We start from the raw sequence: 113,611 nt of genomic DNA, 5'->3' as shown, positions 1-113,611 counted from the left end.
CGGCTCGCACCATTGGCTTCGGCAGGCACATCCGTGCCCGTCAGAGAGCGGCTGCGCCACTGCTTGCAGCCCAGCCAGACCAGATAGGCCGCGCCCAGCCAGCGCAACAACGTAAGTGAATGCTCACTAATGAGCAACAGCGAATTGAGGCACAGCGCCGTCAGCGCGAGCTGGAGCAGCACCGCGAGCGTGCCGCCCCAGACGCAGGGCAGCGCGCGGCGCCAGCCGGCGTGGAGCGCCTGGCTCATGGTGAGCACGTTGACGGGACCGGGCGTGTAGACAAGGACGAGCGCGGCGGCGAGAAAAGATAGATACAGCTGGATCGACATTGCGGGGCGTGCTTGCGGAAACGTTGTAACGAACGGCGCTCGAGGTAGCGAAGGGTATTGAAAGCGGGTATCGAAAACAGGCAACAAAAAACCGCGCGAAAGCGCGGTTTTCAAATGCCATCTGCCTGACCGGACATTGCTGGCTGCGTGGTGAACGCGCGCAACGTCCGGTAGCCGCCGCAGGGTGCAACGGAAACGGCCCTGACGGACCACCGCGGCTCGTGGCTGCGGCGGCGCTCCCCACTGCGGGGAGGTGGCCGCGTGGGTCGTGCCAGGCAAGAAGGCATGTGGAAAATATACCGGGGAATAGCCGGTATAGGCTTCCGGTTTTCAGGAGAAAACGGTCAATAGACAGAATCTTCTTCCGCTACAATCGCCTCTACCTGTACAAGATTCTCTTTCGCCATGAGCCCTCGTGAACGCCCGGCCAAAGCGCTGGACAACCAGGACCGCAAGATCCTCAGCGCCCTGCAAAAGAACGCCCGACTTTCGAACGCCGAACTGGCCGAGCAGGTGGGCATGTCCACCACCGCGTGCTGGAACCGCACGCGCCAGCTCGAAGCCGATGGCTATATCGACGGCTATGTCGCGCTCGTGAATCAGCAAAAGCTGGGCTACGCCGACATCGTGATTCTGGAAGTAACGCTCGACCGCCACGAAGACGACGCGCTCGCGCGCTTCGGCGCCGAACTCGCGGCGCTGCCCGAAGTGCTGGAGGCCTATCTCGTCTCCGGCGAGTACGACTACTGGATCAAGGTGGCGGTGGACGGCACCGCCGGCTACGAGCGTTTCCTGCGCGAGAAGCTCTATCGCATCTCGAGCATTCGCCACAGCCGGTCGATGTTCGCCTTGCGCTGCATGAAGGATGTGCCGTCCATGCAGGTGTGACGCGCGTTTGCCTTGGCGATCACGCGAAGAGCGTGAGCGTCAGCGCTGCACGATCAACGTCACGCGCCGGTTCAGCGCGCGGTTCGCGGGGTCGTTGCCTGCCACGAGCGGGAAGTTGTCGGCACGGCCAATCGCGGCGAGCCGGTGAGGCTCGATGCCGCGCTCGACCAGATAGCGCACCACCGCGCCCGCGCGCGCCGAAGAGAGCTCCCAGTTCGACGCGAATTTCGCGTTCGAGATCGGCGTGCTGTCGGTGTGCCCTTCCACGAGGATATTGCCCGCCGGCGCCGCGCGCAGCACCTCGGCGATACGGCCCAGCACGCCAAGCGATTCGGGCAGCAGCGTGGCATCGCCCGCGTTGAACAGGATCTTCGCGTTGATGCCGATCTCCACGCCGCGCGCCGCCGGCGCGATCGTGATTTCGCCGCGCTCGCGCAGCGTTTCGAGCGCGGCGAGCAGCGCCTGATCGACGGCGGGCATTTTCCCGACCGCTGCCGCCATGCTCGCAGGTTGCACCGCCGAGCGTATTTCGGATTCCTTATGCTTTGCGAGCTGTATCGCATAGAGCGCGAGGAACAGCACCATCAGCGTCGTGATCAGGTCCGCGTAGGAAAGGAGCCAACGGCCGGAACTCGATTCGCCGCCTTCTTCCTCGTCGTGATCGAATTGGGCCGTGAGCGGCAGGTCTTTATCGGAAGGCATGGGCGGTCAACTAGCGCGCGTCGTCTCCAGCGCCCACACGTTCGCTTCGCCCTGCAAACCGCCGCTCTTGCCGCCCACCTCGCCAGCGAGGCGCGTGGCGATCGTGTGGGGCGACTCCTTGCGCGAAATGGCGAGCAGGCCGTCGAGATAGAGCTTGCGCAGGCGCAGTTCGCTTTCGATATGCGCACGCATCTTGCCATATAGCGGCAGAAAAACGAGGTTCGCGAAAGCAAGGCCGTAAAGCGTGGCGACGAAGGCCACGGCAATGCCGGGCCCGAGTTCGGCAGGCTCGATCAGATGCCCCGTGACCTGAATCAGGCCGAGCACCGAGCCGAGAATACCGAAGGTAGGCGCATAGCCGCCCGCCTGCTGCCACACGCGCGCCGCCGCCATGTGCTTGCGCCCGGAGGCTTCGAGTTCGCGCTGGAGCGCATCTTCGAGCACGGCGGTCGAAACACCGCTCGCAAGCAGTTCGAGCCCGCGCCGCGCGAACGGATGAATGCCTTGCAGATCCATCGACTCGAAGGCTAGCAGACCGTTGAGCTTGGCCTGATCGCCCCACTCCAGCACGGCGGCCAGGCTCGCTTCGTCTACGCGCGGTGCTTTCACGAAGGCCGTGTGCAGCTGCTTCACGGCGTCGAAGAAGCGCGCCCACGTGTTCTGGATCATCACGGCGCCGAGCGTGCCGCCCAGCACGATGGCCAGCGCCTCGGGCTGGAGCAGCGTGACGAATTGGCCGCCTTCGAGCGAGAAGCCCGCGACGACAGCGAGCGCGCCAATGGCGATACCGATCAGGGTAAGTAGATCCATGCGTGTCTCCCAACTCAGCGATCCGCCTGGCGCGCGCCAGGCGTCTTAAGTGCACGCACCGCTGCAAGCAGGCGCTGCTCGATGTCCTCGACTTCCACGGGATCGATCTTGATGTCGCGGCGCATGACCCACGACACTTCGTTCTTGCGTGCGTCCGCCATCACCGAGAGCAGGCGCTCGGATACGGCCGGATCCTCGATCGAGGCGAGCAGTTTCGCGAGATCGTAGGTATCGAGCGCGCTCACGGCTTCGAACAGCGTGCGCTGATCGACGAACAACAGATCGTCGAGCGCCTTGAGTTCGCCCGAGCCGCGGTTCGTGCGCTTCGAGAAATACGCCACGCCCTTTTGCTCGACGAAGTTGAGCACCTTCGACTTGCGGAACGCAAAGACCTCGTCGGCGATTTCGGCGTGCGAGAGCTTGTTGAGAATGACCTTGCGCTCCACGCCGATCAGCGCTTCGAGATCGCCCAGTTCGATCAGTTCGAGTTCACTGTTGATCGACACATCGAGATCGCTGTCCGCGACCTGCGTTGCGCGCTCCACGATGCGCACGGGGTCGAACGTCACCACCTGGCGGCCCAATGCACCTTCTGCCGCTGCCGCGTTATTGGCGAGGTGCGTGGCCTGCCCGCTTTGCATCGCGACGAGATTGAGCTTTTCCATGCGTCGGAGCATGGCCATCACATGCGGACGCGAATGGCCGGCCACGGCACGGCATTTCTGCACGACGTCGGCGAGCGGCACGCTCACTTCGGCGCCGCTCGCGCCGTGCCGCGACCAGGTATCGCTGCTTTCGGCGCGATCGCCCGCGCCTGCGATCAGCGCGAGCACGTGCGCGTACGACAGTACGCCCGGCATGAAGTCGGCATGGGTGTAGGTGGCGAGCAGATCGTCCTTCGCCTTGACGCGCCGCGTGAGCGTGCGCACCACGTGGCGCAGCATCGGCGTGACACGTTCGAGTTCTTCTTCGATGAGGCTCGCCGGCACGACGGTCAGCTGGCAAAAGCTGAGCGCCTTCGCCGTGTTCGGTCGCGGTTCCGCGCCGAGCAGCGCGGTCTCGCCGAAAAATTCGCCGCGTCCGAGCGTGGCCATCACGACTTTCTTGTCGTCGCAGCGGGTGGAGATTTCGACCTTGCCGTCGGCGATCACGAAGATCAATCGCTCGCCTGCAAAGCCTTCCGAATAAATGATCTCGCCCGGCGCCGCGGTACGCGACCATGTTTGACTGCGATTCAAGTTCTATCCCCGGAAAACGATTCCATCGCCCGCATTTGTCTGACTATCTTATGCGTGTGCGAAGTGAGTGCTATGTGCCGCGTTTACGGCGTTTCCCAGGGCGTTCTTGAATCAGCTTGCATAGTTGGCACGCGTGGAAAGCATGCCGAAAGCCGTTGGCGCGAGCCTGTGCGCCGAGGTGTCGTGCGCGCTTTGCAAACGCAAACGATTGCTTGCGCGAGAAGTGCTGCAAATGGGCGATGAATTGCGTGTGGCAAATGAATGCGGCCAGTTCGCACCGGCCGCGTGTGTCAGCGCTATCAGTCTCTTTCAGTCTTTCATGCCGCAAGTTTTCCCGTCGCACCGTTGCTCGCCGGCGCACTCACGCCCGCGCGCGCAAAGCGAAGCGCCTGCAGCAGCGTTTCGTGCTCGCCTATGTGGTTCGCGAGCAGCAGGATCAGCTGCGCATTGGCCGATTGACTTTGCGCCTCGTCGAGATCGCGATGCATGTCGATCAGCGCTTCGTAAAAGTCGTCCGGTCTTGCCAGATTCGGTTGGGTGTTCAGCATGGTTGTCTCCTCGTTCCTTTATGCCGTGCCTTGCACGCAAAGCGCTCGCTTGAGCGCACGCTCCACGCGTGCCGCATCGGCGCGCCGCCAGCGCGCGCTCACGTGCTGGTCCGGACGAATCAGATAGAACGCGCCGTCCTGCGCCCCGTAGCGCTGCGCCGCCAGCCCTTGCATGTCGCACAACACCACCGTCGATGCTGGCAGACCCGCCGGCACAGCCGCATCGCCTTCGAGCATCACCACGAACTTGAGCGGCACCGCACAGTGCGAAAGCGCCTGCAGCGTGTCGAGCGTCGCGGTATCGAACGCCGAGCCCGCACGGCTGAAAACGAGCCCCGCAAACTGGTCGCCCAGATGCGCGAGCAGCCAGCTCTCGTCACCCGCTGCGTTGCGCACCGGCGCGTCTGCACACGAAGCGCCCGGCTCCATCTGGCCGTCGAACGTCTCTTCGTCGGGCGTGTTCAAGGCCGATTCGCGCAGCACCGCCGGCACGGAAAGGCGGCCGCTGTTCACGAGTTGCCGCGCAAATGCGTGCTCGCGAGCGAGCGTGAGCACGGCGTCACGGAACACGCGGCTCACCGCGCTTTTCGGCGTGATGAAGTCGGTCGAGCGCGTGGAGTTGCGGATGTTTTCGTCGGCTGCGTATTCGCGTTCGCTCGCGTAGGTGTCGAGCAGCGCGTCGGGCGCATGGTTCTCCAGCACCATTGCGAGCTTCCATGCGAGGTTCTCGCCGTCCTGGAACCCACTATTCGCGCCGCGCGCGCCGAACGGTGAAACCAGATGCGCCGAGTCGCCCGCGAACAGCACGTTGCCCTGGCGGAAGCTGTCCATGCGCAGGCACGAGAACGTGTAGATGCTCACCCACTCCAGGTCGAACTTCACGTCCGGCCCGAGCAGCGCGCGCACACGCGGAATCACGCGCTCGGGCGTTTTTTCGAGCACCGGGTCGGCGTCCCAGCCGAGCTGGAAGTCGATGCGCCAGACGTTGTCGGGCTGGCGATGCAGCAACACCGACTGGTTAGGATGGAACGGCGGATCGAACCAGAACCAGCGTTCGGTGGGGAAGTCGGCTTCCATCTTCACGTCGGCGATGAGGAAGCGGTCCTTGAACGTACGGCCGTGGCTATCGAGACCGAGCAGCTTGCGCAGCGGGCTGCGTGAGCCGTCGGCGGCCACCACGTAGCGCGCGAGCAGCGTGTACGGACCGTCGGGCGTTTCGATCTCGAGCGCGACGTGCGCATCGGCGGCGCCCGGCGTGCCGTGTTGCGCGACGCCCGTCACCTTGTTTTTCCAGCGGATTTCGAGGTTGGGCAATGCCTGCGCACGTTCGAGCAGGTAGCCTTCCACGTAGTACTGCTGAAGATTCACGAAAGCCGGCCGATGATGGCCGCTCTCGGGCAGCAGGTTGAACGTGTAGACGAGTTCGTCCTTGCGGAACACCTTGCCCACGTTCCAGCTCACGCCCTTTTCGACCATGCGATCGCCGCAGCCGAGGCGGTCGAAGATATCGAGCGAGCGCTTGGAAAAGCAGATGGCGCGCGAGCCCGTGGAAAGCGTGGAGTCGTCGTCCACGAGCACCACCGGCACACCTTGCCGCGCGAGGTCGATGGCCGTCGCGAGGCCCACCGGCCCCGCGCCGACCACCACGACCGGACGCACGCACGCGGCGGCGTCCGGAGTTTGTTCGCTGCAACGCGCGTAGTCGAAGGTCAGCGTCTGATAGTCGATCATTCTTGTCTCCTGTCGACCAGAGTTGGCGCTTTAGCGCCTTACTCTGGTCCCATGCCGCTGTCGATCGCAGTTGGCGCTTTAGCGCCTACTGCGATCCCAGGCAAGGCTCCACGTCTTTCCCGACGCAGTCTTCATTCCTGCAGCGCGTCCCACATCTCCTTGTCGCGCTGCGCCGTCCAGATGCGCGGATGCGTAATGCCGTTCGCCTCGTCATAAGCGCGCGTCACGTCGAACGGCAGGCAGTGCTCGTAGATGAACACGTGGCCGAACTTCGGGTCCATCGCCTCGCGCGTGAGCGACATCGCGCCCTTCAGGTCGAGCTTCTGTTCCACGGCGGCGCGGCCTTGCGCGAGCAGCGTGGTCACGAAGTCCTTCGTGTAGTCGAGACCCTTGTTGACTTCCGCGGGGTTGAGCAGCGCGGGGCCGCGGCCCGGCACGAGCTTCTCGGCGCCCAGCGAGCGCAGCGCTTCGAGCGTGGCGGGCCAGTCGGCGAGCTGGGCGTCGCCGCAATAGCACGCAGCGTCGTATTCGACGAGGTCGCCCGAGAACAGCACCTTCTGCTGCGGCAGCCACACCACGGTGTCGCCCTTCGTGTGACCCGAGCCGAGATGTGCGATCTTCACTTCGAGCTTGCCGAGGAACAGCGTGATTTCCTTCTCGAACACGAGCGTGGGCCACGTGAGGCCCGGCACCGTTTCGACGCCCGCGAACAGGCGCGGGAAGCGCTCGATTTCCGACTTCATGTCGGCTTCGCCGCGCTCGACGATCATTTCATACGTGCCGCGGCTCGCGATGATCTGCTGCGCGCCTTCCTTGAAGTACGCCGAAGCGCCCAGCACGCGCACCGCGTGATAGTGCGAGAGCACGACGTATTTGATGGGCTTGTCGGTGACGGTGCGGATCTTCGCGATGAGGTCCTGCGCCATGGCGGGCGTGGCCGTGGTGTCGACGATCAGCACGCCGTCGTCGCCGATGATGACGCCCGAGTTGGGGTCGCCTTCCGTGGTGTACGCGTATGCGTTTTCAGAGAGCTGCGTGAACGTGACCTTCTTTTCTTCGAGGTCGGCCTGGGATGCGAACGCCTTTGCCATGTTGAGTCTCCGTATCGAGGGGCTCTTGAAGCCGGGGCAGGGCGAAGCGCGCGGGGCCGGGCGCATTGGGCGCCAGCCCGGGTTGTCTCGCCCCGTTTGAAATTGAAATGGACCGCTGTTGTGCCGGGGTGAGGCCATGATGGTCTTCCCGTTTTTATTTGTCAATAGCGAATTATATTGCTATAGGTTAATTTCTACGCAGAGAGCGCCGCAGCCCGAGTGGTTGCCAACGGCTGCCGCTGTTCAGTTAACATGGACCCTTTTTCAGCCAGAGAAAAGCGCAATGAGACGTCGCAACGACAGCGCCGCGTCCGCGCCGGAACGCAGCGCGACGGCGGCCCGCACGCAGCGCGGCATTCAGAGCGTGGAGGTAGGCGGACGCCTGCTGCGCGCCCTCGCCGACGCGCGCGCGCCGCTTGGCGCCACCGATCTCGCGGCGAGCGGTGACATTCCGTCGAGCCAGGCGCACGCCTATCTCGTGAGCCTGACGCGCCTCGGACTCATCAAGCGCGACGCGCTTTCGGGGCGCTATGAGCCCGGCCCGCTCGCGCTGCGCCTCGGCCTGCTGCATCTCGCGCAGCAACCCGCGCTGCGCGAAGCCGTGCCGCGCGCCGCCGCGCTCGCGCAGGTGCTGAACTGCAGCGTCGCGCTATGCATTGCCGGGCCGCAGGGGCCGACTATCGTGCGCTACGAGCACGCGAGCCTGCCGCTGCACGTGAACCTGCATGTCGGCACGGTGATGTCGCTGCGCGCCACGGCCACGGGCCGCGTGTTCTGCGCGTTCCTCGGGCCCGAAGCGCTCGAAGCCGCATGGGCCACACAAACCGCGCAGCCGGTGTGGCGCGGCACCAGCCACGTGGCCAGTGCCGCGGGCGCGCCCCAAGAAAGCACGCCGGACGCCGCGTTCCTCGCCTCGCTCGACGCCACCCGCGCGCGCGGCTATGAGCTCGCCATCGACGCACCCAGCCCCGGCGTGAGCAGCGTGTGCGTGCCCGTGCTCGGCCCTGGGCGCGAACCGAGCCTCACGCTCACCGCTATCGGCGCGAGCGGAGTGCTGGACATGCGAGCGAACGGCGCCGTCGTGCGAGCGCTGCGCGACGCTGCTGCCGAGATCACCGCCGCCGCTTTTTCATCGACACCGACATGCCCCGAGTAAGTTCCAAGCCGCCGCGCGACGACGCAACGCAAGCCGCCGCCGATGACGCCGCAGCCGGCATTGCAGCCGAAGCCGACAAGCCGCAACGCGGCATCCAGTCGCTCGATGTCACGGGCGAACTGCTCGCCGCGCTCGTCGCGGCGGGCACGCCCTTGCCGTTGCGCGACCTCGCCGCAGCCGCGGGAATGGCGCCCGCCAAGGCCTTCCCGCACCTCGTGAGCCTGCAGAAGATCGGCCTGCTCGCGCGCGACGCGGCGGGCCGCTACGAAGCGGGACCGCTCAGTCTCGAACTCGGCCTGATCGGCCTTGCGCGTCTTTCGCCGGTTCGCGAAGCCGATGCCGAGCTGGTGGGCCTCGCCGCCGCCACCGCGATGAGCGTCGCGCTCGCGGTGCCGGGGCCGCTCGGTCCGACCGTCGTGCGCCTCGAAGAATCGGCGCTGCCGCTGCACGTGAGCCTGCGCCCCGGCACGGTGATGTCGCTCGTGAACACGTCGATCGGACGCGTGTTCGCCGCATGGGTCGACGACGACGTGCGCGCAGCCCTCCTCGCGCAGGATGAACTGCGGCTCGCGGGCGCGAAGCCGCGCGAGGGCGCCACGCCCGCCTACCTCGCGCGGCTCGCCGCCATTCGCGCCGAGGGCGTGGACACGGCGCTCGACAAGCCCATTCCCGGCATCAGCACCGTGACCGCGCCCGTGTTCGACCACACCGGCAGCGTGTGCCTCGTGCTCGCGGTGATGGGGCCTTCGGGCAGCCTCGACATCGCCCGCGAAGGCACGGCGGCGCAACTGCTGATCGCCGCCGCGGAGCGCCTCTCGCGGCGCTTCGGTTATATGGAAGGCGCGGCGGCCGCGCCGCTATAATCGCCTCCCTCGCGTGATACAAGAACGGCACGCCCACCCAATGAGAACCTGCCTATGAGCACGGCATCCGCCGGACAAGCGTTGCGCCAGATCGCCGACCTGCCCTGCCCACGCGGCCTGCCGCTCGTCGGCAATCTGCTGCAGCTTTCGCCGCCGCGTCTGCATTTGATCCTCGAGCAATGGGCCGCCGAACTCGGCGCGCCCTACCGCTTCCAGGTGGGCGGCATCCCCATCACGATCTGGACCGATACCGAGCTAATCCAGCAGATCATGCGCGAGCGCCCGCATCGCTTCCGCCGCTATCAGCCGATCGAAGCGGTGTTCGAGGAGATGGGCTTCAACGGCCTTTTCTCGGCAGAAGGCGTTGCGTGGGAACCGCAGCGCAAGCTCGTGATGCAGGCGCTCTCGATACCCAACATCAAGGCGTTCTACCCCACGCTGGCCGATATCACGCAGCGCCTTCACACCCGCTGGCAACGTGCGGCCGAGCGCGGCGAAACCGTCGAGATGACCGACGACCTCAAGCGCTACACGGTGGACGTGACGAGCGCGCTCGCGTTCGGCGAAGATCCGCGCACGCTGGAGCGCGATCACGGCGTGATTCAGGAACACCTGGAGCGCATCCTGCCGGGCGTGATGAGGCGCACCAATGCACTCTTTCCGTACTGGCGATATGTCAAGCTGCCGGCGGACCGCAAGCTCGAGCGCTCGCTCGAGGAAGTGCACCGCTATGTGAACGCGATGATGGCGCGCGCTCGCGAGCGCATGCGCGACGACCCAGCGGATGCGCCGCGCAATCTGCTCGAAGCGATGCTCGCGCAGCAGCAGGCGCCAGGCGGGACGTCCATCAGCGACGCGCAGATCCGTGCAAACGTGCTCACGCTCCTGATCGCGGGCGAAGACACGACCGCCGATTCCATCGCGTGGACGCTGCCCTATCTCGCCGCGGATACGGCCTTGCAGCAGCATCTCGGCGACGAAGCCTCTCGCGTGCTCGGCAGTTCGACGGTCTGCCCCGACTACGCGACGTTGAAAGACCTCGATATTTTCGAGGCGATCTGTATCGAGGCCACGCGTCTGCGCCCGGTGGCGTCGGTACATTCGTTCGAGCCGCTGGAAGACGTGGTGGTGGACAACGTGGCGTTGCCGAAGGGCACGCGCATGTTCTTCGTCGCGCGCCCTGCCATGCTCGACGCCAGGCATTTTGCCGATCCGCAGCGCTACGATCCGTGGCGCTGGATGAAACGCGGCGAACGCGAAGCCGATGATGGAAAAGCCCATGACGTGCGCGCTTATCTGCAGTTCGGCGCAGGACCGCGTGTATGTCCCGGCCGCCATCTCGCGACGGTGGAAATGCGTCTCGCGCTCTCGATGCTGATGCAGTCGTTTACGATCGAACTGGCGATCGATCCCGCGAAGATTCAGGAAGTACAGGCGTTTACGATGGTGCCGGATACGATGCCGATAAAGCTCAAGCCGCGCAAAGGCACCGCGTTCGCCTAAGCGTCAACGGCCGTCCTCGGGTGTGCCGACCGCGGAAGCATCGTCGGGCGCGCCGTCGCTGCGCGCCTGCGCGTCGCGCATCTTGGCAAGCGCCTTGGGCCCGAGCCCGAGCGACACGCCCAGCGCGAGCGCATCGAGCACCGCGAGATGCGCGATGCGCACCACGGCGGGCGCGTGCGCATCGCTCGCGGCGGGCACGCGCAGCAACAGTGGAATATCCACCACCCACGCGAGACGCGAACCCGCACTCGTGAGCGCGATGGTCGTCGCGCCGCGCTCCTTGGCGATCTGAATGCTCTCGTTCACTTCCACGCTGCGCCCCGACTGCGAGATCGCGAACGCCACGTCGCCCGGTTCGAGCAGCGCCGCGTAGAGGCGCTGCAAATGCGCATCCGTAAACGCGCTCGCGGCGATGTCGAGTCGCAGCAGGCGCAGCGCCGCGTCTTGCGCAACGAGCCCCGACCCTGCGCCCACGCCGAAGAAGTACACGCGCCGCGCGCTGGAGAGCGCCGCGACGGCAGCCTCGAACACGGCCGTATCGAGCGAAGCGCGTGCATGGGTCACACCTTGCACGACCGACTCCGTCACCTTGTCGAGCAGGGTGCCGACCTCGCCGGCCCACCCGGCGCCGCTCGCCTCGCCGCCCGTCATCTCCGTGGCAAGCGCGAAAGGCACGTTGCCCGCCGCGCTCTGCGCGAGCCGCATCTTGAAGTCGCGCAGGCCGTGCGCGCCCACCGCGCGGCAAAAGCGCGTGACGGAGGGCTCAGACACGTCCGCACGCAACGCGAGTTCAGTGATGCTCGCGCGCATGGCGAAGTCGATGTCGGCAAGCACCATCTCCGCGACCTTGCGCTCGGCGGGACGCAGCGACTCCGCGACATTGCGGATGTGATGGATCAGGTTGGAGACCGGCAAGCTGTTTTTCCCGTGGAAGATACTAGGGTCTGCTCACATGAGGGCCCGCTATCCAGTTTCGATGCGTGCTTCCGCTTCAATCGAGCCGCTTGCCGCTTTCAGTATCGAACAGATGCAGGTGCGCCAAAGGCAAACCTAGCGTCATGCGCTGGCCCGGAGAAACGTCCGGGCGCGCGCGCGTGGTGACGCACCATGTCGTTTCGCCTATTTTCCCGTACAAGTGGGTCTCCGCGCCAGTCGGCTCGATCACGTCGACGTTGAACGGCACGTCGCCGCCTGCCTCGATGTGCTCGGGCCGCACGCCGAGCGTCACGCGCGCGCCCGCCTGGGCCTTGCCTTCCGGGAGCGCGATACGCACGCCGTCTTCGAGCACGAGCGCCGTGCCGCGCGCGTCGCTCATCACCGTGCCAACGGCGAAGTTCATCGAAGGCGAGCCGAGGAAGCTCGCCACGAACAGGTTGCCCGGTTTGTCGTAAAGGTCGAGCGGGCGGCCGATCTGTTCGATGCGCCCCGCGTTCATCACGACGATGCGGTCCGCCATCGTCATCGCCTCGATCTGGTCGTGCGTGACGTACACCACCGTGTTGCGCAGGCGCTGGTGCAGCGCCTTGATTTCGGTGCGCATCTGCACGCGCAGCTTGGCGTCGAGGTTCGAAAGCGGCTCGTCGAAGAGGAACAGCGCGGGCTCGCGCACCACGGCGCGGCCCATGGCGACGCGCTGGCGCTGGCCGCCCGAGAGCGCGCGCGGCAGGCGCTCCAGGTAGCCCGACAGGTTGAGCATTTTCGCGGCAGCTTCGATGCGCGGCTTGAAACCATTCTCGCGCTCCTTGCGAATGCGCGGACCGAACGCGATGTTGTCGTACACCGAGAGATGCGGGTAGAGCGCGTAGCTCTGGAACACCATCGAGATATTGCGCTGCTGCGGCGGCAGCGCGTTCGCCCGCGTGCCGCCGATGGTCAGGTCGCCGCCGGAGATGTCTTCGAGGCCGGCGATCATGCGCATCACCGTGGTCTTGCCGCAACCCGAGGGGCCGACGAGCACGACGAATTCGCCGTCTTCGATATCGAGGTCGACGCCGTGCACGACCTGGGTGTCGCCATAGCGCTTGTAGATTCCGTTCAGTTGTACCGCTGCCATGCTGTCCTCGTTTGCGTGAAGTCTTTTCAGGTCGAAATGTCGGGTGCGCGGCCGGGTGCGCGCCTCAGAACGGATCGAGCGTCAGCTCGTTCGCCATCATCCGGTTGCCCGCCATGAGGCCCGCGTCCACGGGTAGCGCCACGCCCGTGATCACGCGCGCCTGCGGCGAGGCGAGAAACTGCACGGCGTCGGCGATGTCCTCCGGCGTGGCCACGTCGCCGAGCGGATACCATTTGCTTAGTTCTTCGAAGATCTTCGGATGCTGCTCGACACGCGCGCGCCACGCGGGCGTCTTCACCGTGCCCGGGCAAACGATGTTCGCGCGTATGCCGTGCGGCCCAAGTTCCATGGCGAGTGCCTTCGTGTAGCTCACGAGGCCCGCCTTCGCCGCGCTGTATGCAGGGTGGCCGAGCGCCGAAAGGCCGTTCACCGAGCCGATCAGCACGAGCGCGCCGCGCCGGCGCTCGATCATCGAGGCGCGCACGGCTTCGACCGTGTAGTAGGTCCCGTTCAGGTTCAGGTCGATGTCGCGCCGCCAGCTCGCGGCGTCGGTATGCGCGAGCGTCGTACCGAGCGCGCCGCCCGCGTTCGCCACGGCCACGTCTACGGGGCCGCGCGCCGCCACGCCGCGCGCCACGGCTGCGATCACGGCGGCCTGATCGCTCACGTCGGCGGCGAGCGGTTCGAGGCGCGCCGCGCCCGCTTCGCCCAACTCCGCCGCGAGTTGTTGCACGCCCGCCGCATCGCGATCGAGCGCGAGCACCGTGTCGCCCGCTTCCAGAAACCGTTTGCACAGCGCGCGACCTATGCCACCGCTCGCGCCCGTCACCAGCACCACCCGGCCCATATCGACTCTCCGTGCGGCCCGCCAGTCCTCCCGGAGAGCCTGAAAATTTCCTACATACGAATGGCACGCGGTTGCCCGTATGCGGGTTTATACCGAGCGAGCCGCGCTGCTGCAGCGCATGAATTTCCCCTGTTTTACAGCATGTTATGCAAAATTCGGCGCTCGAAACAATATCGCGTTTACCAGGTGACAACACTTTTTTCATCCTGTAGGATTTTTTCAAACAACGCAACCCAGCAGCCGGGTCAAGGCGGCGGCATAAGCAGGAACAACCACCAGCAACAACAACCCGCATGGGATGGGACTAAGCGCTAAAGCGCCAATTCCCATCGACACAGGAGAAAGAGAATGTCGTTTCAGGCACGTGCAACCACCATGCTCGGCAAGCTCGCCGTCGCGCTAGCGTTTGCCGGCATCACCGCCGCGGCGCACGCCGATACGGTCCGCGTGACCGTCGCCCACTACAGCGACGCCACCGCTCCGTACTTCGAGAAAATGGCCAAGCAGTTCGAGGCCGCCAACCCCGGCATCACGATCAAGATCGAAGACGTGAACTGGGACTCGCTGCAACAGAAGCTGCAAACGGACATCTCCGGCGGCGCGAACGCCGACCTCGCGATCATCGGCACGCGCTGGCTCCTCGACTTCGTGAAGGACGACATTGCCGAGCCGCTCGACCCGTACATGGACGCGAACTTCAAGGGCCGCTTCATCGGTCCGTTCCTGGCTCCGGGTCAAATCAACGGCAAGACCTACGGCCTGCCGATCGCCGCTTCGGCCCGCGCGCTGTACTACAACAAGGACATGCTCGCTTCGGTCGGCTATCCGAACGGCCCGAAGACCTGGAACGACGTGATCGACGCCTCGAAGAAGCTGAAGGCGAAGGGCATTGCGGGCTTCGGTCTGCAAGGCAAGGAAATCGAAACCGACGTGTACTTCTACTACGCGCTGTGGACCCACGGCGGCGAGGTGGTGGGCAAGGACGGCAAGGCGGCATTCAACTCGCCGGCTGGCGTGAAGGCCGCGACGCTTTACAAGACCATGATCGACGAAGGTCTCACGCAGCCGGGCGTGACGGGCTACAGCCGTGAAGACGTGCAGAACCTCTTCAAGCAGGGCCGCGTGGCGATGATGATCTCGGCGCCGTTCCTCGCCAAGCAGCTGAAGAAGGAAGCACCGAACATCAAGTACGGCATCGACCCGATCCCGGTTGCGACGACGCCCGCCACCTACGCGGTGACCGACTCGATCATGATGTTCAAGAACTCCAAGGTGAAGAAGAGCGCCTGGAAGTTCCTGGACTACCTGTTCACGAAGGAACCGCGCGTGCAGTTCACGAGCACGGAAGGCTTCCTCCCGACCACGAAGGCTGAAGCGACCGACCCGGTGTTCCAGGACCCGGACACGCAAGCGTTCATCGCGCTCCTGCCGCATGCGAAGTTCGCGCCGACCGTGACGGGCTGGGAAGACACCGCCAAGGCCGTGACCAACGCCATGCAATCGGTCTACCTCGGCAAGGCCAAGCCCGCCGATGCGCTGAACCAGGCGGCCACCGAAGCGAACAAGTCGCTCGGCAAGTAAGTTCGGCAAACAAGCCTTGATGGCAACACCGGCGCGCGCCCGAAGTTTCCGGCGCGCGCCGGAGCGCCTGAGAACCGACGTTTCGAAGCACTGACGATTCGACATGACTACGGGTCCCCTGAAGCCCTCGCCCGCCACAGCACCGGCCGGCGATGCCCCCGACCGATCACGCGCACGAACCCGCATGAGCCGACAACCCCGCGCCGTTTCCGCGCCCCGCGCGCCCTGGCTCCTGATCGTGCCGAGTCTCGTGCTCGCGCTCTTCATCATCAGCTATCCGATCTTCAACATCGTGTATCAGTCGCTGCACGATGTCTCGCGCTTCGGACAGATTCGCGACTTCAGCGGCCTGCAGAACTTCTACAACGTGTTCGGCGACCCGGTGTTCATGAGCGCCCTGAGGAACACGCTGATCTGGACATTCTTCGTCGTGGTGGGCACTGTTGGGATTTCCGTGCCAGTCGCGCTCGTGCTCAATCAGGACTTTTATGGCCGCGGCATTGCGCGCACGATCGTCATGCTGCCGTGGTCCGTCTCGCTCACGATGACGGCCGTGGTCTGGCGCTGGGCGTTCAACGACGACTACGGCATGGTCAACGTCACGCTGCAGCGCCTCGGCCTCACTTCCGGGCCGATCCACTGGCTCGCGACGCCCGAGTATGCGTTCCCGGTGGAAATCTGCGTGGGCATACTCGTGTCGATACCCTTCACGACCACGATCCTGCTGGGCGGCCTCTCCTCGGTGCCGGGCGATATCTACGAAGCCGCGCGCATCGACGGCGCGAGCGCCTGGCAACAGTTCCGCCAGCTCACGCTGCCGCTGCTCAAGCCGTTCATCAACATGGCAATCCTGCTGAACGTGATCTACGTGTTCAACTCGTTCCCGATCATCTGGGTGATGACGCAAGGCGGCCCCGACGACAGCACGCATATTCTCGTCACGTACCTTTACGAACTCGGCTTCCGGTTAGGGCGACCAGGCGAAGCCGCCGCCGTCTCGCTCATCATGCTCGTCATTCTGTTCGCATTCTCGGTGGTCTACCTGCGCCTGCAGGCAAAACGCGGCAGCGCCGAAGGAGACCTGGCATGAACCGCAAGCTCAAACGCTCGATCTGGTGCTGGCTCGCGCTCTCGCCGCTCGTCGTGGCCGTGCTGTTCCCGTTCGCGGTGATGTTCTTCACCTCGTTCAAGCCGGCTTCGGAAGTGTTCGTCTATCCGGCGCGTTGGCTGCCGATGCAGTGGCGCTGGCAGAACTATGTCGACATGTGGCAGGCCGCCAACTTCGGCGTCGCGCTGCGCAACAGCATTGTGGTGAGCTGTCTTTCCACGGCGCTTGCGCTGGCCGTAAGCCTGCCAGCCGCCTACGCGCTCGCGCGCTTTCCGTTCCGCGGGCGCGGGCTTTACCGCCAGTTCCTGCTCGTCACGCAGATGCTCTCGCCCATCCTGCTCGTGGTCGGCCTGTTCCGGCTCGCCGCGATGATTCCGTACGGCGATGGCAATCTCATCGATTCGAAGATCGGCGTGATCGTCTCGTATGCGGCGTTCAATATCGCGTTTGCCGTATGGATGCTCTCGTCGTATTTCCAGACCGTGCCGCGCGACCTCGAAGAATCGGCGTGGCTCGAAGGCTGCAGCCGCACGGGCGCCGTGTTCCGCGTGTTCCTGCCGCTTGCGGTGCCGGCCGTGGTGGTCACAGCGATCTTCACGTTCATCAGCGCATGGAATGAGTTCGCCGTGGTCTACACGCTGATCCGCTCGCCCGAGAACAAGACGCTTACGGTGCAGGTCACCGACATGGTGGCCGGCAAGTACACCGTGGAGTGGCAGCTCGTGATGGCGGCGACGCTCGCGGCCACGTTGCCGGTTTCCGTGGTGTTCGCCTGGCTGCAGCGCTACATGGTGAAGGGACTCGCGCTAGGCGCAGTGAAGTAACGGGAAGTCGCGCGCGGGCGCAGCATCAACGTCCTGACGTGCGCGCGCTGCGCCTACTTGCTTAGTTCATGGCCGATCACGCCGCCGGCCACGGCGCCGCCCACGGTGCCGACCGCGCTGCCGTTGGTGGCCCGGTTGCCGACATAGCCGCCCGCGGCGGCGCCGCCCAGCGTGCAAGCTCCCGTGCCCGCAACCGTGAGCACGACGGTGATGACGAGTGAGGCGCGCGCGGCGCTTGAGCGTCGTAGCCAGTTCATCGTCGATTCTCCTGATCGATGGTAGTGGCTTTCATGCCAGCAAGCATCGTGCCTCGACCGGCTTTCAGCCGTGGTGCAGATGCAGCAGAATCAGCGTGAGCGTAACCAGCGAACCGAGTGTGGAATGCAAAATGGTGCGCGAAGTCACGTGCGCTTCGCGCCGGTAGTACTCGGCGAGCATGAACGGGCCGGTGCCCGTGGGGAGCGCCGCGAGCAACACCGCGATTTCCACGAACTGGTCGGGCAGCCCGAATACGCGATCGGCCAGCCACCACGTAAGCAGCGGCTGCGCAACGAGCTTGCAGAACGTGAGCCACCACGACGACTCACGCGGCGCCTCGCCGCTCGCGCGGCGTTCGGCGAGAAAGAGCCCGAGGCTGACGAGCGCGCACGGGCTCGCCGCACCGCCCAGCAGCTTGAGGAGCGTTTCCGCGCTAGCGGGCAGCGTGACGTGCGCGGCCGAAACGATCGCCCCCAGCGCCGGCGCAACCAGCAGCGGATTGCGCAGGAGCGAGCGCACGACCTTGATGGCAAGCCGGTGCGGACGCCGCTCGCTTTGCAGCCCCGTTTCGATCAGCACGATCGCGATGGCGAACAGCACGCAGACCACGAGGATCGTCGCGATGGTCGTGGGCGTGAGGCTCGACGGCCCGAATGCGATCATGCACAGCGGGAAGCCCACGTAGCCGGTATTCGGATACGCGGCGGCAAGCCCGTCGATGCTCGCATCCGCGAGCGGGCGGCCGAGGAACACGCGCGCGCCCACCACGGCGAGGAACACGGCGAGCCCGGCAAGACCGAACGCGGCGACGAACGCCGGCTGATAAAGCTCGTGCCACGTTGCGTGCGCAAGGATATCCAAGAGCAGCGCGGGAAGCGCGAGCCACACGACGAAGCGGTTCAGCTCAGAAGCCGCGGCGGGGCCGAGGACATTCGTGCGACGGCAGGCGAAGCCCGCGAAAATGAGGCCGAAAACCGGCAGGAGAATGGAGACGGCAGAAAACATCGTGATTCGTGAATGCAAAGCGCGCGGACATGCCGCGCGCCACAGTGAAACGGAGGACGAACAGTTTCGCTAATCCATCGCCGCGTGACTCGTATCGACGGTGGCGGCGCTCGGGCCGGTGCGGATCAGAAAGAGCAGCGGAATCACGAGCAGCGTCGCCACGAACATCATCTTGAAGTCGTTCAGATACGCGATCATCTGAGCCTGCTGCGTGATCGACTGGTTGAGCACGGCGAGATCGTACCGCGAACCGCTTTCGAGCATCTGCTGAACCGCCGGATTGAACGGCGTGATGTTCGCGGCGAGGTCCGAATGTGCGATCTGCGTGCCGCGCGTGACGAATGTCTGCACGATCGAAATGCCGATACTGCTGCCGATGTTGCGCATGAGGCTATAGGTGGCCGTGCCATCCGCGCGCAGTTGCGGTGTCAGCGTCGAGAAAGTCAGCGCGGAAAGCGGCACGAACACGAAGCCGAGGCCAAAGCCCTGGACCACGCCCGGCCACACGATATCCGAGGGCGAGAGCACCAGCGTGTACTGCATCATCTGCCAAAGCGCGTACGCGGAGACCATGAAGCCGAACAACAGCATGACGCGCGCGTCCACGCGTTTCAGTACGCGCCCCGCTATCAGCATGGCGACCATGGTGCCCGCGCCGCTCGGCGCGGTCACGAGCCCCGTAGTGGCGACCGGATAGCCCATGAGGTTCTGCAGCATGGGCGGCAGCAGCGCGCGCGTGGCGTAGAGCACCGCGCCGATCACGAAGATGAAGAGTGTGCCCGTCGCGAAGTTGCGGTCCTTGAGCAGTTGGTAGCGAAAGAACGTGCCGGGCCCCGAGGTGGCCGTATGCACGATGAAGAACGCAAAGGCAATGGCCGCAACCAGCGCCTCGATGCGGATCTCCAGCGAGCCGAACCAGTCGAGCTGCTCGCCGCGGTCGAGCAAGGCCTGCAGCGCGCCGATGGCAAGCGCGAGCGTGGCGAAGCCGAATACGTCGAAGCGCTGAGTGCGGCCCGGCACACGCGCGGGCATGAACGTCGAGACGCCAAAAAACGCGAACAGGCCCACCGGCACGTTGATGAAAAACACCCAGCGCCAGTTGTAGCTATCCGTAAGCCAGCCGCCGAGCGTTGGCCCTAGCACGGGGCCGACCATCACGCCCATGCCCCACACCGCCATGGCCTGACCCTGGCGCTCGCGCGGATTGATGTCAAGAAGAATGGACTGCGAGAGCGGCACGAGCGACGCGCCGAACACGCCCTGCAACAGCCGCGAAGCGACGATCTCGCCGAGCGTTTCGGAAAGCCCGCATAGCGCCGAGGCCACGGTGAAGCCCGCAATCGCGACTCCCAGCAACCGCTTCACGCCGTAGCGGTCGGCGAGCCAGCCGGTGAGCGGCGTCGCAATGGCGGCCGCGACGATATACGAGGTGAGCACCCAGGTGATCTCGTCCTGGGAGGCAGACAGCGTACCCTGCATGTGCGGCAGCGCGACATTGGCGATCGTGCTGTCCAGCGTCTGCATCAGCGTGGCGAGCATGATCGAGAGCGTGATCATGCCGCGATTGAGCGGGGCTTCCTTGCCCGACCCCGCCCGATGCTGCGCGGCGGCGCCGTCCTGCATGACTGCGGTCATCGTGCGGTTGTCTTGCGGCTATCTTGATTGGGGGCGGAGCGTGCCGAATTAATAAGCCTGCTTATTATACGACTCGCCCCCGCCGACGCAATCGGTATCGCCAGGCAGAGGACGCTCGCGAGAAGGCGCACGCCGCCCGCCCGTATAATCGGGCGATGACTACCGACCTCGAAAAGCGCTTTGGCTTCCTGGTCGTCGACGTGGGCCGGCTCTATGGCAAACGTTACGACGAGCTTGCGAAGTCGTCGCTCGAACTCACGCGCGCGCAGTGCCGCATGATCGCGTACCTCGCGCACTACGGCGACATGAACCAGGCGCGACTCGCCGAACTGCTGGAAGTGGCGCCCATTTCCGCGGGGCGACTGCTCGAGCGCATGGAAGAAGGCGGCTGGGTCGCGCGCACGCCCAACCCGGACGACCGTCGCGAATGGCTGGTGAGCCTCACGCCCAAGGCGGAAGGCGTGCTCACGGGCGCACGCCGCGTGGGCGACGAAGTCCAGGCGGAAGCCCTGGCGGGCTTCACGCCTGAAGAAGCCGAGCAGTTCAGCGCGATGCTTCAGCGGGTGCGCGCCAATCTCGGCGCGCTGGTGGAGCGGTAACTCGATGCGATAACGCGCGTTAGCGCAGGCGCACGAGCGTGGACTTGAGTTCCGTGTACTTTTCGAGCGCGTGCAACGACTTGTCGCGGCCGTTGCCGGATTCCTTGAAGCCGCCGAACGGGAAGTTCATGTCCCCCCCTTCGTCGTAGCAGTTCACCCACACCGTGCCCGCACGCAGCCTGCGCGAAATTTCATGCGCGTGCGTGAGGTTCGCGGTCCAGACCGCAGCCGCGAGCCCGTAGTCACTGTCGTTGGCAATGCGCACCGCTTCGTCGATCGTGCTGAACGTGATGACCGACAGCACCGGCCCGAAGATTTCCTCGCGCGCGATCTTCGTGTCGTGATGCGTATCGAACACCGTGGGTTCTACGTAGAAGCCGCCGCCTTGGGCATTCACACGTTCGCCGCCGGTCAGCAGCTTCGAGTCCTTGCGGCCGGCTTCGATATAGCTCAGCACCCGCTCCAGCTGAATCTTGTCGATGATCGCGCCCATCGACACCTCGGGATCGAGAGGATTCCCAGGCTTATAGGCCTTCGCCGCCTCGACGAGCTTCGCAAGGAATACGTCCTTGATCTCGTGATGGACCAGCAAGCGCGAGCCCGCCGTACACATTTCACCCATGTTGTAGAAGATGGCGCCCGCCGCCGCACTCGCCGCACGGTCGAGATCCGGGCAATCGTGCAGCACGATATTGGGCGACTTCCCGCCCAGCTCCAGCCAAACGCGCTTGAGGTTCGACTGGCCCGCATACTGCATGATCTGCTTGCCCACGTTCGTCGAGCCCGTGAACGCAATGCAGTCCACATCGCGGTGCAGGCCGAGCAGTTTGCCGGGCTCCCCGCCGCCCGGCAGCACGTTGAACACGCCCGCCGGAATGCCGGCCTCGTGCGCGAGTTGCGCCACGCGAATGGCCGTGAGCGGCGACTTCTCCGAAGGCTTGAGCACGACGCTGTTGCCCGCCGCGAGCGCGGGTCCGAACTTCCACGAGGCCATCAGGATCGGGAAATTCCACGGCACGACGGCGGCGACCACGCCAATGGGCTCGCGCGTGACGAGGCCCACGAGATGATGATCGGCGGGCACGACTTCGCCGCCCACCTTGTCAATGGCTTCGGCGAACCATTCCACGCAATAAGCCGCGCCCGGCACGTCCACGGTCGTCGTGTCGCCAATCGGCTTGCCTGCGTCTAGCGTTTCGAGCAGCGCGAGTTCGTCGAGATGCTCGCGCATGAGCGCGGCCCAGCGCAGCAGCACGGCCTTACGCGCACGCGGATTCAGGCCTGCCCATACCCCTGCGCCGAACGCGCGGCGAGCAGCGCCGACCGCGGCATCGACATCGGCTGCGCCGCAATCGGCGACACTCGCGAGCACGCGGCCGTCGATCGGGCTCACGCAATCGAACGTGCGGCCCGAATACGCGTCGCGATACGCGCCGTCGATGAATGCGCGGCCTTCGATCGAAAGCGTCGCGGCCTTGTCTTGCCAGTAAGCCAAAGTTTTCTTTTCCATCAGGATGCCTCAATGATTTGCGATCCACCTTGCACGCCGCAACGCGGCGTCAGGTGAAACGGGTTCGCGCGATCAGGGAGTCAGAAGGTGGGCGGCGAATTGGCCGACACCACTTCGCAGACTTCGTTCGCGCTCGGATTGCGAAACCGGTGCGGGAAGCGGCTTTCGAAGTAGTAGCTGTCTCCGGGGTCGAGCAGCCACGTCGTGCTCTCCACGGTCAGTTCGAGTTGCCCGGCGACCACCACGCCGCCTTCGTGCCCCGCATGCACCAGCATTTCAGGGCCGGTATCGGCAAGCGGCTGATAGACCTCGCGCATGATGCCCATGTTGCGGTCCTTCACATTCGCGCCGGCCAGATAGAACTCGATCGACTCGTTGCCGAGGTTCGGCATTTCGCCGCGCCGCGACACGACCTCCGTCCCTTCGGTCAGGTCAAATGTGAAGAATTCGGCGAGGCTCATCGGTATGCATTCGAGCAGCTTCTTGAGCGAGCCCACAGAGGGACTGACACGACTTTGCTCGATCAGCGAGATCGCGCCATTGGTCACGCCCGCGCGCTTGGCGAGTTCGCGCTGCGACAAGCCATAGCGTTTGCGAACATAGCGCAGGCGCGTGGCGACTTCGGACGACACAGAAGCGGACTCGGACACGATGAAGGACCGTTGGGGGTGAGACCGCGTGGACAGGGCGCGGTGGACGTGTTGATTATTCTAATCAGTTTGCTTTATTTTGCGTCAGTACAAACCCCTGTAAGTTATTCGAAATATAAGTGCAGGAGCCGATATTTCGCACAGCGTGCTAATTCAAAGGGCTGTCGGGGAAAGTGCTGACATCAAAAACTTGAAAAAATAATTGACGCCCTTTTTGGCTCGTATATGCTGGACTACAGGTCGAACACTGCATCGTTTCTGCCGCGTTGCAACGCAAAAACCGCGTTTTATGCGAGAAACATAGCGAGTCGGCTGAGTTTGGAAAGCAATACATCGATGTCGTTCAATGTTTAACGCCTCACTCATATTGACGACCTCGAATGCTTTAACCAGACGTCTTTTTCAACGCAACCAGTCGAGTGTTATTGTGAGAGTCCGTGGCCCTCTGGTGAGGTGGGATCGTAGTCATGCGAGGTGTCTTCGCAGTGACTGCTCCGCCATCGCCGACGGCAGTAGCGGCAGGCTTGCCTCTCGCCTGTTCCTGTCCGTCTTCACGATCCTTTCCCGCCGCTCTGTGCGGCGTCACAACTCGGTCTCCGCACGCGCCTTCATTGCCGTCCACACGGACGAAGTCGCGTCGCTTCTGCCCTAGCGCCTCTCCTTCCCGCGCCGTTCGTTTTCTTCGCCGTCGTTGGTTCGCGAAGTGTCTTGTCACGCCTTCGCGATGTGGCTGCGCACGCCTGAACACCGTCGCGCCTCACAACGGCAAGAAACGAACCGCCTACATGATCTCCACGCGCAGCGCCATCCGTTAGCGCCGCTGCGCGGAGCACACAGGGTTTGCAGCCTTGCGTCCCGCAAGGCTGCAAGGTCATGTCACGCCCGTAGCGCCGACACACCGCGCACGGGCAAGCAAGCGAATCATTAGTCATGCGAACCAGACCAGTAGTTGGCGTTACTGCCGACCGCACGATGATGGGACCGCACGCGTCGCATGTTGCCGGCGAGAAGTACATCGCCGCGGCTGTGGACGGAGCAGGCGTGCTCGCATTCGTGCTGCCCGCCCTGGGCGAGCGGCAGGCTGCGGCCGACATTCTCGAAGCCGTGGATGGACTGCTTTTCACAGGCAGCTATTCGAACGTCGAGCCGCATCGTTATGGCGGCCCGGCAAGCGAGAGCGGCACGCTGCACGACCCCGCTCGCGACGCCACCACGCTGCCGCTCATGCGCGCCGCGATCGAGGCTGGCGTGCCGGTGCTCGCCATCTGCCGCGGCTTCCAGGAGATGAACGTGGTGTTCGGCGGCACGCTGCACCAGCAGGTGCACAACGTTGCCCGCTACGACGACCACCGCGAGAACAAGGACGATCCGCTCGACACGCAATACGGTCCGGCGCACGCGGTGAAGCTCGTGGAAGGCGGTGTGCTGCAGCAGCTTGCGGGCGGCGCGCGCGAAGCACGCGTGAATTCGCTGCACGGCCAGGGCATCGAACGGCTGGGCGCGGGCCTCGTGGCTGAAGGCTTCGCACCCGACGGCCTCATCGAAGCCGTGAGCGTCGCGAACGCGCAGCGCTTCGCGCTTGGCGTGCAGTGGCACCCCGAATGGAAATATGCCGACGACGCGCTGTCCATCGCCATCTTCCACGCGTTCGGCGAAGCCTGCCGCAACCACATGCTGGCCCGAATACCGGGCGGGGCCGGACACGACGTGGCGCACGCGCCGCGCACCGCCCACGCCTGATGCCGGCCCATACAGAACAGAGAGAACCATCATGCATGAAATCGACGAATTCCTGAAAAAGCACCACATCACCGAAATCGAAGCGATCATCCCCGACATGGCGGGCATTGCGCGCGGCAAGATCATCCCGCGCAGCAAGTTCGAATCGGGCGAGTCGATGCGCTTGCCGCAAGCCGTGATGATCCAGACCGTGACAGGCGATTACCCCGAAGACGGGAGCCTTACCGGCGTCACCGACCCCGACATGGTGTGTGTGCCCGACCCCTCGACGATCCGCATCATTCCGTGGGCCATCGATCCCACCGCACAAGTGATTCACGACTGCGTGCATTTCGACGGCACGCCGGTCGAGATCTCGCCGCGCCGCGTGCTGCGCCGCGTGCTCGACCTTTATGCCGCGAAGGGCTGGAAGCCGGTGATCGCGCCGGAACTCGAGTTCTATCTCGTCGATATGAACAAGGATCCGGATATTCCGCTCGCGCCGCCCATCGGCCGTACGGGCCGTCCGGAAACGGGCCGTCAGGCCTATTCGATCGAAGCGGTGAACGAGTTCGACCCGCTTTTCGAAGACATCTACGAGTACTGCGATATTCAGGGCCTCGAAGTCGATACGCTCATTCACGAAGTGGGCGCCGCGCAGATGGAGATCAACTTCATGCACGGCGATCCGCTCAATCTCGCCGACCGCGTGTTCCTCTTCAAGCGCACGGTGCGTGAAGCAGCGCTGCGCCACCACATGTACGCCACTTTCATGGCGAAGCCCATGGAGAACGAACCGGGCTCGGCCATGCACGTGCACCAGAGCCTCGTTTTCGCGGAAAGCGGCCAGAACCTCTTCACGGGTTCGGATGGCAAGCCCACCGACATGTTCTATGCGTATATCGCGGGCCTGCAGAAGTACACGCCCGCACTCATGCCGATCTTCGCGCCGTACATCAACTCGTATCGCCGCCTTTCGCGTTTCATGGCCGCGCCGATCAACGTGGCCTGGGGCTACGACAACCGCACTGTGGGTTTCCGTGTGCCGTATTCTTCGCCGGCCGCGCGCCGCGTGGAAAACCGCATTCCCGGCGTGGACACCAACCCGTACCTCGCGATCGCCGGCACGCTGGCCGCCGGCTATCTGGGCATGACGCAGCACCTCAAGCCCACCGAGCCGCTCGTGAGCGACGGCTACTCGCTGCCCTACCAGTTGCCGCGCAACCTCGAAGAAGGCCTCACGCTGATGGGCTCGTGCGAGCCGCTCAAGGACATCCTTGGCGAGAAGTTCGTGCGCGCCTACCTCGCGCTCAAGGAAACCGAATACGAAGCGTATTTCCGCGTGATCAGTTCGTGGGAACGCAAGCACCTGCTGCTGCACGTGTAAACGAAAGGAGACACAGCAATGAGCTATCGAATCGACGCCCCCGCCAGCGCGCTGCAGGAAGTGCCGACGACGCTACGCGCCCAATCCAGCCGAACGACGCGCTCGACGAGCGAGTACCGCGCGCTGGACGCCGCGCATCACATTCATCCGTTTTCGGACATGGGCTCGCTCAACAAGACGGGCAGCCGCGTGATCGTGAAGGCGAAAGGCGTGTACCTGTGGGACTCGGAAGGCAACCAGATCATCGACGGCATGGCCGGGCTCTGGTGCGTGAACGTGGGCTATGGCCGCAAGGAACTGGCCGACGCCGCATACGAGCAAATGCAGGAACTGCCCTTCTACAACACGTTCTTCAAGACCACGCACCCGCCGGTCATCGAATTGTCGGCACTGCTCGCACAGCTTTCGCCCGAGCCGTTCAACCACTTCTTCTATTGCAACAGCGGCTCCGAAGGCAACGACACGGTGCTGCGCATTGTGCATCAGTACTGGCTCACGCAAGGCAAGCCCTCGAAGAAGGTCGTCATCTCGCGCCGGAACGCGTATCACGGATCGACCATTGCAGGCGGTACGCTGGGCGGCATGGGCTACATGCACGAGCAGATGCCCTCGAAGGTCGAGAACATTGTGCACATCGACCAGCCGTACTTCTATGGCGAAGCGCAAGGCAACATGTCGCCAGAGGAATTCGGTCTCGCGCGCGCGCAGCAGCTCGAAGCGAAGATTCTCGAAGTGGGCGCGGAGAACGTGGCCGCCTTTATCGGTGAGCCGTTCCAGGGCGCGGGCGGCGTGATCTTCCCACCCTCGACCTACTGGCCGGAAATTCAGCGCATTTGCCGCAAGTACGACATCCTGCTCTGCGCCGACGAAGTGATCGGCGGCTTTGGCCGCACCGGCGAATGGTTCGCGCATCAGCACTTCGGCTTCGAGCCCGACCTCATCACGATGGCCAAGGGCCTCACGAGCGGCTATGTGCCGATGGGCGCAGTGGGCATTCACGACCGCATCGCCAAGGCGCTCATCGAGAACGGCGACTTCAATCACGGCCTCACGTACTCGGGGCATCCGGTCGCCGCCGCCGTGGCCGTGGCGAACCTCAAGCTGCTGCGCGACGAAGGCATCGTCACGCGCGTGAAGAACGACACCGGCCCGTACTTCCAGCAGCGCCTGCGCGAGACGTTCGCCAATCATCCGATCATCGGCGACATCTCGGGCGCGGGTCTCGTGGCGGGCCTGCAGCTCGCCGAAGATCCGAAGGCGCGCAAGCGCTTCGCGAATGGCGGCGATGTGGGCACGCTCTGCCGCGACTTCTGCTTCAACGGCAACCTCATCATGCGCGCCACGGGCGACCGCATGCTGCTCTCGCCGCCGCTCGTCGTCACGCGCGGCGAGATCGATGAAATCGTGTCGAAGGCGAAGAAGGCCGTCGACGCTACTGCGCAACAACTGGGTCTTTCTTAACGCGACTTGTCCACGGCGGGCGGCGCAACGGGGTGCTGGGCCTCCCGCCGATCTTCATCTTCAGGGGAAAGCAACATGAGTGTTAGTCATCTTCGTCATGCGGTCGCGATCGCGGCCCTCGCAGCGTGTGCAGGCCTCACGGCCATTTCCAGCGAGACTGCGCACGCGGCCGACGGCGATTTGAACGTCTACAACTGGTCCGACTACATTGCGAAAGACACGATCCCGAACTTCGAAAAGGAAGCGGGCCTCAAGGTCAAGTACGATAACTACGATAGCGACGACACACTGCAAGCCAAGCTGCTCGCAGGCAGCTCGGGCTACGACATCGTTGTGCCCACATCGAATTACATGGCCAAGCAGATCCAGGCCGGCGTATACCAGAAGCTCGACAAGTCGAAGATCCCCAACCTCGCGAACCTCGATCCCGTGCTTATGCACATGATCGCCGATGCCGACCCGGGCAATCAGTACGGCGTGCCCTGGGCGTTCGGCACCGACGGCATCGGCTACAACAAGCAGGCGGTGGAAAAGGCGCTCGGGCCGAATGCGCCGGTCGATAGCTGGGCGCTCGTGTTCGATCCGCAAAATCTCTCGAAGCTCAAGGGCTGCGGCGTGTCGTTCCTCGACCAGGCCGTGGACGTGTTCGCAGCGACGCTGCAATACATGCACAAGGACCCCAACAGCACGAACCCCGCGGATTATCAGGCCGCGTTTGAAGTGCTGAAGAAAGTCCGTCCGTATATCACCCAGTTCAATTCGTCGGGCTACATCAACGACCTCGTGAACAACGATATCTGCGTAGCCGTGGCATGGTCGGGCGACGTCGGCATCGCGCACCGCCGCGCCGAGGAAGCCAAGCGCTCGTATGACGTCAAGTTCTCGAACGTGAAGGAAGGCGGCCTGCTGTGGTTCGACGTGATGGTCGTGCCCAAGGATGCGCCGCACCCCGAAAATGCGATGAAGTGGATCAACTACATCTCGGATCCGAAGGTCAACGCGCAAATCACCAACGAAGTGTTCTACCCGACGGCGAACAAGGCCGCACGCCAGTTCGTCACGGCGACAGTCGCGCAGGACGCGACGGTGTACCCGCCGGAAGACGTGCTCAAGAAGATGACGTTGATGAAGCCGATGCCGGCTGACATCCTGCGCCTTGAAAACCGTCTGTGGGCCCAGTTGAAGACCGGCCGCTGACACGCTGATTCCCCCCTGAAGGAAACAAGAAGGAGACGACGCGGAAGAGGGATCGCTCGACCCCTCTCCGCCTGAAGTGCGCAATTCCGAAGTCAGGCCGCGCGGCGCCGCCCCCCATTTTTGACGACGCGCGCGAGCCTTTCCCGAGCTCCGTTCGCAGTACTAATCGCGAGTCGCGCCAGCGCCCCGTGCGAGCCGGCTCGCGCCTGAAAAACGTGTACTGCGATCAGAAAGGAACCAAGGTCAGATCATGAATTCGACGTCTAAAGTCAACGCTCCAGAAGCGCCGCGCGCCGACGCGACCCCGGCAACGAACGATGCGTTCGTGCGCATCGAAAACATCGTCAAGAAGTTCGGCGAGAGCACCGCCGTGGACAACGTGAGCCTGAACATCGCCAAGAACGAGCTTTTTGCATTGCTCGGGAGTTCGGGCTGCGGCAAGTCCACCTTGCTGCGCATGCTCGCGGGCCTCGAAACGGCCACGTCGGGCCGCATCTTCGTCGATGGCGAAGACCTCGCGTTGCTGCCGCCGTACCGCCGCCCCGTCAACATGATGTTCCAGTCGTATGCGCTCTTCCCGCACATGAGCGTGGAGTCGAACGTCGCGTTCGGTCTCAAGCAGGAAGGCGTGCCGAAGAACGAAATTCGCGAGCGCGTGGCCGACGCGCTCAACCTCGTGCAGATGGGCCGCTACGCGAAGCGCAAACCCCATCAGCTTTCCGGCGGCCAGCAGCAGCGCGTGGCGCTGGCGCGCTCGCTCGTGAAGCGCCCCAAGCTCCTGCTGCTCGACGAACCGATGTCGGCGCTCGACAAGAAGATCCGCCAGAAGACCCAGCTCGAACTCGTGAACATCATCGAGAAAGTCGATGTCACCTGTGTGATGGTCACGCACGATCAGGAAGAGGCGATGACCATGGCCAACCGCCTCGCCGTGATGAGCGAAGGCCGCATCGTGCAGATCGGATCGCCCGGCGAAGTCTATGAATTCCCCAACAGCCGTTTCTCGGCCGAGTTCATCGGCTCGACCAACCTGTTCGAAGGCAAGGTCGTCGAGGACGAGCCGGATCACATCTTCGTGGAAAGTGAAGACCTCGAAACGCGCATGTACGTAAGCCACGGCGTGAGCGGCCCGCTCGGCATGCCCGTCGGCATTTCGGTGCGGCCGGAGCGCGTGCGCGTGACGCGCGAAAAGCCAGGCACGCCGCACAACTGGGCGCGCGGCGTGGTCACGGATGTCGCCTACATGGGCAGCTATTCGCTTTATCACGTGCGTCTGCCGGGCGGCAAGGTGATCGTCTCGAACCTCTCCAGTTCGCACCTCATGAACGAGGGTGCGCCCGCCTGGAACGACGATGTCTACGTGTCCTGGTCCCCGGCCAGCGGCGTCGTGCTCACGCAGTAAGGAGGCCTCAATCATGAGTACCACTCTTCCCACCACGCCTCGATCAGGCCGCGCAGCCGCAGACGCGCGCAGTGGCGCGCTCGCGCGCTTCTTCTCGCGCTTCGTGCCCTCGGGCCGCACCGCCGTGATCGGCGTGCCGTTCATCTGGCTCACGCTGTTCTTCGCGCTGCCCTTCGTGCTCGTGCTGAAGATCAGCTTCGCCGACCAGGTCATGGGCATTCCGCCCTACTCGAACCTGGTCGAGATGAAGGACGGCATGGTGCACTTCGCGCTGCAGCTCGGGCACTACGCGTTCCTGCTGCAGGACAGCCTCTATATCGCCACCTATATCAGCTCGCTGAAGATGGCGGCGGTCTCCACCATCTTTTGCCTGCTGATCGGCTACCCGATCGCCTATTACATCGCGCGCTCGAACCCGGCCACGCGCAACCTGCTCATGATGGGCGTGATGCTGCCGTTCTGGACGTCGTTCCTGATCCGCGTGTACGCGTGGATCGGCATTCTGAAGGACGACGGCCTGCTCAATCACGCGCTCATTGGCATCGGCCTGATCCATTCGCCGCTGCGGCTCTATCACAGCGACGCGGGCGTCTATATCGGCATGGTCTATTCGTACCTGCCCTTCATGGTGATGCCGCTCTACGCGCACCTCGTGAAGATGGACCTCACGCTGCTCGAAGCCGCCTACGACCTGGGCGCCAAGCCCTGGGTGGCGTTCACGCAGATCACCTTGCCGCTTTCGAAGAACGGAATCATCGCGGGCAGCCTGCTCGTGTTCATTCCCGCGGTGGGCGAGTACGTGATTCCCGAACTGCTCGGCGGCGCCGACACGCTCATGATCGGCCGCGTGATGTGGGACGAGTTCTTCAACAACATGGACTGGCCAATGGCCTCCGCCGTCACGGTGGCGATGGTGCTGCTGCTCCTCGTGCCGATGGCGATCTTTCAGTACTACCAGGTCAAGGAACTGGAGGAAGGCAAATGATCAAACCCAACCGTACGCTCTCCACCGGCGTTCTCACACTCGGGTTCCTGTTCCTCTATATCCCGATCATCAGTCTCGTCGTCTACTCGTTCAACGAATCGAAGCTGGTCACGGTGTGGTCCGGCTTCTCGCTCAAGTGGTATGCGGCGCTGTTGCAGGACGAAGAGTTGCTGAGCGCCGCATGGCTCTCGCTGAAGATCGGCCTCATGACCGCATTCGCCTCGGTTGTGATCGGCACGTGGGCCGGCTTCGTGCTCGCGCGCATGGGGCGGTTTCGCGGCTTCACGCTCTACACCGGCATGATCAACGCGCCGCTCGTGATTCCCGAAGTCATTCAGGGCATTTCGCTGCTGTTGCTCTTCGTCGCGCTCGAACAGATGCTCGGCTGGCCCAAGGGTCGCGGCATCGTGACGATCTGGATCGGCCACGTGATGCTGTGCGTGTCGTATGTCGCGATCATCGTGCAGTCGCGTGTGAAGGAAATGAACAAATCACTCGAGGAAGCCGCGCTCGATCTCGGCGCCACGCCGCTCAAGGTGTTCTTCGTCATCACGCTGCCGCTCATCTCGCAGGCGCTGCTCTCGGGCTGGCTCCTCTCGTTCACGCTTTCGATCGACGACCTTGTGCTTTCCGCGTTCCTTTCCGGACCGGGCTCGACCACGCTGCCGCTCGTCGTGTTCTCGCGCGTGCGCCTCGGTCTGAACCCGGAGATGAACGCGCTCGCCACGCTCTTCATCAGCGCCGTGACGATTGGCGTGATCGCCGTGAACCAGCTCATGTCGGCGCGCGAGAAGAAGCGCATGCGCGACATGCAGCTCGCCTTCGTCCAGCCCGATGCCTCGGAAGCCATCACGCCCACCGCCCCTGCCGGCGCGGTGGGTGCGCCGATCGGTCGGCGCGCGGCGTGATGAGGAATCCATAAGAACCCATATGCGACCCGTGCGGGTGGCGGCGCCGCGCCGCCCGCCGCGCCCCAACCACACGCCGAAGTATCTGTAATAACGACCAACAAGGAGAATTCCAATGAAGAAGAAGTTAATCTGTCTGCTGGTGGCCGGGGCGTTGCCAGGGCTCGCTTTTGCCGACTCGACCAGCGAACAGATCAAGGCCCTGCAGGAGCAGCTCAACGCCCTGCAAAAAGAGGTCAAGTCCCTGAAGACCGAGCTGGCACAGTCGAAGAGCACCGGCAAGGTGGTAGCCGCAGCACCGGTGGCACCCGTAGCCGCAGCAGCACCGATCGACATCAGCTCGCCCGATTACGGCAAGGCGCAGGCAAACCTGACCAACGACCAGGTCGATGCGATGAAGCAGCAGATCGCGAGCCAGCAACTCAAGGTCGATTCGCTCAGCGACGCCGCCAATACCGGTCCGCTCGCGGGCCTTTCGATCACCGGCTATATCGACCCGACGTACATCTACAACCGCGCGCCGGGCACCTCGTCGTTCCTGTTCGCAAACCACACCGGTGCGTATAACTACTTCAACAGCACGTTCGGCGACGTCTATCTCGACATCAAGAAGACCTTCGGCGTGGGCCCGATGGCGCCGTCTGCCGAAATCACGCTCATGCCCAACCGCGGCAACGGCATCACGCTGCTGCAGAACGAGCACGGCGAGATTGGCAACAATATCCTGAACACCGCCGTCGTGACCGTGCCGGTGACTTCCACGGGCACGTTCGTCGCCGGTCTCATGCCGAGCTTCGGCGGCTACGAGGTGCAGCAGTCGAACCAGATGCTCACGCTCACGCACAACCTGCTCTACGACTTCTCGGATCCGGGCAGCTATGTGGGCATTGGCTGGAATTACACGCCGGACGGCAGCCAGTGGGCGTTCAAGTTCATGATCGGCAACGAGCAGTACCGCACCAATGGCGCGGTCGTGCAGACGGGCCAGAACGCGCTCGGAGACCCGATCACCACCAGCAACAGGATCCCGACGTTCACGGCGCGTGCCGACTACACGTGGTCCAGCGCACTCGACATCGGCGGCTCGTTCAACATCGGCCGCCAGACGCTGCCGAGCGCATTCGATTCGACGACGGGCCAGGCCGTGTACGGCGTGGGCGGCCAGGCGTCGAGTTCGGGCGGCTACTTCTTCTTCGGCGAAATGGACGCGACCTACACGCTCGCGGACATCCAGTACAGCGCCGAAGTCGATTACGGCCAGCAGCAGCGCGCGGCGTTCAACGGCGGCAACGCGCAGTGGTACGGCTTCTCGCTGCTCGCGCACCGCAAGTTCAACGCGCCGGTGGTGGGCCGCATGGGCGTGACGGCGCGCTACGACCTGCTCGCGAACGGCAAGAACGGCGGCGGCGGCGGTGGCATCGTGCTCAACTCGAACGGCATGGACCCGTACAACGGCTTCGGCATTGGTGCTGACTGCCTGGCAAACTCGAAGGCCGGCGGCGGCTTCGGCTTCGAGTGCAAGGGCGCGACACGCCAGGACGTCGCGCTCGACCTGCTGTTCTACCCGACGCAGCAGATCCAGGTGAAGGTGGAATATCGCCACGACTGGGCCACGCAGCGCGTGTTCCTGAACAGCGATGGTTCGTACGGCAAGAGCAACGACTTGCTGGGCGCCCAGTTCATCTACTCGTTCTGATGAAGTCGCGGCGGGCGCCGGCCTCGTGCTGTCGCCCGCTGCTTCCTGATTTGCTTTCCCTATGCTCAAATTCGCCAATCAGCCTCATGCCCCGTCCTGGTACGCGGCCACCGCCAACGACACCACCACGCACCCCGCGCTCGAAGGTGCGCTCGATGCCGACGTCTGCGTGGTCGGCGCGGGCCTCACAGGTGTTTCGGCCGCGCTCAACCTCGCGGAACGCGGCCACCGCGTCGCGCTCGTGGAAGCCTCGCGAATGGGGTGGGCCGCAAGCGGGCGAAACGGCGGGCAGTTGATTGGCGGTTTTGCCTGCGATATCGACACGTTCGCGCAGTTCATGCCCGAAGCCGAGGTCCGGCAGATCTGGGACATGGGTCTGGAAACGCTCGACATCGTTAAGCGGCGCGTCAAGCAGCACAACATCGACTGCGCGCTCACGGCAGGCTATTTCACCGCCGCGAACAAGGCCCGCGACGTGGATGCGCTCAAGCGCTGGCGCGACGAGGCGGCGCAGCGCTTCGGCTACGACCGCTTGCAGTACGTGGACGGCGACGGGGTGGGGCGCTACGTGGCGTCGTCGCGCTATCCCGGCGGCCTCTACGATCCCGATAGCGGGCATCTGCATCCGCTGAACTACACGCTCGGGCTGGCGCGCGCGGCGGTCGAAGCCGGCGTGCGCGTGTACGAAAACAGCCCCGTCACGCGCCTGCGCGAAGAAAACGGCGCACATGTGATCGAAACCGCGCGTGGCAACGTGCGCGCGAAATTCGTCGTGCTCGCATGCAATACGTATCTGGGCCATCTCGCGCCCGCGCTGGCGCGCAAGATCATGCCCGTGGGCACCTATGTGATCGCCACCGAAAAGCTCGGCGCCGAACGCATGAACGCGCTGATGCCCGCTCAGGCTGCCGTATGCGATAGCCGCTTCGTGCTCGACTACTTCCGTCCCGCCGCGGACACGCGCCTGCTCTGGGGCGGCAAGGTGAGCTATTCCACCTTCGCGCCGCCCAATCTAGGCGAAGCCATGCGCCGCGACATGCTGAAAACGTTTCCGCAACTCGCTGATGTGAAGGTGGATTACGCGTGGGGCGGCTACGTGGACATCACGATGAATCGCGCGCCGCACTTCGGGCGCCTCTCGCCAACGGTGTATTTCGCGCAGGGGTTCTCGGGCCACGGCGTGAACGTCACAGGGCTCGCGGGCACGCTGATCGCCGAAGCGATCCACGGCCAGGCCGCGCGCTTCGACCTGTTCGGCAAGATCCGTCACCGCGATTTCCCCGGCGGCGCTACACTGCGAACCCCTGCCCTCGTGCTCGCGATGGCGTGGTATCGCATGAAGGACCTGCTTTGATGACACTGGACCTCGACGCCCAGGCGGACGCCCTCGCCCGCCACTCGTACTACGAAGCCACCGCCACGCGCCCCGCCGACGACGACCCCGTTCTCGAAGGCACGCTCGACGCCGACGTTTGCGTGATCGGCGCGGGCTTCGCCGGGCTCTCGGTCGCGCTCGAGTGCCGCGCACGCGGCCTTTCGGTCGTGGTGCTCGACGCCCATCGTCCCGGCTGGGGCGCCTCGGGCCGCAACGGCGGGCAGACGCTCGTGGGCTTCGCGAAAGACGAAGTGCTCGAAAAGCAGCTCGGCGCGCAAGGCATACGCGCGGCGTGGGCGCTCTCCATCGAGGGCGTGAAATTCGTGCGCGAGCGCATTGCTCGTTATGGCATCGATTGCGACTTCACGCCGGGCTATCTGACCGTCGCAACGAAAACGAAGCGCGTACCCGATCTACGCGCATGGATGGACGCCGCACGCATGCGCTGGGGCTACGATCGCCTCGAATGGCTCGACACCGACGCCACGCGCGCACGCGTGGCGTCGCAGCGTTATATCGCGGGCGTCTACGATCCGGTCTCGGGGCATCTGCATCCGCTCAAGTACTGTCTTGGCCTCGCCGCCGCCGCGCGCCGCGAAGGCGCGCAACTCTTCGCGCATACGCGTGCGCTCGAAGTCGTACGCGGCGCGCGGCCCGTCGTCAAGACCACACACGGCGAAGTCCGCTGCCGCTTCGTGGTGTCGTGCTGCAACGCCGCCCCGGGCGGTGTGCTGCCCGGCGGCGTGGCCGCGCGCATCGCGCCCATCGCCTCGTACATCATCGCAACGGAGCCGCTAGGCCGCGAGCTGGCCGACTCGTTGATCGCGCAACGTTCCGCCGTGTGCGACAACAACTTCTTTCTCGACTACTTCCGCGTCTCGGCGGACAACCGCATGCTGTTCGGCGGCCGCGCCGATTCGACAGGCGCCGCGCCCGAGCGCCTTGCAGCGGCCATGCAAACGCGCATGAGCGATACCTTCCCGCAGCTCGCCGGTGCCCGCGTGGAATACGCATGGGGCGGCTTTGTCGATGTCACGCGCAACCGCGCGCCCGACTTCGGCGCGATCGACCCGAATTATTACTATGTGCAAGGCTTTTCGGGGCACGGTGTCGCGCTCACGGGCATGGCGGGGCATCTCGTTGCGCAGGCCATCGTCGGCGAGCGCACCTCGTTCGATCTGTTCGCGCGGCTCCGGCACGCGCGCTTCCCCGGCGGCCCCGCGTGGCGGCGGCCCGCGCTGGAAATCGGCATGCTCTATCACCGCGTGATGGAGATGTTCTGACGCGGCACGCCCTGCACGAACTCCGAGCCTGTTATACGCTTGCGAAAGTCCGCCGCCCTCGCGCGGCGCACGCACTTCCTCTGCTTGAATCGCCTTTTCGCCAGGAGCAACAGCAATGGATTACGTCAGGTTCGGCTCGACAGGGTTGCAGGTTTCGCGTCTTTGCCTCGGTTGCATGACCTACGGCGCGCCCGAGCGCGGCACGCACCCGTGGACGCTCGGCGAGGACGCCAGCCGCCCGCTCATCCGCCAGGCGCTCGACGCCGGCATCAACTTCTTCGACACCGCGAACACCTATTCGGACGGCACCTCTGAGGAGATTGTCGGGCGCGCGCTGCGCGACTTCGTCAAGCGCGACGACGTCGTGCTCGCCACGAAGGTCTACAACCGCATGCGGCCCGGCCCGAACGGCCAGGGTCTGTCGCGCAAGGCCATCCTCACGGAAATCGACCATAGCCTCAAGCGCCTTGGCACCGATTACGTCGATCTCTATCAGATCCATCGCTGGGACTACAACACGCCCATCGAAGAAACGCTCGAAGCGCTGCACGATGTCGTGAAGGCCGGCAAGGCGCGCTATATCGGCGCTTCGTCCATGCATGCGTGGCAGTTCAGCAAGGCGCTCTACACCTCGCGCCTGAACGGCTGGACCGAGTTCATCAGCATGCAGGACCACGTGAACCTGCTGTATCGCGAGGAAGAGCGCGAAATGCTGCCGCTGTGCGCCGACCAGGGCATTGCCGTGATGCCGTGGAGCCCGCTCGCGCGCGGCCGCCTCACGCGCGACTGGAACGAATCGAGCGAGCGCGAGGCCTCCGACAAGTTCGGCAAGACGCTCTATGGCGCCGATGCGGACAAAGCCATCATCGATGCGGTCGCCACCATCGCGCGGGCGCACAACGTCTCGCGGGCGCAGGTCGCGCTCGCGTGGCTGCTGCGCAAGCCCCCCATCACGTCGCCGATCATCGGCGCGTCGAAACCGCAGCATCTCGAAGACGCTGTCGCCGCGCTCTCGCTCAAGCTCTCCGACGAAGAGATCAAGACGCTCGAAGCGCCCTATCTTCCGCATGTGATTGCGGGCCATCAGTAAGCGATGAAGCCGCCGGCAGACGTTCACGCATGATGCGCGCGAGCGTCTGCATGAGCGTGTCGGCAACTTGCGGCGGCGTTTCCGCATAGCCGAGCAGGAAGCCGTTGTAGCGCGTGGCGTCCGGTGCATTGACGCAATACGCGCTCAACGGCGAGAGATGCAGGCCGTGTGGGCGCGCGGCTTCGCTCACATCGGCATCGGAGAGCGGCGCATCGAGGCGTACGCTCAAATGCATGCCGCCCGCGTCCGCCGACACCGTCATCATGCCGGCCAGGTGTTTGTCGATTGCGGCGACCAGGCCGTCGCGGCGCTCTTCATAGAGCTTGCGCATGCGCCGCAAATGGCGCGCGTAGCGCCCGCTTTCGATGAATTCCGCCAGCGCCAGTTGTTCCGCCACGCGCCCCTGGCGTACGAGCGTGTGATGCGCCTGCGCGAACGGCGCCGCCACACGCTGCGGCACGATCATGAAGCCGATGCGCAGCGCGGGAAACAGCGTCTTGCTGAAGGTGCCGAGATAGATCACGGGTGCGTCGTCGGCGAGGCCCTGGATCGACGGCAGCGGCGGTCCGTCGTGGCGCAGTTCGCTGTCGTAGTCGTCCTCGACGATCCACGCGCCGCACGCACGCGCCTGCTCGATCAGCGCGAGCCGTCGCTCGAGGCTCAGCACGCAGCCCAGCGGATACTGGTGCGACGGCGTGAGATAAACGAGTCGCGGCGGCCGCTCGCGCCAGTCCTCGGGGCGCGCCGCCATGCCCGCCGCATCCACGCTCATCGGCACGAGTTCCAGCCCGGCGGCCGTGAACGCCACGCGCGCGCCGAGGTAGCCTGGATTTTCGATCCACGCGCGCTCGCCCTCATCCGCGAAGAGACGCGCGCACAGGTCGAGACTCGACTGTGTACCGTCCGTGACGAACACCTGGCCGGGCTGGCAGCGCACGCCGCGCGACACGCGCACGTATTGCGCAATCGCCTGACGCAGCGCCGGCATGCCCGCGCTGTCGCCATAGCCGAGATCGTGCGCGCGCAACTCGCGCAATGCGCGCTCGACCGCCGTGCGCCATTGCGCGTAGGGGAACGCGTCCAGTGCGGGTACGCCTGGGCGCAGCGCTTTCGAACCGTCGCGGCCCGCGCGGCGCGGCGGCAATTCGCGCACGCGGCGCGCAAGCGCAGGCAAGGGATCTTCGCGCTGCGCCGTGTGGGCAGGCGTTGCCGCTGCGCCGGCGCTGACCGCGTTGACGACCGAACCATGGCGCGTAGCGCTGACGAAGCCCTCTTCCACGAGCCGCTCATACGCATAGAGCACCGAATTGCGCGCGATCCCGAGCTGCTCCGCGAGCGCGCGGCTCGACGCGAGGCGCGTGCCGCGGCCAATGTCGCCGTCGAGAATCGCGCGGCGCAGGCTCTCGTACAGCAGGTCCTGCTGCGTGAGCTTGCGCACGGCGCGCTTCGCATAGGCCGTCATCATCAACGCGTAGTCCAAACCTCTGGCTCCATTGCTTTTGGTTTCGGTGGGACTAACAATGGTGCCACAAGTCGCTTACGCTTGGGAGTCCGGGCAAGCCTGCCGACAAGGAGACAACGCATGACCGACACGACGCTGCAAGTTCGCGCCGTCGCACCCGACGATTTCGCTGCATGGCTGCCGCTTTGGGACGGCTACAACCGCTTTTACGGCCGCTTCGACGCAACCGCGCTGCCGGAACACATCACGCGCACGACCTGGTCGCGCTTCTTCGACGGCTACGAGCCCATGCACGCGCTCATCGCTGTGCGCGGCGAACGCGTGCTCGGCCTCGTGCACTTCATCTATCACCGCAACACGATTCTGGAAGGGCCGATCTGCTATTTGCAGGATCTCTTCACCGTAGAAGACGCGCGCGGCCAGGGCGTGGGCCGCGCGCTGATCGAAGCCGTCTATGCGCACGCGAAGGCGTCGAATTCGTCGCGCGTGTACTGGCACACGCATGAGACGAATCACACGGCGATGCGGCTTTACGACGACGTGGCCGTGAAGCCTGGTTTCGTCATGTACCGCAAGGACGTTTGACAAGGCATGTGAAGCGACTCAGGCGAGATCCTTGAGCAACGAGGCGCGCACCTCGCCGTCGATGGTCTGCGTCGACACGCGGTAATTCGGATGATCGCAGCCTATCGTGAGCGTGGCGCCTTCGCGCAGGCGCGTTTTCATCTGCGGCGTGAGTTCGAACCGGACGAAATGCACCGCCGAGGTCTTTTCGGCGTTCTCGCGTTCGAGGTCCTCATCGGCGATCGCGTAGACGGGCGCCTCGCCATCCACCTGAACGAACACCTTGTCCTCGATGCCGATCAGCCGCGACAGCGCCGCGCGCCGCTCGACTTCACTCTCGTATTCGAGCTGCATGGTCGCCTTCAGGTTGCCGCCGTCGGGCACGAGCGGCAGATAGGCCGCGAGTTCGCCCTGAATGCCGTCTTCGTCGAAGATCTTTTCGATGTGCAGCATCTCCTGGATCTGGTAGCGAATCGTGGTCTCGTCCTCGAACAGGAACGTGAGGTGATTGCCGAGCGATACCACGCGCTGCTTCTTGTGCTCGATGATGCGTTTGCGCATATCGCCCCGCACCCTGGCGTAGGCTTCCAGCGTCAACAGCGAATTTCTCGCGATCGTCATGAGTCGTGCCTCGTGAATGTTGCGTGGTGGCGTCGGGGCCTAAATGCCATAGGCGCGGCGCAGCAAGGTAATGGGATGAGCGAGCGGCGGCTCGCCTAGCTGGTTCTCTTCGATGCCCTGCGCAATGTGATGCCCCGCGAGCTGGCAATCGGACGAGATGAAGTTCGGCCCGGCCTGGCCTGGCTCGGCCTGCGCCATCTGCTTGAACACGGGCGTGCCGATCTTCATCGACATGGCGTGGAACTCCTTCTTCACGCCGAACGTGCCCGCGTGGCCCGAACAGCGCTCGACCACGGTGACTTTCGTTTCGGGCACGAGCGAAAGCAGGTCGAAAGTCTTGCGGCCGATGTTCTGCACGCGCGCATGACACGGCACGTGATACGACACGTTGCCAAGCGGCTCGCGGAAATCGGTCTTCAGCAGGCCGTCGCGATGACGCGCCACGAGATACTCGAACGGGTCCCAGAACGCGTCGCTCACGGCTTTCGTGTTGGCGTCGTCGGGGAACATCAGCGGCAGCTCGTGCTTGTACATGAGCACGCAGCTCGGCACCGCGCCGATCAGCGCATAACCTTCGCGCGCGTAACGCGCGAGCATCGGCATGTTCTGCGACTGCTTGTGCGCCACGCCCTCCAGATTGCCCTGCTCCAGCAGCGGCATGCCGCAGCACCATTCGCTCTTCACCAGCTCGTAGGGAATCTCATTGTGGTCGAGCACAGCGAGCAGATCGTGGCCGATGCCGGGCTCGTTGAAATTCACGTAGCAGGTCGCATAAATGGCGACCTTGCCCGGCGTGCGTTCGCCGTCGCGCACCTCGCTCGAGGCCGCGCGTTTTGCAGCGTTACGAAACTTGTGCGTGGCGAAGTCCGGCAGCCACGCCTTGCGATCGACGCCCAGCATGTCTTCCATCGCGCCGCGCATCGCCTTCGTGTGATTGATGGCGTTGACTGTTTGTGTGACGACGGGAATGCCCGCGATCTGGCCGAGCGCGTCAGTATTCGAGAGCACGCGGTCGCGCAGCTTCACTTCGCCCTTGCGATAGTGAACGGCCTTGGCGCGCAGCATCAGATGTGGAAAATCCACATTCCACGGGTGCGGCGGCACGTAGGGGCACTTCGTCATATAGCAGAGATCGCACAGATAGCATTGGTCGACGACCTTGTCGAACGACGCCTTGTCGACGTCGTGCGCTTCGCCGCTATCGGTTTCATCGACGAGATCGAACAGCGTGGGGAACGCGCCGCATAGCGACACGCAGCGCCGGCAGCCCGCACAGATATCGAACACGCGCGCGAGTTCCGTATCGAGCTGGGCCTGGTCGTAAAAAGCGTCGGAGCGCCAGTCGAGCGGATGGCGGGTCGGCGCTTCGAGACTGCCTTCCTTGTGGGGCATGACGTCTCCTGCTTTTATTTATCAGCCAAATACGCGGCTAGGTGGGCGCGCGCGAACGCGCGCCGGTGCTTGCCCGGCACGCGAAACAAAAAGCGCGCGCGTCGTGGGTGCGTGCCGTCAGGCACGCAGCGACGCCCGGCCCGCCTCAGTCCGCCAGTACGTCCAGCGCCTTCGTATAGCGGTTGGCGTGGCTGCGCTCCGCCTTGGCGAGCGTCTCGAACCAGTTCGCGATTTCGTCGAAGCCTTCGTCGCGCGCGACCTTGGCCATGCCGGGGTACATGTCGGTGTATTCGTGCGTTTCGCCCGCAATGGCCGCCTGCAGATTCTGACGCGAGGTGCCGAACGGCAGCCCGGTTGCCGGGTCGCCTACCGCTTCCAGATATTCGAGGTGGCCGTGCGCGTGGCCGGTTTCGCCTTCAGCGGTCGAGCGAAACAGCGCCGCGACATCGTTTTGTCCTTCTACGTCGGCCTTGGCTGCGAAATACAGATAACGGCGGTTGGCCTGTGATTCGCCGGCAAATGCATCCTTGAGGTTCTGTTCCGTCTTCGAGCCCTTTAGCTGTGCCATCTGTGCCTCCATCGTTCGACCTGAAATGTGGGGACGCGACGCCATTCGCCTTCGTGCAATGCAGCATGCGTGGGCGAGTTCGCCGCACTATCAATCTAGGTTGTGGCGTTTGCGTTCCCAATTGTGAATTTCAATCCCGGTGATAGCGTAGCCGGGTTTACGCGGGCAGAAACGAGCGCAAAGAGGGACGCTCCAGGCACGCGCCATGCGTGCGACCATCTGTCCTGCACTCTTCACTTTGCGCGCGCGCGGAGTCGTCCTAGACTTGGAAATTGCCGACGCGCCCGATCAATTTTGCGGAGATGCCATGCGACTTACGATCCTGATCAACGGTTCCGATCCGACCGTCAATCACGACTATGCAGTGCTCTGGCTCGACACCGACCAGCAACGCTGGTCCCGCGAGTCTCACGAAGGGATCGACCTGCCAGAATGGGGTGAATTGCGCGACACGAATGGTGTCACATCGCTCTGCGCACCGCTCGAAAACGAGCCGCTGTGCACGCTACGCGGCCTGCACGTGAACCGCCGCCAGGAAATCAGTTCCGCACACGGCGACGCGACATGGTCGTGCGAAACCTCGCACTCGCCAATGGAAGGCCAATGGCGCCTCCAGGCCGTGGACCGCCAGATGGTCCGCGCCGAGCATTCGCTTTTTGCAGGCTGAGTCGTTGTTGATGATTTGACCGATTGAATGCAGGCGGCATCATTTGCCGCCTCGCTCCTCGCGCAGCAACGCAACGCTGCCGCGCTCATTGCATCTGTTTGTGCGTCACCTCTCGCTTGCGCCCGCCCTTGAGCGGGCGCGCGTTTTTTGCGCCGCGCGTTTTTCTCCCGCCTCCACGCGCCGCCATGTGCCCGCTATACTTTCAGCCCGCTTGATCCCACCCCAGTCCAGCCTGTCCTTTCGATGAAGAAGCTGTTTGCCTCGCTTGTTGCCTCCCTGCTGCTCGCCGCCGCGAGCCATGCAATCGCCGCACCGGCCTGTTCGCAATTCGTGCCCGACGGCCAGTTCCCGAGGCTCACGAATCAGCGCATGGCGCCGAAAACGCGCATGCTCTGCTATTCGGATTTTGTCGTGCTGCATTCGGGCGTCACGCACGGGCCGCTGTGGTCCGCCGAGCATCTCACGCGCGATCACCTCGAAGCCGCGAAGGACATGACGCGCACGAACCGCTTCTTCGAAGACGACCGCCTGCCCGAAGGCGAAGGCGCGACGCTCGCCGACTACAAGCGCAGCGGCTTCGACCGCGGCCACATGAGCCCTGCGGGCAACCGCTGGAACGCACAGGCCATGGCGGAATCGTTTTCACTCGCCAACATGGTTCCGCAGAATCGCGACAACAACCAGCGCCTTTGGGCCCATATCGAAACCGCCGTGCGCAAGCTCGCGTCGAAGTATGGCGAAGCGTATGTCGTGACCGGCCCGCTCTTTACGGGCGCACAGCTCCAGACGATCGGCGCAACGCGCGTGCTCGTGCCGACGCAGATCTTCAAGGTCGTGTACGTGCCTTCGCAGCAGCTCGCGTTCGCGATCGTCGCGGACAATACGGCTGTCGATCGCTACGACGTGCGCTCGGTACGCGATCTCGAAGCGCAGAGCGGCATTGCGTTCCCGGGCATTCCCGCGAATGTCGCGGCAAAGGAAAAAGTCTCGTTCAATGGCCGCGGCTTTGCCGTAAGCAAATGGGGCTGGTAGGCGCGCCACAATCACGCAGAAGGAGAATCAAACGGTGTTCGACGCATACGCAAACGACAACGACGTGCTCAACGTACAAGGCGACGCGCTCACGCTCACGAACGGCACGACGCGCGTGACGCTCGCCGGCACGCTGGAACTCACGCGCGACAAGCGCGGGCTCGCCGCCGCGCTGGCGCTGAAGGCGGCGCTCGATGACGTCGTGAAGAAACTGCAGGCCGACCCGCACCTGCCCGCGAAGGTCGCCGACGAGCCGGACCAGAAGCCCGGCGTCGTCGACAATCCGTTCAACTGATCCGGCGCGCGCGAAACGTGCGCGTTAGAACGGCTTGCCTTCACTCTCGCTCCAGGCGCGCGCCATGAGCGTGTTCGAGGGCAAAGTTTCGTCGAGCAGCTTCTTCGCGCTCTGCGCACCCGCGATCGGCAGGCCGGTGGGATCGAGCGCGCCGATCTGCGCGAGCACCGAAGCCTGGTCCCAGTAGATGTGCTCGTTATAGAGCTTGTTGCCGCGAAAGCAGATCACGGCGAGCATCGGCACTTCGAAGTATTTTCCCGTGGGCGCGAGGCCCGGCAGCAGCCAGTCGATCTCGCGGTCGTGCGTGCAGCAGAAGATGAACTCGTCCACCACGCGGTCCGAGCCGATCGTGCGCGAGATCGGGATCAGGCGCGTGTCCTCCGGGTTCGAATGCACGAAGTGGTGCGTGTAGAAGCGCTTGAGCTCGTCGTGGCCCACGCCGCCCGTCATCGTGGGAATGTGGTTGACGTAGGGCTGCGCGACCATGGTCGGCATCACGTCGCTCGGGTTGCGCGCGACGAATTCGTGATAGCAGTGCTCTTCCCACAGCGCGTTGAAGTCGTAGATCGGGCCGAGCACCCGGCGCAGCATGGCGAGCGTGCGCGAGTAGGCCATCATTGTGGCGGGCTTGTCGTACGTCTTGCGCGAAGACGAAGCGAACGCGTGGTCACAACCCGGATACGTATACAGCTCGGCGCCAGGCTTGCCCGCCAGCGCCTGCGTGATGCGCTCGCGCGTGGCGGCGTCGCAGTGGGCGTCGTCGGCGCCGAAGTGCAGCATGAGCGGACACGTGATGCGCGAGGCTTCGTCCAGATGGTTTTCGAGGCCCACGGCGTAATAACCGATCGCGCAATCGACGTCGGTGCGTGTCGCGCTCAGGTACGCGAGCTTGCCGCCCAGGCAGAAACCCACCACGCCGGCCTTGCCGCGGTGCTGCGCATGCGCGCGCAGCGCGGCAAGCGTTTGCGCCACGTCCTGCATCGCGAGATCGACGTCGAAGCGCTCATAGAGCGAGAACGCCTTCTGCGCGTCAGCGCCTTCGTAGCCGAGATCGACGTTCGGCTCCAGACGCCAGAACAGGTCCGGCACCATCACCACGTAGCCTTCCTCGGCGTAGCGGTCGGCGAGCGCGCGCATGTACCCGTTCACGCCGAAGATCTCCTGCAGCAACACGAGGCCGGGGCCGCTGCCCTCGGGCGGCAGCGCCGTGTAGGCGCGGAATTCGCCGCCGTCGTGCGACTTCACCTGAGTCCATTGTCCGTTCATTGGGGCTGTCTCCTCTCTTGGGTGCAGTTAGTTGCCGTAGGTTAGCGTCGATCTCGCGCCGCGGCAGCGCGTCGAACCATTCGCGCCGCGCCGAAGCCGCCCGCCATCGCGAGCGGCGGCAGCGCCGACTCGCCGCGTATCCATGCGTACTGCGCCAGCTCGGTCATTTCCTTGTCGCCGCGGCTGTCGCCATAAGCGTAGAGCGTGGCGGGCGCGTTCTCCCCCCACCACGCGCGCAGCCGCGCAACCTTCTCCGGCCCCCAGCAGTTGTTGCCCGCCAGATGGCCCGTGTACACGCCATCGCGCCATTCGAGCTCGCTCGAGAGCACAGTGCCGATGCCGACTGTCTTTGCCCACATGCGCAGATAGATCGACGGCGACGCGCTCACCAGCACGACCTCATGTCCGAGCGCCTGGTGTTCGGCCACGCGCGCGAGCATGTCGGGGCGCAGCAGTGCGGGGAGACGGCGCTCGACGAAGCGCTGCGCGGCGGCTTCGAGCACCTCGCGCCGCACGCGTCCCAGCGCGGCGTACAGGAAGCGCGCCTTGGTCGGCCCGCGCGGCGACCAGCCGAGCGGGACGCCGATGAGCGAAGGCAGGCAGCGCAGCGCGGCGGCGGTGAAGCGGGCGGGGCCGGCGGCGTCGAGCATGAACGCGCGAAAGCTGTCGGACGTGGTGATGGTGCCATCAAAATCGAATGCGGCGACGACGCGGTCGTTCATGAAGCGATATGAGCCTGACGTGGAAGGGAAAGGCGACGCGGCTGGGCGCGCCGAACGGGCGTCATTGTCGGCGCAAACGCGATCCGGCTGCAACGCGGCCCAGGCGCGCTGCGCGATGTTGACGTAATTCGTCAACATGTATCGATATGGACGTGCATGGATGCCGAAGCCTGAGCGTCATTGCGCGTTTGACGCCAGACCCGCGACATCGACGATCTCGATTTCGCCGTAGCGCAACGCGAGCCACCCCTCGCGCTCGAACTGGCGCAGGATCTGGTTCACCGTTTGCCGCGAGAGCGCGAGCATCAGCGCGAGATCCTCCTGCGGCACGTTGATCACGCGGCGCGCGCACGGCATGCCTTGCGTCCCGGCCGCCTCGCCGTACTCGTTCGAGAGCAGCAGCAACCGGCGCGCCACGCGCGCGGAAGCGCCCAGCAGCGCGGTTTCCTCGATCGCGTCGAACGCGAGACGCAGCTTTTGCGCGAGCAGCAGGCCAAACGCGTGCCAGTATGCCGGCGTTGCGTCGAGCAGCGCCACGAGCGCCGCGCGCGGCATGTGAAAGAGCGTGGAGTCGCGCTCGGCGTAGGCGTCGTGCGTGCGCGCGCCGCCGTCGAAGAGCGCGATCTCGCCGAACCAGTGCGCCGGCCCGACCACGGCGAGCAGCGCCTCGCGGCCCGCGACGCTCGCCGCCCCCACGCGCACCGCGCCTTCCAGCACGCAGTAGAGACCGTCGTCAGCGTCGCCGCGCATGAAGAGGCGCTCGCCCGCCTGCAGCGTGCGCACGCGCCCCGCCGCGCGCAGCGCGTCGCGCAACGGTTCGGGCGCGCCGCGAAACCACGCGCTGCGCTCGAGCGCGGCGGCGGACGGCGGACTGGCGGTGACAGGCGGGATGGAACGTGAGGTCATCGGGGCAGGGTGAGCGGGGCCAGGCGAGTCACAAAGCGGCGCAATTGTCGGCTAGCCGAAGGTTTGCGCTCGTCAGCCCGACGATCATAATGATTTTGGAGACAGAGAGACACCCATGAGAAACCTGACCGAGCAACTCACCCAGTACGCGGCCTATCACCGCGACGCGCGCAACATCGGCACCCATTTCATCGGCATTCCGCTCATCGTGCTCGCGCTTGCGGTGCTGCTTTCGCGCCCGGTGATCGCGCTCGGGCCACCGGTTCCCGTCTCGCCCGCGTGGCTCCTGTTCGGCGCCGCGACGCTCTACTACCTGGTGCTGGACGTGCCGCTCGGCCTCATGATGGCGCTCGTCTGCGTCGCGTGCGTGGCCTTCGGCGCCTGGCTCGCGCAGCAAGGCACCGCCGCGTGGCTGGGCGGCGGCGTGGCGCTGTTTGTGGTCGGCTGGATCTTCCAGTTCGTCGGGCATATCGCGTGGGAGCATCGCAAGCCGGCCTTCGTCGACGATCTCATCGGCCTCATGATCGGCCCGCTCTTCGTACTCGCCGAAGCGCTGTTCGGCATCGGCTGGCGCCCGGAACTGCGCGCGGCGATCGAGGCGACGGTGGGGCCGACGCGCATCAATCCGCCGCGCGCCCGGGAAGCGCGGCAGTAATCGGCCGTTGAACCGTCCTCAGCGCTCGAACCGTATGAGCCGCGCCGCGTGCACCGCCGTGAGCGCGACGGCGAGCCAGATCGGCACGTAAGTCGCGAGCTGGCGCATGCCGAGGTGCTCTCCCAGCAGCGTGACCGAAACGATCACGAGCAGCACCGGCTCGACATAGCCAAGGATGCCGAAGAGCGCCATCGGCAGCAGCCGGCTCGCCTTCAGGTACGAGGCGAGCGCGACGGTGCTGAGCACGCCGAGCCCGGGCAGCAGCACGAAGGCGAGGAACTTGTGCGCATCGAGCAGCGCGAGCGAGCCACCCGCGCGCACTTCGATCACCGCCACCGGCACGAGCAGCAGCATTTCCACGGCGAAGGTGACGAGCGAATCCGCGTGAATCTTGCGGCGCAGCACGAAATACGGCGGATAGCCGAACGCGACGAGCAGCGTGGGCCACGAGAACGCGTGCGTCGCCCACAACTCGTGCGCCACGCCCACAGCGGCGCACGCCACGGCGAGCCATTGCAGCGGTTCGAGGCGCTCGTGATAGTAAAAGCGCCCCACCAGCACCATGATGAGCGGTAGCAGAAAATAGCCGAGCGACACCTCCAGCATGCGCCCGTGCAGCGGCGCCCACAGAAACACCCACAGCTGCGAGCCCAGCAACGCGGCACTCGCCACCAGGGCGAGCGCGGTGCGCGGCTCCTTCACCATGCGCGCGACGAGCGCGCGCAACTGCGGGGCGCGCTTGCGCAGCACCAGCAGGGCCAGCGCACCGGGCGCGGTCCAGATCACGCGCCACGCGAAAATATCGAGGCCGCCGAGCGGCGCGAGCAGGAGCGTATAGGCCGACATCAGCGCGAACAACGCCGAAGCGCCCGCGGAAAGCGCAATGCCGCGCCCGGGTTCGTACTGGTTCATCGGGACACGCGGGGACGGAAAGCGCTAACGGCGGAATCGCGAGCGGTGCGGTGCGTAGTTTTCGCACGCGCGGGTAAAAACGTTGTCATTTGAATCGGCTATTGAATAAGGCGTGGGCGGGCGTTGCCGTCGGCGAGACCGCATTCTAGTCGCGTTTGGGCGGCGGCAGGCGCCGCAAACCCACGCCGGACAAGGCGGGCACACGCCGTGCGCGCTCCGGGATCTGGTGCAGGCCGAGCAATTTTGTCCGGCAGATCAGGCCACGATGGACTAGAACGTAAGTCTCGCCATGCCAGCCCGCCGTCGCCTTAACTGGCTGGAATTCGTGGCTGGAATTCGCTTCGACGAGCGAGATTTCACCAGCGCCGCTGGAGTCGCGCCCGGCTTATCCCGGAGCGCCACGCCAACGCCCGCCGCCGCGATTCACGACGCCGTCCCCAACGTCCAACGCCCCCTGGAGCCCGCATGCCATCTTCTGCGCCCCGCCACGCCGTTGCCGACCCCGCCAGCGCATTTGCCCTTTCCCCCGCCGCCAGCGCATTTGCTGCCGAAGTGCGCGCCGGTTTGATGCGCTCGCCGCAAAAGGAATTGCCGTCGAAGTATCTGTATGACGAAGTCGGCTCGGCCCTCTTCGAGGTCATCACCGTGCTGCCCGAATACGGCGTCACGCGCAGCGAAGAGCGCTTGCTCACGCGCTACGCGTCCGAGATCGTCGAGGCGCTGCCCTCCGACGTGAAAGTCGCCGAACTCGGCAGCGGCAGCGGCCGCAAGACGCGCCGCATTCTCGAAGCGCTTTGCCGCAAGCGCCCGACGTCGTACTGCCCGATCGAGATTTCGCGCACCGCGCTGCAGCTGTGCCGGCGCGAGCTGGCCGACATCGAGCGCATTTCGATCGTCGGCTACGAGCGCGACTATCTCGCCGGACTGTCCGAAGTGAGCCGCCAGCGCAAAGAGGGCGAGCAACTGCTCGTGCTCTTTCTCGGCAGCACGATCGGCAACTTCGCGCGCCTCGCGGCTACGCGCTTCCTGCGTGACATCCGCGCGATGCTGCGCCCCGGCGACACGCTGCTGCTCGGCACCGACCTCGTCAAGCCCGTGGACACGCTGATCGCCGCCTACGACGACGCCATCGGCGCCACGGCCGCGTTCAACCTGAACCTGCTGTCGCGCATCAACCGCGAGCTGGACGCCGACTTCGACCTGCACGACTTCGAGCACGTCGCGCGCTTCAATCCGGACGTGCGCAGCATCGAGATGCATCTGCGTGCGAAGCGCGACGTGCACGCCGAGGTGCACTCGGCGAATCTCAGCGTCGAGATCGGCGCAGGCGAGACCATCTGGACCGAGAGCAGCCACAAGTATCACGCCGATGAAATTCCGGCGATCGCCGCCGATGCGGGCTTCGAATGCACGCGTCAGTGGGTCGAAAAGGAATGGGGATTCGCGGAGAGCCTGCTGGCCGTGAAGTAAGCGGCGTCCGAAACGAAAAAGCGGTGCGCCAGATGCCTGGCGCACCGCTTTTTTATCGGGCGATGTTCAATGCTGCTCGAAGCGTTCGTAACGTTTTTCGCTCAGGCGTTCCTCGCTTTCCACCGAACTGACATGCGCGGCCGGTGGCCCGTGGCGCAACCACGAAAGCATGCGGTCCACCTGGTTCGCCGTGCCCTGGATCACGGCTTCGACTGAGCCATCCTCCATGTTCGCGACGTAGCCGCGAATGCGCAACGCGTGCGCCTGGCGCACCGTCGCGTGACGAAAACCCACGCCCTGCACCGTCCCGCGCACGCGCACGTAATACGTTTCGAGGCGCGTATCCAGATCCGGTTCGCTCATTGTTCGTTTCTCCATGCAGGCTTTACGGTCGGCATTGTAGACGCCAACGCGCGCACGCGCCGCCCCGCGGCACGTACAATCCGTGCCACGCCGCCGCGCCAACACCGAACATGGAAACGACCCAGCAATGACCGACACCTCCCGAGCCAACCGCGATCTCGTGCTGATCACCGGCGCGTCCGGCTTCGTCGGCTCGGCCGTCGCCCGCATCGCGCAGGAAAAGGGCTATGCCGTGCGCGTGCTGGTGCGCGCGACGAGCCCGCGCAAGAACCTCGAAGCGCTCGACGCCGAAATCGTCACCGGCGACATGCGCGACGCCGCCTCCATGCGCCGTGCGCTCGACGGCGTGCGCTACCTCTTCCACGTGGCCGCCGACTACCGCCTGTGGGCGCCCGATCCGCACGAGATCGAGCGCGCCAACCTCGAAGGCGCCGAGGCCACCATGCGCGCGGCGCTCGACGCGGGCGTGGAGCGCATCGTCTACACGAGCAGCGTTGCCACGCTCAAGGTCACGAGTTCGGGCAACTCCGCCGACGAAACCTCGCCGCTCACCCCCGAGCAGGCCATTGGCGTGTACAAGCGCAGCAAGGTCCTTTCCGAGCGCGCCGTGGAACGGATGATCGAGCGCGACGGCCTGCCCGCCGTGATCGTCAATCCGTCCACGCCGATCGGACCGCGCGACGTGAAGCCCACGCCCACGGGCCGCATCATCGTCGAAGCGGCGACGGGCAAGATTCCCGCGTTCGTCGACACCGGCCTGAACCTCGCGCACGTGGACGACGTGGCAAACGGCCACTTCCTCGCGCTGGAACGCGGACGCATTGGCGAGCGCTACATCCTCGGTGGCGAGAATCTGCCGCTGCAGCAGATGCTCACCGACATCGCCGGCATGGTGGGCCGCAAGCCGCCCACGATCGCGTTGCCGCGCTGGCCGCTCTACCCGCTCGCGATGGGCGCGGAAGCCGTGGCGCGCTTCACGAAGCGCGAGCCGTTCGTGACCGTCGATGCGCTGAAGATGTCGAAAAACAAGATGTATTTCACGTCGGCGAAGGCGGAACGCGAACTGGGTTATCGCGCGCGGCCGTATCGCGAGGGCCTGAAAGACGCGCTCGCGTGGTTCCGCGAGGCCGGCTATCTGAACGCCAAATGAGGGAAGCCGAGGAAACTGTTACAACTTTTCTTGCGACATGCGTACAACGCCTGAAGGGCAATGCGCGCAAGCTGCGGGTAGAATCGCGGGTCTTACCTGAGAAGCTCGCATGAATCTTCAAGACCAGATTGGCGTGCTCGAAGCGGGCGTCGATCAGCTCCTTCAGGCCGCCGCCGCCGCGCACGCACCGCGCGCCGATGAACGCGCCGCCGCAGTTCCCCAGCAGGACACTCCCATTGCAAGCAGCGAAGCGGAGCAAGCCGTCGCTGAGCAGCCGCACACCGTCGCCGTCGATACGGCCGCGGAGGCTGCCGATGCCGCGGCCGCAGAACCCGTTGAAGCCGCCAATGCAACCGTGACCGACACTGCCGAAGCCATCGAACCCGCTGCCGAGGCGGCCAACGCTGCGTCTGCGCAGCCCGAATTGCACGTGGCGCGCCCGTCGCAAAACGAGATCACGCTGACGATCGGCGGCCAGACGGTGACGCTCAACGCGCTGCAAGTCGGCCAGATGATCGAGGAACTGTCGAACGCACGCGCTTCGATGCAGCCCGAACCGCCGCCCGGCATTCCGCAAGGCTGGCGTTTCGCATCGACGAAGAATCCGATGATGGCCGTGCAGAAACAATCCAACGGCGACCGCCTGCTGGTGCTGCGGCACACGGGCCACGGCTGGGTGCCGTTCACGTTCTCGCCCGACATCGTCGTGCAGATGTACATGCTGCTCACGCAGCGCTAACGCGCGCGCGGACACCATCAAAATAAAAAAAGCCGTCGAAACCGACGGCTTTTTTCATTGGCGGCGCCTGGTTACGAGCGCCTCAACGCCCCTGCACCGGCGCCTGCACGCGCGCCTTCCACTGACCGCCCTTGCCGCGCCAGAAGCGCCATGCCGACGCGAACGTCGCGCCCACATAGAACAGCGCGACGAGCGGCAGGAACGGCGCCCACAGCGGCGAGCGCCGGTAGTAGGCGAGCATGGGCGCGTAGGCGCAGCACATCAGCGCCCAGGCGATCCACGCGGGCCAGCCCTGCGGCCCGAGCACGAGCGCGACCACGGGAGGCGCGAGATAGATGACCGTCATGCCGAGCAGCGTGCCCGCCAGCTGCCACGCCGAGTAATGCAGCTGCGTGAAGGCCGTGCGCGCGATCATGTTCCAGATGTCTTTCCACGAATCGTACGGGCGCAGCGACACGCTCTTCGCGGCAACGTCGAGCCGGATCGGGTGATGCCCTTCGCCGCGATGCTTGATGCGCGCGGCGAGGCTGCAGTCGTCGATCAGCTCGGCGCGGATCGACTCGATGCCGCCCGCCTCTTCAAGCGCCTGGCGGCGCACCAGCATACAGCCACCGGCCGCGGCCGCCGTGCGGTTCTTCGGGTTGTTGACCCACGAGAACGGATAGAGCTTCGCGAAGAAGAATACGAACGCCGGTATCAGCGCCTTTTCCCAGAAGGAATCGCAGCGCAGCCGCACCATCAGCGAGACGAGGTCGCGGCCTTCGGCCTGCGCGCGCACCACGAGCTGCGCGAGCGCTTCGGGCGGATGGCCGATGTCGGCGTCGGTGAGGAGCAGGTAGTCGGCGGGCAGCTTGAGCGTGCGCACCGCCTCGATGCCCTGCGACTGCGCCCACACCTTGCCCGACCAGCCCGCCGGCAGCGGCTTGGCGGTAATCACACTGAGCTTTTCCGGGCGCTGCAGCGCGAGCGCGGCGGCGCGCGCGGCTTCCGCAGTGCCGTCGGTGCTGTGGTCGTCGATCACGATCACGTGAAACTCGCCGCCGTAGTCCTGCTGGAGCAGCGAGCTGACGGCCTCGCCAATCGCGTCGGCCTCGTTGCGCGCCGGCACCACGGCGCACGCGGCAGGCCAGCCGGCCGCGGGCTCGACGATCGGCAGCGGCTCAGCCGGGCGCGCGCGCCAGAAACCGCCGCGCCCGAACAGCAGCACGAGCCAGATCAGCAGCGAGAGACAGGAGACGGCAAACAGAATGGTCGTAGTCATGCGTTGTTACTCTCGATCGAAGATGCGCGCACGCCCACGCGGCGCGACAGCCACATGGCCGCCGTGCGCAGAAGCACCACGGCCCAGTCGGGTGCGCGCAGCGCAGGCCGCGCGCGGAACACATCGTAGTCGTTACGCTCGATGACTTCGAGCATGCGCAGGCCGCCGTGCACGACGCTGCAGAGTTCGAGGCTGAAGCGCCCCGGCACGCGCAGTGCGAGCGGCGCGCCGCTTACCATCAGCGCCTTCGCCCGCGCCACTTCGTTCGACATCAGCCCGCGCCAGGCGTCGTCCACCTTGCCCGCGGCGATCTGCGCTTCGGTCACGCCAAAGCGTTCGCGGTCGGCGAGCGGCAGGTAAATGCGGCCGCGCGCCCAGTCGGCGCTCACGTCCCGCAAGAAGGTGACGAGCTGCAAGGCGGTACAGATCGCGTCGGAATCTGCCAGATTCTCCGGCGTCGCTTCGCGGATCAGATGCAGCATCAGATGGCCGACCGGGTTCGCCGAGCGCCGGCAAAAGTCCAGCAGCTCGAAGCGGTCGGCATAGCGCGTCGTGTCGATATCCTGATCGAACGCCGCGACGAGGTCGTAAAACGGCGCGAGCGGCAGGCCGCACTCGCGCACCACGTCCGCGAGCTTCGCGAACAGCATGGGGTGCACGCGTGCGGGGCGGCCTTCGGCCACGGCGTTCAGGCCTTCGCGAAAATCGGCGAGGCGCGTGTGGCGTTGCTCGGGGCTCCAGTCGCCTTCGTCCGCGATGTCGTCGAGCGTGCGCGCGACGTGGTAGATCACGCCGACAGGCACGCGGAGCGCCTTCGGCAGCAGTACACGCGCTACCGGAAAATCGTCGTAGTGGTCGGGTTCCATCGAGGCGTCCAGAATGGGGTCGTATCCCCGGGCGCCATCCAGGCGACCCGCAGGACGCCATATTTTAAGGGTTCCCGGAGTATGTTGCACCGCGCAACGCCCGGACGCCGGCTTCGGGCGCCGTGCTGCCCAGCGTGCGCGACGCGCGTTGCGCGGGCCGTGGGAGCGCCACGCAGCGGGCTTTTCGGGAAAAATTGGACGCTAAGCGGGCTGCGCCGTCGCGCGCACGCCGCACTTGCGCGTGCTCCACACAGCAAACGAAAGGCGAAGGGGTTAAAATGCGCGTCTGGTTTTTACTCCGTCACCCTTTGGCGGATTTTTGCATCCTTAATAATTAGACAGCCGCAGGCGATCAGGTCATTTTTACCGATTCGCTCGCCTTTTGCGGCAGTCGGAGTTCGCCACCTTATGCGAGTGATCCTTGCCCAACCCCGCGGCTTTTGTGCGGGGGTTGTCCGCGCTATCGAAATCGTCGATCGCGCACTGCAGAAACACGGCGCGCCGGTCTACGTGCGCCATGAAATCGTCCACAACCGTCACGTGGTCGAAAACCTGCGCAACAAGGGAGCGCGTTTCGTGGAGGAACTCGACGAAGTGCCGGAAGGCGCCGTGGCGATTTTCAGCGCCCACGGCGTGGCCAAGACCGTGGAACGCGCCGCCGAGGAACGCGACCTCGACGTGCTCGACGCCACCTGCCCGCTCGTCACGAAGGTTCATGTGCAGGGCCGCCAGTACGTCGCGGCGGGCCGCACGCTGATCCTGATCGGCCATGCCGGTCACCCTGAAGTGGAAGGCACGATCGGCCAGATTCCCGGCACCGTGCTGCTCGTGCAGAGCGAAGCCGATGTTTCGAAGCTCGATCTGCCGCTCGATGCACCGCTCGCATACGTGACGCAAACCACGCTTTCGGTGGACGACACGCGCGGCATCATCGACGCGCTGCTCGCGCGGTTCTCCGACATCGTCGGTCCGGACACGCGCGACATCTGCTACGCGACGCAGAACCGCCAGGCAGCGGTGCGCGAACTGTCGGATCAGGTGGAGGTTCTGCTCGTCGTTGGCGCGACGAACAGTTCGAACTCGAATCGTCTGCGCGAGATCGGCAGCGAAACGGGTGTGCCGAGCTATCTCGTCGCCGACGGCTCGGAAGTGAAGGCCGAGTGGTTCGCCAATGTGCAAACGGTCGGCATCACGGCCGGCGCATCGGCGCCTGAAGAAATGGTTGAGAACGTCATTGACGCGCTGCGCGCGTTGGGGCCTGTCGAGGTGTCGACGATGGCGGGCCGTGAAGAAAAAGTCGAATTCAAGCTGCCGTCGAAGCTCTTGCAACCGCTCGTCGCGCGCGAAGTTTAAGGAGGACACGCTTTGTCTATTCCGCTGCTACAAAAAGTCCGCGTTGGCTCGTACATCTTCCGCCAGCATTTCAGCGGCAACAAGCGCTACCCGCTCGCGCTCATGCTCGAGCCGCTGTTCCGCTGCAATCTCGCCTGCAATGGCTGCGGCAAGATCGACTATCCGGATCCGATCCTGAACCAGCGCCTGTCGCTGGAAGAATGTCTCGAAGCCGTCGATGAGTGCGGCGCGCCGGTCGTTTCCATCGCAGGCGGCGAGCCGCTCCTGCACAAGGAAATGCCGCAGATCGTCAAGGGCATCATGGCGCGCAAGAAGTTCGTGTATCTCTGCACGAACGCGCTGCTCATGGAAAAGAAGATGGACGACTACCAGCCGAACCCGTACTTCGTCTGGTCAGTGCACCTCGACGGCGACCGCGAAGCGCACGACCACTCGGTCTCGCAGGAAGGCGTGTACGACAAGGCCGTCGCGGCGATCAAGGAAGCCAAGCGCCGCGGCTTCCGCGTGAACATCAACTGCACACTGTTCAACGACGCCGTGCCCGAGCGCGTGGCGAAGTTCTTCGACACGGTCGGCGAGATCGGCGTGGACGGCATCACGGTGTCGCCGGGCTATGCGTATGAGCGCGCCCCGGACCAGCAGCACTTCCTGAACCGCGACAAGACCAAGAACCTGTTCCGCGAGATCTTCAAGCGCGGCAACAACGGCAAGAAGTGGTCGTTCAGCCAGTCGAGCCTGTTCCTCGACTTCCTGGCCGGCAACCAGAGCTACCAGTGCACGCCGTGGGGCAACCCGGCGCGCACGGTGTTCGGCTGGCAAAAGCCGTGCTATCTGGTCGGCGAAGGTTACGTGAAGACCTTCAAGGAGCTGATGGAAACGACCGACTGGGACAAGTACGGCACGGGCAAGTACGAGAAGTGCGCGGACTGCATGGTCCACTGCGGCTTCGAAGCCACCGCTGTGATGGACACCGTCGCGCATCCGCTCAAGGCCGCGCGCATCGCCCTCTCGGGCCCGCGCACGACGGGCGCGTTCGCGAAGGACATCCCGCTCGAAGGCGCGCGTCCGGCTGAGTACGTGTTCTCGCGTCACGTCGAGATCAAGCTCGAAGAGATCAAGAACTCGGCCAAGACGAAGAAGCCGGTTACGGTCGCGGCTAGCTAAAGCGGTTTTCGCCACAGGCGAATGAAACGCGAAAAGGGCGCAACGGTTTTAGCCGTTGCGCCCTTTGTCTTTTTCGTCACTTCGCACTGAACGGCGACACCGTTGCATTCGCCGTGGTCGTGCTCGCCGCCGCCGGCGTCCACCGGTACACCACCGCGCTCGCAGCGTTGTAGTTGTCCTTCGTCACGACATACTCGCCCGTCGAGCGCCGATACGCGCGCAGCCCATACATCGAATCCACGTCATTGCCCACGTACACCGCGTTCGAGTTGCTGTCGATGAGCGTCGTATCGATCGCGCCCGTGGTGAGATTGAACGCATCGATGTTCGGCACGGTGTGCACGTAGCCCACGAACAGATAGTTTCCGGCGGCCGCGATCGATTTGGGATTCGCGCTCGTGAGCGTGATCACCGGATTCGGTGCGCTCGTATTGCCGGCGAGCCAGCCGTGATACACCTCGACGCGCGTGCCGACCGCCGTCCAGTCGGTGATGCTCGCGTCCTCACCCGTGAGTATCATCGTGTCGCTTTCGGGCAGATAGACGATGCGGGTGAGCCGCGAGATCGTGGCGGGAATCGGCGTGGTGATCGCGGCGCCCCAGAGCGGCTTGCCGGTCGAGTCGAAGCCGGTCAGCGGGTAGTGGGAAATGACGTTGGTCTTGTCGAGGCCGACCCACAGGTCGCCCTTGCCGTCGAGACAAAAGCCGTTGCGCACCGGGGCCGTCGTATTGAACGCCGATCCCGGCAGCGTGTAGTCCGGAATGGCGATATAGCCGCTCGCCGCGTTGAAGTGGAAGAAGTAGAACGTATCGGGATTCTGGCCGGCCGCCACGAGAATACGCTGGCCACCCACGCTCGCCACCTGCGCGAAATGCTCGCCGCGCGCGGTGTCGGCGAGATTGATGCGCGGATCGGACGGATACGTGATGGGGTCGATGGTGTTGGCCACGAAGGTGCCGCCAGCCGTGCCCGAATAGAGGTTCATGCCGCCGTAGAACAGCGCGCCATCGGTGCCCGGATCCGGCGCCGCGTTGCCTTCGAAGTTGAGCGACTGAAGCTTCCAGCGCAGCGTGCCGGTGCCGTCGTAAGCCTGCAGATCGGTGCCGCCGTTGCGGCCGAGGTCCCACGAGCCGCCCCACGGATTGTTCAGCACGTACAGCGTGCCCGCGGAATCCTTGCCGATGCCGACCACACGCGTAAAGCGCTTGTCGCCCACCTGCCCCTTGATGCCCGTGGTCGTGTCGAGAAAGCCGCCCAGCACGCCGAACGTGCCGGTTTGCGAAGGCGTGCCCGCTACGCTGAAGGTCTTGATGTTCATGTCTGGACCCGAGTCGCCGATCATCAACTGTGAGGTCTGCGAATCGAAATACAGCGACGACGGCCGCGCCGAGGACGCCAGCTGGATCGTGTTCAAGAGCTGGCCACCGGCGCTGAATTCGAGCACGGCGCCCGCGCTCTTCTGGGCGACCCAGAGGTTGCCGCCCGCGTCGAGCGTCAGCGCGCCCGGGCCCGCCACGCCGAAATCGCGTTGCCAGGCGCCGTCGGTGGTGTACACGCGCACGCGGTTGCCTGGGAAATCGCTCACGTAGAGCAGCGAGCCGGAGGTCGCGAGTCCGGTGATGACATCGGCGAGCTTTTCGGTCGTATCGGCGCTCACGGCGATCAGCAGGTCGCGCGCGCCGCTCGTGCGGTTGTAGCGCCCCACGTTGCCGCTGCCATATGTGGCGTTGTACTGCATCGCGACGAACAGCGAAGTCGCGTTGCCCGTGATTGCGCCGCCCTGGAAGTCGCCGTGCCCGCCGATCGAACCCAGGTTCTGGCCGTTCTGGTAGATCGCCACACCGCCTTCGTTCTCATCCCACATCGACGACGTGTAGATGACGCCTTCGGGCGCGACCCACATCGAGCGGGCCACGTTGCCCACGTGCGTCGCGTTGATGCCATAGGTGTTCGCAATCCAGTCGGTGGAGTATTGCGCTTCGCAAACGGGCGTAACCGTCGCGGTGAGAGCGGCGGCAAGCCAGGCTGCGCCGATTCGATGCGAGTTCATGAAATTCTTTGATTCGTACACCTTACGGTGCAACGGTTGAAGATGCGGCGTTGCCCACGCGGCAAACGCGCAGTCTGATTCCCGACGATTCGAATCCGTGCGCGCCGCCGCGCGCGGCGTCATGCGTCGAACTGGTGTGGAACTTCGTCAAAGTTAACGGCAGCCGCACTGCAAGAATTGAGTGCTTTTTGAGCGAACGCCGAGCCGCGAAGATTACAGGCGTAAAAAAGGCGCGACGGCCTTCGCCGTCGCGCCTCATGCTGAACGTATCCGCTCAGTCGGCAGTCAGCAGCACTTCCCTGCGCCCGACCCATAGCGGGCGTTTTGCCGCTCGCGGAAAAACTCCTCGTAGGTCATGACCGGGCGGTCGGGATGCGTCTCGCGCGCATGCGCGACGTAGCCCTCGTAGTCCGGCAAACCGACCATCAAACGCATGGCCTGGCCGAGATAGCGCCCGGCCGTCTGTACGTTGTCGCGAAGTCCCGAGAACATGATGTGCTCCGTTCAGTAACGTCGATTCAATGCACGCGATTGGTCACGGCCGCCGCGCCGCCGGCCGGCATCGCCTGATACGGCGTTTCCTGCACGGTCGGACGGTCGATGCGGCGCGCACGCGCAATCGCGATCAGGCCATACGCAACGATGCTCACCACAACGAAGATAAACAGGCCCGAGAGCGCGGCATCGACGTAGTCGTTGAAGACCATGCGCTGCATCTGCTCGAGCGACTTGGCGGGCGCGACGATCTTGCCATCCGCGATCGCCGCCGACAGCTTCTGTGCGTGCGCGACGAAACTCACCTTCGGGTTGCTGTCGAAAATCTTTTGCCAGCCCGCCGTGAGCGTGCAGATGAGGAGCCACACCGTAGGCAGTGCCGTGACCCACGCGAACTTCTCGCGCTTCATCTTGAAGAGCACGACGGTGGCGAGCATGAGCGCGATGCCGGCGAGCATCTGGTTCGAGATGCCGAAGAGCGGCCACAGCGTATTGATGCCGCCAAGCGGATCGACCACGCCCTGGTAGAGGAAGTAGCCCCACGCGGCCACGCACAAGGCAGTGGCAATCAGGTTGGCCGGCAGCGACTCCGTGCGCTTGAGCGACGGGTGGAACGTGCCGAGCAGGTCTTGCAGCATGAAGCGGCCCGCGCGCGTGCCCGCGTCGACGGCGGTCAGGATGAAGAGCGCCTCGAAGAGGATGGCGAAGTGATACCAGAAGGCCATCATCGCCTCGCCGCCCACCACCTGGTGCAGGATCTGCGCCATGCCCACGGCCAGCGTCGGGGCGCCGCCGGCGCGCGCGACGATGGTCGTTTCGCCCACGGCCTGCGCGGTGTGCGTGAGCATCTCCGGCGTGAGCACGAAGCCCCAGTGACCCACGGTTTGCGCGATGGCGTCCGGCGTCGTGCCAAGCACGGCGAGCGGTGCGTTCATCGCGAAGTACACACCCGGCTCGATCACCGAGGCGGCCACGAGCGCCATGATCGCGACGAACGATTCCATCAGCATCGCGCCGTAACCGATGAAGCGCGCGTTGGTTTCGTTATCGAGCAGCTTGGGCGTCGTGCCCGACGAGATCAGCGCATGAAAGCCCGATACCGAACCGCATGCGATCGTGATGAAGAGGAACGGGAACAGGTTGCCCGACCACACCGGGCCCGTGCCGTCGATGAACTTCGTGAAAGCCGGCATCTTCAGTTCCGGTGCGACAATCAGAATGCCGATCGCGAGCGCGAGAATCGTGCCGATCTTCAGGAACGTCGAGAGGTAGTCGCGCGGCGCGAGCAGCAGCCACACCGGCAGCACCGAAGCGACGAAGCCATAGCCGATCAGGATCCAGGTGAGCTGCGTGCCCGTGAATGTGAACCAGGCTGCCAGCGTGGGCGAATCGTGCACGTGCTGGCCGAAGGCAATGGAAGCCATCAGCAGGACGAAACCGATGATCGAGATTTCCCCGATCTTGCCCGGGCGGATGTAGCGCACGTACAGGCCCATGAAGATCGCGATGGGAATCGTCGCGGCCACCGTGAACGTGCCCCACGGCGAATTCGTGAGCGCCTTCACCACGATCAGCGCGAGCACCGCGAGAATGATGATCATGATGAGGAAGGTGCCGAACAGCGCGATCACGCCGGGCACCGGGCCGAGTTCCATCTTCACGAGGTCGCCCAGCGAGCGGCCGTCGCGGCGCGTGGAGAGGAACAGCACCACGAAGTCCTGCACGGCGCCCGCGAACACCACGCCGGCGAGAATCCACAGCATGCCGGGCATGTAGCCCATCTGCGCGGCCAGCACCGGGCCCACGAGCGGACCCGCACCCGCGATCGCCGCGAAGTGATGGCCGAACAGCACGTATTTGTTGGTGGGCACGAAGTCGAGCCCGTCGTTGTGGCGCACGGCCGGCGTCATGCGCAGGCCGTCCAGCTGCAGGACCGTGCTCGCGATGAAGCGGCTATAGAAGCGATACGCGATCAGATAGACGCACACGGCGCAGATCACGATCCACAGTGCGCTGATTCGCTCGCCGTGCGCGAGCGCGATGGTGCCAAACGCGAACGCGCCAAGCAGCGCGACCAGCGTCCAGACGACAAAACTGGATGTCCGACTCATGCGGTGTCTCCATTGTGTTTTTAGCTTTGTGTCCGGCATCGGAACCGGACCCTCGCGCGCCGTCCACAGCATCGTGGCGAGGGCGGCGCAGCATGACGCATTGCGCCATGTCGTGGGCGGTAGTATTCGCTTTCAGACCGTCAGCCACAACCGGACAACTACGTAAGCGCGCTACGTAGAATTACGTAGAGAAGGCAACAGTTCGTTGCGCATGCAACGATAGTCGTACCCGGCGCGCAACGCGTCGCGCAAGGACACCCTCTCGCGCGGCGCGTGAATTGGCGCCTGCGCCGCGCGCGCCCGGTTATGCTTGCAGACTCAGCTTCCGAACGCCGTCATGCCCGCCCCATTTTTCTTCGCCGATCGCCGCCTGAAGACGAAAATCTTCCTGCTCGCGGTCGTGCCGTTCCTCGCAGCCATTGCCGGCATCGGGATCGGCGTGCGCCAGCAGGCCACGCAGCTCGCGCAAACGCAGCACGCGACCATGCAGAGCGCCTATCTGTCGAGCAAGGAGATCGAGCTGCGTCACTACGTGGAACTGGCCACGAGCGCCATCGCGCCGCTCTACGCGCCCGAGGAAAACGCCAGCGCCGCGTTGCCCGCCCCCGAGAGCGAAGCCGACCGCCAGCTGGCCGCGCTAGCCGTGCTGCAGAAGATGGACTTCGGCCCCGACGGCTATTTCTTCGTCTACGACATGCACGGACGCTCGCTCATGCATCCGCGCGAAGCCGCGCTCGTCGGCCAGGATCTCTGGAACCTGCGCGACCCGCAGGGCGCGCTCACGATCCAGCAACTGATTGCCGCAGCCCAGCGCGGCGGCGGCTACGTGCGCTATATGTGGCACCGGCCGTCCACGGGCAAGCTCGCGCCCAAGCTCGGCTATGTCGTGCCGCTGCCGCGCTGGGGCTGGATGATCGGCACCGGTATCTATCTCGACGACGTCGATTCGACGCTCGCGCACATCGACGAGCGCGCTTCCGCGAATATCGAGCACACCATTCAATGGCTCGGCGTGATTGCACTCGCGGGCGTGCTCGTGATCGCGCTCGGTGCGCTCGTGCTCAACGTGAGCGAGCACCGCAGCACTGACGCCAAACTCAAACGCCTCGCGCAGCAGGTGGTCGAGTCGCAGGAGCAGGAGCGGGCGCGGCTCTCGCGCGAACTGCACGACGGCATCAGCCAGATGCTCGTTTCGGTGAAGCTGTTGCTGGAGTCGGCGCTGGCGCGCTTCGAGCGCGGCGAAACGCGCGTGCCTGCCGCCGAAGCGTCGCTCGCCACCGGCCTCTCACGTCTTTCCGACACGCTGCGCGAAGTGCGCAGCATCTCGCACGCCCTGCGCCCCTCGATGCTCGACGACCTGGGCCTCGCCGCCGCGCTGGAGCAACTCACGCGCGAGATGGCCGAGCAAACGGGCATCGAGATCGCCTTCACGCAAGCCGCGCCGAAGCCGGCGAGCCGCAAGGCGCCGGTGCCCGCGCTGCCGGACGCGGTCAATACCGTGCTCTTTCGCATTGCGCAGGAAGCGCTCACCAACATCGTGCGGCACGCGCAAGCGGCGCGCGCCGCGCTCACGCTGGAGGTCGCCGCGAGCGGCGTGACACTCGGCGTTGCCGACAACGGCCGCGGCTTCGACGTGGCGCACGCGCTGGCCGACCCGCGCGCGGGTCTGGGCCTACGCAACATGCGCGAGCGCCTGGAGGCGCTGGGCGGCCGCCTCGACATCACCTCGCAGCCTGGCCATACGCTCGTCACCGCGTGGGCGCCTATTGCGTCCAATACGGCGTCCAATGCAGCATCCCGAGCCGCCGCTGTATCAGGAACGCCGACATGACGATGACGAATGCAAACGTGAACGACTTGACCAGCCCCGGTGCCAGGCCCGCGCGCCTCGTCCTCGTGGACGACCATCCGCTCGTGCGCGACGGCCTGCGCGCACGGCTCGAAGCCGTGCCGGGTTTCGAGGTGGCAGGCGAAGCGGGCAACGCCGACGAGGCCATCGCGCTCGCCGCGTCGCTCGAACCCGATCTCGTGCTGATGGACGTGGGCATGGCCGGCGTGAACGGCATCGCGCTCGCGGGCATTTTCCACGAGCGTTTTCCGGCCATCCGCGTGTTGATGCTGTCGATGCACGACAACGTCGAATACGTGACCGAGGCGGTGCGCGCGGGCGCGAGCGGCTACGTGCTCAAGGATTCGCCGGCCACCGAGATCATCCGCGCGATCGAGGCGGTGCTGGCCGGGCGCACGTATTTCAGCGCGGGCTTGAGTGCACGCATGATCCAGGCGTCGGCGCGCAGCACGCCCGTCGAGCGTCTCACGCCGCGCGAGCGGGATATTCTCGACGCGCTCGCGCAAGGTCTTTCGAGCAAGCAGATCGCGCAGCGCGAGGGGCTTTCGGTGCGCACGGTGGAAACGCACCGGCTCAACCTAAAGCGCAAGCTGGAGATCGAAGGCCAGGCGGAGTTGATCAAGTTCGCGGTGGAGTACCGCAGAAAGTGAAACGGGCGCTCCGGCTTACCCGGAGCGCCCGCAAAGTCACAGTGCGTGTGCAACCACCGATCGACGATCAGCTGCGCGCGTTGTGGTCGACGAGGAACTTGATGAGGCCGTCGATGCCGCCCTTGGCGATCTGGTCGGCAAATTGCGTCTGGTAGACCTGGATCAGCCACGCACCCATCATGTTGATGTCGTAAATCTTCCAGCCGTTGGGCGTTTGCGCGAGACGGTAGTCGATGGCGTCGTCGCCGCCGTTGCTGATCACATGCGACTGCACCACGGTGTCTTTCGCGCCCCCACCGGTGTTCGAGGGGGCGAACTTGAAGGTCACCTGGGTATCGCGAAGTTGCGAGAGCGACGAGGCGTACGTCTTCACGAGCAGGAGTTGAAATTGCTCATACAGCTTCTGCTGCTGTTCGGGCGTAGCCGTCGCCCAGGGTTTGCCAACGGCGATCCGCGTGGTGCGTTTGAAGTCGGTGGCGGGAACGAAATGGGTCTCGACCACCTGGGTGATCTTGTTCATGTCGCCGCCGCGTGCCTGCGGGTCGGCCTGCATCGCCTTCACGGTGCCTTCCACGGCGGCCTTGACGATGGTGTCCGGCGTGGTCTGCGCGAACGCGGCGCCCGAAACGCCCGTGAAACAGGCGGCGACGAAAAATGCGGTCAGGTAACGTTTCATACGCTCTTCTGGAACAGTGAAATTCAGGCGCCGGTACAGTGCGACACAGTGCGTGCGGTTACGTGCAAGTGCAATCACGTAACCGTCGCGCCGCCGGCTGAGCCAGTATAACGGCTTTGGCAGATGCGCTGCCGGGGCGCCGCCTGAGCCCAGGTGTGCATGACCCGCGCCGGGACGGGCGGGGCCGGTATACTTCTGCGTTTCGCGTCAAAGAACCTAATTGACAGGGCCCCCTCGCCTGTATGCTGAAGCCATTCATCATTAGCCTCGTCGCCTGGTCGGTGCGCCGCGCGGCGTGGGTGATCACACTCGCGATCGTGCTTGCCGTGCTCTCCGGCGTGTACGTTGCGAAGCATTTCAAGATCAATACCGACGTCAGCGGTCTCGTCGAGAACACGGCCCAATGGGCCGCGTTGAGCGAAGCCAAGGACAAGGCGTTCCCGCAGCGCGCGAGCTCGCTGCTCGTGGTGGTCGAAGCCGACGCGCCCGAGCTTGCCGACGCCGCCGCCGACAAGCTCGCGCAAGCGCTCAAGGCCGACTCGCGCGAATTCAGCGCCGTCTCACAGCCCGCGGGCGGCCCGTTCTTCCAGCACAACGGCCTGCTCTTTCCGTCCACGGCCACCGTGCTCTCGACCACGGGCCAGCTCGTGCAGGCGCGCCCGCTCGTGAACCAGCTCGCGAAGGACCCGAGTCTCGCGGGTCTGGCCGGCACGCTCACGACCACGCTGCAACTGCCGCTCACGATCGGCCAGATCAAGTTGCCGCAAATGGCGAATCTGCTTGGCAGCGCCGCCACCGTCGTCGACGAGGTGCTCGCCGGCAAGCCCGCGGCGTTCTCGTGGCGCGCGCTCGTCGACAAGGACTCGGCCACGAAGCCCGCGTTCGCGTTCATCACCGTGCAGCCGGTACTCAACTTCGCCGCGCTCAAGGCGGGCGCGAACGCGTCGGAGGCGATCCGCACGACCGCCGCCTCGCTTCATCTCGACAGCGAATTCGGCGCGCGCGTGCGCCTCACGGGCGAACAGCCGCTCGCCGACGACGAGTTCGCCTCGGTGCAGGACGGCGCCGCGCTCAACGGCGTGATCACGCTCGTCGTCGTGCTCGTCATCCTGTGGCTCGCGCTGCGCTCGGGCAAGCTGATCGGCGCAACGCTCATCACGCTCGTGATCGGTCTCGTCATCACGGCCGCGCTCGGCCTCATGATGATCGGCTCGTTCAACATGCTCTCGGTCGCGTTCATGGTGCTGTTCGTGGGGCTAGGCGTCGATTTCGGCGTGCAGTTCGGCGTGAAGTATCGCGAGGAGCGCTTTCAGGACGAGCGGCTCGACGCCGCGCTCCTCAAGACGGCGCGCACCATCGGCGTGCCGCTCACGCTCGCGGCCATCGCCGTGGCCGAAAGTTTCTTTTCGTTCCTGCCGACCGCCTACAAGGGCCTTTCGGAGCTCGGGCAGATCGCGGGCGTGGGCATGTTCGTGGCGTACGTCTGCAACATGACGGTGCTGCCGGCGCTGATCCGCGTGTTCAATCCCAGGGGCGAGCGCGCCTCGCCGGGCTTCGCGTTCCTCGCGCCCGTGGACAAGTGGCTCGCCGAGCACCGCAAGCCCGTGCTGATCACCACGCTCATCATCGTGGTGGGCGCGACGCCCTTGCTGCTGCATCTGCGCTTCGACTTCAATCCGCTGCATCTTAAGGATCCGCATACCGAGTCGATGGCGACGCTGCTCGCGCTCAAGAACTCGCCGGTCATCTCGATCAACGACGTGAGCGTGCTCGCGCCGTCGCTCGAAGAAGCCGACAAGATCGCCGCGCGGCTCTCGAAGCTGCCGGATGTGGCGCGAGCCACCACGCTCAGTTCGCTGATTCCCGACGATCAGCAGCAAAAGCTCATGCTGATCTCGAGCGCCGCACAGCAGCTTCTGCCCGCGCTCACGCAGCAGCCGTCCTCGCCCGTGACCGATGAAGTGCGCGTGCAGACGCTCAAGCGCGCGGCCAACCAGCTCTCGCTCGCCGCAAGCGACCATCCGGGGCCGGGCGCGGCCGAGGCGCAGCATCTGTCCGACTCGCTCGCGAAGCTCGCGAACGCGAGCCCGGCCACGCGCGACCGCGCGGAAACCGCCTTCAGCCTCACGCTCAAGCTCGCCTTCGCGCAGCTCGCGCGCCTGTTGCAGCCCTCGGAAATCACGCGTGAGAACCTGCCGCCCGAGATGGCGCGCGACTGGGTGGCACCGACCGGCCAGGCGATCGTGGACATCGCGCCGCGCGTGCCGCCGGGCGTCGATTCCAACGACGACGTGATGCTCGCGCGCTTCGCACACGCAGTGAAGGCGGCGGAGCCGAACGCGATCGGCGGGCCGATCTCGATCCTGCACTCGGCGAACGTGATCATCCTCGCGTTCTTCCAGGCAGCGGGGTGGTCGGTGCTGCTCATCACGGCGCTGCTCTGGATCACACTGCGCAATTTCGGCGACGTGCTGCGCACGATCATTCCTCTGCTGGTATCGGCGCTCGTCACGCTCGAACTGTGCGTCGTCTTCGGAATTCAGCTAAATTTCGCCAACATCATCGCGCTTCCCCTGATGCTCGGCGTCGGCGTCGCGTTCAAAATCTACTTCGTGATGGCCTGGCGCGCGGGGCAAACCGGCCTCCTGCATTCGAGCCTCACACACGCGGTGCTTTTTTCCGCCGCGACCACGGCCACGGCGTTCGGAAGTCTGTGGCTATCGCATCATCCGGGCACGTCGAGCATGGGCAAGCTGCTCGCACTGTCCTTGTTCTGTACGCTGATAGGCGCCGTGGTGTTCCAGCCGGTGCTGATGGGCAAGCCGCGCGCAAAGCGCCAGAGATCGGAAACTCAGGGGATCGACCAATGAAGAAGAATCAAGCCGCGCTCACCATGGCGGCGGCGGGCCTGGCGCTCCTCGTGACGTCGGGTTGCGCCACGGGCCCCGACCGCAAACCGGGCGATCCGTTCGAGCCCGCGAATCGCGCAATTTTCACGTTCAACGACAAACTCGACACCTACATCGCGCAGCCGGTCGCCAAAGGCTACCAAAAGGTGACGCCGCAGCCGCTGCGCCAGGCGATCACGAACTTCTTCTCGAACATCGGAGACGTCGACAACTTTGCGAACAACGTGCTGCAGCTGAAGATCACCGACGCCGTCGAGGATCTGATGCGCATCGCGATGAACACGACCTTCGGTCTGGGCGGCTTGATCGACTTCGCGACGGCGGCGGGGCTGCCCAAGCATCATCAGGACTTCGGCCTCACGATGGGCCACTATGGCATGCCGGCCGGCCCGTATCTCGTGCTGCCGCTGTTCGGGCCCAGTTCGGTGCGCGACGGCATCGGCATGGCCGTGGACGTGAAGTTCAACGTCATCAACTACTTCGAGCCGGCGGTGCGCAACCCGATGTATCTCGCGCAGTTCATCAGCGCGCGCGCGGACCTGCTCGGCGCAACCGACCTGCTCAAGCAGGCCGCGCTCGACCCGTATTCGTTCGTGCGCGACGCCTACCGCCAGCAGCGTGAATCGCTGATTCGCGGCTCGCGCGGCAGCAATGCGCCGCTGCCCAATTACGGCGAACCGGGCGGCGACGAGACACCGAACGAGAATGGGGCCCCCAATTACGAGGACCCGGGCGAGTCGGGCGGTGCCGGCGGCGCGGGTGGCGCGGCCGCCCCCGGCGCTTCGAACAATGGTCTGCCGAATTACGAGGATCCGGGCGAGGGGAGCGCGGCGGGCGCTGCCGGGGCTGCGGCGACGACGGGTGCGGCCGCGGCGGGCGCGGGTCCGGGTGCGGCTGCGGCGGCCGGCACGGCGGGTGTCGCGGCAGCGGCGGCCGCTTCCGCACCGGCGACGGCATCCGCGCCTGTCGCGGCTTCGGGTGGGACGGCGGTGCCAGCGAAGCCTGCGTCGGCGCCCTGAAAGCAACATAGCGCCCCCGTTTGCGGGCCGGCGGCGTCTGAACGCAAAAAACCCGGCAACCTGGAAAGGTTGCCGGGTTTTTTATCCTGCCGTGCGCACCGCTCAATGCACCGAAGCGTCCTCGCTCTCGGCCTGGCGCTCCGCCTCGTTCGCCGCCGCCAGCGCCGTGGCGTCCGCCGTCGTCTGCACGGTCTGGCGATAGCGCTCGTAGGCTTCGTCGGCATAGCGGATGCGTGCGCGGCCGTGCGGGGCCGGCATGCCGTCCGCGCCCAGGTTCACGAACACCATCTTTTCGATCGTCAGGATGCTCTTGCGCGTGATCTTGTTGCGCACTTCGGCGCGCAGGGTGATCGACGTCCGGCCGAAGTCGGTGGCCGTTATGCCGAGCTCGATGATGTCACCCTGACGCGCCGAGCTCACGAAGTTGATCTCCGACATGAACTTGGTCACCACACGCTGGTTGTCGAGCTGGCAGATCGCGTAGATCGCCGCTTCTTCGTCGATCCAGCGCAGCAGGCTGCCGCCGAACAGCGTGCCGTTCGGATTCAGGTCTTCAGGCTTGACCCACTTGCGAGTATGAAAATTCATGGCTGGTAACTCCCCGAAATGTGATTCGTCCCCAGCTCGCCAATACGAACCTAGGGTTAACACTGAGATGTTACCAGAGATAGGGTTTACCCTAGGTATTTCAATAACCCGCCTGGGTCATTTCGGGAAAAAGGCGCCGGTGGCCGTCAGCACCTGCCGCGCGGCGCTCAGCGACTGGCGCGCCGCTTTCGCATCCGCCGCCACGCGCAGCAGGCCGCCCAGTTGCGCCGGGTCGCGCGCCAGCTCGCGCAGGACAGGAAGCACCGCCGTCGTGCCGTCGTCGCGCAAGCCGGCCATGGCCGCTTTCGGCAGGCTGCGCCACGCCGGATCGACGATCGCTCGGCACACCGCGAACGGCACGCCATGCGCGGCCGCCGCGGCGGCGGCCAGATGCGATTCCATGTCGACGGCAAGCGCCCCGCAGGCGCTGAACAGCGCTGCCTTGTCCGCCGCGCCGGTGAGCGGCGCGGCAACGGCTGCCTCCACGCCGCGCCGGGTTTTTGAGGCGAGCGGCGAGGCCATCAGCGCGTCGGCCATGCGTGCGCTCCAGGCGGCGTCGGTCGCGACGCGCCCGAACGGCCCGTCGATCGCTTGCGCGATCACCAGGGTGCCCGGTTCGAGATCGGGCGCAAGACCGCCCGCCGTGCCGAAGCTGACGATGCCCGCCGCGCCATCCTTGAGCGCCGCCGCAAGCGCGCTCTGCAGCAGATCGGCGCGCGCGGCGTAGACGGCGCGCACGCCGTCATGGCCTTTGCCTGCGGCAATGCTCGCCTCGAAGGCCATGCCCGTCACCGCGATCACGGGCAGGGCGCGCGCCTTGATACCAGCCGCCGCGCTCACAGACCGACCGTGACACGCGTCACGCATGCGCGCTTGAGGTTGCGGTAGCGCGCAAGCGCCCACAGCGGGAAGAACTTGCGATAACCGTGGTAGCGCAGATAGAACACACGCGGAAAGCCCGTGGCCGTGAAGCGCGTTTCGTCCCAGAGGCCGTGTTCCTGCTGCGTTGTCTGCAGATACTCGATGCCGCGTGCCACCGCCGGATGATCGACCGCGCCCGCGGCCATCAGGCCGAGCAGCGCCCAGGCCGTTTGCGAAGCGGTGCTCGTGGCGCGCTCGTAGCCGCGGTATTCGAGCTTGTAGCTGGTGCCGTCTTCGCCCCAGCCGCCGTCGTCGTTCTGGATCTGCACGAGCCATTGCACCGCGCGCGTCATGCGCGGGTCGTCGTGACCGAGGCCGGCCGCGTTGAGGGCGCACAGCGCCGTCCACGTGCCGTAGATGTAATTCATGCCCCAGCGGCCGTACCAGCTGCCATCGGCCTCCTGCTCTTCGAGCAGGTAGTTGTACGCCCGGCGCGCGTGCTCGCTCGCGGGCGGCAGTTCGCCGAGCTGCGCGAGCATCGAAAGGCAGCGGCCCGAGACGTCGGCGGTCGGCGGATCGAGCAGTGCGCCATGGTCCGAGAACGGGATATTGTTCAGGTAGTACTGCGTGTTCTCCGGCTCGAACGCGCCCCAGCCGCCGTTGCTGCTCTGCATGCCGACCACCCATTCGCGCGCGCGCTCGATCGGGGCGTCATAGGCCTTCGTGTTGTCGAGCTTGTCCATGCGATCCATCGCGGCCACGACCACGGCCGTGTCGTCGACGTCGGGGTAGTGCGGGTTCGCGTACTGGAACGCCCAGCCGCCGGGGCGCACCGCCGCACGGCGCGAGATCCAGTCGCCGCGCACGTCGAGAATCTGCAGCGGACGCAGCCACTCGAGGCCGCGGCGCGCGGCATCCTCGGCACGGGCGTCGCCGGTCTCCAGCAGGGCGTGCGCCGCCAGCGACGTGTCCCACACGGGCGAGAGACAAGGCTGGACGTACGCTTCCTCTGTGTGAACCGTCACCAGCTTTTCGAGCGACTGGCGCGCGATCGCGCGATGCGGATGATCGGCGGGATAGCCCAGCACGTCGTACATCATCACGGCGTTGGCCATGGCGGGGAAAATCGCGCCCAGGCCGTCCTCGCCGTTCAGGCGCTCGTCCACGAACGCCACTGCGGCGTCGATCGCGCGCTGGCGCAGGTAGGCCGGAAAGAGCGGATCGGTCACGCGCAGCACGCCGTCCACGGCGCGGAAGAAACCGAACCAACCCTTGCTCTGATGCGGGGAGCGGGCGTTCAGGCCCACGCTGACCGGCGCGCCGCGGAACAGCTCGTCGATGCGCACGCCACGCGGGTTGCGCGCCACCGGACGCTTCGCGCCCAGCACGAGCAGCGGCACGATCACCGTGCGCGCCCAGTACGACACCTTCGACAGATGGAACGGGAACCACTGCGGCAGCAACGTGATCTCGACGGGCATGATCGGGACTGCGTACCACGTCACCACGCCAAACAGCGCGAGCAGGATACGCGTGAACACGTTGACCTGCTCCGCGCCGCCCGCCGCGAGAATCGCCTCGCGCGCACGCACCATGTGCTCGGCATCGTCGGCGTCGCCGATCATCTTGAGTGCGAAGTAAGCCTTCACGCTCGCGCTCACGTCCATTGCGCCGTCGGTGAAGAGCGGCCAGCCGCCGTCCGGCAGCTGGATGCGGCGCAGGTAGCGCGCGATCTTCTGTTCGAGCTCGAGGTTCGCGGTTTCGCCCAGGTAATGCACGAGCAGCACGTATTCGGCCGGGATCGTGGCGTCCGCTTCGAGTTCGTAGACCCAATGGCCATCGGCGCGCTGGTCGGCGAGGATCGCGTCGGTCGCGCGCGCGACGGCGGAGTCGAGCGTCGCAAGCGGTGCGGCGACCGCCGCGGCCGTGTCGCCGGCAAACGTGGGAGTGGGCATCGCCACGCCCGGCGTGGCGATGCCGAGCATGTCCTGGGATAAATCGTTCATCTACGTTCCAAATTTTCGGTCAGGAGCAGCTCGGCGGCCTTGCGGCCCGAGCGGATCGCTCCTTCGATCGTCGCGGGCAGACCGGTAGCCGTCCAGTCGCCTGCAAGCATCAGATTGTTCCAGCGCGTGCGCGTCGCGGGGCGGCGCCATTCCTCGTCGGGCACCGCGGCGAAGGTCGCGCGAGCATCGGCGCACACGCGCCAGGCGGGCAGCGGCTCGAGCGGCAGCGAGGCCGCCTCGGCCACGTCGGCCCACACTCGGCGCGCGATTTCCTCGGGATCGAGGTCGAGCACGCCGCGCGCGTCGTGGATCGTCGCCGAGAGCCGCCCTTCGGCCGTGCACAGCCAGTGGGCCGTGCCGTTGACGAGCGCCATCGGCGTCACGAGGCCCGGGGGCGCCGTCACCGCGTAGTGCACCGTGACGATCGCATTGTGACGCTGCGGCGCCTGCAGCGCCGGCACGAGCGCCGCGGCGGCCGTGCCGGGCACGGCCAGCACCACCGCCTCGTCGGGCGCGAGCGTGATACGCCCGTCTGGAAAATCGAGTGCGACGACGCGGCCCGTCGCGTCGTCGTACTCGATCTCCCGGAGCGGCGAGTCGAGGCGAATCGCCGCTCCGCCGTGCTGAAGCATGCGCAAGGCCGGATCGACGAACGCGCTGGAAAGGCCCCCGCGCGCCGCCAGCGGCCGGAACGACTCGCCGCCCGCCGTGAGCGACTCGCGCAGCATCGCCCCCGCCAGCTCCGCGCTGCCCACGCGCGGCTCGACATTGAGCGCCGTGAGAAAGAACGGGTGCAGCAGCCGGTCCCACAGCACGCCTTCGCAGCGCATGGTCTGCGCCATCGTGCGGCCTGGCTTGGCGAACAGGAGCGGCAGCAGCCCCAGATAGTCCGCGGCGCGCGTACCCGGCACGCGCGAGCGCGAGTCGCCGATCCAGAACGGCATGCGCGAACGCGAGAAGCGCACCGTCCAGCGCGAGCGCGCGGCGATATCCATGAACGCGAAGCCCGGCTCGGTGGGGCCGGCGAGCGCGTCGCCGGCGCCGATCGTGCGCACGTACTCGAGCGTGCGCGCATGTCCCGCCAGCACCAGATGATTGCCCGTGTCGAGCGTCGCCGAAAGCGTGCGGTCGTAGTACGAGCGGCAGCGTCCACCTGCCTGGCCGGCGGCCTCGTAGAGCGCAACCTGCACGCCGCGCCGCTGAAGCCGCACGGCCGTCGCGAGGCCCGCAAGCCCAGCGCCGATGACGTGGACTAGCCGAGGCATCAGAACAGCGCGTAACGCGCGACGATCCACATGAGCCGTGCGCGCGGCTTGCTGACTTTCGTGCGCGGCAGGTCGAAACCACGATCCACGGTGCGCTCGAGCAGCACGCGGTAAACGCCCGACATGATGCGCGGCGCCTTCACCTGCGCGCGCGGTGCGGCGTCCATGATCGCGTCGGCCTGCGCGAAGTGCGCGCGGGCGCGCTGCACGAGCGTCTCGCACACACGCGGCAGCGACGGGTCGGCGGCGATCGTGTGCGGATTGCCCGCCGCGATGCCTTCGCGCGCGAGCAGCTCGCGCGGCAGATAGCAGCGGCTGATGTCCGCGTCTTCGTCGATGTCGCGCAGGATGTTGGTGAGCTGCAGCGCTCGCCCCAGATGGTGCGACAGCAAGCGGCCCGGCTCCTCCTGCATCCCGAAAATTCTCACCGACAGCCGGCCTGCGGCACTCGCCACGCGGTCGCAGTACAGGTCGAGCGTGTCCTCGTCGGGGGCGCAGACGTCCTCGGCGGCGTCCATGGCCATGCCGTCGATCATCGCGTGAAAATCTTCGCGCTGGAGCCCGAACGTATGGATGTGGCGCGTGAGCGCCGCGAGCGAGGCGCGCGGCGTGCCGGCATAGCACGCGTCGATGTCGGCGCGCCATTGGTCGAGCCCTGCCGCGCGCTCGGCGCGCGGCAGGTCGCTGTCCGCGATGTCGTCGACAGCGCGGCAGAAGGCGTAGACCTGATACATGGCGTCGCGCTGCGCGGGAGGCAGGATCCGCATCGCCAGGTAAAACGAGCTGCCCGACGAAGCGGCGGCAGCGTCGGTTTGTTGTGTATCGTCCACGACGAGATTGGAAACAGCCAAGACGATCTCCGCTGGGGGCGCCCTCACCGGGCGTTCGACTCTATTCGGGCCCGCATTGCCGCGGGTCGCCCGCGCGCGCGGACACGCGCGAGGCACCCGACCCTAAAATTGCTCGCCAGGAGGCGCACAAGGCCGGAAACGGGCAAAAGTATATCAACCTTTAGGGGGGCCCGCCGAGGGGGGCCCGCCGAGGGGGCCGCAGTGGAGACAGGGACGCACAGCCCCGGGCATGGGGCGATGAGGCGGATCGAGGCGGGGACTGCCTGCGCCCCGGCGGGGATCAGGCGAGCGCGACCGAGCGGTTGCGCCCCTGGCGCTTCGCCGTGTAGAGGGCGGCGTCCGCCTCGTTGATCATGCCTTCGTAGTCGGGCGCCCCCGTGCGTGCCGTGGCGGCGCCGACGCTGGCCGTCACGGGCACGATCACGCCCTGCACCTCGATCGGCTCGTCGCCGATCGTGCGGCGGATCTTCTCCGCGACGTAGAGCGCGTCGTCGAGCGGCGTGCACGGCAGGAGCAGCGCGAATTCCTCGCCGCCGAAGCGTCCGAACACATCCTGCTTGCGCACCACGCCCGACACGCGTTGCGCCATCGAGCGCAGTACCGTGTCGCCGGCCACGTGGCCGAACTCGTCGTTGATGCGCTTGAAGTGGTCGAGGTCGAACAGCAGCATCGACAGCTCGCCGCCGTAGCGCTGCCAGCGCAGGAATTCGTCGGCGAGGCGCGTTTCGAAAAAGCGCCGGTTCGCGATGCCGGTGAGGCCATCGCGGTCGGCGTATTCGCGCAGCTTGGCCACGGCCTCCTCGCGCTCGCGCTGCATGACGCTCACGTGCGTGACATCCGAGAGGGTGACGCACACGGCGATCACGTCGCGCCCGCGCATGAGCGGCATGAAAGTGCAGTCCTGCTGCATGTAGTCCACACCGCCCGTGATCGGCCGGTCATGGTCGAACTGGAACAGATACGGGCGCTGTTCCCACGAGCTGAACGCGAAGCTGCCCAGCTGGAACACGCTTTCCACCTTGCGCGTGAGCCACGCGCGCGGCAGGTCGGGGAAGCGCTCGAAGATGGAGCGGCCGATCACGTCCTCGGCGGTCACGCCGCTGTGATCCTGCATAAAGCGGTTCCAGCTCAGCACATTCATGTCGCGATCGACCACGAAGATGCCGAAACCCACCCGTTCGACCACGAGGTCCGCTAGTGTTGGCAACCCGGCTGGCTCGTTCATAGGCTATGTAACAACGCGTCGATGGCCCGGCTCACGACATGGATCGACTCCTCGGCCATCAGCATGACGAGGTGGGCGCGAAAGCGCTGGTCTTCCAGCGCGAAATTGACTTCGACGAGCAGCGCGACGTCCCAGGCGAGCAGGCCCGGCTGGAACACCTCGTCGAGCATGATCGCCTCGCCGAGCAGGCCGGGCTGCGAAAACACCGGCATCCGTCCGAGCTGGTCGAGCATCGACGACACGCACGCGCCCGTGAGCGCGTTGGCGACGTCGAACATCAGCTCTTCCTCGGTGAGGGCATCGTCGCCGATCGTCGCGTAAGGTCCGCCGACCAGGCTGCCAAGCTCGGCGATCTCGCCGCTGCGGCAGATCACCAGCGCCTCGCCCTTGATCTCCGAGCGAAAGCCCTGGCGCACGGCCGCAACCGGGCCGTCGATACCGGTCATCTCGCGCAGCGCCTCCGCGGCCTCGGAGACGGCGACCACGCGCACGCGCGGCACCGACAGTTCGATGAAGGCATTGAGCAGCCCCGACAGTCGCGTCGCAGCCTGCCCCATGCCGAGATTGGCGATCTCCTGCAGCGCGTCGCGCTGGAGTTCCGTGAACACTCGATCAGGCATACAACCCGTACTCCTTCAGGATGGGCAGCAGCGCCTCCTGGGTTACCGGCTTTGCGACGAACGCCGCCGCGCCGAGTGCCTGCACGCGCTCGCGGGCACGAGGCTGGACGTCCGCAGAAACGACGATCACGAACGTATTGAGGTCTTCGTGCTGCAACGCTTCGAGGACCTGGAAGCCCGTCAGGTCAGGCATCGTGAGGTCGAGGAACATCACAGCCGCGCGACCGGCGCGGTAATGGGCAAGCGCTTCGTGTCCGTTCGATGCGTACGAAATCGCCACGTCCCAGTCCTCGGGCAGCGCCTTCGTGAGCACCTTGCGGGCTAACAGCGAGTCATCGGCGATCACGATGGGCAAGGACATGGATATGCTGAATGAGTGTGCGTTGGACGGAGTGCGTTTCGACGGATTAACGGCGGCACGGGCAATTACTTTAGGGGAAACTTCAAAGAAAATTGCGAACAGGCCGAATAATGCATAACGCATGAACGGACCCGCGCATTGGCGCGCCGACGCAAGGCGCATGGCCGCGCCGCTGCCCAATGGATACCGGCAACCCGTGCGCCGGTCGTGAAGGCCCTCGTCTGCATGCCTGCAGCCACCCCGTAGCATGGCTATGGCCATGCGCCGTGACGGCGGGCATGGCGTTCATGCGAATGCGTTATTTATCGTGTCCGCGATTCTCGAATCAAATTGAATCAAATGCAACTCGCCGTTAATCAATCAACGAACAAAATCGACTCATTCTGGCTAATTTATGGAAATAAATGATCCATCCCCCAAATAAAGAACGTCGATTATCCCTTTGTGGTACGTTTGCGCTTCGTCGATTTTCGCGAATTCGGCATCCAGGAAGAGGAAAACCCCTGGCGGCGTACCCGTGGGACCATGCTTGCGGCGCGCCGGGGATGCGCTGGCCGTCGGGGCGTCATCGCGGTCGTTTATCATGTCGACTGCCCCGCCGCCTTTTCCCTGCTTTTCCGTACGATGATTGCTGACCGGCCCGAGCGGCCAGACGAACGCATAGCCCAGCCGCCCCCTGCCGACGACGCGCCGTTTCCGGCCGCGCCGGGCCACGACTTCACGGTGCGCCGTCGCACGCTGCTCGCGCTGCTCGCCGCGGCGATCGTGCTGCCGTGCATCTACGTCGCCGCCATGACGTACAACGACTTGCGCGCGCGCGAAGCCGACGCCACCGACACCACGCTGCGCACCGTGCGCGTGGCCGAAGAGCACGCACTCAAGGTGTTCGACATGAACGAGGCGCTCGACGCGCGCGTCGTCGACCTCGTGCGCGGCCTGAACGACGACGGCATCCGCGCCAGCGAGCCGCAGATCCACGAGAAACTCGATGCGATCGGCGGCGGTTATCCGCAGGTGGCCGCGGTGTCGATTTTCGGGATTGACGGCGACCTGCTCGCGAGCAGCCGCTATTCGCCGCCGCCGCCCATGTCGATCGCCGCGCGCGAGGACTTCACCGGCATCCGCGACGGCCGCGTGCTCGACCACGTATCGCGCGTGATGCAGGGCCAGGTGAGCGGCGAGACCGTGTTCAACATGGGCGTGGCGCGCCTCGACGACGCCGGCGGATTCGCGGGTCTCGTCTCGGTCGCCCTGCGCCCCGGTTATTTCAGCTCGTTCTATCGCGACCTGCTCGGCCCCGACTCGCCGATGTCGCTCGGCCTCGTGCGCAGCGACGGCACGATCCTCGCGTTCGATCCGCCGCCGCGCGCGGACGGCCCGGCGATCACACCGCACTCGCCGCTGGGTGCCGCGCTCCTGCGCGGCGCCGAGTCCGGCGTCGTGCGCATGCATTCCGCGCTGCTCGGCAGCAACGTGATCCTCGCGTTCCGGCGCGTGGGCGCGTACCCCGTCTACGTGACCTGCGCGTATCGCACGCCGGCGATCTGGACGGCCTGGTACCGGCACCTGAGCGTGCTCATCATCTCGATGTTCACGCCGTCGATTGCCCTCTGGTACGTGATCTGGCTGTCGCTGCGGCGCCTCGCCGCCGAAGAGGAGGCGTGGGAGCGCTGGCAGGCCGAGGCCTCGATGCGCCGCTCGATCGAATCCGCCTACCGGCAGTCGCGCAAGATGGAAGCGCTCGGAAACCTCGTGGGCAGCGTCGCGCACGACTTCAACAACCTGCTGATGATCGTCTCCGCCAACGTGCAGATCGCGCGTCGGCGCGGCGCGGCGGGCTTCGAGCGCGAGCTCTCGGCGGTCGAGCGCGCGCTCAAGAGCGGCCAGTCGCTCACGCGCCAACTGCTCGGCGTGGCGCGCAAGCAGCCGCTGCGCAACGAGACCATCCACGTCGGACGCTGGCTGCCGGCGGCCCGCGAACTGCTGCGCGCGTCGCTCGGCGCGAAGGTGTCGCTCGTCGTCGAAGTCGACGACGACGTGTGGCCCGTGCTCGTCGACGTGGCCGAATTCGAGCTCGCGCTCATCAATCTCGCCGTGAACGCGCGCGACGCAATGCCCAACGGCGGCCGCTTCACGGTGCGCGCGCGCAACATCAGCTTCCGGCCCGGCGAAGGCTTCCCGCTCGACGGCGACTTCGTGCACGTCACCCTCGAAGACACCGGCACGGGTATGCCGCCGGACGTGCTCGCGCGCGCGTTCGAGCCGCTCTACACGACCAAGTCGAAGGGCACGGGCACCGGCCTCGGGCTGCCGCAGGTGTTTGCGTTCTGCGAGCGCACCGGCGGACTCGCCGCCATCGACAGTGCGATTGGCGCGGGCACGACGGTGCATCTGTATCTGCCGCGCTCGCTCGCCGAGCCGCCCGCGCCGCGTCCGAGCGAGCCGCGCGAGGAGAGCGCCCAGGTGCACCACGGGCTGAACGTGCTGCTCGTGGAGGACAACGACGAAGTCGCGGCCGGCACCGAGGCGCTCCTGCAGATGATGGGCCACCGCGTGACCTGCGCGAGCGACGCGGCGAGCGCGCTGGAACGGGTCGAAGCGCCGCGTGCCGAGGGCGAGCCCACGCCGCGCTTCGACCTCGTGCTTTCCGACATCCACATGCCGGGGACGATGAACGGCATCGATCTGGCCGAGGCCCTGCAGGGGCTCGAGCCGGACCTACCCGTGATCCTCGTGACAGGCTACGCGGAGGAGCTCGAGCGCACGCGCAATGCCGATGTGCGCGTGCTATCGAAGCCGTTCGACATCGCGCTGCTGGAGAAGATACTGGAGGCGATTCGCGAGGACCGCCAGGCGCGTGCGAAGCGCGAGCACGATGCGACGCTCCCGAGCCCGCGTGCATGACAGGACGCGGGTGACACGCCTTGCGGCACGAGGCTTGCGACAGACAGCACGACCCGCAGAATCGGGCGGTTAGACGTCGCGCACAGCATGCGCCAGCCGGTGCACGAGCCACGCACAATCGGCGCATGATGTAAGCGGGCGTCGCCATCTGGCGAAGGAGGCTGCCATGAAACAGACCGTGACCGGCGTTTTCCAAACCTACGACGAAGCACGCCACGCGCAGGACGCGCTGCTGCAACGCGGCTTCGCGGCGGACGACATCGACCTGCCGGCGCGCACAGAGGGCGTGCTGGCCGGCATCGAGCGGCTCGTGGGAAGTTTTTTCTCGTCGACGGGCGATGTGCGTCGCACCACCGAGGCCCAGACGGGCATGACGCCGCCGCCGGGCGAAGCGGTGCGCATCGGCGTGCACGTGAGCGACGAGGCGCACGCCAACCTCGCGTACGAGACGCTGCGCGAGGAGCACGCGACGGAAGTCGCGCTACGCGGCACGCCGTGGGCGTGGCCCGCGACGGACCGTCCGGTCGCGCGCGAGCACTCGGCGCTCGACGAACTCGGGCTCTCCGAATTCGCCGATGCCATGCGCCGCCGTGCCGCGCAAACTGAAGCCGCGCGCGAACAAAGCTCCGTTGACCCGACGCTCGATCCCAACATCGAACGCACCGTCGAACCGATGCGGCCGACGAGCGAAGCCGAAGCGACCGTGCTCACATCGGCAAGCGCACCCGGCGCCGGAGCGGTGATGGGCGCGCATCACGTGGACGTTCCTGGCGCGCCCGAAGCGACGCGACCCGCAGCCGGCGTCGCGCCGCAAATTCCGGACGAATTCCTCGAGTACGAGGAAGACACGCCCGAACACCACAAGGACATGCCGGGGCAGCGCCGCACGTTGCACTGAAGCCCCCGCGCAAATGCGGCGCGGATCGTGATCAGGCGTCAGCGGCCGAGCTGGCGCTTGACCCAGGCTACGTAGGTATCGACGAAGCCCTGCAGGAACTTGCGCGTATCCTCGCTGACGATCTCGCCTTTCTCGTTGATGCGGCTCGCGTCGTGCTTGATGAACATCTCTGGCTGACCGAGCAACGTGACGTCGAGATAGGCGAGCACGTTGCGCAGATGTTGCTGCGAGAGCGCGGTGCCGGTCGCCCCCACCGACGTGCCGAGCACCGCGCCCGGCTTGCCGCGCCACGAATTCGCGCCCCACGGCCGCGAACCCCAGTCGAGCGCATTTTTCAGCCCGCCCGGAATCGAGCGGTTGTATTCAGGCGTGACGAACAGCAGGGCGTCGACCGCTTCGATCTGCTGCTTGAAGCGGCGCGCCACCTCGGGATAGTCGGCGTCGTATTCCTGGCTGTAGAGCGGCAGCACCCCGATGTCGAGATACTCGAACGTAAAATCGGCGGGGGCCAGCGACGTCACCGCGTGTGCGAGTTGCCGGTTGAATGAATCCTTGCGCAGACTGCCGACCACAACTGCGATCTTGTAGGCCATTTCGGTTTCCTCGGAAGCGCGCGCGAAGCGCAGTGGTAGGAAACATCATCATAGACGCCTGCACAATCCGGCGATGCGCGCACGCTCGCTCGGGCCTGCCCGATATCGGCATCGGCGAGGCGTTGTGGATAACCCGGGGTAACGCGAATTTATCCACAGATTTTGGGCATAAGCTTGTGGACAACTTGCGTGGAGAGCCGATGAACACGGGCCTCGCGTCGGATTCGTCTGCAGGTTAGCAAAGATGCAATTTCCATGCGTGCATGGCGAGGATTGCGCCTCGTCCATGCACGCGGGCGCTCGTGCTCGCGATTCGCTCGCTTTTGGCGCGTGAGCAACCCGATGCCTTCATCCCGGCGATGTCAACTGAACAGCGCCGCGACGTTTTCGGTCGGGCGTCCGATCACGGCGCGGCCATCGCGTACGACGATGGGTCGCTGCAGTAGAACCGGATGCCGCACAATTGCTTCGTAGAGCTGATCATCTGTGACGCCGGGTGCATCGAGGCCGAGCTCCGTGTACTCGGTTTCGCTGGTGCGAATCATGTCGAGCAACGGGCCGCCCAGCATCGCGTGCAGCGTCTTCAGTTGGTCGACGGTGAGCGGCTGCTTCAGGTATTCAATCACCTCGATTGGCTCGTTCGCCTTCGCGGTGGAGACCAGCTCGCAAGCCGCGCGGGACTTGGAGCAGCGGGGGTTGTGGTAGATCGTGATCATGACGTCGGAAGTGCGAGATGGGAGTAATGGCTGAGCCTCGGTGAGACCGGGGCATCACTGCGATTTTACCGGGGGCGCGGTGGCGCGCGTAGGGAGCTTCAGCCGACGAGGCGTGACTCTCTTGGCACAGCTTGTTGCCATGGGATCGCGTGCGGGATTCGCGGTGATGTCTTCCGGTCGCGCTTGTGCGAGACGGCGTTGCGATGGAGTGAGGCCGACTTTATGCGCATAAAGCGGTGAGGTGCGCGCATGGACATCTTCCAGTGTGCCCGTTACGCCCCCGATCGACACCACACATCGAAGGCGTCGCCGAGACGGGAATCCCATCCCGGACGCGATCGCTGTGTGGTATCCCCAAACCCCGCCCGAGCTTTATGCGCATAAACCTTGTCCGAATGGCTAATTCAGCCACGAATTACGCCAAAAATCATTGAACTGAAAAACATTCCAGGTAAAATCCCAAGCTAATAGCAAAAAGGAGAATACCAATTGGCAGCAGAGATAATCGCAGTCACGCAACAAAAGGGCGGGGTCGGCAAGAGCACGATCGCGATGCATCTCGGCGCGGCCTTTCACGAGAAGGGGAAGCGTGTTCTCGTCGTGGATGCCGACGGTCAAAACACGCTGGTCCATTGGGCCAGTGCGTCAGCCGACGGTGACACCGGCATCCCGTTCCCGGTCGTCAATCTCTCCGAAGCCGGTGGCCAGATCCACCGGGAGATCAAGAAGTTCGTCAACGACTATGACGTGATCGTCGTGGACTGCCCGCCGTCGATCACGGAGAAGGTCTCCGGCGTGGTATTGCTGGCCGCAACCGTCGCCGTCATTCCGACTTCGTCCTCTCCGGCTGACTACTGGTCGAGTGTCGGTCTCGTGAAGCTGATCCAGCAGGCCCAGGTCATGAACGAAGATCTGCGCGCGGTATTCCTGCTGAACAAGACCGAAGAGAAGCGCATGCTCACCCGCGAGTTGAAGCGCGCCCTCGAAGAGCTTGGTTTCCCTCTGCTCAGAACGCAGATTCCCACACGTGAAGCGTACAAGCAGGCGATGGCCTTGGGCCAGACGGTTCTGCAAATGAACGACCGCGGCGCTCGCCTCGCCGCAGTGGAAGTGCGCGCATGCGCCGACGAGATCGCGGCGATGCTCCCCTGACTTTATGCGCATAAAGGACCCTGAATGAAACCCTCCCAATTCGCCAAAGGCTTTCAGGCTCGCCCTGATACGACGAGCAGCGAGAAGCGCACTGCGCTCGACCGCCTCAACGCCATCGACGGACTCGTCCAGGACAAGCCAAAAACGCGCGATGTTGCTGGGCGCTCGAGCCAGCCTGCGCTTGTGACCGGCCTTGATTCTGCCGTCGAACCGATTCTCGACGACGCCCCCGGCCTCGAACACGAGTCGGTCGAATACCGCGCCTGGCGCATCGCCCAAGGCTACCGTCCGGGGCAGATCATCGAGTTGCCACTCAAGGACATCAAGCCAAGCCCCTTCAATCCGCGTCATTTTTATCTGAAGGCCTCGATCGCCGAACTCGCTGTCAATCTCGCGAAGCAAGGACAGCAGCAGGCGATCCATGTGATTCCCGACTACGCGGCGCCGGGCAGCTACTACGTGAGCGACGGCGGCCGCCGCGTGCGGGCACTGAAAGAAGCGAACAAGGAAGTCGTCAAGGCAATCGTCGTCGATCTGCCGATCGGCATTCAGAGCTACAAACTCGGCTACGACCTGAACGTCCAGCGCGACTCGCAAACCGTTTTCGATAACGCGGTGGTGTGGAAGCGATTCATCGACGAAAAGCATTTCCAGAGTCAACGCGAACTTGCCGATCACCTCGGCCTCGACGAATCGACGGTGGCGGTTGCGCTAGCGATCGGCAAGTTGCCGGAACCGGTCATGCAGGAAATGGTGGCGCGCCCGGACCGCTTTGGCTCGAACATGGCCTATCAGGTCGGGCGCTATCACGGCGCGCGCGGCACCGACGCCACGCTGCGTCTCATCAACCGCATCGTGGCCGACGACCTCAGCACGCGTCAGGTGGCGGATATCGTCAAAGGCAGGGCGAGTGCGCAGGAAAGCCCGAAACCGGCTGGGCGGCAACGCTACGCGCAACGGCTGGAGATCAAACTGGATGGAGTCGCCGTCGGCGACCTGAAGTCATATGGCGACGACCGGCTCGAGTTGCGCCTGAAGGGACTCACCAAAGATCGGCGCGACGCAATTCTTCAGCAGATCGAGCAGATCCTGAAGACGAAATAAGGTGGGAAAATGTGTCGACGGCTGCCATACATTGGGCGGACCGTCGACGATGGAAGCAAAATCGGTTCACGCCTCACGATCGGCCAAACGGCCTCGCCACCACCGCCCCGCATTGCACGGGCCGGCCACCCCTGACGCTCAGGCAGCGCGCGTCTGGCTCAACGTGAACGCGAGCAGATCGCCGTCGGTCGGCTCGCCCCAGGTCTTGCGCGCGAGCCAGTCGAAAAACGCCGTATCGCCCAGTTTCGATTCGAGCCCGCGACGACGCCAGTCGTCGCGCAAATGCGAGCCCAGTCCCGGTAGTTCATCCGTCTCAAACGACTGACGCGCCAGTTCGCGCTCCATGTCGCCCTGCTCCTCGTAGAGCGAGCGCGCTTCCTTGCGCCGATAAGCCGCGTATTCATCGAGCAGCCGCGCCTTCGGATCGTCGGCTGTGACCGCTGCCGCCGCGCTGCGGCCAACGGCCGGTGTGGCGCCTGCCGCGGTCTCGACCGGCGGCGCATAGCCCTTCTTCAACGCGTCCTTGAACAGCGCCGCAGCGCTGCGCACCGGCGGCAGGCTCGTACTGCGCATGCGCTGTTCGGTCAGTTGCAACGCGGCGCGAATGCGGTTTTCCTCGCTGTCGGCGTAGAGCGACTGCGCTTCCTTGAGCGGAATCCCGATCTTGACCATGCGGTCGACGAGCGTGCTGTCGAACACATTCGGATGCTCGTCGAGCGCAAGCATTGGTTGTTTGCGCTCGGTCACGCGAAACTGGATTTCGGCGACCCGGCGCCCTTCGCGATGCTCGATCAACTCGACGAAGATGTTCGTCACCGCGTTGACTTCGGCAATCGCGGGCCGCAGATAATCGCGCTTGAAATACTTGTATTCGCGTTTGGCTTCGTCGCCCGCTTCCGTGTCCGGGGTACCGGAAAGGATCGGGCGCCACCATTCCCAGGTCTCGCGCATCGTCAGATGGCTAGGGTTGGTCAGATAGCGCACGCAAATCTCGTAGAGCGCCAGCCCTGCGCTGCTGCGCAGCTGACTCTGGAATTGCAGGCTCAGGCGCGCGTACTGGACCGGATCCAGCAGCTTCTTCTTGATCTTCGGCGCGAACGAGAACTCCACCCAGACGCGACGGGTCTGCGGATCCTCGAGAATTTCCGCGTCCGCAATCAGCGTGGAGATACCCCATTTGCGGCCAGGCTTCTGGCTCGACGTGCCCTGGCTCCATTCGACCTGCACCGACACCATGCGGCGCAGGTGCTCCTTCACGAGCGCCGTATCGTTCGAATCGAACGCCGAATTGGCGACGATGTCGGACAGCAGCGCACGGTAGGTATCGCCAGACTCGTCGGCCTGCTGGGCGACGGCCAGCAGGACGTTGAACAGCTTGCGGGTCAGCAGGGTGATCTTGCCGCTCTTCGGCTGGATCGCGATCGCCTCAACGGCCTTGCGCAATTCCGCCGAGCTGGGGCTTACCACATCGGTCTTTTTCACGCGCTTCGTGGCCATGCGTCGGGTCGAGGAGAGAATTTCGCGAAAGGATACCGTCTGTGGTGATAGGCGTCTATAGGGCCTCCCTCACCATTGCCGGTGATGCGCATCTCGCGCACGCCACTCACCGCGGGCACCTTCCCGTATCGCCTCACCTTTGGCCAGACGCCCATCCAGCGGGGCGCTTTGCGTCATGCACGATGCGGGCGTATCCCGTATTTCTGCCTGTGTGCCAAGGGTTGCCATCGGCTCCCGTACTCGCTCACCTTAAATATTTTCACGCACCGGTGAAAAAAGTCCCTGGGCGGTCGCAAAATCCTGGCGACCCGCCGGTTGCCGGCTAAACAATCCGCAATGATGCGATCGCACTGCAGCAAAACATGGCGCGCCGCCCGGACAAAGCGATCGGAAGGTCCCAAGAGTGGCGGCCAAGGCTGCCCGACCCAGCGATCGAAGCACCAAATCATCGACGGGGCGCCGATATGCGCCCCACGCATCCCGGAAATTCTCACCAGTCGTCGCGCGAGCCAGACGCATCGATCCGCTCCCGAAGGCCGTCGCTGCGGCTGCCACGCCGCAATCGCTCCTGAAAACCCTCACCTTTGGCGTCCCGGTACGGCTTTGCTGCACCGTCACGACACCTCCCGGAAGTCCTCACCATTCGTGGCGCCGAAAAGAAAAAACCAATGGATTCCGTGACTTATCCACATGCGTCGCAGGCAGGGGCAGGCGAAATCAGGTCCTGCATTCCCTCACCTCAGACCGAGACGCGAGATTCGGCCAGTTGCGAGTTTGCCGAGAAAACCCTCCCGAATAATCTCACCCATGCCGGATTCCAACCGGGAGAAATATCATCCGGGAGCCCGTAATCTCGCTGCCTGCAGCGTAGTGAACGCCAACTTTCTCCCGAATTTGCTCACCTTGGGCAGGAAATATGCCAGAAAACGCTCCCGAAAAGCCTCACCTTAGCCATCCAGGCGCGGGCGGCCGCTGCGGGTTTCGCGGCACTGCGGCAATCTCCCGAAAATTCTCACCTTGTGTCGCGAAATGTCCTCGGGAACGTCCTGCGAGCAGTCGGCAGATCCGCACGGCTCGCGTGCAAGCTCCCGAAAAAGCTCACCTCTGGGCCCCGAAAGCGCCCGTTTCGCCCGATTTCGGGCGTTGGCTCCCGAAAAACTTCACCTTCGATGCGCATTTTTTCCCGATTCTTCTCACCCCACGCGCTTCAGCCCCTCGATTTAGCTGAAAAATGGCGCCAATCGTCGCTCCCGAATCCCCTCACCGTTGCATTTTCCGTAACATCGAAGCCGGGCCCGGCCGAGCGTGATCTGCCCGGCCGTGGCCTCCCGTATCGCCTCACCCTTGCCGGGAAGTCAAGAATCCCCTCGCTCCCGAACCCGCTCACGTCCTTTCCTGCAGCGACTCACCAGCGTTCCCGAAGCCCGCCACCCATCTGTCCTGCAGGCGCTCACCCAGGGTCCCGTAAAGCTTCACCTGCTCGGCCGGAAAGCCCCGCCAGGTAAGGATTTGCCGTGGCGTTAACGTTTTTAACCGGTATCAAGGGTGTTTACTTTTATATCTCTCAAGCAAGAATCCCCCGCGAGCTACCCAAGATATCCACATCCCAAACTAAACGCCACGCCACGTCCAAGTGGCGGCTCGCGTGAAACAACGGATCGCAGTAGAATCAGCAGAGAAATTCGCGCGTTTACAAGGGCTTATGAAACAAAGTTCGATTTGTTTCACGGAAGATCCACGCTGATCTCCCCCCGCGATGCGATAAAAGGCCTCTTGATGGCCATTTCGCGACTACTGGCAATCTCGATCCGTAAAAACGTAGCAAATAGAACGTAATTTGTTATTATTCGTCCACTCCCCTGCCGAGAAGACGAATATGCGAGACCAGGACCGCCAGGCAATCCGCGAAGAAATCGAGGATTTGCGCAAAAACGGAGCACGCAGGCAAGAACTGTCCTTACACGCCTGCAAACGCTTGTTCTTCGATTTCGAGATCAAGCCCTCGATGGCTGCCGTCCGTGAGCTGACCCAAACCGGGAGCGCCAGCGACATCCCCAAGGACATCGAGCTTTTCTGGCAACGCATTCGCGCGACCTCCAAAGTGCGTGTGGGCGCCGGGGCGATTCCGCCCGCGCTGGAAGAGCGCGCCGGCGAACTGCTGGGCGCGCTTTTCGAGGAGGCGCTCGCGCTCGCGGGCGAAGCCCTGCAGGCTGAACGCAGGGAATTCGAAGCCGGCCGCCTCGATGCCGAGCAGGCGACCCGGGACGCCGAGGCCCGTCGTTCAGCCTCCGAGGAGATGCTGCAACGCAGCGAAGCGCGCGTGGAAGCCGCCTATGAGCGGGTGCGCGAACTCGAAAGCCGGCTTGCCGCGGCGTCCGCGCAGGGCGTTGCGGCGCATGGCAACCGCGAAGTGCTGGTACAGCGTCTGGAGACGGAAAACGACGCCCTGCGCAAACGAGTCGAGGCGGAGCAGACCACCAACGCGGGGTTGCGCGATCGCATCGACGGCTTGCACGAGGAAATGCGCAAGAGCACAGAGCACTACGCACAGCAGATCAAGGACGCGCTCGCCGAGGCCGAACGGCGCGTCAAGCCGATGCTGGTCGAACTGGATTCGTTGCGCTCGATGTCGTCGACCTGGCAGGCGGCCCAGCGCGATGCCAGCAAGAAGGAATTTGATTTCATCCAGCAGCTGGCGACGGCGAAGGCCCGCGCCGACCGGCTCGACGCCGTGCTGCGCGAACGGTCCGACGAAGTGGAAGGGCTCACCCGGCAGGTCACGGCATTGCGCGCACAGCAAGGACTCGACACCTCGGTCGCGTCATTGCTTTGTTCACTCGCCGCCGCGGGCCGGCTGGGCGCAACCGAACTGGCGAGCCTCGGCACCGTGGTCGACGGTTACGTCGCGTTGCCGGCGCGTTGTCCTAACTGCCACGAAGGGGAACCGGAATTGTCCGAAGTGGACGATGGTTTCGAATTCACGTGCCCGGAGTGCGAGCACACCTCGGGAACGGGGGCGTCGAAGCTTGCGGCGTACGCGCGCTTCATGGCGGGCAAGCATTCGCACGAACAGGCTTGACGTGAGCTTTTACGGGAGGCGCGCACGCGCCTCTTAAACGCCCAATCGCCGGCCGACGTGGCGTTTCACGCCTCGTCACCTTGCGTAGATATGTGCGGGGACGCCTCGCGTTCCGCCCACGTTTTCCATGCGCGATGGAGCCGCCCCGCGGAGATCGGTTGCAGGAAACCGAGCCACTGCCCTACCTGATCGGTATCCACGCCGCGCTCGAACAGGTCCGCCGCGAACGTGTTGCGCAAGGTCTGCGGACTCGCGCGCTCGGCGCGCGTTTCCGCCACGCCGGCTGCTTCCATCAATGCGTCGATGGCGCGCAGCACCGTGGCCTTGTGCATGGGGCGCCCCGAGGGTGAGCCCGGAAACACCAGCTGGCCTGGCAGTCCGGCCAGGCGGCGCGCTTCGAGCCAGGCGCCGAGCACGTCGACGGCAAATGGCGTCAGTCGCGTGACGCGCGTAAACGCCGGGTTGGCGGCTTCGATCGTGACCCACTCCGAGCCGATCGCCACGCAATCGAGCGTGAGCGCGATGGCGTCTCCCGTTTTCAATCCGCCGCCCAGAAAGATGGCGACGAGCGCCCGGTCGCGGCGTTCGCGCCATCGTTTCGCAGCCGATGGCTCGACGAGCGGCGAGAACAACTGGCCGATGATCGCGGCGCGCTCGGCGGGCGAAAGGAAGCCGGTCGGCTCGTTTTCGCGCGCATTGCGCCATGCGGCCTCGCCGTCCTGGGCGATGAAGCGCGCCGGATTCGTCGAGGCGAGTTCGATTTCGCGCACGTGATCGAGCACGCGCTCGATGAGCCGCAGGTAGCGAAGCCGTTGCGGCTTCTTCACGTCGAGGCTTGCGACGAATTCGGCGATCGTGCCGGTATCCACGGTCATGATCGTCTTGCGCCTGAGCGCGAGCCATTCGAGAAAGCGTCCCCATTGCACGCGATAGACCTCGGCGGAGGAACGGCGCAAGTCCTGCGAGGCGAGCCAGGCGTCGAACGCGGCGACGGGGTCGCGTTGCCAGTCCTGGCGTTGCTGGTCGAAGAGGTCGCGTGAGGAAGTGGAGGACGCCATCTCTATCATTCCGTTAGTTGCGTAACAAGGCCATTATAGCGATAGCGGGATCCTGGCTGCGGCTATTGTTCCGCGCGATGCCGCGCCGGCCTGCGATCAACCACCCCAAGCCCTTGCACGCCGTACAGCGTCGGTGCGTCTTGCCTGCCGGCGCGATTCTTCCGCGCCTTGGGCGGCGCGTTCGTAGGCCGAGACCGCGAACGCGAAGACGGCCGGCAGCGCATTGGAGTGTCCGAAGTCGACGGTCTCGTCGGTTTCCGGCCAGGCGAGGTCGCCCGGCCGCTGAAAGAGGCCAAGCATGAGGGCGTCGTGGCGGCTGGCGAAGCCGAGATCCGCCAGGGCTTCGGCCTCGATGGCATGCAACAGGCGCCAGGTGAGCGGCACCTGCCGCGCGATATAACGCTGCGCGATGTTGCGGACGATGTGCTCGAGGTCGCGCGCAGCGGCCTGAAAGCGCAAGGCCGCCAGAGCGGGCTCGCGCGGCAGTTCGGTGGGGAGGGACATCGACGGCTCCAGTCGGACTTTCACTGTATAAATATACAGTAGTCAGTCCGATTGCGCAGCCTCGTCCGTTCGGTCAGGGCGAGCGGTGAGGCGGTCCGTCAGCCATGGATCACCACCAGCAGCGCGCGTGCCTCGCCCTTGCCGGCGTTGCGGATCGCGTGCGGCTGATCGGCGATATAGCGCGCCGTGTCCGCGGCCCTCAGGCGCTGCGTCGCGCCGGCCGCCTCGACCTCGATGCTTCCCTGCAGCACCGTGAGATGCTCGCGCGTGCCCGGTTCGTGCGCGGCCGACACCAGCGCCCCGCCTGGCTTGAGCGTCAACTCATACCATTCGAAGTGGCCGGCCAGCTCGATGGGCCCCCACACGCGCAACTGGTAACCCGCGTCGTGGCCGTGCAGCGTCGGGATGTCGTGCGGCCCGGCCACGGCGATCGCTTCGGGCGCCTTCGGGGCGGCGAACAGCGAATCGAGTTTGACGCCCAGCGCGTTCGTGAGCCGCCAGGCCACGGCAATGGTCGGGTTCGCCTTGTCGCGCTCGATTTCCGATAGCATGGATTTTGAGACGCCCGCGGCGCGCGAGAGGTCGTCGAGCGTCATCTTGCGCTCGGTGCGCAGCCGCTGGATCTGCTCGCCCACGCGCGGCGGCGTGGTGGCAGGTACGGCGGATGCAGCCGGTACGTTGGTTGCAGCGGATGCGGCCGACGCCGGGGCGTCGGCAACGGTGCCCGCCGGGGCGGTGCGCGGTTTGCGGGTGCTTGCCATTCACGGCCTCATCGATTAGAGTGCGTTCGACATATCGAACTTGAGTTCGAAATAAAGGAAATTTTCGCCAACGGCTGACGGCGACTATAGCAAACCGCAGGCAAACCGCAGGCATGTCGCAGCAAGACTGCGGCAGGCCGCAGCGTTGTGAGGAGCACGATTCATGCGTACCCCGTATCTCGACCACTTGCGCGCGACGCTCGACCAGATCCGCGCCGATGGCTTCTACAAGAACGAGCGCGTGATCGCCACGCCGCAGTCGGCCGACATCCGGCTCGCAGACGGCAGCGACGTGCTCAACTTCTGCGCGAACAACTACCTCGGCCTAGCCAATGACGCGCGGCTCATCGCCGCCGCGAAAGACGGCCTTGAGCGCGATGGCTTCGGCATGGCGTCGGTGCGTTTCATCTGCGGCACGCAAACCGTGCACAAGCAGCTCGAAAGCGCGCTCGCCACGTTTTTGCAAACTGAAGACTGCATTCTCTATTCCAGTTGTTTCGACGCGAACGGCGGTCTCTTCGAAACGCTGCTCGGCGAGGAAGACGCCATCATCAGCGACGAACTCAATCACGCGAGCATCATCGATGGCGTGCGCCTTTCGAAGGCGCGCCGCTACCGCTACAGGAATAACGATCTTGCGGATCTCGAAGCCAGGCTGAAAGAAGCCGACGAAGCCGGTGCACGCTACAAGCTCATCGCCACCGACGGCGTGTTCTCGATGGACGGCATCATCGCCGACCTCAAGGGCATCTGCGATCTCGCGGACCGCTACGACGCGCTCGTGATGGTCGACGACTCGCACGCGGTGGGCTTCATCGGCGAGCATGGGCGCGGCACGCCCGAGCACTGCGGCGTCCTGCAGCGCGTGGACATCATTACCGGCACACTCGGCAAGGCGCTGGGTGGCGCGTCGGGGGGCTATATCGCGGCGAAGCAGGAAGTCGTCGACTTGCTGCGCCAACGCTCGCGCCCATATCTTTTCTCGAACACGCTGACGCCGAGCATCGCGGCCGCCACGCTTGCGGTGCTCGAACTGATTGCAAGCGACGAAGGCGCGCAACTGCGCCGCCGGGTGCGCGAGAACGGCGCGCAGTTCCGCCGCGAAATGAGCGCGCTCGGCTTCACGCTCGTGCCCGGCGAGCACCCGATCATTCCGGTGATGCTCGGCGACGCCCAGGTCGCCTCGAAAATGGCCGACGCGCTGCTGCACGAGGGCGTCTACGTCATCGGCTTTTCGTATCCGGTCGTGCCCAAAGGCCGCGCGCGCATTCGCACGCAGATGAGCGCCGCGCACACGTCCGCGCAGATCGGGCGCGCCGTCGAGGCGTTTGCGCGCGTAGGCCGGCAGCTCGGCGTGATTTAACAAGGATTGCGCATCAAATGAAAGCACTCGCCAAACTCGAACGCGCGCCCGGACTCACGCTCACGCGCGTGAAGAAGCCCGAAGTCGGCCATAACGACGTGATGATCAAGATCCGCAAGACAGCGATCTGCGGCACGGACATCCATATCTGGAAATGGGACGACTGGGCCCAGAAGACCATTCCGGTGCCGATGCACGTGGGCCACGAATACGTGGGCGAGATCGTCGAGATGGGCCAGGAGGTGCGCGGCTTCCAGATTGGCGACCGCGTGTCGGGCGAAGGGCATATCACCTGCGGCTTTTGCCGCAACTGCCGCGCGGGGCGGCGCCACCTGTGCCGCAACACCACGGGCGTGGGCGTGAACCGCGAAGGTGCGTTCGCCGAATACCTTGTGATTCCGGCCTTCAACGCGTTCAAGATTCCGCCCGAGATCTCCGACGATCTCGCCGCGATTTTCGATCCGTTCGGCAATGCCACGCACACGGCGCTTTCGTTCAACCTCGTGGGCGAGGACGTGCTGATTACGGGCGCGGGGCCGATCGGCATCATGGCCGTGGCGATCGCGAAGCACGTGGGGGCGCGCAACGTCGTCATCACGGATGTCAACGACTACCGGCTCGAGCTTGCGCGCAAGATGGGCGCGACGCGCGCCGTGAACGTTGCGCGCGAGTCGCTGCGCGACGTGATGAACGAACTGCACATGACCGAAGGCTTCGACGTGGGCCTCGAAATGTCGGGTGTGCCGAGCGCGTTTACGGCGCTGCTCGAGTCGATGAACCACGGCGGCAAGGTGGCGCTGCTCGGCATTCCGCCCGCGCAAACCGCCATCGACTGGAACGAGGTCATCTTCAAGGGGCTGGAAATCAAGGGCATTTACGGCCGCGAGATGTTCGAGACCTGGTACAAGATGGTCGCGATGCTGCAGAGCGGGCTCGATCTCTCGCCCATCATCACGCACCGTTTCGACGTGGATGACTACGAGAAAGGCTTCGCGGCCATGCTTTCGGGCGAGAGCGGCAAGGTGATTCTCGACTGGACCACGGCCTGAACGCGCATTGATTTGGTGAGGCTTTTACGGCGCTGCGCCCGGCGCCGGCTGCTCGAATTCGGCCTCGATGCGCACGTCGATCTCGTCGCCCACGGCGGGATACCAGCTCGTCAACCCGAACGCCGAGCGCTTGAAATGGCCCGATGCGGTGAAGCCGAGCGTGGGCTGCTTCGTGAGCGGATTCGGCGCGTAGCCGTTCAAGGTCACGTCGAGCATGACCGGTTGCGTCACGCCGCGGATCGTGAGATTGCCCGTGAGCCTGCCCCGCCCTTCGCCCGTGCGTTCGAAGTGCGTGCTCGTGAAGCCGATCTGGGCATAGCGCTGCACATCGAGCATCTGCGGTCCCTTCACCATGGCGTCGAGTGCGCCGACGTTGGTGTCGAGGCTCGTGGCGTCGATGGTCGCGTCGACGGTGGCCGCTTCGAGGCCGCCTGCCTGCCAGTCGAGCGTCGCCTGTGCGCGGTCGAAGCGCATGACGAAGCGCGTGTAGTGGAAGTGATCGACGTCGAACACGATGCTCCAGTGATGCGCGTCCATCACGTAGTGTCCCGCCCGCACGTCGGCTTCCGTGCGGCTCACGCTGTGCGTGACCACGCGCAGCGGCGTGCACGCGGCGAGACTCGCTGCGCACAGCGCCACGCACAAGGCGCGGCGCGAGCCGCAAACGAGAGGCGCAAGCGATACCAGCGGCCGGTCTTTCATCTCATCTCCCTTTGACTCGTCGACACCGTAATGACGTTTGGCGACGTGTGTTTCTTCCATCCGGTTCGCGAAGCATAACGCGACGGGGCTGGATCGCAGCGACCCGCGTCGTTGCCCAACCGGGTCACGCGCACATTGCGCGCGGCACGAAACTCGGGTCTCATACGCCCATTGGAGCCCGAACGAGCGGAGAGCCGCCCATGCCAGCCACGAACCACGCCGTGCGTTTTCACGCCACGCTCGTGCGCGACGTAGACGCGATGACGGCCGCCACGGCGCGCGCGTTCGGGCGTCACACGCACGACCAGTACGGCATTGGCGTGATCGATCGCGGTGGCCATGTCTCGCTCAGCGATGCGGGCCAGGTTGAGGCCGTGCCGGGCGACCTCATCCTCGTCAATCCGGGCGAGGTGCACGACGGCCGTCCGCTCGACACCGCCGGGCGCGCGTGGCGCATGCTGTATTTCGAGCCGCGCTGGGTCGACGCGCTGCAAGCCGACGTCACGCAAGGTGACGACGCGGCTTTTGCGCTGCACGCGCCGGTGATCAGCGAACCGCGTTTGCGCGCGCTGTTCGATGCGGCTTTCACACACGTAACCAACCAAAACAGCGACCTCTCGCACATGGCCTTCGACGCCGCCGCGCTCGAGGTGATGACGCGGCTCGTCGAGGCACTCGGCCACCGACGCGCGCTCGCGCAGTCTTCACCGGCGTCGCTTGCGCGCGTGCGCGAGATGATCGACACCGACCCGGCCCAGCCGTTCTCGCTCGCCGAGCTGGCGCAGGCGGCGGGGCTGAGCCGCTTCCAGCTCCATCGCGGTTTCCTGCGTGCGTTCGGCGTCGCGCCGCACGGCTACATCCTGCATCGCCGCGTGGCGCTCGCGCGGCGCCTGCTCAAGGCGGGCCATGCCCCGGCGCAGACCGCGCTGGCCGCCGGTTTCTGCGACCAGAGCCACCTGAACCGCGCGTTCGCGCGGCAGTTCGGCGTATCGCCGGGGCGTTACCGGCTCGCGCGCGCGGTATGAGTCGCACGCGCGCCAGGCGCTGACGCACAACGATCCAAGACGGCGCGTCGTGGTGAGCCTATACAGGCGTATCACCACGAGGAGCGCTCCATGTCGATACGATTGCCGTCGCGCGAAAACGCGCGGCGCTTGACCCTCTCCCCCCGATCCGTCGCGCAGGCGCAATTGACGGCGGCCATGCTCACCGTCGGCAGCACGGTCATTGCGAGCAAGGCCATCGGCGCCGGGCTCGATCCGCTGCCTGCCACCGCGCTGCGCTTCGGGATGGCGTTGCCGGTTTTTCTGCTGCTCATGCGTCTCAACGGTACGGCGTTTCCGCGTCCCGGCCTGCGCGACGCGCTATTGCTCGTCGCACAGGCGGCCATCGGCAGCGTCGGCTATACGGTCTTGCTGATCGCGGGCACGCAGCGCACCTCGGCGAGCGACGCCGGCATCATCCTCGGCACCCTGCCGGCCGTTTGCGCGGTGACGGCGGCGCTGGTGCTGGGCGAGCGGCTGCGTGCGAGCACGCTTGTTTCGGTGACGATCGCGAGCCTCGGCGTGGCGCTGGTCACGCTCGCACCCGGGCAGCATCGCGATGGCGCGCGTTCGCTCACGGGCGACGCGATGATATTCGGCGCCGTCGTGTGCGAAAGCCTGTTCGTGCTGCTGAACAAACGGCTGTCGCGGCCGTGGCCGCCCCTTGCGCAGGCAAGCGCGATGACGGGAATCGGCTTCGTCGTATCGGGCTTATGCGCGCTACCCGGCTGGCTGGGCGCCGCCCACGCCGTGCCGTTGAACGCCGTGCTTGGCGTGGCGTATTACGCGCTCGTGCCGACCGTGGGCGGATTCTGGCTCTGGTACGCGGGTGCGGCGCGCGTGCCAGGCGGCGAGGCCGCGGTGTTTACCGCGATGGCGCCGGTATCGAGCGTGGGGCTGGCCACGGTGGTGCTCGGCGAGCCGCTTACGCTCACGCGCGTCCTGGGCCTCACCCTGGTCGTGGCCGCCGTGTTCGCGGTTTCAGGACGCTCGCTTTGGGATCGCATTAGCGCGCAGCGCGGCGCGCGAGAGAGCAAAGTATCTTGACTTGGGAGAATGATCGTTCTACATTGCGGGCTGGGAGAACGATCATTCTCCCGCCGATCTTCGCCATCCCGCCGCAATCGCGCTGAACGAGACTAGTCATGAGCCCGCTCGCTGTAACGAACCCCGAAGCGAACGCAGACGCGCCGCAGGCCGACGCGCGCGAGCGCCTGCTCGAAGCCGCCGAGGCGCTGATCTACGCGGGCGGCATTCACGCAACGGGCGTCGATGCGATCGTTCGCGCGGCGGGTGCGGCGCGCAAGAGCTTCTACACGTATTTCGAATCGAAAGACGCGTTGGTCGCGGCTGCGCTTGCGCGGCGCGACGAGCGCTGGATGCGCTGGTTCGTCGCCGGCACGCTCGCGCGCGGACGCACGCCGCAGGCACGCCTTGTCGGCATGTTCGACGTATTGCGCGAGTGGTTCACGTCCGAAGGCTTTCACGGTTGCGCGTTTCTCAACGCCGCCGGCGAAATCGCGTCGCCCGACGACCCCGTGCGTGTGGTCGCGCGCGAACACAAGGAGCGCCTGCTCGACTTCGTGCGCGAACAGAGCGATGCGTGGGCCGCGAGCATCCGCGTCGATCGCCGGGTCGCCGCCCGCCTCGCGCGTCAATGGCTGATCCTGATCGACGGCGCGATCGGCGTCGCGCTAGTAAGCGGCGACGCCGATGCGGCGCTCGACGCACGCGCGGCAGGCCGGTCGTTGCTCGACGCCTTCGCACCGAAAAGCGGTTCCGGTTCCCGCAGCCCATCCCAAACCCGATCCCCATTGCGCGCACCGTCCCGGCGCGCCGACCCACGCAAGGAGCAAGACCATGAGTGATTCGCCCGAAGTGCGTCCGCCGCTGCCGCCGTTCACGCGCGAGAGCGCCATGCAGAAGGTGCGCGCCGCGGAAGACGGCTGGAATACGCGCGACCCGCAGCGCGTTTCGCTTGCGTACACGCCGCAAAGCGTGTGGCGCAATCGCGCCGAGTTCGTGACGGGCCGAGAGGCCATCGTCCAGTTGCTCACGCGCAAGTGGGCGCGTGAACTCGACTATCGCCTGATCAAGGAGTTGTGGGCGTACACGGACAATCGCATCGCGGTGCGTTTCGCCTATGAGTGGCACGACGATTCGGGCAACTGGTTCCGCTCTTATGGCAACGAAAACTGGGAATTCGACGCGAACGGCCTGATGGCGCATCGTCACGCATCGATCAACGACTTGCCGATCCGCGAGGCGGATCGTCTCTACCACTGGCCGCTCGGGCGCCGTCCCGACGATCATCCGGGCCTCTCCGACCTCGGCCTCTGACGCTTCGCTTTCATCGGGACGACTCGCTACGCTGGCACCATGCCGGCAGCGAGCGCGTTGCCCGATCCGGGCCTGGACTCCATTGCGCACGCATCGGGTTGCGGTACAGTTCGTCATTCACCGCGAACCAGCAATCAGAAAACGGACGATCCGCAAGTGGATCGGCGCAAGAAAGGACGGAGAGCCCATGCGGTTTTGGCAGAAGCAAGGTGGCGCAGCAACCATAACGACAACGACGGCGACGACGCAGGCGAAGAGAACGAAACGCGGCGCGGCTGCTGCCCTGCTGCTCCTGCCGCTGCTGCTGTTCGGCACGGCGCAGTCGGCGCACGCGGCGAACTGGTGTAGTTCGGGCCTGTGGGTCGATGCGATGGTGGGCTCGTACCATATCCATCCCGACAAGGACTTCGAACAATTCAACCCGGGCCTCGGCATCGAATGCTGGCCCGGCGATACGTGGGCGCTCACGGCAGGCGGCTTTCGCAACTCGTTGCGCCGGCCCTCTTACTATGGCGGCGCAGTGTGGGCGCCCGAGTTTCTGCACTGGGGCTTCGTGCGGCTCGCGGCGATGGGCGGCATCATCTCCGGCTACAACTATGGCAACTGGGGCCTCGGCCACAACCATACGATCGGGCCCGTGGTCGCGCCTATCGTGATGGTCGCGTACAAGCGCGTGGGCGTGAACTTCATCGTCATTCCGCCGATACCGTCTGACGATCTGCCGTTTACCATCGGGTTTCAGTTGCGGTTCAAGTTCTAGTGGTCCAACGTCCTCCCGCAAACTCTCACCTTTGCAGTTCACCTGACGCCTTTGTCATATTGGCGTCAGTGACGTGCCACGGCCTGACCCTAAGATACGAGCCTTCGCTTCACAGGTGCGCGACGTGACGCGCTATCCAAGTCAGAGGAAAAGAATGAAGAAGTTCACACGTATGCTGATCGCCGCAGGCGCACTAGCCATGAGCGCCGGCGCCATGGCCGCCGCGGCGCCTGAGCCCACCTGGTTGCCCGCAACGGCGGCTGCAAGCCTGCAGAATGCGAGTGCGATCGTCGAAGGCGCGAATGGGTCGAATGTGAGGTCGACGCTTTATGTCTTTATGGACCCAAACTGTATTTACTGTCACCTGGTGTGGAAAGCGCTGCAACCGTATGAAGCGATCGGCCTGCAGGTGCATTGGATTCCTATGGGCTTTCTGAAACCCGATTCGGCGGGCAAGGCGGCCGCGCTGCTGGAGGCGAAAGACGGCGCCGCGCTGCTCAAAGAGCTGGAAACTCACTACTCGGAGAAGGACGAGTCGGGCGGCATCGCCCCGCTCGCGCACATTCCCGCGGCCGACAAGAACAAGCTCGACGACAACATCAAGCTCTTTCAGGACCTCGGTTTCGACGGTACGCCTACGCTTATTTATCAGGGCTCGGGCGGACGCTGGGCCAATGTCGGCGGCTTGCCGAAGCTCGGCGATCTGCCGGGCATGCTGAATCTGCCGGCGCAACCGATCACCGATGCCGAGTTGCAGAAGTATCGTTGAGCGCGCACGGCGGTGAGTCATTCACCGCATCGTGAGTTCACCGATACAACGATAGGTGAGGAGTTCCAGGAGTCGAATGTCGAGCGCTCCTCCCGAAAAGCCTCACCTTTGCGTTCACGGCCCAAGTTTCAGAACTTGTAATCGGGATTCTTCGGATCGAATGCTTCGTCGTTGAATGACTTCGGCGTGATGCTGTCGATGACGATTTTCTCGAACATCTGCCCGTCGTCCCCATAGGCTTCGACGGTGCGGAAATACGGATGCCGCAGATCCAGCCCGAGCGTCTGCTTCTTCGCGTAGAACTGCGGCTTGCCGCTCGGCGAAACGTAGGTGAGCGCCACCACGCGCACGCCGTCTATCGTTTTCACCTCGACTTGCGGCTTGTAGGACGCGCCCACTTCCACGTACTTCTTCGCGTCGGTCATGAACTGGCTCACGATGAATTCGGTGCCGAGATCGGTAATCTTGTGATTCGACTGCGAGCGTGCGAGCGTGCCGTCGAGCGCGGTCCACATCGGCATCACGCCGAGCAGGCCGCCGAGGTGGCCGTACATTTCGTCGCGGCGCTTCGAGGCGTCGTAGATCACCTCCTCGCCCGAATGATCGCCGTCAGGCAGCCATTTCGCGTAGATGCGCAGCGGCTCGTGCTCCAGCTTCACGACCATGTGCGCGGGCTTCGCGGGCCACTTGCCGTTCAGGCGCTCCCAGCGCGACAGCACGAATTCGTATGAGGGATAGCCCGCCGGGCCGAGCTTGATGAGCGTGGGCACGACGAGCGGGTCGAACGCTTCGAAGAGCGCGGTGAGCTGCGCGTCGTCCAGCTTCGTGAGCGCGTCGTTCTTCTGCGCGCGCTGCAGCCAGCGCACCTGTTGATCGACGCTCAGTTTCGCGACTTCGGCGGCGGGCGTTGCGCCTTGGGATGCGTTGCCTGTTTCTGCGCCGTCTCCTTGGGCGAGCGCCGTGGCGCTGGCGAGCACGAGTGCGGCGCACGCGAGGAGCGTGCGTGCCTGATGAACTTTCATCTCCTGTCTCCCTTGATGAATGCTTGCCGCCCACACGTTCCCACGCGGACCGACGCATTTTCAGCTTCGCGATTTCGCCTCACGCAGCGCACGCCGCGTGGCAACGCCGGCTAAGTCGCGGACGGATTGCCCAGCACGCCCGGTGCAGGCATTCCGATGTCCGTGCCCGGCTGATCCGCCTCGATCGCGCGCGCGAGGCCCGCGTGCACCGTGCCCGTGAGTGCGCAGAGCAGCCAGTCGTAGGTCGTGGACGGCGCGGTGACGGGCAGCATGTGGCCGCCGCTCACCACCTTGAGCGTCACCTGGCTTGTGAGGCGGCTGAGCGCATCGCCATGTCGGGTCCAGTTGAGCACGACGTCGTCGCGTCCGAACAGAATATCTACGGGAACGCTCAATTCTGCGTAGCGTCGTTCCATCTGCGCGAGATCGTCGGCGTCTTCAATCGCGATGAGATCGGCGGAGGCGTTGTAGAAGCCGCTGGGCCGCAAGCTCAACAGTCCGCCGCCACGCGTGCGGAAATCGCTTGGCACGGCCTCGGGCGCGAATACCTGCTTGAGAACGGCGGAACTGGTCGCGAGTCCAATGGGCGTCGCGAACGTGCGCGCCACGAAGCGACGCACGGCGTTCGAGCGCAGCACGAGCGCGCGAAAGGCTTTCGGCACCTCGGTCTGTACGTGCGTGAGCGGCGCGATCAGCGCGAGCCGCGAAACGGCGTGCGGGTGATCGAGTGCGATGGCCAGCGCGATCGCGCCACCGAGCGAGTGCCCGACGAGCGCCGGCGATTCGAGGCCCAGTGCTCCGATGAAGCGCGCGACCGTGCGCGCCTGCGCGCGGATATTCGCCGACGCGTGCGGCCCGCGTGTGGAGTAGCCGGAACCTGGGCGGTCGATGAGTATCACGCGATGTTCGCGCGCGAGCGCCTGCATGGGTAGCCATGCGAAGTTGCGCATTTGCCCGCTCAGCCCGTGAATGAACACAATGGGCGGCCCGTTGCCGAACTCGACGTAATGAATCCGGTCGCCGCCGATGTCGATCAGTTGGCCGTCCATCGGCACGGCGGCTTCGATGCGGCGCGTGGCGCGTCGCGTGAATGCGGCGAGCGCGGCGAGTGCAGCCCCAGCGGCAACGACCGCGGCAGGCAGGGCAAGTAGGTTCACTGGCGGTCCTCTGTGTGCAGGTTGGGGTCGAAGCCTTGTACGCATGGCGAAGCGCACGTGGCAAAACGCGCGAAGCGCGCCGCGATCTGCCGTGCCTCGCTCACCACGGCCCAATGCGGCGCGGCGATGATTTCGCGCTGGTGTGCTCCGAGCCAGCGCTCGACGCCTTCGGACATGGCCGGGGTCACGTAGCGGTCGAAACGCGGCACGATGATCTGCACCGGAATACCTGTGTGCCACGACTTCAGCAACTGCGCGGGAACGCGCGGCTTGAGAAAAACATGGTCGAGACAAGGACCGGAAATCGAGGTGTACGAAACGATCCGCGAGGCGTTCGCCGGATCGGTCACGGCTTCCCAGCACTGGATCGACCCCCAGTCGTGCGCCAGCAGATGAAACGCACGCGTGCCGCAGGTGGCATTGGCGACCGCTAGCAGATCGCGCGCGAGTTGCGCGAGTGCGTAGCCAGAGCGGGCACGCGGGGCAACGGATGCCTCCATGCCGCGCACGTCGTAGGCGATCACGCGAAAGCGCGTCTCCAGTTTGCTGCGCAACGCGTTCCAGATGCGCGCCGAGTCGGGGTAGCCGTGCACGAGCATGACGGGCGGCGCATCGTTGGGCCCACTGACGTAGACCGCGAGGCGGACGTCGTCGGACCGGACGAACACGGGTTCGGGCGCGCCGCGCATGACCTGCCTCACACTGCGCGCGGCGTTGCCGCCGGATGCAGCGGCACGCGGCGCGGGGCGGCGCGCGAGGCGTACTGCGCGTTGGTCTCGTCGATCTGCGCAACGAGGCCGTCGAGGCGCGCGAGATGCCGCCGGTTGTCGTGATCCCACGGATGAAAGCCGGGCTTGAAAAAGCGCAGCCATTCGAGCGCGATGCCGGGGAACACGCCGTGACGCGGCCCGTAGAGAAACTTCACGAGCTTCCCCATGCCGCGCACCTTGCCCTGGCGGCGGCGGTGCGCGCGCAAGAGCGCGAGGTGATAGTCGAACACGATGAGCCAGAAGAGAACCGTGGTGGCGAGCATCGTACCGGTTCGCATGAGATAGCGCTTGACGCCCGGCTCGATCACCAGATTCCAGACATCGAACGAGACCGACTTGTGCTCGGTTTCCTCCAGCGCGTGCCAGAGCCACATCTGCTTGTAGCCCGCCACCGAGCCTTCGATGCGCGTGCCCGTATCGGCGAGCAGCAGGTCGGCGAGCATGGCCGTGTAGTGTTCGAGCGCCACGGTTTGCGCGAGTTGCAGCGAAGGCGGCAACACCTTGCGCGCGAAGTTGAGGATGGCCCACAGCCGCTTGTCGAGCTGGTGCGCGGGCAAGCCCGCCGCCTGGAGCAAGTCGTTGTATTCGACGTGTTCGCGCGTGTGCATCGCTTCCTGGCCGATGAAGCCCATGACCTGCTTCTTGAGTTCGGGGTCTTCGATGCGGTCGCGGTAATGCCGCACCGAATCCATGAAGAAGCGCTCGCCCGCGGGAAAAAGCAGCGAAAGCGCGTTGAAGAAGTGGGTGACCGGCACGCCCTCGACGTGCCAGTCACAAGCCCTTTCGGGCGGCAATGCGAAGCGGATGTCGCGCCGTATCGGCATCATGTTATGGCTCCCTGTTGTGTGCCTGCTGTTATTCATTGCGTGGCGGCGGACCCGCGCGCGGCGCGGCGGCGTGCCTTCGCGGCTTCGCGCCGCGCGCTCGTCACGACCAGCGCCTGGTAGGCGGCGGGCAGCGTGCGCGAGAGCCAGTCCGCCGCGCGCGCGTCGCGGCCAATCAGCACGCGCCGTGCGTTGCGCTTCACGCCGCTCAGGATGGCGCGGGCCGCGTCGTCGGCGGTGGTGATGAAGAACTTCTCGAAGTCGTCCTTGCCTTGCTGCTCGCTCGCCACCATGAAGCCCACCATGTTGTGCGCCACGCGGCTCGATTGCGCGATGTTCGTACGGATGCCGCCTGGATGCACGCAGGTGGCGGACACGCCGCAGCGCATCATGTCGAGTTCCTGACGCAGCGCTTCGGTGAAGCCGCGCACGGCGTATTTGGTCGCGTTGTAGCCGCTCATGCCTGGTTGTGCGAAGAGACCGAACACGCTCGATGTATTGACGATGTGTCCGTCGCCGCTTGCCTTCAGATGCGGCAGAAATGCCTTCGTGCCGTGCACTACGCCCCAGAAGTTGATGTTTACGATCCACTCGAGGTCGCTATACGCCATGCCTTCGATGGTGCTCGACAACGCGACGCCCGCATTGTTGAAGACGAGATTGACGCCGCCGTGCGTGGCCGCCGTCTCGTCGGCCCACGCGAATACGGCGTCGCGCTCGCTCACATCGAGTACGCGCGTGCTCACGCGCACCGAAGGGGCAAGCGCGCCCACGATGCGAGCGGTCTCCTCGAGCGCCGGGGCGTTCCGGTCGGCGAGCGCGAGATGGCAGCCGGCGCCGGCAAGCTGGAGCGCGAGCGCGCGGCCCATGCCCGAACCGGCTCCGGTGATGGCGGCGACCTTGTTGTCAAAGCGTTTCATGGGCGGGCTCCGGGTGGGTTGGGTGCGCCCGTTCAGGCGGCCTCGGTGGGTTGCGTGGCAGCGGTGAGCGGCGCTTCGTGCTGCGTGGCGCGCGGCGCGCGATAGACCTGGTAATCCGCGAGGGAGAAGTGCGCCGTGGCGCGGCGAAAGCGCCAGGTGAAACCGGGCCACAGCGCCGTGTTCCGGCCGTTGCGCGGGTCGAGATACCAGCTCTTGCAACCGCCCACCGACCAGATCGCGCGGCCAAGCTTGTTCTGGATGCGCTCGTTGTAGCGCGCTTCCACATAGGGCCGCACGTCGATCGAATCCGCGCGGTCATTCTTCATGGCGGCGAGCGCGCCGAGCACGTACTCGATCTGCGATTCGATCATGAACAGCATCGAGTTATGGCCGAGGCCGGTGTTCGGGCCGACCAGCATGAAAAAGTTCGGATAACCAGGCAAGCTCGTGCCGAGGTAGGCATGCGCGCCATTGCGCCAGGTCTCGACGATATCGATGCTGCCGCGGCCCACGATCGCGCCCGGCGGGAATGGATCGGCCACCTGAAAGCCGGTGCCGTAGATCAGGCAATCGACCTCGTGATGCACGCCGTCGGCGGTCACGACGCCGGTGCGGTCCACCCGCGCGATCGCATTCGTCACCACCTGCACGTTCTTGCGCGAGAGCGCCGGATAGTAGTCGTTCGAAATGAGCACGCGCTTGCAGCCGATCGTGTAGTCGGGCGTCACGGCCGCGCGCAGTTCAGGATCGGGCACCTGGTGGCGGATATGGCGTAACGCGAGCTTCTGCACGTTCTTCATGAGCGCCGGATGCACCGCGAAGCCGAGCACACGCGTTTCGAGCATCCAGTAGAGCCCCGCGCGCGCGAGCGCTTGCGTAAAGGGCAGCGTGCGGAAGAGCCATTGTTCGAAGCCCGAAATGGCGCGGTCGGGCTTGGGCATGATCCACGGCGGCGTGCGCTGGAAGAGCGCGAGTTGCGCCACGCGCGGCGCGATCTGCGGCACGAACTGGATGGCGCTTGCCCCCGTGCCAATGACGGCGACGCGCTTGCCGTCGAGCGCATAGCCGTGGTCCCAATGTTGAGAGTGGAAGGTCTTGCCTTCGAAGGTGTCGAGTCCCGCAAGCGCCGGCAACGCGGGGCGCGAAAGGCCACCCATGCCCGAGATCAGCACGCGCGCGCTGACGCGCCGGCCATTGGCGAACGCGAGGCGCCAGCAGTGCGCGGCCTCGTCCCATGTCGCGTTCGTGAGTTCGTGCCCGAAGTTGAGCCACGGAAAAAGCCGGAAGCGATCGACGCAGCGGTTCAAATAGGCGCGTATTTCGGGCTGCGGCGCGAACATGCGCGTCCAGCGCGGATTCGGCGCGAACGAAAACGAGTACACATGCGATTGCACGTCGCAGGCGCAACCGGGGTAATGGTTGTCGCGCCAGGTGCCGCCCACGGAGTCGGCCTTCTCGAACACCGCGAAGTCCTGGTTGCCGCTTTGCAGCAGGCGGATCGCCATGCCAAGGCCGGCAAAGCCAGTGCCGATGATGGCGATGCCGATCGCGTCGCCGGTACGGGCGGGTGCGTTCATCCGGAGCGTCTCCCTGTTGTCGATCCATCTATGACTGTGACATTGATGGATGTAAACATAGTGCGATCGGCGCCGATGCGCAAGGGGCTAGATTCAGCGCTCTAACACATGAACAACCGTAGGGGCGTAAGGGGGCGCGAGCGCGCGAAAGGCCGCCTGACGGGGCCTTTCACGCGTTCGGCAAAGCAGAAACCAGCAGGGAGGGCGTGCGCGTTTAACGCTTCTTGAGCGCGGTTTTCTTCGCGGGGCGAGCGGATTTTGCTGCAGCCGGCGCGCGTGCGGCGCTCTTGCGGGGCGCGGATTTGGGCGCGCGCTGCTTCGCGGCGCCGACAGGCACTGAGGCGACCGAAGGCGCGGCTTCGCTTGCGCGCTCGCGGCCGAGCGTCTTGTCGAGGATCGTCGCGACCCGGCCGCCCAGGTAGTCGCTCGACTGCGCTTCGAGCGCGCGCAGGATCTCGTGCTCGACGAACACTGTGGAAAGCGGCCGCAGCCGCCAGATCGCGTCGACGAGCGCGGGCATGTCCGTGGCCGGCGGCAGCGCGCCCTGATCGTAGCGATCCAGATGGCGCACGACCATTTCCACCAGCACGCGCGCGATGGCGTCGAAATGCGGACGCGTTTCTTCGAGCACGTCGAGCAGCTCGCGCGCGGGAATGCCCTCGCGCACGGTCGCGGCCGCCGCGTCGAGCATGCCCGGATTGCGCGAAACGAAGGAGAGCCCCTGGCGTTCGAGCAGCCCGAGGTCCGCGAGACGCGCAAGGCTGCTCGGCGCTTGCGGCCCGAACAGCTTGATGAGCTGCGGCAGCGAATATGTTTTCGGCCGCGCGTGCGACCAGGGACCGCCAATCGCATTCTCCAGGCCGAGGATCGAGCGCAGGTCGCCACCGTCGTCGATCGCCAGGATGAGATCCTGAATGTTGGCGAGCGTGTAGCCGCGCGCGAGCAGATGGTGAATGAGCTTGAGCCGCGCAACGTGCGAGTCGTTGTAAATGCCTACGCGCCCGCGCTTCTCGGGCGGCATGAGCAGGTCGCGGTCCTGATAGGCGCGCACGTTGCGCACCGTCGTGCCCGCGACGCGCGCGAGTTCGTCGACGGTGTATTCGCTGTCGGTGGCGCGCTCGGGCGCGGTACCGGTTACGGGGGCTTTGGGCGTTTTCGGCATGCCGCGATTTTAGCGCGAGCGGCCCGGCCCACGCGAGCGCGCCTGGGTGCACGCTCAGGTCCGTGCCTCGCCGCGGCGTTTCTCGCCCTTACGCGCATGCGCCGCCTCGCCGCTATGCAGGCACGGCGCGCCCTTAGAAGCGGTAGGAGAGCGCAAGGAACGAGATGATCGGATCGGCCTTGAGGTCGGCCCGGCTCACGCCGAGCTCGCTGCCGTCCGCTGCCTTGACGATCACCGAAGACGTCGTCTTCAGCGGAATATAGGTGACCGACGCAACGATCCCCAGATGCTTTGTGACGTTGTAGGTGGCCCCGAGATTGAAAACCGGCGACCACGACGACGACGCCTTCGCGCTGATCTGCGTTTGCCCCGGCTTGCCCGCGCCCGCCGCGAGCACGGAGCCGAGATCGTCCTGGGTGGCCTTCACGAAGTTCGGATTGAGCTGGATATCCGAGAACCAGTTGTACGACACGCCGATGCCGAGGAACGGGCGGAATTTCGCATCGGCGTCGCGAAAGTAGTACTGGAAGATCAGCGCCGGGCTCCATTGTCGCACGCTGCCGACAACGGGGTTCGTCGCCGGATCGCTGAGATTCTGGCTGCCGAGCGCGCCCGCCGGGCCTGGCGGCTTGATGGTGCCGTGACCATAGAGCTTGAAGGTGGGCGGCACGCCCGCCACCGTGGTGAGCGCGATATGGTCCGTGAAGAAGTGGCTGATGACGAGGCCGACCGTATCCGCGTTCGATGCCGAAAGCCCCGTGCCCGCCGAAGTAAACGAGCTGGGCAGCCGCAGCGGCGTGTTGATCGGCACGGGCGCGACGTCCGTGGTGAGCGGCGTGCTCGAATTCTGCGTCGTGACGTGAAACCAGCCGAGTGCGACGACGTTGTCGCCGGCGTGCTGCGCGTACGCGCTCGCCGTCAGCCCGGCGGTCAGCGCCGCCACTGCAATGCGTCTCATGATGTCCCTCCCAGGAGCGGGTGTGCCTTACCCGCGCGCGGCGGCGCGATGCATGCTTCGGGATACCCGGCATGCGTCGTTCGCCTTTGCTGCGCGCGCCTTTGTGGCCCGGCCACCGCCGCGTTGCGCGACGGCCGGGAGTGGCCACCTCGTGAATGGCGCGGTTCGCCGCGCCGGTTATTGTTCGATGATTTGCTTCGTGATCCTTATTGAACGAACGCGCCAGCCGTGAAGTACGGGTCCGATGGCGTCGTCATGTCGAGGTAGCCGAACACGCCGCCCGTGAAGATCATCTTGCCGGTGGGTGTCGCACCGGTGGAGGCGCCCACGTGCGTGGTCGTCACCGTGCCCGGTACGGTCTGGGTGAAGTCCAGATCGAGCGCCGTGGCGAGCGCGGCCTGCGAGGCGTTGAACGGATCGAGCAGCGTGGCCTGCGTGCCCTCAAGCGCGAGTGTGCGATAGTCGAACTGGCTGTCCACGCCGATGTATTCGCCGTTCTGCGAGCCCTGCGCGATGGCCGTTTGCGGCGCGAGCACCGAGATGCCCGATTCGTCGTCGGCCACCGGGCCCGTGGCGCCGCTTTGCGGATCGACGCCGACCTGCGGATACGCCACGCCGGCGCGCACGAGCACGGGCACGAGCTGGCCGCGCAACTTGCCGACGATCATGAAGCCCTTGCCGGCCGGCTCCGTGGTGACGAGCGTCGGCTTGACCTGCCCCTGGAAGTGATCGGTTTCGAACGCGCCGCTGCCATCGGCCGACTGCGCGAAGTTGGTGCCGGGCTGCTGGCATTTGCCGGCGTTCACGCCCGTGTTGTCGCATTCGGCCCAGGTGCCGTCGGCGTTGATCGTGATCTTCGCGTCGACGGCAGCGGGCTGGAAATTCTGCGAAGGCACCTGGTGATAGCCGAGCTGGCTGTACGTGCCGGCGACGTTCGCGAGATTCGTTTCGATCGCGGAGAAGCCGATGAACGGGTAGTACGGGAATGTCGTGTCCGGCACGATGCCAATCCCGCCCGAGCCCTTGTAGGCGATCTCGGCGCCCGGAATCGTGCCGCCCGCCACCCCTTCGCCAATGAATACGCGCGCCGGGCGGTTGGGATCGAGACTCGCGCCATTCAGGCGGAACGCGCACTGGTTGAGCTTCGCCGTGGGGAGACCGGTTTCCGCCGTCAGCGTGCCGGCGGCGACCTGGCCTTTGCGCGTGGGCGTCACGGTGCCGGTGGTCTGCGGGATCGGCGACTCGACATAGGTGATCTGCCAGGTCATTTTGGCCGTGTCGAGCTGCAGCTTGACGAGTTCGCCGTCGCCGCCGCCGCCGGTGTACACCGTGTTGTAGTCGAGCGAAGTGGGGCAAAGCGCTGCTTCCACGAGCGGCGGGCTACTGCTGCTGCCGTTGCCGCCACCGCATGCGCTGAGCGCTGCGATCAACGGTGCGGCAAGCGAGAGCGCCGCGTAAAGTTTCCATTTCATACCGCGTCTCCAGAGTCTTGTTGTTGGCGAGAGCGCCTGCCAGTCATTCGTAGTGCGAAATTAAGGCGGTCGCGACGGCTCGGACTGGCGTGACCGCCTGATGGACTACTGTGGCTGGATCAGTGCACCGACACCGAAGTAAGGCTGATTGGGCGTGGCGCTGTTCGCCGAACTGGCCGTGACCCCGCCGTTTTCCTCGCCGTCGATGAAGATGCCGTAAAGGCCGCCCACCGCAATCAGATTGCCCGCCTTGCCCTGGGTATCGGTTACGCCGATCAGGCCGGGGTGCGTCTGCGTGTAGTCGAGCGTGAACTGGCTCTGGGTCGTCATCGTCGAGGGCTTGAGGAAGCCGGCCTGCTGGCCGTTGATGAGCGTTGCCGTGTAGGCGAAGTTCGAGTCCGCGCCAATGTAGCTGCCGTCGAACGCGCCCGACGTGAGCGTCGTGGCGGGCGCGAGCAGGGCGATGCCGGACTCGTCGTCCACGGCGATCTGGTTGCTCAGGCTGATGGTTTCGTTCACGTAGCCGGTGCGCACGACCACGGGCACGATGGCCCCGTTGAGCTTGCCGAGGATGAGGTGCCCGGCGCCGCCCTGGCGACTGACGATGACGTTGTTGCCGAGGCTCAAGGGGAACGGCAACGGTGTGGGTGTCTCGATCTGCGGTGCGTCGGCGCTGTCGAAATAGCTGCCGCTGGTGCTTGCCGTCCAGGCATTCGCAGCGGTTGCGCAGCTCGTGTTGGTCGCGCCGCCGGGCACGCTGCAATTGCCGCTGGCGTCGTACTGCTCCTGTGTTACCTTCGCCGCCGGCGCAAAACTGCTGGAAGGCAGGATGTGATAAAGCAGCGCGTTATACGAGCCCTTGAGATCGGCGAGGCTCGTGCTCACCGACGAAAAGCCGACGAACGGATAGAAGTCGAATGTGCGTGGCGCGACGCCGCTGAAGAGCAGATTCGCGGTGGTGTCGCCGTCGATGTTCACGGTCGCGCCAGGAATGCCGCCGCCCGCCACGCCAAAGCCAACATAGATCGTGGGCGGATTGTTGGCGTTGTACGCCGTGGTGTAGGTGTTGCCGTTGATCGTGCCCGTGCCCGCCTGAAGCTGGAACGCACACGTGATCTGCGCGGCGGTTGGCAGCGAGCCCGCGGGCGGATGCTGCACGGCACCCGTGATGGTGAGGCCCGCACGCGTGTTTTGCGCCGAACTCGCGGCCACGGGAATTGGCGAGGCGAGGAACGAGAGCTTGTACGTCATCTTCGTCGGGTCGATGTTCAGGCTCACGACCTCGCCACTGCCCGCACCGCCCAGATACGTGTTCGCCGCGATGTCCGCAGCGGCGGGACACAGCGCCGTGGCCGTAGGTGCGCTGCTGGGCGGGCCCTGGTTCGCGCATGACGAACCCGAGCATTGCGCCGGGGTGATGGGTGCCGGATTACTGGCGGTACCTCCGCCGCAGGCGACCAGCAAAGGGGTCGCGGCCGCGGCCAGCATCAAGCTGCTGCGGACAATGCTCTCCAACATTTTTCTGCCTCCCTGTGTCGTATTTATGCGCAGAAGATTGGATCATGACATTGACCACTGTCAATTGAACGAACCGTCTAAAACGCGAGACGAGGTCGCTTCTGCCTGATGCTTCGCGGTTTGTGCACGCAGCAAGCGGGGTTTTTCCCGAGGCCGCCGTGCACGCGCCGCGCGCCCCTGCGCAATTGGCGTGCCTGAAAACGCCTCGTTGACATGTCATCGCGATTCGTTGCGTGCGCGACGGTCGCTGAAAGGCAGGGGAAAGCCGGCGATGGAATCGAGTTAGCTGATCAGTTAGTTCGGATTGCAGATGAGTTAACGTACCGTCCGATGGTGAGGATATTCGGGAGAAGGCAATGCGCCGCAATGCTGGGCGGTGAGTACTTACGGGAATGGCCGGGGCGAAGCACCGCACAAACATGCGTAACACGGTGGGCATCGCAAAGAAAACCAAAGGTGAGCGTGTGCGGGAGCATCAGTTCACTGAAGTGTGCGCCGCGCGGTTTTTCGTCGCACCGTTTCGCACATCGGCGGTCGGGTTCAAGTCTACGTGGCGCGCGTTACGCAACCCAAAGGTGAGTGTTTCCGGGGACGTGTGCGCAACGCGAGGCGTTGCTGCGCCGCGGCAGCGTCGCCGCGGCCGGGTCGTGATTCGCGGTATAGTCATTCGCGACAAGAGACCTCGTTGTGCGCCCAGCGCCTCACCGCCGCCGCGTTCGAGCGGTCTGCAACGGAGTTATCCATGGGTATCCTGGACAGGCTTTGGCCGCGCGCCCGCGTGAAGCAGGCGCCGGAATCGCCGCAAATCCAGACGCTGATTGGGCGTCTGCTCGTGCTCAGCCCAACGCTCAAACTCGTGCCCGAGTGGCGAGAGCGGCTTGCGCCCGCGCTCGCGCAATCGGTCGCGTACGTGCGCGACGTGGTGGACCGCATGCCGCCCGCGCGCGAAGCGAGTGCCGCCACGTGGTCGAGCGACCCCTATATCCACGCGTTTTTCGCCGCGCCCGACGAGGTCGGCCATGTACTGAGCCGCTCGCCAGAACTGCATGCCTGGTTCGAAAGTCATCCGCTTGCGCGCGAGACTTACGCGGTGCTCGGCATGGCCCTGAACGAGCGGCGCGCCTTCGGTGCCGAGCAGCATGGCGACGAGGTGCACACCGATGTCATGCAGACGACGTTGAGCTTCGACGACCATCAGGTGCGCGTGTGCGGCGAAACCGAAAGCGATCTTCGCGAGCAGATCGTGCAGCGCGTGGTCGAGCAGATCGCACTGGAAGGCCTCGAGCAGATCGGCGCTGACGAGTCGCGCCGCGACATGCTGGAACAGGAGCGCGCGCTGCTCAGAACGCGCCTGCAACTGCTCACGCGTCACGGCGCGGGGACGCAGCGCATGCTGGGTGAGTACGCCGTGCAAAACGTCGCCGAAGTGGCGAAGGTCGAGGCGCAGATTGCGCAGAACGAGAGCGAGATCGCCGCGCTCGGCCTCAAGAGCGAAGCGCTCGAACACCAGCTCACGGTGATTTGCAGGGTGCTCGCGAATCCCGCGCAATACACGAACGTCGAAATGCGCGAGATCTGCCTGAGTCCGATGAATGTCCTGCTCGCGAACGGCGGCCCGGGCAACAGCGCCTCGATCATGTTTCCGCTCGCGCGGCTGCCGTCGAGCCCGCAAGGTTTGCGCGCCTTCTCTCTGGTGCGCTTCGCGCGCGCCGACCTGCAACCGTTGCCGCGCGTGCTCGTGGAAGACAGCCGCTTCATGATCTGAGCGCGGCGTCGCGGTCATAGGTGAGAAGATCCGGGAGCCGTGTGCATGGCATTGCGACGGTTCGTTGACAAAGCGTGGCGAAATCACCGTCGCGCGTGATCGGCTGCGGAAGTTTCGTGATCCCGATGGACAGGAGAACCTGGTTCTGCCGCGCAAGATTTTCCTGGTAGTCCCAGGTTAAGGGATGCGAATATTGCCGACTACCAGGTGTTGGCAGTCGAAACCTTGCGCGCTCGAGCGCGAGAAGCCGAAAGGTGAGCGTTTTCGGGAACTGTGATCAACGGTGCGAAATTGCGCACCGAATCGCTAACCGCTTATGCCAAAAGCCCCTTTTACAGGGGCTTTTTCGTCAACGGGCGCGGCATCGGTGCAGGTATGTCGGTGCCAAAGGTGAGCGTTTTCAGGACTCGTGAGTCAGGCGCTCTGCGACGCCGGCCAGGCGAGCACGCCGTTCGCGTCGATCGAGAAGCGCAGCGCGCCGGTATGCGATGCAGGCGCATCTTCTGCGGCGATATCGAAGGTTTCTCCGGCGATCTCGACGGTAACGTAGCGGTCGCCGTGACGCAGCGACGTGCCCGCAACGCGCCCCTGCCACGCGCCTTCCTGCGTCGCGACGAGCGCGCGCGGCGAGACTCGCCACATCACGCGCGAGCCCACCGCGAGCGAGGTATCGGCGCGGGGCAGGCGCAGTCCCGTCGGCGTTTCGATGGCGCCGCCAGCACGCACGATCCCCTCGCCGACGTTGTGCAGGCCGAGCAGTTCGGCCACGCGCAGCGTGGCGGGCCGCTGGAACACGTCGGCCACGGCGCCCGCCTGCAGCACGCTTCCCTGTTCGATCACGAGCACTTCGTCGGCGAGCAGCGCCGCTTCGTCGGGGTCGTGCGTGACGATCACCGTCACCGCGCCTACCTCGCGTTGCAGCGCCCGCAACGACTGCTGCAGACGGCGGCGCCGCGGCGTGTCGAGCGCGGCGAACGGTTCGTCGAACAGCAGCAGTTGCGTGTGCCGCGTGAGCGCGCGCGCGAGCGCCACGCGCTGGCGCTGGCCGAACGAGAGCTGGCGAGGCAGGCGCTCGGTGAGCGTGTCGAGGCCGAGGTGCGCGAGCCAGTAGCGTGCGCTGGCAGCGTCGGCATCGACGGGAAACGCGAGCTGCTGCGCCACCGTCATGTGCGGGAAGAGCCCGTAATCCTGCGGCATGTAGCCGATCTGGCGGCGCTCGGGCGGCAGCGCGCCGAGGTCGGTCGCGCCGAGCGTGACAGAGCCCGCGTCGTTGCGTTCGAGCCCGGCGATGATGCGCAGCGCGAGCGACTTGCCCGAGCCCGAAGGGCCGATGATCGCGAGCCGGCGCGTTTGCGGATGCCACGCCACATCGAGCTTGAACGCGCCGAGCCTCCGGCGCACCGCGAAGGCAAGACGCAGGCCGGCATTGTCGGCCGCGGTGGCGGCCGGGGTAATAGTCGTGAGTTCGTCGCCGTTGTCCAGGTTCACCGCCAGCGTCGAGCGTGCGCTGCGGCTATAGACGGAGAGCACCGCGCAGATGATGGCAATGCCGAGCGTGGGCAGCAGGAGCGGCATCATCGCGGGCAGGCCCTGGCCGCCGAACACGACGTAGGTATACACAGGGAGCGAATACGGGTGATACGCGACCATCACGGTCGCGCCGAATTCGCCGAACGCCCGCAGCCAGGCGAGCGCGAGCCCTGCGCGGATGGCGGGCCACGCAATGGGCAGCGTGACGCGAAAGAAGCGGCTGGCGGCGTGATGGCCGAGCGTGGCGG

General features: G+C 65.3%; 104 protein-coding genes (2 of these 104 only partly in view). 48 read left to right on the top strand and 56 right to left on the bottom strand.

The features are described 5' to 3' along the window. A protein-coding gene (locus tag M3I56_RS09680) for a LysE family translocator (protein ID WP_254353611.1) crosses the window boundary here: on the bottom strand, positions 1-329 show its 5' portion. The gene continues 298 nt to the left of window position 1, outside the view; 329 of the gene's 627 nt are visible here — the first part of the coding sequence; its start codon is at positions 327-329; its stop codon lies off the left edge, out of view. 405 nt (positions 330-734) lie between these two features. On the opposite strand from M3I56_RS09680, the gene M3I56_RS09675 reads away from it, so the two are divergent. Beyond that, positions 735-1,217, top strand: a complete 483-nt coding sequence (locus M3I56_RS09675) for an Lrp/AsnC family transcriptional regulator (protein WP_254353610.1) — start codon at positions 735-737, stop codon at positions 1,215-1,217. Between the two features lie 39 nt (positions 1,218-1,256). On the opposite strand, the gene M3I56_RS09670 is transcribed toward M3I56_RS09675, so the two are convergent. From M3I56_RS09670 to M3I56_RS09645, 6 genes are all read right to left on the bottom strand, one after another. Next, positions 1,257-1,919, bottom strand: coding sequence for an OmpA family protein (locus tag M3I56_RS09670; protein WP_254353609.1), 663 nt, complete (start codon positions 1,917-1,919; stop codon positions 1,257-1,259). Between the two features lie 6 nt (positions 1,920-1,925). After that, complete coding sequence (locus M3I56_RS09665) at positions 1,926-2,729, bottom strand: flagellar motor protein (protein WP_254353608.1); 804 nt, start codon at positions 2,727-2,729, stop codon at positions 1,926-1,928. A 14-nt stretch (positions 2,730-2,743) separates the two neighbouring features. Further along, positions 2,744-3,967 (bottom strand): cyclic nucleotide-binding domain-containing protein, encoded by a 1,224-nt coding sequence (locus M3I56_RS09660; RefSeq protein ID WP_254353607.1) that lies wholly within the window; start codon positions 3,965-3,967, stop codon positions 2,744-2,746. A gap of 317 nt (positions 3,968-4,284) precedes the next feature. After that, positions 4,285-4,515 (bottom strand): DUF2783 domain-containing protein, encoded by a 231-nt coding sequence (locus tag M3I56_RS09655; protein WP_028202735.1) that lies wholly within the window; start codon positions 4,513-4,515, stop codon positions 4,285-4,287. A gap of 18 nt (positions 4,516-4,533) precedes the next feature. Beyond that, positions 4,534-6,246, bottom strand: a complete 1,713-nt coding sequence (locus M3I56_RS09650) for an FAD-dependent oxidoreductase (RefSeq protein WP_254353606.1) — start codon at positions 6,244-6,246, stop codon at positions 4,534-4,536. A gap of 131 nt (positions 6,247-6,377) precedes the next feature. Beyond that, complete coding sequence (locus M3I56_RS09645; RefSeq protein WP_254353605.1) at positions 6,378-7,337, bottom strand: MBL fold metallo-hydrolase; 960 nt, start codon at positions 7,335-7,337, stop codon at positions 6,378-6,380. A gap of 283 nt (positions 7,338-7,620) precedes the next feature. Here M3I56_RS09645 and M3I56_RS09640 point away from each other — a divergent pair, with 283 nt between their 5' ends. Genes M3I56_RS09640 through M3I56_RS09630 form a run of 3 tightly spaced genes read left to right on the top strand, consistent with a single transcriptional unit; the run spans position 7,621 to position 10,859 of the window. Next, positions 7,621-8,493, top strand: coding sequence for an IclR family transcriptional regulator (locus M3I56_RS09640; protein WP_254353604.1), 873 nt, complete (start codon positions 7,621-7,623; stop codon positions 8,491-8,493). Then, positions 8,481-9,356, top strand: coding sequence for an IclR family transcriptional regulator (locus M3I56_RS09635; protein ID WP_254353603.1), 876 nt, complete (start codon positions 8,481-8,483; stop codon positions 9,354-9,356). The genes M3I56_RS09640 and M3I56_RS09635 overlap by 13 nt, the downstream gene beginning before the upstream one ends. 54 nt (positions 9,357-9,410) lie before the next feature. After that, positions 9,411-10,859 carry a cytochrome P450 gene (locus M3I56_RS09630; protein WP_254353602.1) on the top strand — a complete coding sequence of 483 codons (1,449 nt, stop codon included), beginning with the start codon at positions 9,411-9,413 and terminating at the stop codon, positions 10,857-10,859. A gap of 3 nt (positions 10,860-10,862) precedes the next feature. Here M3I56_RS09630 and M3I56_RS09625 read toward each other — a convergent pair whose 3' ends face one another. From M3I56_RS09625 to M3I56_RS09615, 3 genes are all read right to left on the bottom strand, one after another. Next, entirely contained in the window at positions 10,863-11,774 is a 912-nt protein-coding gene (locus tag M3I56_RS09625) for a MurR/RpiR family transcriptional regulator (RefSeq protein ID WP_254353601.1), read from the bottom strand. Between the two features lie 76 nt (positions 11,775-11,850). After that, positions 11,851-12,912: an ABC transporter ATP-binding protein gene (locus M3I56_RS09620; RefSeq protein ID WP_254353600.1), complete on the bottom strand. Its 1,062-nt coding sequence runs from the start codon at positions 12,910-12,912 to the stop codon at positions 11,851-11,853. Between the two features lie 64 nt (positions 12,913-12,976). Further along, positions 12,977-13,759, bottom strand: coding sequence for an SDR family oxidoreductase (locus tag M3I56_RS09615; protein ID WP_254353599.1), 783 nt, complete (start codon positions 13,757-13,759; stop codon positions 12,977-12,979). Between the two features lie 348 nt (positions 13,760-14,107). On the opposite strand from M3I56_RS09615, the gene M3I56_RS09610 reads away from it, so the two are divergent. From M3I56_RS09610 to M3I56_RS09600, 3 genes are all read left to right on the top strand, one after another. Beyond that, complete coding sequence (locus M3I56_RS09610; RefSeq protein ID WP_028202744.1) at positions 14,108-15,340, top strand: ABC transporter substrate-binding protein; 1,233 nt, start codon at positions 14,108-14,110, stop codon at positions 15,338-15,340. A gap of 184 nt (positions 15,341-15,524) precedes the next feature. Continuing rightward, positions 15,525-16,430 (top strand): carbohydrate ABC transporter permease, encoded by a 906-nt coding sequence (locus M3I56_RS09605; RefSeq protein WP_254333111.1) that lies wholly within the window; start codon positions 15,525-15,527, stop codon positions 16,428-16,430. Further along, a complete protein-coding gene (locus tag M3I56_RS09600) occupies positions 16,427-17,272 on the top strand; it encodes a carbohydrate ABC transporter permease (protein WP_254353598.1) in 846 nt (281 codons plus the stop codon). Before M3I56_RS09605 ends, M3I56_RS09600 begins: the two co-directional genes overlap by 4 nt. Before the next feature lie 53 nt (positions 17,273-17,325). Here the strand turns inward: M3I56_RS09600 and M3I56_RS09595 are convergent, their stop codons facing one another. From M3I56_RS09595 to M3I56_RS09585, 3 genes are all read right to left on the bottom strand, one after another. After that, positions 17,326-17,529 (bottom strand): glycine zipper 2TM domain-containing protein, encoded by a 204-nt coding sequence (locus M3I56_RS09595; RefSeq protein ID WP_254353597.1) that lies wholly within the window; start codon positions 17,527-17,529, stop codon positions 17,326-17,328. Between the two features lie 64 nt (positions 17,530-17,593). Beyond that, on the bottom strand, positions 17,594-18,535 hold the full coding sequence (locus tag M3I56_RS09590; RefSeq protein ID WP_254353596.1) for an AEC family transporter: 942 nt from the start codon (positions 18,533-18,535) through the stop codon (positions 17,594-17,596). A gap of 69 nt (positions 18,536-18,604) precedes the next feature. After that, entirely contained in the window at positions 18,605-20,092 is a 1,488-nt protein-coding gene (locus M3I56_RS09585) for a DHA2 family efflux MFS transporter permease subunit (protein WP_254353700.1), read from the bottom strand. Between the two features lie 233 nt (positions 20,093-20,325). Between M3I56_RS09585 and M3I56_RS09580 the strand changes: the two genes are divergently transcribed. Continuing rightward, complete coding sequence (locus M3I56_RS09580; protein WP_254333113.1) at positions 20,326-20,769, top strand: MarR family winged helix-turn-helix transcriptional regulator; 444 nt, start codon at positions 20,326-20,328, stop codon at positions 20,767-20,769. Between the two features lie 19 nt (positions 20,770-20,788). On the opposite strand, the gene M3I56_RS09575 is transcribed toward M3I56_RS09580, so the two are convergent. Both M3I56_RS09575 and M3I56_RS09570 read right to left on the bottom strand, forming a co-directional pair. Further along, complete coding sequence (locus tag M3I56_RS09575) at positions 20,789-22,279, bottom strand: aldehyde dehydrogenase (protein ID WP_028202751.1); 1,491 nt, start codon at positions 22,277-22,279, stop codon at positions 20,789-20,791. Positions 22,280-22,359: 80 nt separating this feature from the next. After that, positions 22,360-22,911: a cupin domain-containing protein gene (locus tag M3I56_RS09570; RefSeq protein ID WP_028202752.1), complete on the bottom strand. Its 552-nt coding sequence runs from the start codon at positions 22,909-22,911 to the stop codon at positions 22,360-22,362. A gap of 445 nt (positions 22,912-23,356) precedes the next feature. Between M3I56_RS09570 and M3I56_RS09565 the strand changes: the two genes are divergently transcribed. The 12 genes from M3I56_RS09565 (at position 23,357) to M3I56_RS09510 (ending at position 37,432) form a co-directional block, all read left to right on the top strand. Next, positions 23,357-23,581: a hypothetical protein gene (locus tag M3I56_RS09565; protein WP_233271840.1), complete on the top strand. Its 225-nt coding sequence runs from the start codon at positions 23,357-23,359 to the stop codon at positions 23,579-23,581. A 278-nt stretch (positions 23,582-23,859) separates the two neighbouring features. Further along, the gene (locus M3I56_RS09560; protein WP_254353595.1) at positions 23,860-24,669 is read left to right on the top strand and encodes a gamma-glutamyl-gamma-aminobutyrate hydrolase family protein; all 810 of its coding nucleotides are present in this window, start codon (positions 23,860-23,862) and stop codon (positions 24,667-24,669) included. Positions 24,670-24,700: 31 nt separating this feature from the next. After that, on the top strand, positions 24,701-26,035 hold the full coding sequence (locus M3I56_RS09555; RefSeq protein WP_254353594.1) for a glutamine synthetase family protein: 1,335 nt from the start codon (positions 24,701-24,703) through the stop codon (positions 26,033-26,035). 18 nt (positions 26,036-26,053) lie between these two features. Continuing rightward, positions 26,054-27,496: an aspartate aminotransferase family protein gene (locus M3I56_RS09550; protein ID WP_254333121.1), complete on the top strand. Its 1,443-nt coding sequence runs from the start codon at positions 26,054-26,056 to the stop codon at positions 27,494-27,496. A 75-nt stretch (positions 27,497-27,571) separates the two neighbouring features. Then, complete coding sequence (locus M3I56_RS09545) at positions 27,572-28,693, top strand: polyamine ABC transporter substrate-binding protein (RefSeq protein WP_254353593.1); 1,122 nt, start codon at positions 27,572-27,574, stop codon at positions 28,691-28,693. A 250-nt stretch (positions 28,694-28,943) separates the two neighbouring features. Further along, positions 28,944-30,095 carry a polyamine ABC transporter ATP-binding protein gene (locus tag M3I56_RS09540; protein ID WP_254353592.1) on the top strand — a complete coding sequence of 384 codons (1,152 nt, stop codon included), beginning with the start codon at positions 28,944-28,946 and terminating at the stop codon, positions 30,093-30,095. A 13-nt stretch (positions 30,096-30,108) separates the two neighbouring features. Then, positions 30,109-31,080, top strand: a complete 972-nt coding sequence (locus M3I56_RS09535; RefSeq protein ID WP_254353591.1) for an ABC transporter permease subunit — start codon at positions 30,109-30,111, stop codon at positions 31,078-31,080. Then, positions 31,077-31,988: an ABC transporter permease subunit gene (locus tag M3I56_RS09530; RefSeq protein ID WP_254353590.1), complete on the top strand. Its 912-nt coding sequence runs from the start codon at positions 31,077-31,079 to the stop codon at positions 31,986-31,988. Before M3I56_RS09535 ends, M3I56_RS09530 begins: the two co-directional genes overlap by 4 nt. 115 nt (positions 31,989-32,103) lie before the next feature. After that, the gene (locus M3I56_RS09525; protein ID WP_254333132.1) at positions 32,104-33,684 is read left to right on the top strand and encodes a DUF3138 family protein; all 1,581 of its coding nucleotides are present in this window, start codon (positions 32,104-32,106) and stop codon (positions 33,682-33,684) included. 61 nt (positions 33,685-33,745) lie between these two features. Then, positions 33,746-35,038: an FAD-binding oxidoreductase gene (locus M3I56_RS09520; RefSeq protein WP_254353589.1), complete on the top strand. Its 1,293-nt coding sequence runs from the start codon at positions 33,746-33,748 to the stop codon at positions 35,036-35,038. Beyond that, complete coding sequence (locus tag M3I56_RS09515; RefSeq protein ID WP_254353588.1) at positions 35,038-36,342, top strand: FAD-binding oxidoreductase; 1,305 nt, start codon at positions 35,038-35,040, stop codon at positions 36,340-36,342. Before M3I56_RS09520 ends, M3I56_RS09515 begins: the two co-directional genes overlap by 1 nt. A 115-nt stretch (positions 36,343-36,457) precedes the next feature. After that, positions 36,458-37,432 (top strand): aldo/keto reductase, encoded by a 975-nt coding sequence (locus M3I56_RS09510; RefSeq protein WP_254353587.1) that lies wholly within the window; start codon positions 36,458-36,460, stop codon positions 37,430-37,432. Here M3I56_RS09510 and M3I56_RS09505 read toward each other — a convergent pair. Beyond that, on the bottom strand, positions 37,380-38,912 hold the full coding sequence (locus M3I56_RS09505; protein WP_254353586.1) for a PLP-dependent aminotransferase family protein: 1,533 nt from the start codon (positions 38,910-38,912) through the stop codon (positions 37,380-37,382). The genes M3I56_RS09510 and M3I56_RS09505 overlap by 53 nt on opposite strands. 102 nt (positions 38,913-39,014) lie before the next feature. On the opposite strand from M3I56_RS09505, the gene M3I56_RS09500 reads away from it, so the two are divergent. Then, the gene (locus M3I56_RS09500) at positions 39,015-39,479 is read left to right on the top strand and encodes a GNAT family N-acetyltransferase (protein ID WP_254353585.1); all 465 of its coding nucleotides are present in this window, start codon (positions 39,015-39,017) and stop codon (positions 39,477-39,479) included. Between the two features lie 18 nt (positions 39,480-39,497). On the opposite strand, the gene M3I56_RS09495 is transcribed toward M3I56_RS09500, so the two are convergent. The 3 genes from M3I56_RS09495 to M3I56_RS09485 form a co-directional block, all read right to left on the bottom strand. Beyond that, positions 39,498-40,079: a DUF3501 family protein gene (locus M3I56_RS09495; protein ID WP_254353584.1), complete on the bottom strand. Its 582-nt coding sequence runs from the start codon at positions 40,077-40,079 to the stop codon at positions 39,498-39,500. Positions 40,080-40,118: 39 nt separating this feature from the next. Then, positions 40,119-41,471, bottom strand: coding sequence for a heterodisulfide reductase-related iron-sulfur binding cluster (locus M3I56_RS09490; RefSeq protein WP_254353583.1), 1,353 nt, complete (start codon positions 41,469-41,471; stop codon positions 40,119-40,121). A gap of 145 nt (positions 41,472-41,616) precedes the next feature. Beyond that, positions 41,617-42,039, bottom strand: a complete 423-nt coding sequence (locus M3I56_RS09485; protein WP_028202767.1) for a rubrerythrin family protein — start codon at positions 42,037-42,039, stop codon at positions 41,617-41,619. 307 nt (positions 42,040-42,346) lie between these two features. Here M3I56_RS09485 and M3I56_RS09480 point away from each other — a divergent pair, with 307 nt between their 5' ends. The 3 genes from M3I56_RS09480 to M3I56_RS09470 all read left to right on the top strand — a co-directional run bounded on the left by M3I56_RS09480 (position 42,347) and on the right by M3I56_RS09470 (position 44,033). After that, positions 42,347-42,706 (top strand): DUF3564 domain-containing protein, encoded by a 360-nt coding sequence (locus tag M3I56_RS09480; protein ID WP_028202768.1) that lies wholly within the window; start codon positions 42,347-42,349, stop codon positions 42,704-42,706. A 243-nt stretch (positions 42,707-42,949) separates the two neighbouring features. Beyond that, on the top strand, positions 42,950-43,738 hold the full coding sequence (locus M3I56_RS09475; protein ID WP_254353582.1) for a DNA/RNA non-specific endonuclease: 789 nt from the start codon (positions 42,950-42,952) through the stop codon (positions 43,736-43,738). A gap of 34 nt (positions 43,739-43,772) precedes the next feature. Beyond that, positions 43,773-44,033, top strand: coding sequence for a hypothetical protein (locus M3I56_RS09470; protein ID WP_028202769.1), 261 nt, complete (start codon positions 43,773-43,775; stop codon positions 44,031-44,033). Positions 44,034-44,057: 24 nt separating this feature from the next. Here the strand turns inward: M3I56_RS09470 and M3I56_RS09465 are convergent, their stop codons facing one another. The 3 genes from M3I56_RS09465 to M3I56_RS09455 all read right to left on the bottom strand — a co-directional run bounded on the left by M3I56_RS09465 (position 44,058) and on the right by M3I56_RS09455 (position 46,927). After that, positions 44,058-45,299 (bottom strand): dienelactone hydrolase family protein, encoded by a 1,242-nt coding sequence (locus tag M3I56_RS09465; RefSeq protein WP_254353581.1) that lies wholly within the window; start codon positions 45,297-45,299, stop codon positions 44,058-44,060. Positions 45,300-45,340: 41 nt separating this feature from the next. Then, complete coding sequence (locus M3I56_RS09460; RefSeq protein WP_254353580.1) at positions 45,341-46,021, bottom strand: HAD family hydrolase; 681 nt, start codon at positions 46,019-46,021, stop codon at positions 45,341-45,343. 177 nt (positions 46,022-46,198) lie between these two features. Then, positions 46,199-46,927, bottom strand: coding sequence for a Crp/Fnr family transcriptional regulator (locus tag M3I56_RS09455; RefSeq protein WP_254353579.1), 729 nt, complete (start codon positions 46,925-46,927; stop codon positions 46,199-46,201). A 115-nt stretch (positions 46,928-47,042) separates the two neighbouring features. Between M3I56_RS09455 and M3I56_RS09450 the strand changes: the two genes are divergently transcribed. After that, positions 47,043-47,582: a DUF962 domain-containing protein gene (locus tag M3I56_RS09450; RefSeq protein ID WP_254353578.1), complete on the top strand. Its 540-nt coding sequence runs from the start codon at positions 47,043-47,045 to the stop codon at positions 47,580-47,582. Positions 47,583-47,600: 18 nt separating this feature from the next. Here M3I56_RS09450 and rarD read toward each other — a convergent pair whose 3' ends face one another. Further along, entirely contained in the window at positions 47,601-48,494 is an 894-nt protein-coding gene (gene rarD, locus M3I56_RS09445) for an EamA family transporter RarD (protein WP_254353577.1), read from the bottom strand. Positions 48,495-48,959: 465 nt separating this feature from the next. Between rarD and egtD the strand changes: the two genes are divergently transcribed. Next, positions 48,960-49,964 (top strand): L-histidine N(alpha)-methyltransferase, encoded by a 1,005-nt coding sequence (gene egtD / locus M3I56_RS09440; RefSeq protein WP_302056743.1) that lies wholly within the window; start codon positions 48,960-48,962, stop codon positions 49,962-49,964. Positions 49,965-50,030: 66 nt separating this feature from the next. Here egtD and M3I56_RS09435 read toward each other — a convergent pair whose 3' ends face one another. Further along, the gene (locus M3I56_RS09435; RefSeq protein ID WP_254353576.1) at positions 50,031-50,327 is read right to left on the bottom strand and encodes an acylphosphatase; all 297 of its coding nucleotides are present in this window, start codon (positions 50,325-50,327) and stop codon (positions 50,031-50,033) included. Positions 50,328-50,454: 127 nt separating this feature from the next. Here M3I56_RS09435 and hpnA point away from each other — a divergent pair, with 127 nt between their 5' ends. Next, positions 50,455-51,477, top strand: coding sequence for a hopanoid-associated sugar epimerase (hpnA, locus tag M3I56_RS09430; RefSeq protein WP_254353575.1), 1,023 nt, complete (start codon positions 50,455-50,457; stop codon positions 51,475-51,477). 109 nt (positions 51,478-51,586) lie between these two features. After that, positions 51,587-52,216 carry a hypothetical protein gene (locus M3I56_RS09425; RefSeq protein WP_254353574.1) on the top strand — a complete coding sequence of 210 codons (630 nt, stop codon included), beginning with the start codon at positions 51,587-51,589 and terminating at the stop codon, positions 52,214-52,216. A gap of 82 nt (positions 52,217-52,298) precedes the next feature. Here M3I56_RS09425 and M3I56_RS09420 read toward each other — a convergent pair whose 3' ends face one another. Both M3I56_RS09420 and hpnC read right to left on the bottom strand, forming a co-directional pair. Further along, positions 52,299-53,477 (bottom strand): glycosyltransferase, encoded by a 1,179-nt coding sequence (locus M3I56_RS09420; protein WP_254353573.1) that lies wholly within the window; start codon positions 53,475-53,477, stop codon positions 52,299-52,301. Then, positions 53,474-54,343 (bottom strand): squalene synthase HpnC, encoded by an 870-nt coding sequence (gene hpnC / locus M3I56_RS09415; protein ID WP_254353572.1) that lies wholly within the window; start codon positions 54,341-54,343, stop codon positions 53,474-53,476. Before hpnC ends, M3I56_RS09420 begins: the two co-directional genes overlap by 4 nt. A gap of 408 nt (positions 54,344-54,751) precedes the next feature. Between hpnC and ispH the strand changes: the two genes are divergently transcribed. Both ispH and hpnH read left to right on the top strand, forming a co-directional pair. Continuing rightward, a complete protein-coding gene (gene ispH / locus M3I56_RS09410) occupies positions 54,752-55,696 on the top strand; it encodes a 4-hydroxy-3-methylbut-2-enyl diphosphate reductase (protein ID WP_254353571.1) in 945 nt (314 codons plus the stop codon). 12 nt (positions 55,697-55,708) lie between these two features. After that, on the top strand, positions 55,709-56,860 hold the full coding sequence (gene hpnH, locus M3I56_RS09405; protein WP_028202781.1) for an adenosyl-hopene transferase HpnH: 1,152 nt from the start codon (positions 55,709-55,711) through the stop codon (positions 56,858-56,860). A 76-nt stretch (positions 56,861-56,936) separates the two neighbouring features. Here the strand turns inward: hpnH and M3I56_RS09400 are convergent, their stop codons facing one another. From M3I56_RS09400 to M3I56_RS09390, 3 genes are all read right to left on the bottom strand, one after another. Then, on the bottom strand, positions 56,937-58,910 hold the full coding sequence (locus M3I56_RS09400; RefSeq protein ID WP_254353570.1) for an SMP-30/gluconolactonase/LRE family protein: 1,974 nt from the start codon (positions 58,908-58,910) through the stop codon (positions 56,937-56,939). 285 nt (positions 58,911-59,195) lie between these two features. Continuing rightward, the gene (locus M3I56_RS09395) at positions 59,196-59,402 is read right to left on the bottom strand and encodes a YbdD/YjiX family protein (RefSeq protein WP_028202784.1); all 207 of its coding nucleotides are present in this window, start codon (positions 59,400-59,402) and stop codon (positions 59,196-59,198) included. Positions 59,403-59,428: 26 nt separating this feature from the next. After that, positions 59,429-61,516, bottom strand: coding sequence for a carbon starvation CstA family protein (locus M3I56_RS09390; RefSeq protein ID WP_254353569.1), 2,088 nt, complete (start codon positions 61,514-61,516; stop codon positions 59,429-59,431). 337 nt (positions 61,517-61,853) lie between these two features. Here M3I56_RS09390 and M3I56_RS09385 point away from each other — a divergent pair, with 337 nt between their 5' ends. Continuing rightward, on the top strand, positions 61,854-63,347 hold the full coding sequence (locus tag M3I56_RS09385; protein WP_254353568.1) for a cache domain-containing protein: 1,494 nt from the start codon (positions 61,854-61,856) through the stop codon (positions 63,345-63,347). A gap of 2 nt (positions 63,348-63,349) precedes the next feature. Further along, on the top strand, positions 63,350-64,015 hold the full coding sequence (locus M3I56_RS09380) for a response regulator transcription factor (RefSeq protein WP_254353698.1): 666 nt from the start codon (positions 63,350-63,352) through the stop codon (positions 64,013-64,015). A gap of 67 nt (positions 64,016-64,082) precedes the next feature. On the opposite strand, the gene M3I56_RS09375 is transcribed toward M3I56_RS09380, so the two are convergent. Next, positions 64,083-64,691 (bottom strand): phospholipid-binding protein MlaC, encoded by a 609-nt coding sequence (locus M3I56_RS09375; protein WP_254353567.1) that lies wholly within the window; start codon positions 64,689-64,691, stop codon positions 64,083-64,085. 242 nt (positions 64,692-64,933) lie between these two features. Between M3I56_RS09375 and M3I56_RS09370 the strand changes: the two genes are divergently transcribed. Continuing rightward, positions 64,934-67,561 carry an MMPL family transporter gene (locus M3I56_RS09370; protein WP_254353566.1) on the top strand — a complete coding sequence of 876 codons (2,628 nt, stop codon included), beginning with the start codon at positions 64,934-64,936 and terminating at the stop codon, positions 67,559-67,561. Next, on the top strand, positions 67,558-68,619 hold the full coding sequence (locus M3I56_RS09365) for a VacJ family lipoprotein (RefSeq protein ID WP_254353565.1): 1,062 nt from the start codon (positions 67,558-67,560) through the stop codon (positions 68,617-68,619). The genes M3I56_RS09370 and M3I56_RS09365 overlap by 4 nt, the downstream gene beginning before the upstream one ends. A gap of 102 nt (positions 68,620-68,721) precedes the next feature. Here the strand turns inward: M3I56_RS09365 and M3I56_RS09360 are convergent, their stop codons facing one another. The 8 genes from M3I56_RS09360 to M3I56_RS09325 form a co-directional block, all read right to left on the bottom strand. Further along, positions 68,722-69,207 (bottom strand): acyl-CoA thioesterase, encoded by a 486-nt coding sequence (locus tag M3I56_RS09360; RefSeq protein WP_254333187.1) that lies wholly within the window; start codon positions 69,205-69,207, stop codon positions 68,722-68,724. A gap of 117 nt (positions 69,208-69,324) precedes the next feature. After that, positions 69,325-70,074, bottom strand: a complete 750-nt coding sequence (locus M3I56_RS09355) for a phosphorylase (RefSeq protein WP_254353564.1) — start codon at positions 70,072-70,074, stop codon at positions 69,325-69,327. Then, positions 70,044-72,074, bottom strand: coding sequence for a squalene--hopene cyclase (gene shc / locus M3I56_RS09350; RefSeq protein WP_375541699.1), 2,031 nt, complete (start codon positions 72,072-72,074; stop codon positions 70,044-70,046). Before shc ends, M3I56_RS09355 begins: the two co-directional genes overlap by 31 nt. Then, a complete protein-coding gene (gene hpnE, locus M3I56_RS09345) occupies positions 72,071-73,339 on the bottom strand; it encodes a hydroxysqualene dehydroxylase HpnE (protein WP_254353563.1) in 1,269 nt (422 codons plus the stop codon). The genes shc and hpnE overlap by 4 nt, the downstream gene beginning before the upstream one ends. Beyond that, positions 73,339-74,190 (bottom strand): presqualene diphosphate synthase HpnD, encoded by an 852-nt coding sequence (gene hpnD, locus M3I56_RS09340; RefSeq protein ID WP_254353562.1) that lies wholly within the window; start codon positions 74,188-74,190, stop codon positions 73,339-73,341. The genes hpnE and hpnD overlap by 1 nt, the downstream gene beginning before the upstream one ends. A 280-nt stretch (positions 74,191-74,470) precedes the next feature. After that, entirely contained in the window at positions 74,471-75,415 is a 945-nt protein-coding gene (locus M3I56_RS09335) for a diguanylate cyclase (protein WP_254353561.1), read from the bottom strand. After that, positions 75,412-76,035 carry a chemotaxis protein CheC gene (locus tag M3I56_RS09330; RefSeq protein ID WP_028202797.1) on the bottom strand — a complete coding sequence of 208 codons (624 nt, stop codon included), beginning with the start codon at positions 76,033-76,035 and terminating at the stop codon, positions 75,412-75,414. Before M3I56_RS09330 ends, M3I56_RS09335 begins: the two co-directional genes overlap by 4 nt. After that, a complete protein-coding gene (locus M3I56_RS09325) occupies positions 76,028-76,396 on the bottom strand; it encodes a response regulator (protein ID WP_028202798.1) in 369 nt (122 codons plus the stop codon). The genes M3I56_RS09330 and M3I56_RS09325 overlap by 8 nt, the downstream gene beginning before the upstream one ends. A 624-nt stretch (positions 76,397-77,020) precedes the next feature. Here M3I56_RS09325 and M3I56_RS09320 point away from each other — a divergent pair. Beyond that, complete coding sequence (locus M3I56_RS09320) at positions 77,021-79,300, top strand: hybrid sensor histidine kinase/response regulator (RefSeq protein ID WP_254353559.1); 2,280 nt, start codon at positions 77,021-77,023, stop codon at positions 79,298-79,300. A 166-nt stretch (positions 79,301-79,466) separates the two neighbouring features. Then, positions 79,467-80,198 (top strand): hypothetical protein, encoded by a 732-nt coding sequence (locus tag M3I56_RS09315; protein WP_254353558.1) that lies wholly within the window; start codon positions 79,467-79,469, stop codon positions 80,196-80,198. A 38-nt stretch (positions 80,199-80,236) separates the two neighbouring features. On the opposite strand, the gene M3I56_RS09310 is transcribed toward M3I56_RS09315, so the two are convergent. Together M3I56_RS09310 and arsC are read right to left on the bottom strand one after the other, a co-directional pair. Next, positions 80,237-80,791 carry an NADPH-dependent FMN reductase gene (locus M3I56_RS09310; RefSeq protein WP_254353557.1) on the bottom strand — a complete coding sequence of 185 codons (555 nt, stop codon included), beginning with the start codon at positions 80,789-80,791 and terminating at the stop codon, positions 80,237-80,239. Between the two features lie 362 nt (positions 80,792-81,153). Continuing rightward, on the bottom strand, positions 81,154-81,507 hold the full coding sequence (arsC, locus tag M3I56_RS09305) for an arsenate reductase (glutaredoxin) (RefSeq protein WP_254353555.1): 354 nt from the start codon (positions 81,505-81,507) through the stop codon (positions 81,154-81,156). Between the two features lie 489 nt (positions 81,508-81,996). On the opposite strand from arsC, the gene parA reads away from it, so the two are divergent. Together parA and M3I56_RS09295 are read left to right on the top strand one after the other, a co-directional pair. After that, entirely contained in the window at positions 81,997-82,659 is a 663-nt protein-coding gene (gene parA / locus M3I56_RS09300) for a ParA family partition ATPase (protein WP_042271984.1), read from the top strand. Positions 82,660-82,683: 24 nt separating this feature from the next. Beyond that, positions 82,684-83,763, top strand: a complete 1,080-nt coding sequence (locus M3I56_RS09295) for a ParB/RepB/Spo0J family partition protein (protein ID WP_254353554.1) — start codon at positions 82,684-82,686, stop codon at positions 83,761-83,763. Positions 83,764-83,901: 138 nt separating this feature from the next. Here the strand turns inward: M3I56_RS09295 and M3I56_RS09290 are convergent, their stop codons facing one another. Then, positions 83,902-85,260 carry a replication initiation protein gene (locus tag M3I56_RS09290; protein WP_254353553.1) on the bottom strand — a complete coding sequence of 453 codons (1,359 nt, stop codon included), beginning with the start codon at positions 85,258-85,260 and terminating at the stop codon, positions 83,902-83,904. A 1,876-nt stretch (positions 85,261-87,136) separates the two neighbouring features. Between M3I56_RS09290 and M3I56_RS09285 the strand changes: the two genes are divergently transcribed. Then, complete coding sequence (locus M3I56_RS09285) at positions 87,137-88,339, top strand: DNA-binding protein (protein ID WP_254353552.1); 1,203 nt, start codon at positions 87,137-87,139, stop codon at positions 88,337-88,339. Between the two features lie 65 nt (positions 88,340-88,404). Here the strand turns inward: M3I56_RS09285 and M3I56_RS09280 are convergent, their stop codons facing one another. The 3 genes from M3I56_RS09280 to M3I56_RS09270 form a co-directional block, all read right to left on the bottom strand. Further along, positions 88,405-89,397, bottom strand: coding sequence for a tyrosine-type recombinase/integrase (locus M3I56_RS09280; protein ID WP_254353551.1), 993 nt, complete (start codon positions 89,395-89,397; stop codon positions 88,405-88,407). Positions 89,398-89,493: 96 nt separating this feature from the next. Next, the gene (locus M3I56_RS09275) at positions 89,494-89,901 is read right to left on the bottom strand and encodes a DUF2471 family protein (RefSeq protein ID WP_254353550.1); all 408 of its coding nucleotides are present in this window, start codon (positions 89,899-89,901) and stop codon (positions 89,494-89,496) included. A 98-nt stretch (positions 89,902-89,999) separates the two neighbouring features. Next, on the bottom strand, positions 90,000-90,662 hold the full coding sequence (locus tag M3I56_RS09270) for a helix-turn-helix domain-containing protein (RefSeq protein ID WP_254353549.1): 663 nt from the start codon (positions 90,660-90,662) through the stop codon (positions 90,000-90,002). Between the two features lie 163 nt (positions 90,663-90,825). Between M3I56_RS09270 and M3I56_RS09265 the strand changes: the two genes are divergently transcribed. Further along, positions 90,826-92,025 (top strand): glycine C-acetyltransferase, encoded by a 1,200-nt coding sequence (locus M3I56_RS09265; protein ID WP_254353548.1) that lies wholly within the window; start codon positions 90,826-90,828, stop codon positions 92,023-92,025. Positions 92,026-92,042: 17 nt separating this feature from the next. Next, the gene (tdh, locus tag M3I56_RS09260) at positions 92,043-93,074 is read left to right on the top strand and encodes an L-threonine 3-dehydrogenase (protein WP_254353547.1); all 1,032 of its coding nucleotides are present in this window, start codon (positions 92,043-92,045) and stop codon (positions 93,072-93,074) included. 24 nt (positions 93,075-93,098) lie between these two features. Here the strand turns inward: tdh and M3I56_RS09255 are convergent, their stop codons facing one another. Continuing rightward, on the bottom strand, positions 93,099-93,776 hold the full coding sequence (locus tag M3I56_RS09255) for a YceI family protein (protein ID WP_254353546.1): 678 nt from the start codon (positions 93,774-93,776) through the stop codon (positions 93,099-93,101). A 200-nt stretch (positions 93,777-93,976) separates the two neighbouring features. Between M3I56_RS09255 and M3I56_RS09250 the strand changes: the two genes are divergently transcribed. The 6 genes from M3I56_RS09250 to M3I56_RS09225 all read left to right on the top strand — a co-directional run bounded on the left by M3I56_RS09250 (position 93,977) and on the right by M3I56_RS09225 (position 98,688). Then, complete coding sequence (locus tag M3I56_RS09250) at positions 93,977-94,801, top strand: AraC family transcriptional regulator (RefSeq protein ID WP_254353545.1); 825 nt, start codon at positions 93,977-93,979, stop codon at positions 94,799-94,801. A 90-nt stretch (positions 94,802-94,891) separates the two neighbouring features. Next, positions 94,892-95,866 (top strand): DMT family transporter, encoded by a 975-nt coding sequence (locus tag M3I56_RS09245; RefSeq protein ID WP_254353544.1) that lies wholly within the window; start codon positions 94,892-94,894, stop codon positions 95,864-95,866. 98 nt (positions 95,867-95,964) lie between these two features. After that, entirely contained in the window at positions 95,965-96,687 is a 723-nt protein-coding gene (locus tag M3I56_RS09240; RefSeq protein WP_254353543.1) for a TetR/AcrR family transcriptional regulator, read from the top strand. After that, a complete protein-coding gene (locus tag M3I56_RS09235) occupies positions 96,680-97,159 on the top strand; it encodes a nuclear transport factor 2 family protein (RefSeq protein ID WP_254353542.1) in 480 nt (159 codons plus the stop codon). Before M3I56_RS09240 ends, M3I56_RS09235 begins: the two co-directional genes overlap by 8 nt. A gap of 187 nt (positions 97,160-97,346) precedes the next feature. Then, complete coding sequence (locus tag M3I56_RS09230; protein WP_254353541.1) at positions 97,347-97,919, top strand: hypothetical protein; 573 nt, start codon at positions 97,347-97,349, stop codon at positions 97,917-97,919. A 115-nt stretch (positions 97,920-98,034) separates the two neighbouring features. Next, entirely contained in the window at positions 98,035-98,688 is a 654-nt protein-coding gene (locus M3I56_RS09225) for a thioredoxin fold domain-containing protein (protein ID WP_254353540.1), read from the top strand. Between the two features lie 128 nt (positions 98,689-98,816). Here the strand turns inward: M3I56_RS09225 and M3I56_RS09220 are convergent, their stop codons facing one another. From M3I56_RS09220 to M3I56_RS09175, 10 genes are all read right to left on the bottom strand, one after another. Next, the gene (locus M3I56_RS09220; protein WP_254353539.1) at positions 98,817-99,710 is read right to left on the bottom strand and encodes a DUF1571 domain-containing protein; all 894 of its coding nucleotides are present in this window, start codon (positions 99,708-99,710) and stop codon (positions 98,817-98,819) included. 110 nt (positions 99,711-99,820) lie between these two features. After that, positions 99,821-100,867, bottom strand: a complete 1,047-nt coding sequence (locus tag M3I56_RS09215; RefSeq protein WP_254353538.1) for an alpha/beta fold hydrolase — start codon at positions 100,865-100,867, stop codon at positions 99,821-99,823. Beyond that, a complete protein-coding gene (locus M3I56_RS09210) occupies positions 100,864-101,556 on the bottom strand; it encodes an alpha/beta fold hydrolase (RefSeq protein ID WP_254353537.1) in 693 nt (230 codons plus the stop codon). Before M3I56_RS09210 ends, M3I56_RS09215 begins: the two co-directional genes overlap by 4 nt. Positions 101,557-101,564: 8 nt before the next feature. Next, positions 101,565-102,464 carry a metal-dependent hydrolase gene (locus M3I56_RS09205; RefSeq protein WP_254353536.1) on the bottom strand — a complete coding sequence of 300 codons (900 nt, stop codon included), beginning with the start codon at positions 102,462-102,464 and terminating at the stop codon, positions 101,565-101,567. 32 nt (positions 102,465-102,496) lie between these two features. Continuing rightward, entirely contained in the window at positions 102,497-103,381 is an 885-nt protein-coding gene (locus tag M3I56_RS09200) for an SDR family oxidoreductase (RefSeq protein WP_254353535.1), read from the bottom strand. Positions 103,382-103,413: 32 nt separating this feature from the next. Further along, positions 103,414-104,958, bottom strand: a complete 1,545-nt coding sequence (locus M3I56_RS09195; RefSeq protein ID WP_254353533.1) for an NAD(P)/FAD-dependent oxidoreductase — start codon at positions 104,956-104,958, stop codon at positions 103,414-103,416. Between the two features lie 214 nt (positions 104,959-105,172). Next, the gene (locus M3I56_RS09190) at positions 105,173-106,120 is read right to left on the bottom strand and encodes a MerR family transcriptional regulator (protein WP_254353532.1); all 948 of its coding nucleotides are present in this window, start codon (positions 106,118-106,120) and stop codon (positions 105,173-105,175) included. A 133-nt stretch (positions 106,121-106,253) separates the two neighbouring features. Continuing rightward, positions 106,254-107,078 carry an OmpW family protein gene (locus tag M3I56_RS09185; protein ID WP_028202816.1) on the bottom strand — a complete coding sequence of 275 codons (825 nt, stop codon included), beginning with the start codon at positions 107,076-107,078 and terminating at the stop codon, positions 106,254-106,256. 206 nt (positions 107,079-107,284) lie between these two features. Continuing rightward, complete coding sequence (locus M3I56_RS09180; RefSeq protein WP_254353531.1) at positions 107,285-108,550, bottom strand: DUF2957 domain-containing protein; 1,266 nt, start codon at positions 108,548-108,550, stop codon at positions 107,285-107,287. A gap of 105 nt (positions 108,551-108,655) precedes the next feature. Further along, on the bottom strand, positions 108,656-110,068 hold the full coding sequence (locus M3I56_RS09175; protein WP_254353529.1) for a DUF2957 domain-containing protein: 1,413 nt from the start codon (positions 110,066-110,068) through the stop codon (positions 108,656-108,658). A 742-nt stretch (positions 110,069-110,810) separates the two neighbouring features. Here M3I56_RS09175 and M3I56_RS09170 point away from each other — a divergent pair. Next, on the top strand, positions 110,811-111,833 hold the full coding sequence (locus M3I56_RS09170; RefSeq protein ID WP_254353528.1) for a hypothetical protein: 1,023 nt from the start codon (positions 110,811-110,813) through the stop codon (positions 111,831-111,833). Between the two features lie 414 nt (positions 111,834-112,247). Here the strand turns inward: M3I56_RS09170 and M3I56_RS09165 are convergent, their stop codons facing one another. Beyond that, positions 112,248-113,611: the 3' portion of an ATP-binding cassette domain-containing protein gene (locus M3I56_RS09165; protein WP_302056740.1), read on the bottom strand. Its footprint extends 505 nt past the window's final position; the window shows 1,364 of its 1,869 coding nt (coding positions 506-1,869); its start codon lies off the right edge, out of view; the stop codon is at positions 112,248-112,250.

The organism is Paraburkholderia sp. CNPSo 3281, assembly GCF_024206515.1.
GTDB lineage: Bacteria > Pseudomonadota > Gammaproteobacteria > Burkholderiales > Burkholderiaceae > Paraburkholderia > Paraburkholderia nodosa.
Note: the sequence above shows the minus strand (reverse complement) of the source record. Positions and strands in the feature narration are given on the sequence as shown.

What these genes read in the sequence shown, in the direction of transcription:
- M3I56_RS09675 (WP_254353610.1), top strand. Translation starts at nt 735, where the DNA reads ATGAGCCCTCGTGAACGCCCGGCCAAAGCGCTGGACAACCAGGACCGC.
- M3I56_RS09670 (WP_254353609.1), bottom strand. Translation starts at nt 1,919, where the DNA reads ATGCCTTCCGATAAAGACCTGCCGCTCACGGCCCAATTCGATCACGAC.
- M3I56_RS09665 (WP_254353608.1), bottom strand. Translation starts at nt 2,729, where the DNA reads ATGGATCTACTTACCCTGATCGGTATCGCCATTGGCGCGCTCGCTGTC.
- M3I56_RS09655 (WP_028202735.1), bottom strand. Translation starts at nt 4,515, where the DNA reads ATGCTGAACACCCAACCGAATCTGGCAAGACCGGACGACTTTTACGAA.
- M3I56_RS09650 (WP_254353606.1), bottom strand. Translation starts at nt 6,246, where the DNA reads ATGATCGACTATCAGACGCTGACCTTCGACTACGCGCGTTGCAGCGAA.
- M3I56_RS09645 (WP_254353605.1), bottom strand. Translation starts at nt 7,337, where the DNA reads ATGGCAAAGGCGTTCGCATCCCAGGCCGACCTCGAAGAAAAGAAGGTC.
- M3I56_RS09640 (WP_254353604.1), top strand. Translation starts at nt 7,621, where the DNA reads ATGAGACGTCGCAACGACAGCGCCGCGTCCGCGCCGGAACGCAGCGCG.
- M3I56_RS09635 (WP_254353603.1), top strand. Translation starts at nt 8,481, where the DNA reads ATGCCCCGAGTAAGTTCCAAGCCGCCGCGCGACGACGCAACGCAAGCC.
- M3I56_RS09630 (WP_254353602.1), top strand. Translation starts at nt 9,411, where the DNA reads ATGAGCACGGCATCCGCCGGACAAGCGTTGCGCCAGATCGCCGACCTG.
- M3I56_RS09620 (WP_254353600.1), bottom strand. Translation starts at nt 12,912, where the DNA reads ATGGCAGCGGTACAACTGAACGGAATCTACAAGCGCTATGGCGACACC.
- M3I56_RS09615 (WP_254353599.1), bottom strand. Translation starts at nt 13,759, where the DNA reads ATGGGCCGGGTGGTGCTGGTGACGGGCGCGAGCGGTGGCATAGGTCGC.
- M3I56_RS09610 (WP_028202744.1), top strand. Translation starts at nt 14,108, where the DNA reads ATGTCGTTTCAGGCACGTGCAACCACCATGCTCGGCAAGCTCGCCGTC.
- M3I56_RS09605 (WP_254333111.1), top strand. Translation starts at nt 15,525, where the DNA reads ATGAGCCGACAACCCCGCGCCGTTTCCGCGCCCCGCGCGCCCTGGCTC.
- M3I56_RS09600 (WP_254353598.1), top strand. Translation starts at nt 16,427, where the DNA reads ATGAACCGCAAGCTCAAACGCTCGATCTGGTGCTGGCTCGCGCTCTCG.
- M3I56_RS09595 (WP_254353597.1), bottom strand. Translation starts at nt 17,529, where the DNA reads ATGAACTGGCTACGACGCTCAAGCGCCGCGCGCGCCTCACTCGTCATC.
- M3I56_RS09590 (WP_254353596.1), bottom strand. Translation starts at nt 18,535, where the DNA reads ATGTTTTCTGCCGTCTCCATTCTCCTGCCGGTTTTCGGCCTCATTTTC.
- M3I56_RS09585 (WP_254353700.1), bottom strand. Translation starts at nt 20,092, where the DNA reads ATGATCACGCTCTCGATCATGCTCGCCACGCTGATGCAGACGCTGGAC.
- M3I56_RS09580 (WP_254333113.1), top strand. Translation starts at nt 20,326, where the DNA reads ATGACTACCGACCTCGAAAAGCGCTTTGGCTTCCTGGTCGTCGACGTG.
- M3I56_RS09575 (WP_028202751.1), bottom strand. Translation starts at nt 22,279, where the DNA reads ATGGAAAAGAAAACTTTGGCTTACTGGCAAGACAAGGCCGCGACGCTT.
- M3I56_RS09560 (WP_254353595.1), top strand. Translation starts at nt 23,860, where the DNA reads ATGCGAACCAGACCAGTAGTTGGCGTTACTGCCGACCGCACGATGATG.
- M3I56_RS09555 (WP_254353594.1), top strand. Translation starts at nt 24,701, where the DNA reads ATGCATGAAATCGACGAATTCCTGAAAAAGCACCACATCACCGAAATC.
- M3I56_RS09550 (WP_254333121.1), top strand. Translation starts at nt 26,054, where the DNA reads ATGAGCTATCGAATCGACGCCCCCGCCAGCGCGCTGCAGGAAGTGCCG.
- M3I56_RS09545 (WP_254353593.1), top strand. Translation starts at nt 27,572, where the DNA reads ATGAGTGTTAGTCATCTTCGTCATGCGGTCGCGATCGCGGCCCTCGCA.
- M3I56_RS09540 (WP_254353592.1), top strand. Translation starts at nt 28,944, where the DNA reads ATGAATTCGACGTCTAAAGTCAACGCTCCAGAAGCGCCGCGCGCCGAC.
- M3I56_RS09535 (WP_254353591.1), top strand. Translation starts at nt 30,109, where the DNA reads ATGAGTACCACTCTTCCCACCACGCCTCGATCAGGCCGCGCAGCCGCA.
- M3I56_RS09530 (WP_254353590.1), top strand. Translation starts at nt 31,077, where the DNA reads ATGATCAAACCCAACCGTACGCTCTCCACCGGCGTTCTCACACTCGGG.
- M3I56_RS09525 (WP_254333132.1), top strand. Translation starts at nt 32,104, where the DNA reads ATGAAGAAGAAGTTAATCTGTCTGCTGGTGGCCGGGGCGTTGCCAGGG.
- M3I56_RS09520 (WP_254353589.1), top strand. Translation starts at nt 33,746, where the DNA reads ATGCTCAAATTCGCCAATCAGCCTCATGCCCCGTCCTGGTACGCGGCC.
- M3I56_RS09515 (WP_254353588.1), top strand. Translation starts at nt 35,038, where the DNA reads ATGACACTGGACCTCGACGCCCAGGCGGACGCCCTCGCCCGCCACTCG.
- M3I56_RS09510 (WP_254353587.1), top strand. Translation starts at nt 36,458, where the DNA reads ATGGATTACGTCAGGTTCGGCTCGACAGGGTTGCAGGTTTCGCGTCTT.
- M3I56_RS09500 (WP_254353585.1), top strand. Translation starts at nt 39,015, where the DNA reads ATGACCGACACGACGCTGCAAGTTCGCGCCGTCGCACCCGACGATTTC.
- M3I56_RS09495 (WP_254353584.1), bottom strand. Translation starts at nt 40,079, where the DNA reads ATGACGATCGCGAGAAATTCGCTGTTGACGCTGGAAGCCTACGCCAGG.
- M3I56_RS09490 (WP_254353583.1), bottom strand. Translation starts at nt 41,471, where the DNA reads ATGCCCCACAAGGAAGGCAGTCTCGAAGCGCCGACCCGCCATCCGCTC.
- M3I56_RS09485 (WP_028202767.1), bottom strand. Translation starts at nt 42,039, where the DNA reads ATGGCACAGCTAAAGGGCTCGAAGACGGAACAGAACCTCAAGGATGCA.
- M3I56_RS09480 (WP_028202768.1), top strand. Translation starts at nt 42,347, where the DNA reads ATGCGACTTACGATCCTGATCAACGGTTCCGATCCGACCGTCAATCAC.
- M3I56_RS09475 (WP_254353582.1), top strand. Translation starts at nt 42,950, where the DNA reads ATGAAGAAGCTGTTTGCCTCGCTTGTTGCCTCCCTGCTGCTCGCCGCC.
- M3I56_RS09465 (WP_254353581.1), bottom strand. Translation starts at nt 45,299, where the DNA reads ATGAACGGACAATGGACTCAGGTGAAGTCGCACGACGGCGGCGAATTC.
- M3I56_RS09460 (WP_254353580.1), bottom strand. Translation starts at nt 46,021, where the DNA reads ATGAACGACCGCGTCGTCGCCGCATTCGATTTTGATGGCACCATCACC.
- M3I56_RS09455 (WP_254353579.1), bottom strand. Translation starts at nt 46,927, where the DNA reads ATGACCTCACGTTCCATCCCGCCTGTCACCGCCAGTCCGCCGTCCGCC.
- M3I56_RS09450 (WP_254353578.1), top strand. Translation starts at nt 47,043, where the DNA reads ATGAGAAACCTGACCGAGCAACTCACCCAGTACGCGGCCTATCACCGC.
- rarD (WP_254353577.1), bottom strand. Translation starts at nt 48,494, where the DNA reads ATGAACCAGTACGAACCCGGGCGCGGCATTGCGCTTTCCGCGGGCGCT.
- egtD (WP_302056743.1), top strand. Translation starts at nt 48,960, where the DNA reads ATGCCATCTTCTGCGCCCCGCCACGCCGTTGCCGACCCCGCCAGCGCA.
- M3I56_RS09435 (WP_254353576.1), bottom strand. Translation starts at nt 50,327, where the DNA reads ATGAGCGAACCGGATCTGGATACGCGCCTCGAAACGTATTACGTGCGC.
- hpnA (WP_254353575.1), top strand. Translation starts at nt 50,455, where the DNA reads ATGACCGACACCTCCCGAGCCAACCGCGATCTCGTGCTGATCACCGGC.
- M3I56_RS09425 (WP_254353574.1), top strand. Translation starts at nt 51,587, where the DNA reads ATGAATCTTCAAGACCAGATTGGCGTGCTCGAAGCGGGCGTCGATCAG.
- M3I56_RS09420 (WP_254353573.1), bottom strand. Translation starts at nt 53,477, where the DNA reads ATGACTACGACCATTCTGTTTGCCGTCTCCTGTCTCTCGCTGCTGATC.
- hpnC (WP_254353572.1), bottom strand. Translation starts at nt 54,343, where the DNA reads ATGGAACCCGACCACTACGACGATTTTCCGGTAGCGCGTGTACTGCTG.
- ispH (WP_254353571.1), top strand. Translation starts at nt 54,752, where the DNA reads ATGCGAGTGATCCTTGCCCAACCCCGCGGCTTTTGTGCGGGGGTTGTC.
- M3I56_RS09400 (WP_254353570.1), bottom strand. Translation starts at nt 58,910, where the DNA reads ATGAACTCGCATCGAATCGGCGCAGCCTGGCTTGCCGCCGCTCTCACC.
- M3I56_RS09395 (WP_028202784.1), bottom strand. Translation starts at nt 59,402, where the DNA reads ATGTTCTCGGGACTTCGCGACAACGTACAGACGGCCGGGCGCTATCTC.
- M3I56_RS09390 (WP_254353569.1), bottom strand. Translation starts at nt 61,516, where the DNA reads ATGAGTCGGACATCCAGTTTTGTCGTCTGGACGCTGGTCGCGCTGCTT.
- M3I56_RS09385 (WP_254353568.1), top strand. Translation starts at nt 61,854, where the DNA reads ATGCCCGCCCCATTTTTCTTCGCCGATCGCCGCCTGAAGACGAAAATC.
- M3I56_RS09380 (WP_254353698.1), top strand. Translation starts at nt 63,350, where the DNA reads ATGACGAATGCAAACGTGAACGACTTGACCAGCCCCGGTGCCAGGCCC.
- M3I56_RS09375 (WP_254353567.1), bottom strand. Translation starts at nt 64,691, where the DNA reads ATGAAACGTTACCTGACCGCATTTTTCGTCGCCGCCTGTTTCACGGGC.
- M3I56_RS09370 (WP_254353566.1), top strand. Translation starts at nt 64,934, where the DNA reads ATGCTGAAGCCATTCATCATTAGCCTCGTCGCCTGGTCGGTGCGCCGC.
- M3I56_RS09365 (WP_254353565.1), top strand. Translation starts at nt 67,558, where the DNA reads ATGAAGAAGAATCAAGCCGCGCTCACCATGGCGGCGGCGGGCCTGGCG.
- M3I56_RS09360 (WP_254333187.1), bottom strand. Translation starts at nt 69,207, where the DNA reads ATGAATTTTCATACTCGCAAGTGGGTCAAGCCTGAAGACCTGAATCCG.
- M3I56_RS09355 (WP_254353564.1), bottom strand. Translation starts at nt 70,074, where the DNA reads ATGCGTGACGCGTGTCACGGTCGGTCTGTGAGCGCGGCGGCTGGTATC.
- shc (WP_375541699.1), bottom strand. Translation starts at nt 72,074, where the DNA reads ATGAACGATTTATCCCAGGACATGCTCGGCATCGCCACGCCGGGCGTG.
- hpnE (WP_254353563.1), bottom strand. Translation starts at nt 73,339, where the DNA reads ATGCCTCGGCTAGTCCACGTCATCGGCGCTGGGCTTGCGGGCCTCGCG.
- M3I56_RS09335 (WP_254353561.1), bottom strand. Translation starts at nt 75,415, where the DNA reads ATGAACGAGCCAGCCGGGTTGCCAACACTAGCGGACCTCGTGGTCGAA.
- M3I56_RS09330 (WP_028202797.1), bottom strand. Translation starts at nt 76,035, where the DNA reads ATGCCTGATCGAGTGTTCACGGAACTCCAGCGCGACGCGCTGCAGGAG.
- M3I56_RS09325 (WP_028202798.1), bottom strand. Translation starts at nt 76,396, where the DNA reads ATGTCCTTGCCCATCGTGATCGCCGATGACTCGCTGTTAGCCCGCAAG.
- M3I56_RS09320 (WP_254353559.1), top strand. Translation starts at nt 77,021, where the DNA reads ATGATTGCTGACCGGCCCGAGCGGCCAGACGAACGCATAGCCCAGCCG.
- M3I56_RS09315 (WP_254353558.1), top strand. Translation starts at nt 79,467, where the DNA reads ATGAAACAGACCGTGACCGGCGTTTTCCAAACCTACGACGAAGCACGC.
- M3I56_RS09310 (WP_254353557.1), bottom strand. Translation starts at nt 80,791, where the DNA reads ATGGCCTACAAGATCGCAGTTGTGGTCGGCAGTCTGCGCAAGGATTCA.
- arsC (WP_254353555.1), bottom strand. Translation starts at nt 81,507, where the DNA reads ATGATCACGATCTACCACAACCCCCGCTGCTCCAAGTCCCGCGCGGCT.
- M3I56_RS09295 (WP_254353554.1), top strand. Translation starts at nt 82,684, where the DNA reads ATGAAACCCTCCCAATTCGCCAAAGGCTTTCAGGCTCGCCCTGATACG.
- M3I56_RS09290 (WP_254353553.1), bottom strand. Translation starts at nt 85,260, where the DNA reads ATGGCCACGAAGCGCGTGAAAAAGACCGATGTGGTAAGCCCCAGCTCG.
- M3I56_RS09285 (WP_254353552.1), top strand. Translation starts at nt 87,137, where the DNA reads ATGCGAGACCAGGACCGCCAGGCAATCCGCGAAGAAATCGAGGATTTG.
- M3I56_RS09280 (WP_254353551.1), bottom strand. Translation starts at nt 89,397, where the DNA reads ATGGCGTCCTCCACTTCCTCACGCGACCTCTTCGACCAGCAACGCCAG.
- M3I56_RS09275 (WP_254353550.1), bottom strand. Translation starts at nt 89,901, where the DNA reads ATGTCCCTCCCCACCGAACTGCCGCGCGAGCCCGCTCTGGCGGCCTTG.
- M3I56_RS09270 (WP_254353549.1), bottom strand. Translation starts at nt 90,662, where the DNA reads ATGGCAAGCACCCGCAAACCGCGCACCGCCCCGGCGGGCACCGTTGCC.
- M3I56_RS09265 (WP_254353548.1), top strand. Translation starts at nt 90,826, where the DNA reads ATGCGTACCCCGTATCTCGACCACTTGCGCGCGACGCTCGACCAGATC.
- tdh (WP_254353547.1), top strand. Translation starts at nt 92,043, where the DNA reads ATGAAAGCACTCGCCAAACTCGAACGCGCGCCCGGACTCACGCTCACG.
- M3I56_RS09255 (WP_254353546.1), bottom strand. Translation starts at nt 93,776, where the DNA reads ATGAAAGACCGGCCGCTGGTATCGCTTGCGCCTCTCGTTTGCGGCTCG.
- M3I56_RS09250 (WP_254353545.1), top strand. Translation starts at nt 93,977, where the DNA reads ATGCCAGCCACGAACCACGCCGTGCGTTTTCACGCCACGCTCGTGCGC.
- M3I56_RS09245 (WP_254353544.1), top strand. Translation starts at nt 94,892, where the DNA reads ATGTCGATACGATTGCCGTCGCGCGAAAACGCGCGGCGCTTGACCCTC.
- M3I56_RS09240 (WP_254353543.1), top strand. Translation starts at nt 95,965, where the DNA reads ATGAGCCCGCTCGCTGTAACGAACCCCGAAGCGAACGCAGACGCGCCG.
- M3I56_RS09235 (WP_254353542.1), top strand. Translation starts at nt 96,680, where the DNA reads ATGAGTGATTCGCCCGAAGTGCGTCCGCCGCTGCCGCCGTTCACGCGC.
- M3I56_RS09230 (WP_254353541.1), top strand. Translation starts at nt 97,347, where the DNA reads ATGCGGTTTTGGCAGAAGCAAGGTGGCGCAGCAACCATAACGACAACG.
- M3I56_RS09220 (WP_254353539.1), bottom strand. Translation starts at nt 99,710, where the DNA reads ATGAAAGTTCATCAGGCACGCACGCTCCTCGCGTGCGCCGCACTCGTG.
- M3I56_RS09210 (WP_254353537.1), bottom strand. Translation starts at nt 101,556, where the DNA reads ATGCGCGGCGCGCCCGAACCCGTGTTCGTCCGGTCCGACGACGTCCGC.
- M3I56_RS09205 (WP_254353536.1), bottom strand. Translation starts at nt 102,464, where the DNA reads ATGATGCCGATACGGCGCGACATCCGCTTCGCATTGCCGCCCGAAAGG.
- M3I56_RS09200 (WP_254353535.1), bottom strand. Translation starts at nt 103,381, where the DNA reads ATGAAACGCTTTGACAACAAGGTCGCCGCCATCACCGGAGCCGGTTCG.
- M3I56_RS09195 (WP_254353533.1), bottom strand. Translation starts at nt 104,958, where the DNA reads ATGAACGCACCCGCCCGTACCGGCGACGCGATCGGCATCGCCATCATC.
- M3I56_RS09190 (WP_254353532.1), bottom strand. Translation starts at nt 106,120, where the DNA reads ATGCCGAAAACGCCCAAAGCCCCCGTAACCGGTACCGCGCCCGAGCGC.
- M3I56_RS09185 (WP_028202816.1), bottom strand. Translation starts at nt 107,078, where the DNA reads ATGAGACGCATTGCAGTGGCGGCGCTGACCGCCGGGCTGACGGCGAGC.
- M3I56_RS09180 (WP_254353531.1), bottom strand. Translation starts at nt 108,550, where the DNA reads ATGAAATGGAAACTTTACGCGGCGCTCTCGCTTGCCGCACCGTTGATC.
- M3I56_RS09175 (WP_254353529.1), bottom strand. Translation starts at nt 110,068, where the DNA reads ATGTTGGAGAGCATTGTCCGCAGCAGCTTGATGCTGGCCGCGGCCGCG.
- M3I56_RS09170 (WP_254353528.1), top strand. Translation starts at nt 110,811, where the DNA reads ATGGGTATCCTGGACAGGCTTTGGCCGCGCGCCCGCGTGAAGCAGGCG.